This is a genomic window from Priestia sp. YIM B13486, assembly GCF_042787865.1.
GTDB lineage: Bacteria > Bacillota > Bacilli > Bacillales > Bacillaceae_H > Priestia > Priestia megaterium.
Window position 1 is genome coordinate 1 of sequence record NZ_JBHZOZ010000001.1, and the last position, 115,343, is coordinate 115,343.

General features: G+C 39.1%; 102 protein-coding genes, 1 pseudogene and 1 riboswitch (1 of these 104 running past the window's edge). Of the genes and pseudogenes, 11 read left to right on the plus strand and 92 right to left on the minus strand.

Going from position 1 to position 115,343, the window contains the following annotated elements:
- Positions 1–99 precede the first annotated feature (99 nt).
- From ACFX4G_RS00005 to ACFX4G_RS00045, 9 genes are all read right to left on the minus strand, one after another.
- Positions 100–1,905 (minus strand): IucA/IucC family protein, encoded by a 1,806-nt coding sequence (locus ACFX4G_RS00005; protein ID WP_377572533.1) that lies wholly within the window; start codon positions 1,903–1,905, stop codon positions 100–102.
- Positions 1,902–3,059 (minus strand): MFS transporter, encoded by a 1,158-nt coding sequence (locus ACFX4G_RS00010; RefSeq protein WP_377572535.1) that lies wholly within the window; start codon positions 3,057–3,059, stop codon positions 1,902–1,904. The genes ACFX4G_RS00005 and ACFX4G_RS00010 overlap by 4 nt, the downstream gene beginning before the upstream one ends.
- Positions 3,060–3,062: 3 nt before the next feature.
- Positions 3,063–4,352, minus strand: a complete 1,290-nt coding sequence (locus ACFX4G_RS00015; protein WP_377572537.1) for a lysine N(6)-hydroxylase/L-ornithine N(5)-oxygenase family protein — start codon at positions 4,350–4,352, stop codon at positions 3,063–3,065.
- Positions 4,331–4,924 carry a GNAT family N-acetyltransferase gene (locus ACFX4G_RS00020; RefSeq protein WP_377572539.1) on the minus strand — a complete coding sequence of 198 codons (594 nt, stop codon included), beginning with the start codon at positions 4,922–4,924 and terminating at the stop codon, positions 4,331–4,333. The genes ACFX4G_RS00015 and ACFX4G_RS00020 overlap by 22 nt, the downstream gene beginning before the upstream one ends.
- Positions 4,921–6,675: an IucA/IucC family protein gene (locus tag ACFX4G_RS00025; RefSeq protein ID WP_377572542.1), complete on the minus strand. Its 1,755-nt coding sequence runs from the start codon at positions 6,673–6,675 to the stop codon at positions 4,921–4,923. The genes ACFX4G_RS00020 and ACFX4G_RS00025 overlap by 4 nt, the downstream gene beginning before the upstream one ends.
- A complete protein-coding gene (locus ACFX4G_RS00030) occupies positions 6,653–8,173 on the minus strand; it encodes a pyridoxal phosphate-dependent decarboxylase family protein (protein WP_377572544.1) in 1,521 nt (506 codons plus the stop codon). Before ACFX4G_RS00030 ends, ACFX4G_RS00025 begins: the two co-directional genes overlap by 23 nt.
- A gap of 1 nt (position 8,174) precedes the next feature.
- Entirely contained in the window at positions 8,175–9,539 is a 1,365-nt protein-coding gene (locus ACFX4G_RS00035; RefSeq protein WP_377572546.1) for an aspartate aminotransferase family protein, read from the minus strand.
- 262 nt (positions 9,540–9,801) lie between these two features.
- Positions 9,802–10,494, minus strand: coding sequence for a copper homeostasis protein CutC (locus ACFX4G_RS00040; protein WP_377572548.1), 693 nt, complete (start codon positions 10,492–10,494; stop codon positions 9,802–9,804).
- Positions 10,495–10,745: 251 nt separating this feature from the next.
- Entirely contained in the window at positions 10,746–11,495 is a 750-nt protein-coding gene (locus ACFX4G_RS00045; protein ID WP_377572550.1) for a polyadenylate binding domain-containing protein, read from the minus strand.
- Between the two features lie 165 nt (positions 11,496–11,660).
- On the opposite strand from ACFX4G_RS00045, the gene ACFX4G_RS00050 reads away from it, so the two are divergent.
- Together ACFX4G_RS00050 and ACFX4G_RS00055 are read left to right on the plus strand one after the other, a co-directional pair.
- On the plus strand, positions 11,661–13,088 hold the full coding sequence (locus ACFX4G_RS00050) for a cryptochrome/photolyase family protein (protein ID WP_080781560.1): 1,428 nt from the start codon (positions 11,661–11,663) through the stop codon (positions 13,086–13,088).
- A 213-nt stretch (positions 13,089–13,301) separates the two neighbouring features.
- The gene (locus ACFX4G_RS00055) at positions 13,302–14,534 is read left to right on the plus strand and encodes an ATP-binding protein (RefSeq protein ID WP_322552384.1); all 1,233 of its coding nucleotides are present in this window, start codon (positions 13,302–13,304) and stop codon (positions 14,532–14,534) included.
- Positions 14,535–14,880: 346 nt separating this feature from the next.
- Here ACFX4G_RS00055 and ACFX4G_RS00060 read toward each other — a convergent pair whose 3' ends face one another.
- On the minus strand, positions 14,881–15,366 hold the full coding sequence (locus tag ACFX4G_RS00060) for a metal-dependent hydrolase (protein ID WP_043976585.1): 486 nt from the start codon (positions 15,364–15,366) through the stop codon (positions 14,881–14,883).
- Positions 15,367–15,482: 116 nt separating this feature from the next.
- Positions 15,483–15,650, minus strand: a complete 168-nt coding sequence (locus ACFX4G_RS00065) for a hypothetical protein (protein ID WP_014458527.1) — start codon at positions 15,648–15,650, stop codon at positions 15,483–15,485.
- 117 nt (positions 15,651–15,767) lie between these two features.
- Here ACFX4G_RS00065 and ACFX4G_RS00070 point away from each other — a divergent pair, with 117 nt between their 5' ends.
- Positions 15,768–16,016 (plus strand): hypothetical protein, encoded by a 249-nt coding sequence (locus ACFX4G_RS00070; protein ID WP_157842230.1) that lies wholly within the window; start codon positions 15,768–15,770, stop codon positions 16,014–16,016.
- A gap of 36 nt (positions 16,017–16,052) precedes the next feature.
- Here the strand turns inward: ACFX4G_RS00070 and ACFX4G_RS00075 are convergent, their stop codons facing one another.
- From ACFX4G_RS00075 to gabT, 3 genes are all read right to left on the minus strand, one after another.
- A complete protein-coding gene (locus ACFX4G_RS00075) occupies positions 16,053–17,477 on the minus strand; it encodes an NAD-dependent succinate-semialdehyde dehydrogenase (RefSeq protein WP_043976581.1) in 1,425 nt (474 codons plus the stop codon).
- A 31-nt stretch (positions 17,478–17,508) separates the two neighbouring features.
- Positions 17,509–18,879 (minus strand): sigma-54 interaction domain-containing protein, encoded by a 1,371-nt coding sequence (locus ACFX4G_RS00080; protein ID WP_162214887.1) that lies wholly within the window; start codon positions 18,877–18,879, stop codon positions 17,509–17,511.
- 148 nt (positions 18,880–19,027) lie between these two features.
- A complete protein-coding gene (gabT, locus tag ACFX4G_RS00085; protein WP_050689592.1) occupies positions 19,028–20,383 on the minus strand; it encodes a 4-aminobutyrate--2-oxoglutarate transaminase in 1,356 nt (451 codons plus the stop codon).
- 276 nt (positions 20,384–20,659) lie between these two features.
- Between gabT and ACFX4G_RS00090 the strand changes: the two genes are divergently transcribed.
- A complete protein-coding gene (locus ACFX4G_RS00090; RefSeq protein ID WP_013058765.1) occupies positions 20,660–21,085 on the plus strand; it encodes a DUF2621 domain-containing protein in 426 nt (141 codons plus the stop codon).
- A gap of 31 nt (positions 21,086–21,116) precedes the next feature.
- Here ACFX4G_RS00090 and ACFX4G_RS00095 read toward each other — a convergent pair whose 3' ends face one another.
- From ACFX4G_RS00095 to ACFX4G_RS00105, 3 genes are all read right to left on the minus strand, one after another.
- The gene (locus tag ACFX4G_RS00095) at positions 21,117–21,608 is read right to left on the minus strand and encodes a CcdC family protein (protein ID WP_013058766.1); all 492 of its coding nucleotides are present in this window, start codon (positions 21,606–21,608) and stop codon (positions 21,117–21,119) included.
- Positions 21,609–21,712: 104 nt separating this feature from the next.
- Positions 21,713–22,270 carry a DUF2179 domain-containing protein gene (locus ACFX4G_RS00100; RefSeq protein WP_013058767.1) on the minus strand — a complete coding sequence of 186 codons (558 nt, stop codon included), beginning with the start codon at positions 22,268–22,270 and terminating at the stop codon, positions 21,713–21,715.
- Between the two features lie 209 nt (positions 22,271–22,479).
- A complete protein-coding gene (locus ACFX4G_RS00105; protein WP_034649306.1) occupies positions 22,480–23,187 on the minus strand; it encodes a cytochrome c biogenesis CcdA family protein in 708 nt (235 codons plus the stop codon).
- A 130-nt stretch (positions 23,188–23,317) separates the two neighbouring features.
- Here ACFX4G_RS00105 and ACFX4G_RS00110 point away from each other — a divergent pair, with 130 nt between their 5' ends.
- Complete coding sequence (locus ACFX4G_RS00110) at positions 23,318–23,494, plus strand: aspartyl-phosphate phosphatase Spo0E family protein (protein ID WP_013084718.1); 177 nt, start codon at positions 23,318–23,320, stop codon at positions 23,492–23,494.
- Positions 23,495–23,515: 21 nt separating this feature from the next.
- On the opposite strand, the gene ACFX4G_RS00115 is transcribed toward ACFX4G_RS00110, so the two are convergent.
- The 8 genes from ACFX4G_RS00115 to yneA form a co-directional block, all read right to left on the minus strand.
- Positions 23,516–25,321, minus strand: a complete 1,806-nt coding sequence (locus tag ACFX4G_RS00115; RefSeq protein ID WP_322552385.1) for an ABC transporter ATP-binding protein — start codon at positions 25,319–25,321, stop codon at positions 23,516–23,518.
- Positions 25,311–27,074, minus strand: a complete 1,764-nt coding sequence (locus ACFX4G_RS00120; RefSeq protein ID WP_377572554.1) for an ABC transporter transmembrane domain-containing protein — start codon at positions 27,072–27,074, stop codon at positions 25,311–25,313. Before ACFX4G_RS00120 ends, ACFX4G_RS00115 begins: the two co-directional genes overlap by 11 nt.
- A 90-nt stretch (positions 27,075–27,164) precedes the next feature.
- On the minus strand, positions 27,165–27,377 hold the full coding sequence (locus ACFX4G_RS00125) for a YneF family protein (RefSeq protein WP_013058772.1): 213 nt from the start codon (positions 27,375–27,377) through the stop codon (positions 27,165–27,167).
- Positions 27,378–27,467: 90 nt separating this feature from the next.
- Positions 27,468–27,908 (minus strand): sporulation inhibitor of replication protein SirA, encoded by a 441-nt coding sequence (sirA, locus tag ACFX4G_RS00130; RefSeq protein ID WP_013084721.1) that lies wholly within the window; start codon positions 27,906–27,908, stop codon positions 27,468–27,470.
- A 148-nt stretch (positions 27,909–28,056) separates the two neighbouring features.
- Positions 28,057–30,063 (minus strand): transketolase, encoded by a 2,007-nt coding sequence (gene tkt / locus ACFX4G_RS00135; RefSeq protein ID WP_013058774.1) that lies wholly within the window; start codon positions 30,061–30,063, stop codon positions 28,057–28,059.
- Between the two features lie 167 nt (positions 30,064–30,230).
- Positions 30,231–30,461, minus strand: coding sequence for a DUF896 domain-containing protein (locus ACFX4G_RS00140; protein WP_013058775.1), 231 nt, complete (start codon positions 30,459–30,461; stop codon positions 30,231–30,233).
- Positions 30,462–30,530: 69 nt separating this feature from the next.
- Entirely contained in the window at positions 30,531–31,199 is a 669-nt protein-coding gene (locus ACFX4G_RS00145; RefSeq protein ID WP_043976570.1) for a YneB family resolvase-like protein, read from the minus strand.
- A gap of 53 nt (positions 31,200–31,252) precedes the next feature.
- Positions 31,253–31,582 carry a cell division suppressor protein YneA gene (gene yneA / locus ACFX4G_RS00150; RefSeq protein ID WP_013084723.1) on the minus strand — a complete coding sequence of 110 codons (330 nt, stop codon included), beginning with the start codon at positions 31,580–31,582 and terminating at the stop codon, positions 31,253–31,255.
- Between the two features lie 146 nt (positions 31,583–31,728).
- Between yneA and lexA the strand changes: the two genes are divergently transcribed.
- Positions 31,729–32,346 carry a transcriptional repressor LexA gene (gene lexA, locus ACFX4G_RS00155; protein WP_013058778.1) on the plus strand — a complete coding sequence of 206 codons (618 nt, stop codon included), beginning with the start codon at positions 31,729–31,731 and terminating at the stop codon, positions 32,344–32,346.
- Positions 32,347–32,557: 211 nt separating this feature from the next.
- Positions 32,558–34,003 carry a magnesium transporter CorA family protein gene (locus ACFX4G_RS00160; protein ID WP_097824479.1) on the plus strand — a complete coding sequence of 482 codons (1,446 nt, stop codon included), beginning with the start codon at positions 32,558–32,560 and terminating at the stop codon, positions 34,001–34,003.
- A gap of 112 nt (positions 34,004–34,115) precedes the next feature.
- Here the strand turns inward: ACFX4G_RS00160 and ACFX4G_RS00165 are convergent, their stop codons facing one another.
- On the minus strand, positions 34,116–34,271 hold the full coding sequence (locus tag ACFX4G_RS00165; protein ID WP_165592289.1) for a hypothetical protein: 156 nt from the start codon (positions 34,269–34,271) through the stop codon (positions 34,116–34,118).
- A gap of 283 nt (positions 34,272–34,554) precedes the next feature.
- Here ACFX4G_RS00165 and ACFX4G_RS00170 point away from each other — a divergent pair, with 283 nt between their 5' ends.
- The 3 genes from ACFX4G_RS00170 to ACFX4G_RS00180 are packed head-to-tail and all read left to right on the plus strand — an operon-like array spanning position 34,555 to position 37,447.
- Positions 34,555–36,060: a glycosyltransferase family 39 protein gene (locus ACFX4G_RS00170; protein WP_340446904.1), complete on the plus strand. Its 1,506-nt coding sequence runs from the start codon at positions 34,555–34,557 to the stop codon at positions 36,058–36,060.
- A gap of 20 nt (positions 36,061–36,080) precedes the next feature.
- On the plus strand, positions 36,081–36,473 hold the full coding sequence (locus tag ACFX4G_RS00175) for a GtrA family protein (protein WP_097824481.1): 393 nt from the start codon (positions 36,081–36,083) through the stop codon (positions 36,471–36,473).
- The gene (locus ACFX4G_RS00180) at positions 36,470–37,447 is read left to right on the plus strand and encodes a glycosyltransferase family 2 protein (RefSeq protein WP_192996279.1); all 978 of its coding nucleotides are present in this window, start codon (positions 36,470–36,472) and stop codon (positions 37,445–37,447) included. The genes ACFX4G_RS00175 and ACFX4G_RS00180 overlap by 4 nt, the downstream gene beginning before the upstream one ends.
- 38 nt (positions 37,448–37,485) lie before the next feature.
- On the opposite strand, the gene ACFX4G_RS00185 is transcribed toward ACFX4G_RS00180, so the two are convergent.
- The 7 genes from ACFX4G_RS00185 to hflX all read right to left on the minus strand — a co-directional run bounded on the left by ACFX4G_RS00185 (position 37,486) and on the right by hflX (position 47,224).
- Entirely contained in the window at positions 37,486–38,463 is a 978-nt protein-coding gene (locus ACFX4G_RS00185) for a cation diffusion facilitator family transporter (protein WP_043976567.1), read from the minus strand.
- Positions 38,464–38,572: 109 nt separating this feature from the next.
- A complete protein-coding gene (locus ACFX4G_RS00190) occupies positions 38,573–40,399 on the minus strand; it encodes an APC family permease (protein WP_377572557.1) in 1,827 nt (608 codons plus the stop codon).
- Positions 40,400–40,560: 161 nt separating this feature from the next.
- A riboswitch (cyclic di-AMP (ydaO/yuaA leader) is annotated at positions 40,561–40,701 on the minus strand.
- Positions 40,702–40,892: 191 nt separating this feature from the next.
- Positions 40,893–41,939: an N-acetylmuramoyl-L-alanine amidase gene (locus ACFX4G_RS00195; RefSeq protein WP_043976565.1), complete on the minus strand. Its 1,047-nt coding sequence runs from the start codon at positions 41,937–41,939 to the stop codon at positions 40,893–40,895.
- Between the two features lie 729 nt (positions 41,940–42,668).
- Positions 42,669–44,003, minus strand: a complete 1,335-nt coding sequence (gene glnA, locus ACFX4G_RS00200) for a type I glutamate--ammonia ligase (RefSeq protein ID WP_013058785.1) — start codon at positions 44,001–44,003, stop codon at positions 42,669–42,671.
- An 83-nt stretch (positions 44,004–44,086) separates the two neighbouring features.
- Positions 44,087–44,494 carry a MerR family transcriptional regulator gene (locus ACFX4G_RS00205; protein ID WP_013058786.1) on the minus strand — a complete coding sequence of 136 codons (408 nt, stop codon included), beginning with the start codon at positions 44,492–44,494 and terminating at the stop codon, positions 44,087–44,089.
- Positions 44,495–44,684: 190 nt separating this feature from the next.
- Positions 44,685–45,947: a methionine gamma-lyase family protein gene (locus ACFX4G_RS00210; protein WP_377572559.1), complete on the minus strand. Its 1,263-nt coding sequence runs from the start codon at positions 45,945–45,947 to the stop codon at positions 44,685–44,687.
- Between the two features lie 14 nt (positions 45,948–45,961).
- Positions 45,962–47,224 (minus strand): GTPase HflX, encoded by a 1,263-nt coding sequence (gene hflX, locus ACFX4G_RS00215; protein ID WP_377572561.1) that lies wholly within the window; start codon positions 47,222–47,224, stop codon positions 45,962–45,964.
- A 277-nt stretch (positions 47,225–47,501) separates the two neighbouring features.
- On the opposite strand from hflX, the gene ACFX4G_RS00220 reads away from it, so the two are divergent.
- Positions 47,502–48,113, plus strand: a complete 612-nt coding sequence (locus ACFX4G_RS00220) for a trimeric intracellular cation channel family protein (protein WP_013084735.1) — start codon at positions 47,502–47,504, stop codon at positions 48,111–48,113.
- Between the two features lie 32 nt (positions 48,114–48,145).
- Here ACFX4G_RS00220 and spoVK read toward each other — a convergent pair whose 3' ends face one another.
- The 59 genes and pseudogenes from spoVK to ACFX4G_RS00515 form a co-directional block, all read right to left on the minus strand.
- Positions 48,146–49,102, minus strand: coding sequence for a stage V sporulation protein K (gene spoVK / locus ACFX4G_RS00225; protein WP_016765353.1), 957 nt, complete (start codon positions 49,100–49,102; stop codon positions 48,146–48,148).
- A 187-nt stretch (positions 49,103–49,289) separates the two neighbouring features.
- The gene (hfq, locus tag ACFX4G_RS00230) at positions 49,290–49,514 is read right to left on the minus strand and encodes an RNA chaperone Hfq (protein WP_013058791.1); all 225 of its coding nucleotides are present in this window, start codon (positions 49,512–49,514) and stop codon (positions 49,290–49,292) included.
- Between the two features lie 32 nt (positions 49,515–49,546).
- Positions 49,547–50,497 carry a tRNA (adenosine(37)-N6)-dimethylallyltransferase MiaA gene (gene miaA / locus ACFX4G_RS00235; RefSeq protein ID WP_043976720.1) on the minus strand — a complete coding sequence of 317 codons (951 nt, stop codon included), beginning with the start codon at positions 50,495–50,497 and terminating at the stop codon, positions 49,547–49,549.
- 100 nt (positions 50,498–50,597) lie between these two features.
- The gene (gene mutL, locus ACFX4G_RS00240; RefSeq protein ID WP_097824483.1) at positions 50,598–52,475 is read right to left on the minus strand and encodes a DNA mismatch repair endonuclease MutL; all 1,878 of its coding nucleotides are present in this window, start codon (positions 52,473–52,475) and stop codon (positions 50,598–50,600) included.
- Positions 52,476–52,493: 18 nt separating this feature from the next.
- Positions 52,494–55,151, minus strand: a complete 2,658-nt coding sequence (mutS, locus tag ACFX4G_RS00245; RefSeq protein WP_097824484.1) for a DNA mismatch repair protein MutS — start codon at positions 55,149–55,151, stop codon at positions 52,494–52,496.
- 163 nt (positions 55,152–55,314) lie between these two features.
- Positions 55,315–56,712, minus strand: a complete 1,398-nt coding sequence (gene bcaP, locus ACFX4G_RS00250) for a branched-chain amino acid transporter BcaP (RefSeq protein WP_013084740.1) — start codon at positions 56,710–56,712, stop codon at positions 55,315–55,317.
- A gap of 177 nt (positions 56,713–56,889) precedes the next feature.
- Complete coding sequence (locus tag ACFX4G_RS00255; RefSeq protein WP_013058796.1) at positions 56,890–57,435, minus strand: outer spore coat protein CotE; 546 nt, start codon at positions 57,433–57,435, stop codon at positions 56,890–56,892.
- Positions 57,436–57,658: 223 nt separating this feature from the next.
- Positions 57,659–58,090 carry a YlbF/YmcA family competence regulator gene (locus ACFX4G_RS00260; protein WP_013058797.1) on the minus strand — a complete coding sequence of 144 codons (432 nt, stop codon included), beginning with the start codon at positions 58,088–58,090 and terminating at the stop codon, positions 57,659–57,661.
- 1 nt (position 58,091) lies between these two features.
- Positions 58,092–59,621 (minus strand): tRNA (N6-isopentenyl adenosine(37)-C2)-methylthiotransferase MiaB, encoded by a 1,530-nt coding sequence (gene miaB, locus ACFX4G_RS00265; protein WP_013084741.1) that lies wholly within the window; start codon positions 59,619–59,621, stop codon positions 58,092–58,094.
- A 498-nt stretch (positions 59,622–60,119) separates the two neighbouring features.
- Positions 60,120–60,986 (minus strand): 2-oxoacid:ferredoxin oxidoreductase subunit beta, encoded by an 867-nt coding sequence (locus ACFX4G_RS00270; protein WP_013058799.1) that lies wholly within the window; start codon positions 60,984–60,986, stop codon positions 60,120–60,122.
- Complete coding sequence (locus ACFX4G_RS00275) at positions 60,973–62,730, minus strand: 2-oxoacid:acceptor oxidoreductase subunit alpha (protein ID WP_097824485.1); 1,758 nt, start codon at positions 62,728–62,730, stop codon at positions 60,973–60,975. The genes ACFX4G_RS00270 and ACFX4G_RS00275 overlap by 14 nt, the downstream gene beginning before the upstream one ends.
- Positions 62,731–62,747: 17 nt before the next feature.
- Positions 62,748–62,924, minus strand: coding sequence for a hypothetical protein (locus ACFX4G_RS00280; protein ID WP_157842229.1), 177 nt, complete (start codon positions 62,922–62,924; stop codon positions 62,748–62,750).
- Positions 62,925–63,106: 182 nt separating this feature from the next.
- Positions 63,107–64,024: a dipeptidase gene (locus ACFX4G_RS00285; RefSeq protein WP_162214893.1), complete on the minus strand. Its 918-nt coding sequence runs from the start codon at positions 64,022–64,024 to the stop codon at positions 63,107–63,109.
- 75 nt (positions 64,025–64,099) lie between these two features.
- Positions 64,100–64,360 (minus strand): stage V sporulation protein SpoVS, encoded by a 261-nt coding sequence (spoVS, locus tag ACFX4G_RS00290; protein WP_003181955.1) that lies wholly within the window; start codon positions 64,358–64,360, stop codon positions 64,100–64,102.
- 223 nt (positions 64,361–64,583) lie between these two features.
- Positions 64,584–65,381: a TIGR00282 family metallophosphoesterase gene (locus ACFX4G_RS00295; RefSeq protein WP_043976551.1), complete on the minus strand. Its 798-nt coding sequence runs from the start codon at positions 65,379–65,381 to the stop codon at positions 64,584–64,586.
- Positions 65,382–65,462: 81 nt separating this feature from the next.
- The gene (gene rny / locus ACFX4G_RS00300) at positions 65,463–67,022 is read right to left on the minus strand and encodes a ribonuclease Y (RefSeq protein WP_043976549.1); all 1,560 of its coding nucleotides are present in this window, start codon (positions 67,020–67,022) and stop codon (positions 65,463–65,465) included.
- Between the two features lie 280 nt (positions 67,023–67,302).
- Positions 67,303–68,340 carry a recombinase RecA gene (gene recA / locus ACFX4G_RS00305; protein WP_013058804.1) on the minus strand — a complete coding sequence of 346 codons (1,038 nt, stop codon included), beginning with the start codon at positions 68,338–68,340 and terminating at the stop codon, positions 67,303–67,305.
- 199 nt (positions 68,341–68,539) lie between these two features.
- The gene (locus ACFX4G_RS00310) at positions 68,540–69,781 is read right to left on the minus strand and encodes a competence/damage-inducible protein A (RefSeq protein WP_377572565.1); all 1,242 of its coding nucleotides are present in this window, start codon (positions 69,779–69,781) and stop codon (positions 68,540–68,542) included.
- Positions 69,782–69,797: 16 nt separating this feature from the next.
- Complete coding sequence (gene pgsA, locus ACFX4G_RS00315) at positions 69,798–70,382, minus strand: CDP-diacylglycerol--glycerol-3-phosphate 3-phosphatidyltransferase (RefSeq protein ID WP_013058806.1); 585 nt, start codon at positions 70,380–70,382, stop codon at positions 69,798–69,800.
- Positions 70,383–70,526: 144 nt separating this feature from the next.
- Positions 70,527–71,525, minus strand: coding sequence for a helix-turn-helix domain-containing protein (locus tag ACFX4G_RS00320; protein ID WP_322552393.1), 999 nt, complete (start codon positions 71,523–71,525; stop codon positions 70,527–70,529).
- Between the two features lie 12 nt (positions 71,526–71,537).
- A complete protein-coding gene (locus ACFX4G_RS00325) occupies positions 71,538–72,329 on the minus strand; it encodes a DUF3388 domain-containing protein (RefSeq protein WP_013058808.1) in 792 nt (263 codons plus the stop codon).
- A gap of 213 nt (positions 72,330–72,542) precedes the next feature.
- A complete protein-coding gene (locus ACFX4G_RS00330) occupies positions 72,543–72,803 on the minus strand; it encodes a DUF3243 domain-containing protein (protein WP_013058809.1) in 261 nt (86 codons plus the stop codon).
- A 65-nt stretch (positions 72,804–72,868) separates the two neighbouring features.
- The gene (ymfI, locus tag ACFX4G_RS00335; RefSeq protein WP_377572568.1) at positions 72,869–73,594 is read right to left on the minus strand and encodes an elongation factor P 5-aminopentanone reductase; all 726 of its coding nucleotides are present in this window, start codon (positions 73,592–73,594) and stop codon (positions 72,869–72,871) included.
- Between the two features lie 63 nt (positions 73,595–73,657).
- Positions 73,658–74,941, minus strand: coding sequence for an EF-P 5-aminopentanol modification-associated protein YfmH (gene yfmH / locus ACFX4G_RS00340; protein WP_025750276.1), 1,284 nt, complete (start codon positions 74,939–74,941; stop codon positions 73,658–73,660).
- Positions 74,928–76,223: an EF-P 5-aminopentanol modification-associated protein YfmF gene (gene yfmF / locus ACFX4G_RS00345; protein WP_013058812.1), complete on the minus strand. Its 1,296-nt coding sequence runs from the start codon at positions 76,221–76,223 to the stop codon at positions 74,928–74,930. The genes yfmH and yfmF overlap by 14 nt, the downstream gene beginning before the upstream one ends.
- Before the next feature lie 258 nt (positions 76,224–76,481).
- Positions 76,482–77,441, minus strand: coding sequence for an ABC transporter permease (locus tag ACFX4G_RS00350; protein ID WP_377572570.1), 960 nt, complete (start codon positions 77,439–77,441; stop codon positions 76,482–76,484).
- The gene (locus ACFX4G_RS00355) at positions 77,438–78,499 is read right to left on the minus strand and encodes an ABC transporter permease (RefSeq protein WP_014458483.1); all 1,062 of its coding nucleotides are present in this window, start codon (positions 78,497–78,499) and stop codon (positions 77,438–77,440) included. Before ACFX4G_RS00355 ends, ACFX4G_RS00350 begins: the two co-directional genes overlap by 4 nt.
- Positions 78,496–80,025 (minus strand): ABC transporter ATP-binding protein, encoded by a 1,530-nt coding sequence (locus ACFX4G_RS00360; RefSeq protein ID WP_043976534.1) that lies wholly within the window; start codon positions 80,023–80,025, stop codon positions 78,496–78,498. Before ACFX4G_RS00360 ends, ACFX4G_RS00355 begins: the two co-directional genes overlap by 4 nt.
- Positions 80,026–80,144: 119 nt before the next feature.
- Positions 80,145–81,233 carry a BMP family lipoprotein gene (locus tag ACFX4G_RS00365; protein WP_013058816.1) on the minus strand — a complete coding sequence of 363 codons (1,089 nt, stop codon included), beginning with the start codon at positions 81,231–81,233 and terminating at the stop codon, positions 80,145–80,147.
- Between the two features lie 133 nt (positions 81,234–81,366).
- Positions 81,367–82,092, minus strand: coding sequence for a GntR family transcriptional regulator (locus tag ACFX4G_RS00370; protein ID WP_013058817.1), 726 nt, complete (start codon positions 82,090–82,092; stop codon positions 81,367–81,369).
- Between the two features lie 357 nt (positions 82,093–82,449).
- The gene (locus ACFX4G_RS00375) at positions 82,450–84,807 is read right to left on the minus strand and encodes an FtsK/SpoIIIE family DNA translocase (protein ID WP_043976532.1); all 2,358 of its coding nucleotides are present in this window, start codon (positions 84,805–84,807) and stop codon (positions 82,450–82,452) included.
- 138 nt (positions 84,808–84,945) lie between these two features.
- The gene (locus ACFX4G_RS00380; RefSeq protein WP_043976531.1) at positions 84,946–85,155 is read right to left on the minus strand and encodes a YlzJ-like family protein; all 210 of its coding nucleotides are present in this window, start codon (positions 85,153–85,155) and stop codon (positions 84,946–84,948) included.
- Positions 85,152–85,904 carry a ClpP family protease gene (locus tag ACFX4G_RS00385; protein WP_013058820.1) on the minus strand — a complete coding sequence of 251 codons (753 nt, stop codon included), beginning with the start codon at positions 85,902–85,904 and terminating at the stop codon, positions 85,152–85,154. The genes ACFX4G_RS00380 and ACFX4G_RS00385 overlap by 4 nt, the downstream gene beginning before the upstream one ends.
- Positions 85,905–86,009: 105 nt before the next feature.
- On the minus strand, positions 86,010–87,677 hold the full coding sequence (locus ACFX4G_RS00390; RefSeq protein ID WP_377572573.1) for a ribonuclease J: 1,668 nt from the start codon (positions 87,675–87,677) through the stop codon (positions 86,010–86,012).
- A 194-nt stretch (positions 87,678–87,871) separates the two neighbouring features.
- On the minus strand, positions 87,872–88,744 hold the full coding sequence (dapA, locus tag ACFX4G_RS00395; RefSeq protein WP_043976529.1) for a 4-hydroxy-tetrahydrodipicolinate synthase: 873 nt from the start codon (positions 88,742–88,744) through the stop codon (positions 87,872–87,874).
- A gap of 75 nt (positions 88,745–88,819) precedes the next feature.
- Complete coding sequence (dapG, locus tag ACFX4G_RS00400; protein ID WP_013084757.1) at positions 88,820–90,052, minus strand: aspartate kinase; 1,233 nt, start codon at positions 90,050–90,052, stop codon at positions 88,820–88,822.
- 39 nt (positions 90,053–90,091) lie between these two features.
- Positions 90,092–91,135, minus strand: a complete 1,044-nt coding sequence (gene asd, locus ACFX4G_RS00405) for an aspartate-semialdehyde dehydrogenase (RefSeq protein ID WP_013058824.1) — start codon at positions 91,133–91,135, stop codon at positions 90,092–90,094.
- 191 nt (positions 91,136–91,326) lie between these two features.
- Entirely contained in the window at positions 91,327–91,932 is a 606-nt protein-coding gene (locus ACFX4G_RS00410; protein ID WP_025750286.1) for a dipicolinate synthase subunit B, read from the minus strand.
- Positions 91,932–92,831, minus strand: coding sequence for a dipicolinic acid synthetase subunit A (gene dpaA / locus ACFX4G_RS00415; RefSeq protein WP_097824492.1), 900 nt, complete (start codon positions 92,829–92,831; stop codon positions 91,932–91,934). Before dpaA ends, ACFX4G_RS00410 begins: the two co-directional genes overlap by 1 nt.
- A 188-nt stretch (positions 92,832–93,019) precedes the next feature.
- On the minus strand, positions 93,020–93,286 hold the full coding sequence (locus ACFX4G_RS00420; RefSeq protein ID WP_016765372.1) for a YlmC/YmxH family sporulation protein: 267 nt from the start codon (positions 93,284–93,286) through the stop codon (positions 93,020–93,022).
- A 98-nt stretch (positions 93,287–93,384) separates the two neighbouring features.
- A complete protein-coding gene (locus tag ACFX4G_RS00425; protein ID WP_028411394.1) occupies positions 93,385–94,629 on the minus strand; it encodes a M16 family metallopeptidase in 1,245 nt (414 codons plus the stop codon).
- Positions 94,630–94,657: 28 nt separating this feature from the next.
- Positions 94,658–95,638: a polysaccharide deacetylase family protein gene (locus ACFX4G_RS00430; RefSeq protein ID WP_016765374.1), complete on the minus strand. Its 981-nt coding sequence runs from the start codon at positions 95,636–95,638 to the stop codon at positions 94,658–94,660.
- 142 nt (positions 95,639–95,780) lie between these two features.
- Positions 95,781–97,907: a polyribonucleotide nucleotidyltransferase gene (gene pnp, locus ACFX4G_RS00435; protein WP_013084762.1), complete on the minus strand. Its 2,127-nt coding sequence runs from the start codon at positions 97,905–97,907 to the stop codon at positions 95,781–95,783.
- A 168-nt stretch (positions 97,908–98,075) separates the two neighbouring features.
- The gene (rpsO, locus tag ACFX4G_RS00440; protein ID WP_013058831.1) at positions 98,076–98,345 is read right to left on the minus strand and encodes a 30S ribosomal protein S15; all 270 of its coding nucleotides are present in this window, start codon (positions 98,343–98,345) and stop codon (positions 98,076–98,078) included.
- Positions 98,346–98,494: 149 nt separating this feature from the next.
- Positions 98,495–99,451, minus strand: a complete 957-nt coding sequence (gene ribF, locus ACFX4G_RS00445; RefSeq protein WP_043976521.1) for a bifunctional riboflavin kinase/FAD synthetase — start codon at positions 99,449–99,451, stop codon at positions 98,495–98,497.
- A gap of 28 nt (positions 99,452–99,479) precedes the next feature.
- On the minus strand, positions 99,480–100,397 hold the full coding sequence (gene truB / locus ACFX4G_RS00450; protein WP_377572576.1) for a tRNA pseudouridine(55) synthase TruB: 918 nt from the start codon (positions 100,395–100,397) through the stop codon (positions 99,480–99,482).
- 92 nt (positions 100,398–100,489) lie between these two features.
- Positions 100,490–100,855, minus strand: coding sequence for a 30S ribosome-binding factor RbfA (gene rbfA, locus ACFX4G_RS00455; protein WP_013058834.1), 366 nt, complete (start codon positions 100,853–100,855; stop codon positions 100,490–100,492).
- Between the two features lie 14 nt (positions 100,856–100,869).
- A complete protein-coding gene (locus tag ACFX4G_RS00460; protein ID WP_016765375.1) occupies positions 100,870–101,148 on the minus strand; it encodes a DUF503 domain-containing protein in 279 nt (92 codons plus the stop codon).
- Positions 101,145–103,013 (minus strand): annotated as a pseudogene (gene infB, locus ACFX4G_RS00465) (translation initiation factor IF-2); the annotation flags it as partial. The pseudogene infB and the gene ACFX4G_RS00460, both read right to left, overlap by 4 nt.
- 22 nt (positions 103,014–103,035) lie before the next feature.
- Complete coding sequence (locus tag ACFX4G_RS00470; protein ID WP_013058837.1) at positions 103,036–103,335, minus strand: YlxQ family RNA-binding protein; 300 nt, start codon at positions 103,333–103,335, stop codon at positions 103,036–103,038.
- Complete coding sequence (rnpM, locus tag ACFX4G_RS00475) at positions 103,335–103,616, minus strand: RNase P modulator RnpM (protein ID WP_013058838.1); 282 nt, start codon at positions 103,614–103,616, stop codon at positions 103,335–103,337. Before rnpM ends, ACFX4G_RS00470 begins: the two co-directional genes overlap by 1 nt.
- 13 nt (positions 103,617–103,629) lie before the next feature.
- Entirely contained in the window at positions 103,630–104,742 is a 1,113-nt protein-coding gene (nusA, locus tag ACFX4G_RS00480; RefSeq protein WP_013058839.1) for a transcription termination factor NusA, read from the minus strand.
- A 37-nt stretch (positions 104,743–104,779) separates the two neighbouring features.
- A complete protein-coding gene (rimP, locus tag ACFX4G_RS00485; protein WP_013084764.1) occupies positions 104,780–105,250 on the minus strand; it encodes a ribosome maturation factor RimP in 471 nt (156 codons plus the stop codon).
- 364 nt (positions 105,251–105,614) lie between these two features.
- On the minus strand, positions 105,615–109,925 hold the full coding sequence (locus tag ACFX4G_RS00490; protein WP_028410838.1) for a PolC-type DNA polymerase III: 4,311 nt from the start codon (positions 109,923–109,925) through the stop codon (positions 105,615–105,617).
- 118 nt (positions 109,926–110,043) lie between these two features.
- Positions 110,044–111,741, minus strand: a complete 1,698-nt coding sequence (locus ACFX4G_RS00495; protein WP_043976515.1) for a proline--tRNA ligase — start codon at positions 111,739–111,741, stop codon at positions 110,044–110,046.
- A gap of 105 nt (positions 111,742–111,846) precedes the next feature.
- On the minus strand, positions 111,847–113,106 hold the full coding sequence (gene rseP, locus ACFX4G_RS00500; RefSeq protein WP_043976513.1) for an RIP metalloprotease RseP: 1,260 nt from the start codon (positions 113,104–113,106) through the stop codon (positions 111,847–111,849).
- A 78-nt stretch (positions 113,107–113,184) separates the two neighbouring features.
- Positions 113,185–114,333 carry a 1-deoxy-D-xylulose-5-phosphate reductoisomerase gene (gene dxr, locus ACFX4G_RS00505; RefSeq protein WP_013058844.1) on the minus strand — a complete coding sequence of 383 codons (1,149 nt, stop codon included), beginning with the start codon at positions 114,331–114,333 and terminating at the stop codon, positions 113,185–113,187.
- A gap of 35 nt (positions 114,334–114,368) precedes the next feature.
- Positions 114,369–115,160, minus strand: a complete 792-nt coding sequence (locus ACFX4G_RS00510; RefSeq protein WP_014458463.1) for a phosphatidate cytidylyltransferase — start codon at positions 115,158–115,160, stop codon at positions 114,369–114,371.
- Positions 115,161–115,178: 18 nt separating this feature from the next.
- On the minus strand, positions 115,179–115,343 hold the 3' end of the coding sequence (locus ACFX4G_RS00515) for an undecaprenyl pyrophosphate synthase (protein ID WP_028410833.1). 618 nt of this gene lie beyond the right edge of the window; 165 of the gene's 783 nt are visible here — the last part of the coding sequence; its start codon lies off the right edge, out of view — the gene reads right to left on this strand; the stop codon is at positions 115,179–115,181.

Below are 115,343 nucleotides of genomic sequence, written 5' to 3' on the forward strand. Positions count from 1 at the left end.
CAGTCACCGGTACAATACCGACAACTGGCTGTTTAAAAGGTGTTTTGATCCCTGTCTCGAAATCAGGGGTCAGTCCCCAACACCAGCGGCTTTTCCTTATTATTGAACAGCTTTTTCACTCACCTCATGCAAGGCATTCCGTACCTTTCCATATTCGCTTGCGTGAGGACGATCTCCGTCATCTTCGTATCCGTAATCAAACATTCGATTTCGATTTAACGTTAATTTCGTAATGGTTGGACGTAATAAATCAAACAATTCAAATCGTTTTTTCAAATGTGGAAATGATGCTTGATAATGTAAAATTTCTGCTCGTACACTTTTCCAAAAGTCAGCTTCTTCTACGCCTTCATGCTCTTCTAAAATAGTCGCTAAATAGCGGAAGTGACAAATAAATAACCCTGTTAAAATAAACTGCGTCAATCCTTCTGGCTCTTCGCTGCGCAGCACTTCTTTTAATTCAAAAGATAACTGCTGCAGTTCTTCAAACGGCTGATCACTAATATTCACGTCGTCTACAAAATCTTTCATAATAATTCGAACCGGCTTGTTGTTTTTAAGCACCAGTACCGTATTTTGACCGTGCGGGGAAAATACAGTACCGTATTGATATAAGTAATGAAGAAGCGGCGGCAATACAGCGCTGGTTAACGCATCAATCCACTCGACAGGAGTTAAGCCCGACTTTTCTATATACGACGAAACTAAAGCTTTCCCTTTACTGTCAACATGTAAAAGCGCAGCTAGCGTAATCGCATGCTCTCCTTCTTCTAACTCTTGATAGATGCTTTCACGCCAAACGACTCCCAGCATTTCTAAATACTGATAAGGCGCGTTTTTAATAGAAGCAAACGTTGGCTGAGTTACGTTTAACGTAGCCACTTCACCTAAAAGTCCTACTTTGCACGTATCTTTTAAAAACGCATCGCGATCTCGTATGCCTTTTATGTGCTGAGTTACTTGAGGAGCAATTACCGTCCGCTCACTTGGAAGGCCTCTGTACACAAGCGTATTTAATATACTCATGGGAAGCTTTACATGATATTTACCTCGGTTTGTTGTATTCACAAATGTACGAATCGACTGCTGAGGAAAATATTGATCTTCACCTTCTCCTAACGGAATAATTAAATCATTTGCAATGTATTCAGCGAATAAAGGAACAATCACGTTCATCCACTGCCATTCATGGACGGGAATATAGTAATAGTTCGCTGCTAAAAGGTCTTGGCTTGTTAATTCTTTTTCAAATTCAGCTAGCGTCTCACCGCTTAGCTCCTGTTTCATAACATCATCGAAGCCGAGGGTATCTAATGAATGAAAAGAAGAAATTTGCTTCGCTACAGCAATCCATGAAAGCTGAATTTTTTGTTTTTGCTCAGGTGCAAACCGCAGATAATCATCATAGCCAAATCCGATACGCCCTTTGTTGTATGTAATCCAAGGATGTCCCGTCATTTCACCTTCTAGCTCCGCATAATCCATACCCGCTAATTCATCAGCTGATTTTCGATTTTGCAAATGCACGTCTGCTATTAATGTATGAAAATATTCTTTTGCTAAGTGACCTGCGGTTGAGCTAGACATTCCTTTGTCTTCAGATAAGCTAATTAACAGCTGCAAGGCCTCCGAAAATGTAGGGGTTGACGCTTTAGATGTCAGCTTAATACTTTCTGGCAGTATAGAAAAACTGTCAAACAATCGCTGTTTCGCTTGATATGTATATGTAACGCCTCGGTGGTCTTCCCATCGATACGTGGCAAGCGCCCCCTGCTTTTGCAGCTGTTTTGGCTCAATAATATTTTCATACATGAATTCCTGCAGCATTTTAGCTAAAAGCTGGCGATTTGCTTTTTCCCATGATTGCTTATTAAATACGGAAAGATTCGTTTCTTTGATTTTCATCCTTCATTCTCCTTTACTTGTCTTAGAATAGGGATTGTTTTATTACGCAACGGCATTACAGCGCTAGCAGCTAGCAAAGCAGCGGCACCAACTGCTAAAGGAAGCGCTAAATTTACTTTGCTGATTTCTAGTGCTAAAAGCGGTGCAATCAGCAGGGCAATATTTTGAACAGCAATAAGCCAGCTGTAATAGTAAGCAGCTCCTTCTTTGCTTTTTTGAAATAAATAGATATCAAGTATAACCATGCTGAGATAAAACCCGGCTCCATATAAAATTCGACTTATAATAAACATGCTGAGATGATCGGCATATGCTTGCAAACATAGCAGTAAAGCACTAGCACCCGTTACGCTATAAAAAAGCGGTATAACTTTTCCATTAAATAGCTTTGTAGGTATCGCAAGCTTTAAGACGATCGCCATAATGCTCGGCATCACATATAACAAAGCGCTGCCTTGACTGCTCATGCCATATGTGTCGCTTGTAAACAATGTAAAATAAGGGCGAATGACATTGTGTCCAAGGTGAAAAAAGAAAATAGCCAGCAAATAGAAAAAAATAGGCTCGTTTATACTTTGAGTGTACGCTGGTGTTTTTTCTTTTTTAAAAGATGAAGCTTTTCTTGTTACGAGCCATACGGCCAGTACCATATCAGCTAAAGCAAAGTATTGATATACTTTAAGCGGCATTTCCCATGCAATAATCGCACTTCCAAACAAGCTAGCGACAATAATAGCCGTATGAACAATAAATACATAGGTTGTTGCAGCACTTGCCTTTTTCTGTCCATTTTTCATGCCGCCTACTAAATATGGGTATAAAAGATATAAACTGCTTTGAAACACAAGTAATACTAACGAAGTGGCTAAAAACCCATAAAAAGTAGAAACTTCACTCAGAATGACTTTAACTAAGGCTGTCATTAGAAGTGACGCTACGATTATATGTTTTACTTTCCACTTCTTAAGCAGCATTCCCCATAAAGGAGTCATAACAATGACCACAATCCGGCAGCAAATAATAAAAAAAGACGTCATTGCAACTCCATCTACATGGAAAGCACTTGTAAAATACTGCGGATAAAATGGTGATAATAACACTTCCGACGTCATGGTCATAAATAAACAGATAAAAACAAAGCGCGGAGAAATCATCTCTTAAAACCCAAACTTTTGGAAAACAGTATTTTTATATATTTTATACACGTTTTTACCTGCAATTTGATTAATCAAGACAGCATTGCGATAAGCCCCTAAACCTAAGTCTGGTGCTCCAACCCCGTGTGTATGAAGTTCTCCGTTTTGAACAAATAGCGGGGCGCCTTTTTTCTTCATCTCAACTTGATAGAGTTCATTAATTTTCAGCTGTCCTTTTTCATCAAACAGCAAATGTTCTTTTAAACCTTCCATAAAAGAAGGCTCTTTTGCATGATAGCCCGTGGCCATAATGACAATTTCACTTTCTTCTTTTTCAAACGAGGCCTGCTCGTATTGGTGAAGAGTAAGAAGATGTGTATCGTTTGTCTTTTCAACGCCTGCAAGTTCCGTAAGCGCGCGCATCATTAGCGGCACTTCTTTTCCTCCAATTGTTCGTTCGTAAATCAAATCATAAATAACACCGATCGTTTCAAAGCTTATTCCTTTGTATAAAAGAGCTTGATTTCGTAAAACGCTCTCTTTTTTCTCTTGGGGCAATCTGTAAAAATAGCGGGTATAATCAGGCGAAAAATGTTCAAGGCCAAGCTTTGAATATTCCATCGGATAAAATCCCTTTGAGCGCGTATACCAATTCAGCTTATAGTCAAACTGAGGCTGCTGTTGAAGTAAATCATAGACAATTTCAGCTGCGCTTTGACCAGAGCCAATTACGGTAATACTTTTAGCCTTCAGCGTTTGTTCACGATTCATTTTGTACTGAGCGGAGTGGTAGAACGTATCGCTGGCTACTGATTGAAAGTCTCTTGGCACTACGGGCTGTGTACCTACTCCGGTTACAAGATGATAGCTGTAAAAGGTATGAAGTCTCCCTTCTTTTTCAACTATTACTTCGTAGTAAGGTTTAGCATCTTCATGCATTTTCACTTCTTTTACTGTGCTGTTAAATTCAAGCCCGCTCAGCTGGCTTGCTACCCAGCGGCAATAATGATTGTATTCGTTTCTTGGGATATGAAACTTCTCAAAGAAATAAAACTGATACAAGCGCTCATGCTCATGCAAATAATTTAAGAACGTGTATGGACTCTTCGGATCCACCATCGTGACCACGTCTGCCATAAACGGAACTTGAAGAGTTGTCCCTTCTAAAAGCATTCCTGGATGCCAATTAAACTCCTTTTTTTGTTCAAAACATTTATATGTACAATCTGTTTTATCAATTAAAGCTGCTAATCCTAAATTAAATGGACCAACTCCTACTCCAATTACGTCTAAAATGTCCCGTTGTTCCATTCGCTCCACCTTCTTTCAAATACTGTTCTTTCACATTTCAGCAGTACGCCTGTTTTATCAGGCAGCGACACTTCTTTCATAAATTGAAACCCGCATTTTTTAAATACTGTAATCATCTTTTCATTTCGTATATCTGGTTCCGCTATTACTTTAGCAGTATCTGCTACCTCGAACTTGTGCTTTAGTAAACTAAGAAGGAGCGGATAAATATAGCCTTTTCCTAAAAAAGCAGGTTCTCCAATTAATAAATGAATCCCTTGATCTCCTTTTTCATAAGGGTAATAGTTACTGATAATATCGCCGTCGACCGTATAAGATTCCCAATAGCTCATAGGTACACCGTCAATTTCTCCAATTAGCAGTTTTTGATGGGAATCAGCGAGAAATGTTTTTAAATGCTGCTCATACGCCTGTTTTGAAATATTTAAATTCCAATACGGAATAACATGCGGTTCATGCATCCACTTGTACAGCCGTTCGAAATCTTTTGCAAAAGAAACAGAGCGAAAGGTGATGCTCTGCTCCTTTTGCTGCATCACAAATGGATACTGCGTTTGTAATGCTGATTTCATACCCGTACACCTGCAGATTCGTACAGAGGATTTTCAACATTTACATAAACAGACTGCGTTTCAAGAGAGCCTACCAGCTCATCCATATCATGAACGCGCGTTAAGAAATTGGCTTTACAAGGAAGCACTTTCTCTTCTAACATCGATGAAACAAGCCCCGTATGATCTTTTTCTTTGTACCTCTCTATTTCTTGTCGCAGAATCAATAGCAGATCTGACTCTTGAACGAGGCCAGCTGCACCAAAAGCATTAACTAATCCTAAAATATGATTAAAAAATACGTAATAACGAAATCTTTCTTCTGCTACAGCATCATCACATACCGTATCGCTTTCTCCGTTTAAGGAAGGAAGCAGCTTGCGAAGCTCTTGTTCCTTTGATTTCATAAAGTAATAGCCTTGGTTGTCACGGTAGTAAAACACCGATGGATATCCGTTTTCATCAAGTTTAATAACGGAATTTTGCTGATGAGCTTCCAGCGCAATTCCTTTTTGAGTGTAAAGCCACATCATAGGATGAAAAGAAACATCTAAATAGCGTTTAAACCAGCGCTTGCTTATGTCTTCATTTGTGCTATTTTCACTTGAAGCAATATGATTAATGATATTTTCAATTTGAGAAGCTTTCCCAAACACATGATCTTGACACAAACTTGCTAGGAGTGTTGTACGGTTCCCTTGCTCACCTTGAAAAGGGTTGCTTCGAATCATGACTTCAAACCCAAGCTCCTTTTTTCCAAGCGTGATGTAAGCAGGATCTTCAATCACTTGAAAAGCCGGATGATTTTCTTGAAGCTCCGCCTGTAATCCTTCTTGCAATAAACGGCTTACTTCTACACCTCTGCTTAATTCTTTGCGTTTATTCACTCTCAGTGAATTCGTAATCTTCACCGGAATAGAAAATTTGTACATCACATCTGCATCTTCACTGTATACGGTTCGAACAGACGAAGTCGGATAAAACGGCTGACCGTGTGGCCCTAGATAAGCAAGCCGGCCTTTTTGAATCCATTCACACACTTCTTCTTTTCCTAAAAGATAACGAGCTTGCAGCGGATGCATAGGTATAAGTGAATAATCGTCCGCTTGGCAATACACCTGTATGAATTCTTCAGAAACCTTCTTATCTTTTTTCAACTGCTCTTTAATAAGCTGTGAAGCGGTTTGACTCTCGGCAGACTGGTCTGTAACAAGCGATTTATGTGCTCTAAAATAATGAAGATGAAATTTGCCGTTCACTTCAGGCCCAAACACCTTTTCTTCTTCAGGTAATATCCCTTGACGGCTTTTAGGTGTCGGATGCAGCTGGTGGCCAATAAGCAATGACTGCTCAGATTCTAAGAACGTTTTGTCCCATTTATAGCACGTTTCTAACTCTTTCTGTCTTTTTTCAATGAACAATTTCATATTTTCGTAGCTTAATAGTACACGTACAATTAGCTCATTCACCTGTAGTAAATGATCTGTTACTTCTTTTAAAAGAAAGGCTAAAAGAGTGACGACATCTAACTCCTTGAGCTCCTCTTTCTGAATGCGATAATAAAAGACCGGAAAGAACAAGTGACGTCCGGTAGCTGAACGGTACTTTACTGGAAAGTAAAGAGTTACCGGCTGTTTTTCTAGCCTAAGAACGAGCGTTTCTTCGCTTTTCATTTCTGAAATGGACTGCCATACTCCCTTACCTGTTTCTCGAATATAGCAATTAATAATATTTTGCATTGTAATAAAATTAGCCGATAACTGAGCGTTCACGTAATCGCTCCTCCTTTTTCTCCAACTCTTTTCCTAAAGCCACGACTTCCTCTAACTGAGTGGCAACAGAATCAACTGTAATCATAGGATTTAACATCGTTAGCTTTAAATAAGCTTGCTCTTTATGCTTTGTTTTTGCCATGATAAAAGTGCCTTTTTCATATAAATGCTGCTGAATACGCTGATTTAACTTATTTTCATAATGCTGCTGTTTTTGACAATCACTATATAAAGTATCTGGCACATAGCGAAATACAACCGCGTTCATATAAGGATCATTTAACACCGTAATATTCCTTTGCTTTCGTAAATGTTCAGCTGTCTGCTTAGCCGTTTCAATCGTATGATCAACCATTTTTCCATACTCATTTGTACCTACTGCACGGAAAGTCAGCCATAGCTTCAAGGCGTCAAATCGTTTGGTCGTTTGAATACTGCGATCTACCAAATGTACATGCTCATCTTCTTCGGGATTTAGATAATCTGCATGAAGCTGAATGTGTTTGAACATAGCTGAATTCTTCACTAGAAATGCGCCGCAGCTTACCGGCTGATAAAACCACTTATGAAAATCCATCGTAATAGAATTTGCTCGTTCAAGAGCTTTTAAGCGTTCACGATATTTATGTGAAAATAGCAGCGCTCCTCCATAAGCGGCGTCAGCATGAAGCCAAAGCCCTTCTTTTTTAGCTAGCTTACTCATTTCAAAAAGAGGATCTACGCTTCCAAAATCCGTCGTGCCTGCCGTTGCTACAACAGCAAAAGGAAGGTTTCCCTGGGCTTTGACTTCCCGTATTGCTTCTTCTAAATTTTCTATATCCATCTCGTGCCTTTCATTGCACTTTACACTCACCACTGCATTCATGCCCAGTCCAAGCTGAGCTGCAGATTGCTGCACCGTAAAGTGGGCTTTTTCGGAGCAGAAAATCCGCAGTTTTTTAGCTTGGAGCGGTAAACCTTCTTCACTAACATCAATGGAAAATGCAGCATGACAATATTCATTACGAGCAAGCAGAAGGCCCATATAATTCGACTGAGTCCCTCCGCTTGTAAAAACGCCGGAAGAAGAGCTTGGATAACCAATTTGTTGTGTTAACTCATCAATCACTTGATCTTCTATATACGTAGCTGCCGGACTTTGATCCCACGAGTCCATAGATTGATTCAAAGCAGAAATCATCACTTCCGCAGCAAGGGCCGGTATAATCGGAGGACAATGCAAGTGCGCCATTGCCCCGGGATGCGAAATATGAAGCGAATGATCCAGCACTACGGCTTGTACGTCATCAAACAGATCTTCTAGCGGCTGTTCGTGTTCGCTAAAATAGACCGAACGATTGACTAAGTTCGATAGTTCGTCAACGTCTATGTGAGTATAAGGGGATTTTAGTTCCTGGTAGTGACGTTTAATCATCTCAGTCATTCCGCCTATCATCGCTTCATAATTCTCGAGGCTTTCTTTGGATGATGATAAAAACCACTTTTCAAACGGCGCCATTTTATTTATTCACCCACTTCTCTTCTGCTGCTTTTATCGCTTCTTCAAATCTTGTTAACACTTCATCGGTTTGTTGTTTCGTTAAAATTAATGGAGGAAGCAGACGAATAACAGCACCATGTCTTCCACCCACTTCTAAAATGACGCCTCTGTCGAAACATTCTTTTTGGATCAGCTTAGCTAACTCACCGTTTGCAGGATGACTGCCGATTTTATTAGCCGGCTTTGTTGCGTCTATGATTTCAATGCCCAGCATCAAACCTCTTCCGCGTACATCACCAATTGAAAATACTTGCTTTTGAATATGCTTTAGCTGACTCTGAATATAAGCTCCTAATTCATGAGCATGTGCAGGTAAGTTTTCTTGTTTTATAAATTGCAGAGTGGCTTGTCCTGTAGCCATCGCAAGCTGATTTCCTCTAAAGGTGCCGATATGTGCACCCGCTTCCCATTGATCCAGCTTTTTATCATATAGAACGACTGATAAAGGAAGGCTGCCTCCAATTGCTTTAGATAGCACTAATACATCCGGTTGAATATCAGCGTGCTCAAATGCATACAGCTTTCCTGTTCGTCCAATTCCAGTTTGAACTTCATCGACAATAAGCGGAATGTTTCGTTCTTTTGTGATTCTGCGAAGCTCTTTTAACCATGGAATCGGCGCCGGAATAGAGCCTCCTTCTCCTTGTACAATTTCTACTACAACACCCGCCGGAGTAACAATTCCGCTTTCAGGGTCATCCAGCATATTTTCAATGTACGTACTAATGTACGTGTGACCTTCAGTACCTACGCCAAACGGGCAGCGATATTCATATGGATAAGGTAGAAAATGGGTATCGGGCACTAGCGCATGAATATGCTTTTTGGGACTCGTTGTACCGCTGATGCTTAACGTTCCGTGCGTGGAGCCGTGATATCCCCCTTGAAAAGATAAAATCGTTCGGTTACCTGTTGCTGTTTTTACAAGCTTCAAAGCCGCTTCAATTGCGTCTCCTCCAGTTGGACCGCAAAACTGTATTTTCGCTTTGTTTGCAAATTGTTCTGGCAAACTAGCAAATACTTCATCGATAAAAGCTTCTTTCACAGGCGTTGTTAAATCTAATGTATGTAAAGGAATAGATTTTGCTAAAACGTCTTGTATTGCTTCATGGACTACGTAATGGTTATGACCCAGAGCAAGCGTGCCGGCTCCTGCTAAACAATCAATATATTCTTTTCCATCCATATCCGTGATTACGGCGCCTTTTGCTTGTTTAATTGCAATAGGAAGGCGTCTAGGATAAGACCTTGCATTGGATTCACGTTCATTTTGCATAGCAAGCAGCATTTCGTTTGATGTAAGTTGTTTCGTTGACGTTGACATATCATATCCTCCTGTTTATTCAATTGATAATGATTTTCATTAACAATTACAACAATAAATGATAATGATTATCACTGTCAATGATTATTCTGAAAATATGAAATTATTCCTATTTCACTCTAAAGTCGAAAAAATACAACATTTCTCTTATGTATCAAGGATTCAAAGGGTTTTATGATGTTTTCCATTTAGGGAAAACTATGTAATAAGTCCCTTTCTATTTCCAAATAAAAAAGTGCTACAATTTCTTGTAGCACTTCTGTTACTTTTGTTTATTCATCGTTTCTTTTGCAGCTTTTACACTCCTTGGGTCAAGCGGTTTCGTATATTGACAATTCACTCGAACCCCTGAACCAATACGAATTTCTTTCACGGGAGTAACGGATAAGAACGCTTGAAGATTTTCAGGTTTCAGCCCTTTTGTCCCGATTAAAATAATATCTTTATCTTTCATTCTTCTTAACAGTTTTTTAATATGAGGAATACCGTTTAGCGCACTTTTATCCGCTCCCGAAGTCATGACACGCTGAATTTGCTTATAGCTTAAAAGCGTTTCAAGCGCCTTTTCTTGATCAGTGATTTCATCAAATGCTAAGTGGAACGTTACATTCATTTCTCCTGCCGCATCGAGCAGTCGCTTTAAAGCTTGCTCATCAATAATTTTGTCTTCTGTTAAACAGCCTATTTCAATTCCATCAATGCCAATTTCTCTTGCATATTTAATATCTTCAATCATTGTTTGCAAATCGTCTTCATCATATTGAAAAGATTGATTATGTGGACGAATCATCACAAATATTGGGATATGTATCGTTTCTTTCACTTTTTTCATCAAACCGTAGCTTGGGGTTAAGCCGCCTTCACCGATTCCAGTTACAAGGCTTATACGATCGGCACCATGTTCCTGGGCAACTTTAGCATCATGTAAGGTTGCAGCTGTGACTTCTAATATCATTCTAAAAACACCCTTTCCCCTTTAATATAGAGCTTTTGCCTTCTTTTCCCTGTATTTATACTTAAAAAACTCTACCAAACTCTCTTATGTAAGAAAACACCCAAAAGATGTGATTAATATTTTCAAAAAATTGAATGTCATGGAAAAAGAGTAAGAACTATTCTTTTTCTCATGACGTTTCAATTAATAAAATTCTATATTTATACTAAAGATTCAAAAATACATCCCTTTTATCTAGGGTAAAGGGTTTATTAAAAAGAACGTGGATTTGTTTGTTGCATGAACATCCAATCATTTAAAGAATGAGGCTGCTGATGCCCAACGGGTGCTAAGAAATCGCGGCATCCGCAATCGTGCATCGGCATTTGGCCCATTCCTCCGTGCATTGGCGCCATTCCACCTTGCATCGGCATTTGACCCATTCCTCCGTGCATTGGCGCCATTCCACCTTGCATCGGCATTTGACCCATTCCTCCGTGCATTGGCGGCATCCCTCCTTGCATCGGCATTTGACCCATTCCTCCGTGCATTGGCGCCATTCCACCTTGCATCGGCATTTGACCCATTCCTTGCATCGGCGCCATTCCACCTTGCATCGGCATTTGACCCATTCCTTGCATTGGCGGCATTCCACCTTGCATCGGCATTTGGCACATTCCTCCGTGCATTGGCGGCATCCCTCCTTGCATCGGCATTTGACCCATTCCTCCGTGCATCGGCATTCCGTCTTGCATCGGCATTTGACCCATTCCTTCATGCATTGGCGGTAGCTCTCCGTACATTGGCATTTGATTCATTCCTCCATGCATCGACGGCATTGAATCTTTCATCTGCGGCATTTCTCCGTGGATTGGCATTTGATTTGCGCCTTCTTGCATCGGCATTGCCTGCATTTCTTTTGCAGAAGGCATAGGCGGCATTTTAGCAGGTTTAGGTGCTGCTTGCATATATGGATTGGATATCGGTTGTCCGGTTTGTTTCATTCCATACGAATTTCTCATTTTTAAGGGCTCCTTCCCATTCTCTTACTCTGTTTACGTTATTCTTTTTACCATCAATCTGAAATTCGTCCATAAGAAAATAGGCCTTCTACACATTCAAAATTGTAGAACGTATAAGAAAAAAGCTATAATCGAGGCAAAATGCAGATAGAAAGGTGGCACATGATGAATAAAACCATTATCGTATGGATTCGAAAAGATTTTCGGCTGGTTGATAACCCAGCTCTATTTCACGCAGCTAAAGAAGGAATGGTTGTACCTGTTTATATCCATGACGACTATGAAGAAAGCTCAATGGGAAGTGCAAGTAAATGGTGGCTTCACCATGCGCTGAATGACTTTAAAACCTCAATCGAAAAAATAAAAGGAACGCTGATTGTACAAAAAGGAAACCCTAAAGATGTGTTGCAAAAATTACTCCATGAAACGAATGCACAAGATATTTATTGGAATAGACGCTATGAACCACATGCGCTAAAAAGAGATAAAGAGCTTCAAGCTTTTTTTTCAAAGCAACAAATAAATATTCGCACATTTGAGGGGTTTCTCCTTCATGAACCTTGGAAAATCACAAAAGAAAATGGAGATCCTTATAAAGTGTTTACAGCTTACTATAAAGCTTCTCAAAAACATTCAGTATCTTCTGCTGTAAAAAAAGTTACTTCCATACAGGCCTTCTCTAAACCGGTTGAATCTCTTTCAGTCTCAGATCTTGATTTACTTCCAAGCATACCGTGGGATGAAACGATTAAGTCGACGTGGGAAGCTACGGAAAAAGGCGCTATTAATGTGCTCAAAACGTTTTCAAAGAATAAGCTGCTTCATTATGAAAAAGGACGAGATTTTCCTTCTGAAGCATTAAATTCATTTCTATCTCCTTATTTGGCTACAGGACAGCTCTCGGCTCGAGTTCTTTATCATTATTTGAGAACTAAAGCTGAAAAAGTAGGTTCTGATGCTTTTGAACAGCAAGCTGAAATGTTTATTCGTCAACTTATATGGAGAGATTTTGCTTATCAGCTGCTTTATCATTTCCCGCACACTACAACTGAACCGCTTAATGAAAAATTCAAGCAATTTCAGTGGGCTGACGGCAATGAAGAGCTTCAAGCTTGGAAAAATGGAAAAACCGGCTATCCCCTTGTCGATGCCGGAATGCGGGAGCTGTGGGAAACAGGTTTTATGCACAATCGAGTTCGAATGGTAGCTGCTTCCTTTTTAGTAAAGCACCTTTTAATTCATTGGAAACACGGAGCAAATTGGTTTTTTGATACCTTAGTAGACGCAGATTTAGCTAATAACACAATGGGCTGGCAGTGGGTTGCAGGCTCGGGTGCAGACGCCGCGCCATATTTTCGTATTTTTAATCCAATTACTCAATCAGAAAAATTTGATAAAGAAGGAGAATATATTAAAAAGTGGCTTCCAGAACTTAAAGATATTCCATCTTCTTATATTCATAAACCTTGGGAGGCCCCAGCAGACGTATTAGAAAAAGCAAACGTTACACTTAATAAAACATACCCGGCTCCAATTGTCGATCATAAAGCAGCTAGAGAGCGAGCTCTAGAGCATTATCAGCATATCAAATAAGAGGCGTGATTTACCTCTTATTTGATATGCTGAATTTTTTAAACGTGTAAAAAATTCCCTTTCTTATCTATTTGCAACTAAAAACATGTATTTGAAATCTTTTTATAGGGTTTTCAAGCCCAATTCTCCTCTCTATAGCACATTTGATTTTTCATATTTTTTCCTATAATTTGAATATATAATAATGATTATATATGCTGGGGAACTCTCTCATTGCATAGATCTGATTGGAGTGATTCGATGCCCGTTTGTCCTTCTTGTAACTATAAGGAAGATTATAATTTTTGCAGAATGTGCGGTACTCAAGTTCGGCACACCTTCATCAATCAAGAAGATCAGCTTTTTTATCCATTAAAAGATCGAATCATTACGGATAATAATGAACCAAAGCATCAAGCTATTTTATCTCATACCCATGATTTAGTATGTGCTCTTACTGAAGATGGCATTTATGAATACGCTTCTCCTTCTTACGCTAAAACGTTAGGCGTTTATCCTGATGAACTTATTGGACAACATGTGCTTATCAATGCGTATCCCGAAGACAAACACATAATCTCGACTATTTTAGCTAACATGAGCAAAACAAAAGACGCCTCTACATTTGAATACCGAAAGTTTCATGTGAACGGCACCATCGTTTTATTAGAATGTAAAGGCGCTCCAATTATCACATCCACTGGAGAAATCGAAGGGTTTGTATTTGTCTCACGAGACGTAACAGAAAAAAGACAAGCAGAGAAAAAGATCCGAAATTCAGAAAAACTTTCTGTCATTGGTCACCTTGCTGCAAGTATCGCACACGAGGTTAGAAATCCTTTGACAACCATTAAAGGATTTATACAACTGTTCAGTGAGACACAGCAGCCGAAGAAAACAATGATTTATCGAGATCTCATTCAGCATGAACTTTCACAAATTGAACATATCATCACAGAGTTTATGAGTTTAGCTAAACAAGAATACGTATATACAGACAACCTTGTTATTACCGACTTGTTAGATGAGGTATTAAAGCAATTTGAACCGGCTACTGGAGTTAAAAACATCCACATCTTCCGTCATTATCCAAAAGAACATCCTCTGCTCGTTAGTGGGCAAAAAACACAGCTAACCCAAGTATTTATTCATATTATACAAAATGCCATTGATTCGATGGAAAGCGGCGGCAAGCTGGCGGTATCGATTGAAAAATCAGCTAGAGAAACGCTGTGCATTGTGATAAAAGACAATGGATGTGGAATTGATTCAAAGCGTATTCCTCATATAGGAGAGCCTTTTTATACAACAAAAGAACGAGGAATAGGCCTGGGACTAACAATTTGCAACAAAATTATTAACGAACATAATGGTTTTTTTCATGTATCCAGTGAAAAAAATGATGGCACAAGTATTACCATTACCCTTCCTATGAAAACGACTGAACTTTACGTAGTGGAAGCCTAAAAGAGAGGCTGAGACATAACTAAATCACTTCCATTTAAAGACGAACGAATTAGATAAATGCTCTAGTATAAATGGCCTTTTACACCGCTGCTGATATCCGTACAAGGTTTCGCTTTCCGCGGGGCCTAGACAAGCCCCCTCGTCGCTAGACTCCTACGGGGTCTCATCTAGGCCGCTTTTCCCGCAGGAGTCTTCGCCTTGCCCTCCAATCAACTGCTAGAAGCAACTAAACAGATAAGACCTACGTTCACCATTCCAATAAAAAACGAACCACCAATCAAATATTTTGATCAATAGTTCGTCATTTATCTTGGCTAACATACTTTTATCCCAGCCTCTTTTTCCTTTAAAACAGCTGGCTGTACAGCTGATACTTATAAAGCATATAGAAACTTCCTATCACTGCCAGGTAAAAGATAAGAGTCTCTGCTCCGCTGCCTGTTTCATATGTTAAAGGAGGCTTAAACTTCTTCTTGCTAAGAGGTGAGAAAAAAGGTACCCCTCGTTTAGAAAAGAAATCTCCAAGAATATGAAAAGCGTATCCATAGGCTATTCCTAATGTAAAGTCGTTGTCATACATCGTATGTAAATAAAAAATAAGTCCGCTTGCAAGAATAGAATGCGTAATACCTCGGTGTCCAAAAATAGATTTAATTATTTTTGCGAGACCAAGAGATCTTCTACCAATATATGAATTTGGTTCATCAATATCAGGAAGCAGTGCTCCAATCGCGATGCCTACAACATAAGGAAATGTAAACGAAGCGTCTCCTGTTATAGCCACGCCGGCACCGGCAGCAATCGATGTTGCAATATGTGTGTGATATCTCAAATATGCCACCTTCTTTCTTTTTCAACTTAAGGCAAGCACTGTGATCAAAATCACACATACGTTCGCCCAACGTTAACTATAAGTGAAGGTGGTAAAAATGTCAAAATAATCTATGATTACGTAAGCTGCAGACCGACTAACCCGATAAGCATCACAAGAAAACTAATAAGAGTACCCTTTCCATTTTTCTTTGCTCTTCCATCTTTTTTGACGATAGAATAAATCCACGTACTCGAATACACAGCGAATCCAAGAAAACCAAATAACGTGATATATGTAAACATACCGAAACTCCTTTGCTTGTCATTACTATTAACTATACGAGATTTTATAAAAAAAACAAAGTAGTATGACGGCTTGTTTAATATCTCTTTCTTTTTCTTATACTAGGAAGAGGAGGGATGGCTATGCAACAGAAGCAGCTGGAAGATATATTCGACTTCTATGGGTTAAGTGAGGTTTATCACGGCAATTTCGAGGATGTTGAACATCACTGGTTATTTAAAGACGTGGAGGCAGCTATACTTGAAGATTTTTTTAACTCTCACGATTGCGAAGATCTCGAATGCTGTACTCTAGAAGAATTTTGTTTTTTATTTATGAATTTCCAATCCATACATGCACAAATTCCCCACGTGTACTATTACTAAAAAAGTGATTTCGCAGGAAAGCGAAATCACTTTTTGTTAAAAGCCTAAAGAAATATATTTTACTTCTAAATATTCTTCAATTCCGTAATGTCCGCCTTCACGTCCAAGTCCACTTTCTTTAAAGCCGCCAAACGGCGCTTGTGGTGTAGAAGGTAGTCCATCATTTAGCCCTACAATACCATATTCTAAAGCTTCAGCAATACGAATAGCTTCTGAAATATTTTCAGTGAACACATAGGCCGCTAATCCGTAAGGCGAGTTATTTGCACGGCGAATAACTTCTTCTTCTGTTTGATACGTCGCAATTGGAGCAATTGGCCCGAATGTTTCCTCGTACATACAAAGCATATCGTCCGTTGCGCCATCTACAACCGTAGGTTCAACAAACAGTCCGCTTCCCTCTTCGCGTACAGCCCCTCCAGTTAAGACGTTTCCGCCTTTTGCTACAACATCATCTAAGTGGCGCTTTACTTTTGCTAACGCTTTTTCATCGATTAAAGGTCCGATATCCGTACCTTCTTCTAAGCCGTTTCCGACTTTCAGCTGACTAACAGCCGCTGCAAACTGCTCTGCGAACGGTTTAGCAACAGATTCGTGCACGTAGATGCGGTTTGTACATACGCATGTTTGACCAGCGTTGCGGAATTTAGAAGCAATTGCATTTGTTACTGCTTTATCTAAATCAGCATTTGCTGTTACGATAAACGGAGCGTGTCCGCCTAACTCTAAAGACACTTTTTTAACCGTATCAGCTGCTCCGCGCATTAACAGTTTACCTACTTCTGTAGAGCCCGTAAACGATAGTTTACGTACACGTCCATCTTGAAGCCACGCTTCTCCAATCGCTTTTGCATCTCCCGTAACTACATTAATTACGCCTTTTGGAATACCCGCTTCTTGTGCAAGCTCTGCTAGTCGAAGAGCCGTTAGTGGCGTTTGTTCTGCGGGTTTAATAACCGCTGTACATCCAGCTGCTAAAGCTGGCGCTACTTTACGCGTAATCATAGCTGCCGGGAAGTTCCAAGGCGTAATAGCTGCCATGACTCCCACAGGCTGCTTATGAGCAAATAATCGTTTATTAGGAGAAGAAGCTGGAATTGTTTCTCCGTAAATGCGCTTGCCTTCTTCTGCGTACCATGAAACAAATCCGTTGGCATAGCCAATTTCACCTTTTGCTTCTTTAAGAGGCTTACCTTGCTCAACTGTCATTATTTCAGCAAGTTCATCCGTGTGTTCTTCGATCAGCTGATGCCATTTAAATAATAATTTACCGCGCTCTTCTGCTGTTTTTTTAGACCATGTTTGAAACGCTTCATAGGCAGCATCTGCTGCTAGCTTCGCTTCTTTTTCTCCACCTTTTGCAACAGCAGCCACTACTTCATTTGTTGCTGGATTTACCACTTCATATGTATCATTTGCTGAAACAAATTCTCCGTTAATATATAAGTTTGCTTGCTTCATATTTCTTCACTCCCTGCTTAAATTTATCTACTCAATATTCTGTGCTGTCCGAAACGTACTTTCGAATTTTACGACTGGCTTGCGATTGGCTAATACCAAGCTGTTCTGCTACTTTGTAAGACGACCTATGCTGTTCAAACGCCTTTATGACCATCTCTTTTTCCACATGTTCAATCATTTCAGGAAGCGTATGCACAGGTGGATCGATAGCAAACTCTTTTGCAAAAGGCAAATCTTTAAGCGTAATCATTTCTTCCCCTGTAACAACCAGACGCTCAATGATATTTTCCACTTCACGAACGTTTCCTTTCCATTCTTGTCCTAAAAACGCATCTAACGCCTTTGGTGATAAACGTACATTACGTTCGTATACCGTATTAAAATGGTGAAGAAACTGATAGACAAGCGGCAGAATATCTTCTTTTCGCTCTCGTAAAGGAGGAATGGTAATCGGCACTACATTAAGTCGATAGTACAAATCACGTCTAAACTTTCCTTCTTCCACCATTTGTTCTAGATTTTGATTCGTAGCAGCAATAATTCGTACGTCTATTGATACTGCTCTTGTTGAGCCCACGGGACGAATTGTACGGTCTTGCAGCACGTGGAGCAACTTACTTTGTGCTGAAAGAGAAAGTTCACCAATCTCATCTAGAAAAAGCGTGCCTTCGTTTGAAAGCTCAATGATCCCTTTTTTCCCTTCTCGAAATGCTCCAGTGAACGTACCGCCTTCATAGCCAAATAGCTCTGATTCAATAAGCTGTTCAGGAAGCGCTGCACAATTAAGCTCATGATACGGCTGCTGTTTTCTTGTACTAAGCTGGTGAAGCAGTTTTGCCACTCTGCTTTTTCCTACCCCTGTTTCTCCAAGTAAAAGAACGGTTGTATTTACGGAAGCAACTCGTTGAATGGTTGAAAAAACTTTTTTCATCGCTTCACTTTTTGTCACGATGCCTTCTAAATCCACGGATTCGTTTAACTCTTTTTTATAGTTTTCAAGCTGTTCTTCCATCTCTTCTACTTTTCGTTTTAATTCCATTAAGTCTGTGAGATCCCGAGAATAGCTAATAACGCTTTTTAAATGCCCGTCGTTTGTAAATACCGGCCTTGTCCGCACGTGAAGATACCGGCCGGAGTTTGTTTTTTGAACCAATTCAATTGCTTGATTAGATTCAATCACTTTTAGCGTGGCCGAAGGATAAAAAATACCCATTTCCTGCAGTTCTTTTACGTGCTTTCCAATAAAATCTTCCACTTTCAAAGCATAGTTTTTTTCACACTCTGAATTTACAACTAACACATATCCATTTGCATCAGTTACGAAGATTTCATCAAATGATGACTCAAATATATCGTAAAGTTCGTCGTTAATTTGCTGAATATGCTTTTTATGAATGGTCATTTGAATCACCTTTTCGTCAAAAAATAATTATTATTTTATTTTATCAGAAAATGAAAAATCTATAAATAGAGTGTCCAAACATACCCATTCTTTGTGATTCATGAAGAATGAGTGAAGAGTTCTCTCTTCACTCATGCCTCAATTCCACTTACACTTCAACCGTTTGCTGTACGCTTGCTTCTAGTGCTGCTTCAAAAATAGCTAAGCCTTCTTCCAGCTGCTCATCTGTAATAACAATCGGCATTAAGATACGAAGAACGTTTCCAAATACTCCTGCGCTAAGCAGTAATAATCCACGGTTGTTTGCTTCTTTCACGATGCGCTGTGTAAGCTCTTTGTCTGCTTCTTTTGTTTCACGGTCTTTCACAAGCTCAATCGCAGACATCGCTCCTAATCCGCGAATATCACCGATACAGTCATATTTTTCTGCTAGTTTTTCAAATCGTGATGTTACCACTTTTCCAAGGTACTCACCGCGTTCATTTAGCTTTTCTTCTTCAATGATATCAAGTACAGCTAAAGCTGCTTCACATCCAAGAGGACTTCCGCAATAAGTTCCGCCAAGCTCACCAGGATTAGATTCATCCATGATTTCAGCACGGCCAATGACACCGCTGATTGGTACGCCAGCTCCTAGTGATTTTGATACCGTAATTAAATCAGGCTCAACGTCAAAATGTTCAATACCGAAGTAGCGGCCTGTACGTGCAAATCCTGCTTGAATTTCATCTGATACAAATAAAATTCCGTGCTCTTTACATAATTGATACACTTCTTGCACAAAACGTTTACCTGGAACAATGAAACCACCTTCACCTTGAATCGGCTCCATTACAACAGCTGCAATCGTTTCCGGTGCTACTTCTGTATTTAAGAAGTTTTTGAATTCTGTAATCATGAAATCTTCGTATGCTTCAACTGATAACCCTTGTGGACGGCGATACTCATAAGGATATGGAGCTTTGTATACTTCAGGAGCAAACGGTCCAAATTCATATTTATATGGTTTTACTTTACTTGTCATTGTCATTGTCATTAATGTACGACCATGGAAACCGCGGTTAAAGGAAATAATTCCTTGGCGCTTTGTATATTTACGAGCAATTTTCACTGCGTTTTCTACAGCTTCTGCTCCGCTATTTAAAAGTAATACTTTCTTGTCAAATTCACCCGGTGCAATTGCTGCTAATCTTTCTGCAAGCTCTACGTATGACTCATACATCATTACGTTAAATCCCGTGTGAATAAAACGGTCTACTTGTTTGTGAAGCGCTTCTTTTACTTTTGGGTGACTGTGTCCTACATTGATTGTGCCAATTGCGCCTACGAAATCAATAAACGTATTGCCATCGACATCTTTAACGATCGCCCCTTCAGCCGTATCAGCAAATGTCGGAATGCCATAACTTACACCTTTCGGAATGGCACGGTGTCTTCTATCTAATAATTGCTTTGCATTTTCTCCCGGTAAATTTGTTGCTACTTTGCTAAAAGTTTGACTCATTTTTTATCTTCCTCTCATATTAAATAATTCTTCAATTAGTTTATATGCAAAAAACGTGCCAACTTTTAAAAAGCTGAAAAATAAGCATTTTTAGATAATTCTAACGATATTTGACTCATCAATAAGTCTATATAAACTTATTGATGAGTCAAAAAAGACTTTCCCCTCGCACAAAGTACAGGAATTTTATATTGCCATAAAAGGAACAAGGCTTTTATAATAAATGTATAAATATAGTAATGTTAGGATTGACCTCTTTATAAAGGAGTGAAAAATATGCTAGAGGGCTGGTTTTTATGGGTTATTTTATTTTGGGTGGTCTTTTTAATGAGCATGTTTGCTATCGGCGGATTTTTTATGTTCAGGAAATTTTTAAAGCGCTTACCAAAAGAAGACGGCATGTCTGAGCTTGATTGGCAAGATCACTATCTTTCCAAAACCGTCCACCTTTGGTCAGCGGATCAAAAGCAGCTATTAAACGTTCTTGTTGAACCAGTACCTGAACTATTTCGCGATGTAGCCAAACAAAAAATCGCGGGAAAAATTGGGGAACTCGCAATTGAGGAACAAGCAGCCTCTATAACGGAAGACTTAATCGTACGCGGATACATTTTAGCTACGCCTAAACGTGATCATAAATTTTTATTAAAAACATTAAAAAAGCAAAAAATAGATGCCGTCCCTTATCAGCATTTATTTTAAACTAAAAAAGGTGGCTGCGCAGCCACCTTTTTTAGTTTAATATCGTTGTATTAGCAAGACGATCATTATGCAGCTTTCGTTCGAGCTTTTTGTACGATGTGTACATAGCAATGCGCCACGGTACAATCATACCAAATGCTAAAATCCAGAACATACCGCCAAGCTGGCCAACATCAATTGAAGAACTTAAATATATTTTCATTGCAATTCGAATAATAAGCAAACCAATAATAATGAATGCAAAAGCTTTTGAACGCTTCAAGTAAATATGATCGTCACGAATTTCAAATTTAGACGTTTTAATTAACAGGATTGAGAAAATCATGCCTGCTATTAACGCCTCAAGCAGTTCTGCACCCGTTACTCGAAACATTGGAAAGATAAACATTAACGCTCCCGTACTCATAAAAAAAGGCGGGAGTATAATTTTTTTTGCATTCGTTGGTTTATCAGCAGCTTTCATTCGAACAACTAATATGAAAGAAGCCATAAAAATTGCGACAAGTGTTGAAGCAATAACCAATGAAATCCTTCCTTTACTATAGTTTAGTGTTTACTTATATTATAATCCAAAAAACATCAGAAGTAAAAGTGCAACAAAAAAACAGAAGAGGATCTCTTCTGTTTTTATTTAGTAGAGGTGATATCTGCTTTTGCTTTTTGCTTTTGTTTTTGCTTTTTCATTGCTTTTAGTAAGAACCCGCCTTTAAATTTACGCGGCTCGTATGAAATAATGAAAGCACGAGGCTCATATTCTTCAATGAATGCTAATAGCTCTTCTTCTCTACTTCTTTTTGTTAAAATGTCTAATCTATAGCGTGCACTGTCTCTTCCTTCTCCTTGATAAACAGTAACACCAAAACCTTCTTGTCGAAGGCGGTTAATCAACTCTTCATTTTTGGTCATAAGGTTAACTAAGAATGTTGTATATCCGATAGCAAGTCTAGATTCGATATAACTTCCAAGAATAATTCCCACTCCAAACCCAACTGCATATACAACCATAGCAAGCGTGCTTTGATCTCCTGAAAATACAAGAGATAAGCCGAATACATAAATTAACGCTTCAACAAATCCAAAAACCGAGGCATACATACTCATACCTTTGACTAAAAAAATTGTGCGCAGCGTCAAGATCGGTACATAGATCAGTTGCAAAAGCAAGATTAACAAAATATCTTTCAATTTATACACCTCTTTTTAACAATTAAAAATATGACGATTTCATTGTATCACTCCGTATTTATAGAAGATATAGTAAAAATAAATTTTTTCTATATATTTTTTACATCATATTCTTGTATATTTCCTAAGAGCAAAAGTAACTATTTTATCTTTTGAAAAATAAAAAGAATCTGCCAATTATCAGATTCTTTTTTTATCATTTTCCCTTTTTAAAAGCCCGTAAACCCTCCAAATACGCTCGTTGTATAAATAATAATTTTTGTCATCCAGTCAAAATACAAAATAAATCCCATACCAATCATTGCATATCCGCCAACTTTCATCATGGAATTCATATGTTTTTTTAACCAGTTCATTTTCCCGATAAAAAACGTCATAATAAAAAATGGAATAGAAAACCCAAGTGAATAAGCTATCATATACAAAAGACCGGAGCCTGGGTTTGTCGCTGCAAGGGCCATAACCGATACTAAAATAGGGCCCGTACACGGAGTCCAGCCGGCAGCAAAAGCCATACCAATAAAAGAAGAACCTAAGAGTCCAGCCGGCTTATTTGCGAATTTAAGCTTGTGTTCCTGCATAAGAATTCGAGGCTTAAAAATTCCTAGTACAACTAGACCAAAGAAAATAATAAGAATAGCGCCAATCTGCCGAATTAAATCCTTATAGTTAAAAAACCACTGACCAATAAAAGAAGTAGCAAAGCCAATCATAATGAAAATAACAGAAAACCCCAATAGAAAAAATGCTGTGTGAATAAAAGCTTTGCGCTGATGTGACTTAGCGCCTTCCTTTAGCTCGCTAACTGACACTCCCGTTATGTACGATAAAAAAGCTGGGTACAAAGGCAAACAGCAGGGTGAAATAAACGATAAAAACCCCGCCCCGAATGCCAAAAACAAATTTAAATCTCCCACATTTCCCACTTCCCTTTTTTGTTCTTTTTCGTTACCATTTTGTAACCAAATTGTCTTATCTCACTTCTTTCAAATAGTACCATTATCTTGTATAATTAGGTAAACGACTTGTTAGAAGGGATACATAGCATTGGCCAAAAAAGATATTCTATTAGCGATTGAAAAGAAACGAGAAGAACTCATCCGCATAGTCCGAGTAAGTGGATTAAACTCTCCACCTGCTATTAAACATAGTCAAGAATTAGATCATTTATTAAACGTTTACAATGAATTCCCTGCTCAAACAACAGAAACAACCTCTTCATGAAGGTTGTTTCTTTTTTTACCTTCACTCTATCAATTCTGTATAAATCTCTTTTACTCCTGTTTCTTTGCTGAAATTCTCTTCTTTTTCACTGTGCTGAAGCTGATACATATTATAGTACAAACCGCCTTTGTTTAGCAGTTCAGTATGTGTGCCTTTTTCGACGATTTTTCCTTTATGCAGTACTAAAATACAGTCGGCGTGTTGAATAGTGGATAAACGATGGGCAATCGCAATTGTTGTACGGCCTTTTCCCATATCTCTTAACACTTCTTGAATCGCTTCTTCTGTTTCTGTATCAATGTGTGCTGTTGCTTCATCAAGAATAAGGATTTTAGGATTCCGGATGACCGTTCTTGCAAATGCTAAGAGCTGACGCTGGCCGCTTGATAAAGTGGAACCTCTTTCGACTAGCACTTCATTATACTTATTAGGAAGGGCTTCGATAAATGCATGAGCTTGCACAAATTCCGCCGCTGCTTTTACTTGTTCATCAGAAAAATGGTCTTCGTGCAGCGTAATATTTCGTTTTACGGTATCTGCAAATAAAAAGGCATCTTGAAGCACTAGCCCTACCTCATCTCGAAGCTGTTTATTTGAAAAAGACGATAGCGGTTTATTATCGATCAAAATGTCTCCTTTTTGCTGCTCATAAAAACGCATTAATAAATTAATGATGGAGCTTTTTCCGCTTCCCGTATGGCCTACTAAAGCCACTGTTTCTCCTTCGTTTACCGTAAACGATATATCAGAAAGTACATCTCGAACACCGTCATAGGAAAACGTTACATTTCTGAATTCTACCGTTCCTTTTTGTACCCCCTGCTTTTGTTCTCCTGTCATGACTGGATTTTTTTCTTTTTCATCCATCAAGTTAAACACCCGAGAGGCTGATACCATCGCTTGCTGATACATAGAGAGACGCTGCATCATTTCATTAACAGGCTCAAAAAAACGATCCAAGTAGTTGATAAACGCGTAAAGAACACCAATTTTAACAGGACTGTCAGCTACGGAAACACCAAAATAACTGAGCACAAGAATAACGGCTAACATGTAAAGAATTTCGACTGCCGGTCTTAGCAGCAAACCATCTAACTTAATATTGCGCATACCCGCTTTGTAATGCTCATCATTGATTTCTTCAAATTCCGAGCGCAGCCGCTTTTCTTGACGAAATAACTGAATAATAGACATGCCTTGCAAAGACTCATGAAGCTTGGCATTTAACTGGCTTAGCTTTTCTCGAAGCTGTCCGTAGTAAATAGCGCTGTAATGCTGATAAAGCTTCATAAGTCCCCAAATGAACGGGAGAAGAACTAAACAATAAAAAGCCAGCTTCACATCTAGCATAAACATGGCTATAAAAATACCGACCAAAAATACCCCATTTTGAATAAAAACCGCGATGACTTCCACAAACATTTCTTTCATGGCTTCCGTGTCATTTGTAATTCGAGATACCAGGCTTCCTGTTGGCGTGTTGTCAAAAAAGCGAAGAGCCAGGCGATGAACATGAGAAAAAACGTCAATTCGAATCTGCTGAATAATTTGAAGCGCAATTTTTTGGAACTGCAGAAGCTGAAAGTATTGAACGAAAATTTTTAAAAGCTGTAAAAGCAAATAACTGCTTGCAAGCCACACAAGAGGCTGAAGAGGCAAATACTTAGGAGTTAAATAATCGTCAATGAAAATTTTAATCAAAATGGGCCCTAATAAATCCGCAGCCGTAGCAATTAATAATAATGTGAACGCTAAAAAAAATGATTTTTTATGCGGAATTGTATAGCGAAACAGACGTTTATGTACCGAAGAATGCTCAATTTTCATTTTTCGTCTCTCCTTCTTCTACCGCACGTTCAAGCTGCTGTCTATCGTACATATCCTGGTACCAGCCGCTCACGCTAAGCAGTTCCTCATGAGTTCCTCGCTGAATAATTTTCCCTTTATCAAGTACAAGAATCAGGTCTGCATGAGTAACCGAGCTCAGCCGATGCGCTGTAATAATCGTTGTTCGATTTTGACGTTTCTGCTTCAGCGCTTGTAAAATACCCGCTTCCGTTTTTCCATCTACCGCTGATAGCGAGTCGTCTAAAATTAAAAGCTCAGGATCTAATAGAAGAGCTCTTGCAATCGAGATACGCTGTTTTTGTCCACCCGATAACGAAACGCCTTTTTCACCTACTATTGTTTGATAGCCATCCGTAAAATCGAGGATGTCTCTATGTACATTGGCAACTTTAGCCGCTTCTTTAGCTTCTTGATTGCTTGCTTCTTTTTTTCCAAACGCGATATTATCAGCAACTGTTGTTGAAAACAAAAAGTGATCTTGAGGAACATACCCAATGCTTTGGTACAATGAATCAAAAGCATAGTCTTTAATGTCTTTTCCTCCCCATAAAACAGCTCCGTCGCTTACATCAAATTCACGAAGCAGCAGCTTTAAAAGCGTGGTTTTCCCAGCTCCCGTCTTTCCGACAATACCTAACGTTTGACCGCGAGAAAGTGTAAAATAAATTTCGTTTAACGTATATCCGTTTTCTTTACCATACGAAAACCTCTGAATAACAGCTTCAATATTTCCTGTTGGCATTTCAACACTGGGATGCGCTGCTTCTTCAATCGAATTTTCTTCTTTTAATAAAGAAAATACCCTGTCATATGATGCTCTTCCTCGTTCCACAATGTTAAATAGCCAGCCAAACGCGAGCATCGGCCAAATAAGAAGGCCCAAATAAGTTGTAAAGGTAACAAGCTGCCCCAGTGTCAACTCTTCACTAATAACCATCTTGCTGCCAAAAATAAGAGCAAGTAAAAAAGAAAGTGCTACAATAATCGAAATGGTCGGATCAAACAATGCATCTACTCGGGCTACTTTCATGTTCTTTTGCACAACATCTGCAGACTTGATGCGAAATTCTTCGACATCAGCTGCTTCTTCCCCAAACGTCTTAATGACTTTAATTCCGCTAATGCTTTCTTGAACCTTATCATTTAAAGTAGAAAATGCTGCTTGTGCGTGATGAAACCGCGCATGAAGCAATGTACCATAGTAACTCGTTAAAACGGCCATAAGCGGCATAGGAATAAGGCAAATAAGCGTTAATTTCCAGCTGATTGTGAGGGCCATTGTGCATAGAACAAGCCCTCCTGTGACAATGGAATCCACGAGTGTCAAAACACCCGAACCTGCAGTTTGTTGAATAGCTTGAATATCGTTTGTTGCATGGGCCATCAAATCCCCAATTCGCCGCCGTTGATAAAAGGCCTGATTCATCTTGGTAAAATGAGTGTAGAGGGTATTTCTCAGCTGCTTGGCTAGTTTAACAGATGAACCAAATATCATAATACGCCATATGTATCTTGTGAAATAGGCCACAACAGCAGCTCCTAGCAAAATTCCAACCATCTGCATTAAGCGCTTTCCATTCAGCGTCCCTTCTTTAATGCCATCTACCGTTAAACCAATAATTTTAGGCGGGAGAAGTTCTAATGCTGCCACAATAATGAGCAACGCTATCCCCGTTATGTAAGACTTTTTTTCCTGTTTGAAAAACCACCATAACTCTCGAAAAATTTTCATCGTATCCCCCTAACCCCACAACCATTTTCTTATCTCTATCATAAAACAAAAGACACCCTTCTGAATAGAGAGTGTCTGTCCAATTAACCATTATTTAATTTGGCCGTTCATTGCTTTCATCATTTGGTTAATTTTTTTCTGCGATGGTTTCATGCCCATTTGCATCATCATCATTTTTAACATTTGTTCATTAATTGGTGGATTTTTCTTCAGATAGCTCATCATATACTTACGAGCAATGAAAAATCCTAGCGCTATCCCAACAATTAATGCTAGAACACCAACTAGAATATACATTCCCATGGTATTACTTCCTCCTTCGTGTTGTCTAACTTACAGTGTACTAGACCATACGCTATTATACAATATTTCCGTTCCAATTTCCTTAAATAATTACACAAATTTTCTTGTTTTCACAGGCCTCAGCCAGCCGTATTCATCCGTTCCATAATTCACTGCTAAAAAACAAGGATCTAGCTTGCGTAATACTTCAAAAAAAGCTGTCTCAGCATCAACATTGCCATCTCCTTCAATTGTTATACAGCGATTCGTTAATTTTATAGATGCTCGACTTTTTTTATGAGGATATTCCAGCACAAACGTCTCTTGATGAGTAAAAAAATGAGGATAATGAGAAAACGCCTGAAGCAATTCTCGTTGAATAAATGAAATGGGCAGTTGGCGAGTAATGTAATGAACTTGTTTTTGTAAGTGCGTTTCCTGCAAGTGACGTTTCATTCTATATTCAATCAGCAGCTGATAAATGAGCTTTTCTCTTCGAAAATAGGATGATGCAACTTCTTCTTCCATTAAATATACTTCATACGTTCTCACGATTCATCCTCCCTTTCGGCTCGTTCTTTTTTGTACCATTATACCGAATGGTGTACGCAATGCTTGTCTATCGATGAAAAAATTCCTTTGTTTTTTTGTCGAAAAAAAGAGCAGACCACAGGAGTCTGCTCTTTCTTATGAAAAAGAATTATGCATTAAGCAAGCTTTTCACTTTTGCTACTACATTTTCAACTGTAAAACCAAATTCTTTCATGATTGTTTCACCAGGAGCAGATGCACCGAAGTGATTAATACCAAGAACTTGTCCTTCGTCTCCAACATAGCGTTCCCAGCCAAGTGTAGAAGCCATTTCAATACCTAAACGTTTTTTCACTGATTTAGGGATAACACTTTCTTTGTACTCAGCAGATTGCTCTTCGAAACGATCCCACGCAGGCATACTTACTACAGATACATCAATGCCTTCTGCAGCTAATGCTTTTTGTGCTTCTACTGCTAGGCTTACTTCAGAGCCTGTTGCAAGTATTAACGCATCCGCTTGGTCTTTACCAGCTTTAGATACAACATATGCACCTTTAGACACGCCTTCGTATGCATTTTCTTTTGTACCTTCAAGCGTTGGCAAGTTTTGACGAGTCAATACAAGCGCCGTTGGGCGGTCAGTTGACTCTAATGCTAAGCGCCATGCAGCAGCTGTTTCATTTGCATCTGCAGGACGAACCACTGAAAGACCTGGCATTGCACGAAGTGATGGCAATTGTTCAATTGGCTCATGTGTTGGGCCGTCTTCTCCAACTGCGATACTGTCATGTGTGAATACATATGTTACAGGAAGCTTCATTAAAGCTGCTAAGCGAATTGCTGGGCGAAGATAATCAGAGAATACAAAGAATGTTCCTCCGAATACTTTTACACCGCCGTGTAGAGCCATACCGTTTAATGCAGCTCCCATTGCAAATTCACGTACACCGAACCAGATATTACGTCCGCTGTAATCAGCTGCAGTGAAGTCTTCTGAACCTTTAATCATTGTTTTATTTGAGCCAGCTAAGTCAGCTGAACCGCCGAAGAATTGAGGTACAGCTTGTGCTACTGCGTTTAATACTTCTCCAGAAGAAGCACGGCTAGCTAGGCTTGAACCCGTTTCGTATGCTGGAAGCGTTTCTTCCCAGCCTTCCGGTAACTTTCCTTCTACTGCCAGTTCAAATTGACGACCTAGTTCAGGGTATTTTTCTTTATACTGTGCAAATACATCGTTCCATTCGTTTTCTTTCTTTTGGCCATCTTCAGCAATTGTAGCTTTGAAGTGAGCATACACTTCTTCTGGCACATAGAAATCTTCTTCAAATGTCCATGCATAAGCTTCTTTTGTTAATTTTGTTTCATCGGAACCTAATGGAGAACCGTGCACGCCAGAAGTACCCGCGTGGTTTGGAGAACCAAATCCGATTGTTGTTTTTACTTCAATTAGCGTCGGGCGTGTTAAATCGCCTTTTGCTTCTTCAATTGCGTTTGCAATCGCTGTCAAGTCATTGCCGTCTTCAACGCGGATTACTTGCCATCCGTAAGCTTTGAAACGATCTTCTACGTTCTCAGAGAACGAGCGATCTAAATCTCCGTCTAAAGAAATATCATTTGAATCGTATAAAACAACTAAACGTCCTAATTTTAAGTGTGCTGCTAATGAAGCTGCTTCAGCAGATACACCTTCCATTAAGTCTCCGTCACCACAAATACCATACGTAAAGTGGTCTACAATTTCTAAACCTTCTTTGTTGTATGTTTCAGCTAAATGACGTTCTGCCATTGCTTTACCAACAGCCATTGCAATACCTTGTCCTAGTGGACCAGTTGTTGCATCAACACCTGCTGTATGACCGAACTCTGGATGACCTGGTGTTTTACTTCCCCATTGACGGAAGTTTTTAAGGTCTTCAATTGATAAGTCATATCCAGCTAAATGAAGCAAGCTGTATAATAGTGCCGATCCGTGTCCTGCTGATAATACAAAGCGGTCACGGTTGAACCAGTTTGGATTCTTTGGATTGATGTTCATAAATTTTGTCCACAATGTATATGCCATTGGAGCAGCTCCCATTGGCATACCTGGGTGACCTGAATTTGCTTTTTCAATCGCATCGATTGATAAAGTACGAATTGTTGCAATCGAAAGATCTTCAATACGTTGTGTCATACTCTTCATTCCTTTCAAAACTATGTACATATGTTATCATACTAATGATTTGCTTATTTGTACAATACTTGAACCAAAAAATTTTCCACTTTTACAGTTTTTGTGTGCCTTATTAAAAATATACAAAAAACTAGAAGGAACACTCCCTCTAGTTTTACTAGAACGTCTTAGTGAAGACGCTTCTTTTTACTCTCTTTTAACTTCTTAGGCGTAACATCTTTACCTTCTTCGTCCACAACTTTAATCGTATGAAGGTGATTTGTCATAGATTGTCGGAAAACTTTTAAATATTCCTGACGTAGCTCTTGCTGTTCTTTCGCTTCAGATTCTGTCAGACCTTCAGCCTTTGCCTTTTTTGAAAGAGCATTAATACGAGCAAGTTTATCTTTTGATAGCATATAAAACCTATCTCCTTATAATCAATAATTAAAATTACCGAACCGTTCCGGCAACATGTAGTCATCTTACTAAATCTCTTTCGTTTTATCAAGAGATTGAGCATTCTCTTGGTATTCTTGATAGCGGCGATGTACCGTCGCTTTTGAAATATTATAGCCAAAACCTTTTAGCGTAACTGAAATTTCAGCAAAGGTTAAGCCGTTATGACGAAGACGGACAATTTCTTCAATTGGCGCTTCTTTTTTTTCTCTTCCCGAGTTAACTCCTTGATTTTTTAAATTTTGCTGCGGACGATAACCGTTTTCTACAGCTCTTTTCATTCCTCTTTTAATTTTAGCATTATGTAATTTCCGCTGATGCTCTTCCACTAAGCTAATAATATCTAACACCATTGAATCAGATTCTGAAAGCTGAAGCTGGCCTTGATGACTAATCGTATAGATGGTAGCATTTTCTTTATGAAAAGCATGAAGCAGCGCAATTCGAGCATTTCCTCTGCCTAATCGTGTTTCATCTTGAATAAGCAACACAGATATTTTTTCTTCTTTCATTGTATGAAGAACATCCAAAATACCCTCTCTGTCTACTTCATATCCGCTTGCTTTTTCCATTACGACTTTTTTTACGTCTAGATGGTGAAGAGCAGCAAGCTTTTTTAATTCTTCTTGCTGGCGCTGTAAAGATGTTTCTTGGGTTTTTTTATCCGTACTGACACGGCAATAAATAATGGCATCCACTTTTATCACGACCTTTTCGGCTTCTAACAATATTCAGGAACGGCCGTTACACACTACTGTTCAATTGCCACTTGATTATGTAACTCTTTTTTTAAAACAGGAATATATAATTTATCTCCAGGAGATAAAGACTGGGCAGTGTCTGAGTTTAAATCATTGACGTCTTCAACCCATTTGACAAATTCATTGGTGGTCAAATGATGGTGATTATGATACTTGTTGGACAATTCCCAAAGCGTATCTCCTTTTGTAATAGTAACCGTTGAATATTTGTCTAAATCTACTTTATCCGCTCCTAAAACCAGCGTCAATACATATGTAAGTGCAGCGATAACTGCAAAAAAAATAGCGTAATGTTTCATAGAATGTAAGAATTGTTGCATATTATGATCCCCCTGTCAGAATATATGTTCTTATTTTATTGAGAACATTTGTTTCTGTCAATGGAATTATTCGAACTTATGTTTGTATATTGACACATCACGTGGTATAATTCACCTAAAGAATAGCTAAAATCGAGGTGAAAAATATGAAGCTATCAAAACGTCAACAAGACATACTAGATTTTATTAAGCATGAAGTAAAATTAAAAGGTTATCCGCCTTCTGTTCGTGAGATTGGGGAAGCGGTAGGATTAGCCTCTAGCTCCACTGTACACGGGCATTTAGCTCGTTTAGAAAGCAAAGGGTTAATTCGCAGAGATCCGACAAAACCAAGAGCAATCGAAGTTCTTCAACTAGACGAAGTAAACATCCCTAAAAGCAATGTCATTAATGTTCCTGTTATCGGTAAAGTAACAGCGGGTCTGCCTATAACAGCTGTTGAAAATGTGGAAGAATATTTCCCTCTTCCAGATAAATTCGTTTCTCCAGATGATCATGTATTTATGCTTGAAATTATGGGAGAAAGTATGATTGAAGCAGGTATTCTAGATGGCGATATGGTAATCGTACGTCAGCAGCAAACAGCTAATAATGGAGATATTGTGGTCGCTATGACCGAAGACAACGAAGCAACGGTAAAACGTTTCTTTAAAGAAGAAAATTTCGTTCGTTTACAGCCTGAAAATTCAACGATGGCGCCTATTATTCTTCGCCACGTAACGATTTTAGGAAAAGTAACTGGTGTATATCGCACGATTCACTAATCAGACACTGTATGTAAAACCAACTAATGATGATGTTAGTTGGTTTTTTTACGTTTGTTTTCTAAAAAAATTGGCATATTATAAATGATACGTTGAATCATTGCAGGCAGGTAGAACGGTTTTTATAAAGCTTGTTTTACCTTTTACTTTCTACCTGCATTTCCTCGACTCTTACAAGGAAATACAACCGACCATAAGAAGGATGTAGTTTATGACCAATACACCAAGGAAAACAGAACCATTTCAAACCATTGTACCTACCAAAGCAATGAACATGTTTCTTTTTCCTTTTTCCTTTGACCGAAAAAATAAAGAGCAGCTTGTTCATGCGCTGAAAGCAAATTTGTTCGAGTTTTTCTCCATTCAAAACAAACATTTAGAAAAAGAATACTACGGAGAACAATATTACGTATCTCATGATAGCCTGGATCAATATTTTCTTCCTTACATTGAATGCATTCTATTCCCTGACTCGTGCGAAAAAGAAGGGTTGCTTCGATTTTCAAAAAAAATAGACCATGCCATTACGTTACACACTTCCTCCACCACCGTGTCTAGCAACGTGCTGTCTGTGGATGTTTTTTTATGTCCTTTTGAAATTGGCGTCATGACCATTCGCACTGAGATGAGCCATAATCATTACACCTATGATGATATTTTAGAGTTCATGAATCATTTTCGTGTATTAGAACCGAAGCTTGCTGAAGAGCATGGATCCACCATTACCTATGAACACCACCGCTATAGCAAAGTACAAGATTATATTTTTTCACAGCTCGCGCCATTTTTGAACGAACACATCAAGAAAGAAGCCACACGTGAACAGCATGTGGGGAGCCTTCCTTATTTTATCGATGAACGGATGTTTGTGTTAAGTTATGTAACGGTAAATCAAGAGCAAGAGATTAATTCCACAACTTTATTTCGTACTGGACAGCTAAATAGCTATATGCCTGACGGGAAAGCGTTTATTTCTGCACACAATCATGAGTATATTAAAACGTATAATACTAAACACGTGTATTCCAGATGGGCTCCTGAAACCTATTACGTCATAACAGACCATGTGTTTTCATGTATTTCTAAATCGACAGACTCTAAAACGGATCAGCTTTTGATGAATCATCTATTTGGCCAGCATTACTATAATTTATTTTTACATTTTTTCTATAAAATCGTGTTGCTAAAACTATCTTATGAGTATTCTCAGCTCACGTTTCATAAAAATTCAGAGGGCATTGAACGACTAATCCGCTCTATTACCGTGTTCTCAGGTAAATATTTATTTTTAGAAATTAGCTCTCGCACAGAAGGTCAAGAGTTTTCTGAGCTCTTTAAAAAAATCTTCCATATCAATTCTCTTTATCAAGAAGTCAAAGAAACTCTTGGTACTTTGTACCAAAATCAAGAGAAAATCGCAGCTAAGCGTCATAATTACTTATTATTAATTTTAACGATTTACACGGTTCTTTCCGGTATTTACGGAATGAATTTAGTTATTAGCAAACTAAAGGGAAATATCAATTGGGATAGTATGAAGCAGTTTTCTATCTTTGAATATATCGCTTTAATAGTAGCTCTATCAGGAATTCTGATCAGCATTAGTCTCGGAGTGAGTTCCCTATGGAATTTATTAAAAGATCGGTTTAAAACATAAAAGCTGTTCGCATCAGAAAACACATGATAAAAAAGAAGAGATTGAGACATAACTAAATCAAGCGAATCTATAGGGGAACAAATGGAATAAATAAGCTAGTAGGGATTGCTTGTTACACCGCTGTTGATTTCCGTGCAAGACTTCGCTTTCCGCGGGCGGCCGATGAGCCTCCTCGTCGCTTACGCTCCTGCGGGGTCTCACCTGTTCCGCTTTTCCCGCAGGAGTCTTCGTCTTGCCCTCCAATCAACTGCTGGAAGGAACTAAACAAATGAAACCTACGTTCACCATAAAAAAACGAACCACTAATCAAACATGATGATCAATGGTTCGTTTTTCACTTCGACTAAAATCCTTTTTTCCCAACCTCTTTTATCTATTACTAAATCACTGCCTACTCCGCTTACCCTTTTATCAAATGTTATGCTGCTGTTGTAATTTCAGAACAATCTAATATTATACTCTATAAGAAAAATATATACAAAATAATAAAATATGGTATCATAGGGTAGGAATTTTGTACCTTATCTTTGAAATAATTTGCAGGAGGTAATATGCTTAACTCATTTTTATCCAAAAGCCTGATCTTTTTATGTGTCATTATTCTCACATGGTCTCTATGGGGCAGTTACAGTGCGATGACAAATTCATTGGAATTAAAAGGCTTGGCTTTAAGTAATTCATTTATTATTGAAGGAATATTTTTCACTTTCCTTGTCATTTTTCTAATAGCAATTGCAAGTAGATACATGAACAAAACTGTTTTTTTTATTTCACTGATTGTTTTGACGTTAGGTATTCGACTAGCATGGATGCTTTCTGTTCAAACGCCTGTAAAATCTGACTTTCTTGTCATGTTAGATGCCGCGCGTAATATCGCAAAAGGAAATTACGAATTTAACCAAAGCGTTTATTTTACTACATGGGTATATCAGCTAGGCTTTTCATTCTATGAATCTGTTATTATTCGCTGTTTTGGAGATAATATTTTTATATTAAAATTGTTAAATATTTTTTATTCCACTGGAACCGTTATTTTTATTTATTTAATTGGCGCAAAAGTATTTAACGAACTTGCTGGGAGAATGGCAGCTTTTCTATATGCGTTCTACATTCCGAACATTCTCTATAGCTCAGTGTTAACTAACCAGCATTTAGCTACTTTTTTATTTTATGCAGCTTTTTACCTTATTATAAAAAGATTTGCTCATAACAAGTTTAGCTGGCTTTATATTGGCCTTCTATTGTCGTTAGGAAATTTAATGCGCCCTCTAGGACCTATTATTATCGTTGCTGTTTTCATTTATTTCATCTTGCAAATTCTTCAACCTTACATTAAAACGAAGGATGCTGCTGAATTAAAAGCTCGTCGAAAGAAAATAGGAAAAAACCTCGTAGGCATACTGGCTACTTTTTTTATTGCAAATGCGCTAATCAACTATTCTTTTGTAGCCAGCGGTATTTCTAAATATCCTTTAAGTAACAGAGATCCTTTATGGAAATTCGTCATTGGCTTTAATTACGAAACAAGCGGTTCTTATTCTTCAGAGGATGCTAGTCGTTTTATGGGTATGCCAATTGGAGAAAAACGAGCTGAAGCAGAAAAAGAGGTAATTAAAGAGCGGGTAGCAGATAAAGAGCAGCTTTTAGATCTCTTTCACATTAAATTCCTAAATATGTGGGGAGGAACGGATGCATCTACATTTTGGAGCATTTCATTAACTCCTCAAGAAGATGTACCTTTTAATAAAGAGAAATTAATTAGTGCTGCTCAAAGTTATGAAAGAATTATTTATGTTTCAACTACTATTCTTTCCATTATTGGACTTATATGTTTATTCCTGAAGAAGCAGGATAAATATCCGTATACACTGTTTTTATTACTAATCATAGGATACGTTCTTATTCACTTGCTTATTGAAATTCAAACTCGCTATCGATTCTTTATTTTTCCAAGCTTTATGCTGCTCGAAGGGTTTGGTATTTCAGTGATTCTATCCTATTTAATAGTACGATTTACTAAAAATGAGCCCAAGACAAAATGTAAAGAGATAAATTAAATGGAAGGGATTATGCAACCGTGATAAAATTCCTGAAATTCGGATTTGTAGGTATAATGAATACCCTGCTCACTATTATCAGTTATTTAGCACTCATTCATTTTGATATGAATTATATATTGGCTAACGTACTATCTTATTTTATTGGCGTCATAAACAGCTACTATTGGAACAAATCGTGGGTGTTTCAAGCAACCGTACACAAATGGATGTTAGCTCAATTTTTTATCGTAAACCTTATTACTTTAGCAATTAATACAAGCTGCTTATTCCTTCTTGTACACTATACACCTGCTAATCCAATAATCGGACAACTGTTGTCTACTTGTATAGGAATGTTTATCAATTTTTTCCTTAATAAATTATGGACGTTTAAGCACACAAACAATCACTCGATAGGAGGTAAAGCATGAAAGAACTAATTTCAATCGTGGTACCTATGTATTTTGAAGAAGAAGTAGCTAATGAATGCTACAATCGCTTGCTTTCCGTCATGCATAAAAACCACATTAACTATGAATTCATTTTCGTCAATGACGGCAGCACCGACCGAACAATTGAAATCTTGAAAAACGTAGCGGCTATGGATTCTAACGTAAAAGTTATTGATTTCGCTCGTAATTTCGGGCACCAAACTGCCGTAACAGCAGGCATTGATTATGCTCAAGGTGATGCCATCGTTATTATTGATGCGGACTTACAAGATCCGCCAGAAATGATTCCCGAATTAATTGCTAAATGGCAGCAAGGCTATGAAATTGTATATGCAAAGCGCAAGAAACGAAGCGGAGAGACCTTTTTTAAATTAGCCACGGCTAAGTATTTTTATCGCTTTTTAAATTATATGTCCGATATCGAAATCCCTAAAGACACGGGAGATTTTCGTATTATCGACCGAAAAGTAGCGGATGTATTCAAAAAAATGACTGAACGTAATCGTTTTGTACGAGGAATGATGTCTTGGATTGGCTTCAGGCAAACATATGTAGAATATGAGCGCGATGAACGTTTTGCTGGTGAAACAAAATATCCTTTAAAAAAGATGATCAAGTTTGCTTCAGATGGAATTATTGGGTTTTCAACGAAGCCTTTGCGTTTAGTAATGGTTATTGGCTTATTATCGGTTTTTGTATCACTTTTAGTTTTAAGTTATTCGATTGTTGTTTGGCTGATAGGTAAAAATATTCAGCCTGGCTGGACTTCTATTATGGTAGCTATCACCTTCTTTAGCGGTATTCAGCTACTTGGTTTAGGTCTAGTCGGACAATACATCGCAAGAATTTACGATGAAAGTAAAAATAGACCTATTTACGTTGTACGTGAAACCATTAACTTCTCGAAAGCTTCAACAGATTCTCCAAACGTACGTGAAAAAGTATATAGCTAAAAAAACAAGGAAGAAAACAGTTGTTTTCTTCCTTGTTCTTATTCTTTTTGAAGCTGTAAATCACTTGGCGCCCAGTCCGGAATTCCATCATCTTCATCAAATTCAATAATGACATCCGTTACTCCTTTTTCCTGTAAAATACGATTTTCCAGACGATCTTTAATATCATCAGCTTCTGCCACTGTTAAAGAAGGATCAATTTCTACTTTTAATTCAACGTGAAGCTCTTCTCCTTCTTTCATCACCATTAATGTTTGAATATCACGCACTTGTACATCTTGCATGACAATCGCGCCAATTTTTATTTCCATTTCTTTATCTGCTTCACCAAGCGCTCCAGCAGCATTATCTAAAAATACTCGTCCTACTACAAAAAACATCATAAGCCCAATTAAAATAGAAGCAATTCCTTCAGCTTGGTGAAAAGGTGTAAACCGTGAAATGAAAACGGCTATTAACGCCAATACGCCTCCTCCAGTAGCTACCAGATCTTCCATAAAGACCAGCTTGGTTGCTGGCTTTGCTTTCTTTAAATGAACAAAGCTTTGCGTAAAAACATTGACCTCTGCGGTATTCATTCCGACATCGTGCAAAATTTCTTTCATCGCCTTAAATAGGACAAACATCTCAAGTAACACCGAGATGCCAAGTACTGCAATATTTAAAATAAAGCCTGAAGACTTCGTGGGATGAAGAATGTGGTGATATCCTTCTTTAATCGTTTCAAACGCCATAATCCCTACTACAAGAACCGCTCCTAATAGAACGAGATTAACCAATCGGCCGAAACCATTTGGAAATCTTTTGGTCGGGGCTTTTTTACTTAATGCCGAACCTATAAAGACAAAAAACTGATTAGCTGCATCTCCTAAGCTGTGCATCGTTTCAGCAAACATTGCTACATTCCCTGTTAAAGCGAAAGCAATTCCTTTAATGATAGAGATAATGGTATTAACTACAGCGGCCATGATGGCCGATTTATTTCCCTTTCGCAACAATTTAATTAATTCACTCATACAATCCCTCCGTTTGCGCCTTTGATGAGATTCGATTACGGTTAGTGTATGTGAATTTAAAAATTAAAAACCTCCAACATACAAGTTGGAGGTTTTTAGTCATGTTTCATTATTTTTTAAAACGGTACGGTACAGTTGTAACAATTACATTTTTACGGTAAAGCAAATGTGCTTTTAACAGCAGACTGGACTGATTGTGAAGGATATTTTGCCAGCTTTTTTTCGTAATGAATTGCGGAATAACGACCGTAATAGCCATATTATTTTCCCGGGCTTTTTCCTCAGCCATATCGATGAATCGAAACAGCGGCCGCACTAAGCTGCGGTATTGAGAATGAAACGTAACAATACGAATATCAGGCTGCCACTTCTCCCACTTCTCTTCCATTCTCTTTTCGCTTTCTCGATCAAAGGCTACATGTACTGCAATAACGGTATCGCCAATCGTTCTTGCATAATTTAATGAATTTTCTACTACCTTTGTCATTCCTGCTACAGGAACAATGACCACACTTCCTTCAAGCTTTCCAATCTTTTCTCCTTGCTTAATGCGAAGCTGCTCTCCTACCGCTTCATAATGCGTATGAATGCGATGAAAAATATAGACAATAACCGGTAAGAAAATGAGCACGGACCATACTTGTGAAAACTTCGTTGTAAACAAAATAATTAGCACAGTTAAGGTAATGAGGGCACCAATTAAGTTAATGGTTAGCTTCCCTTGCCAGCCGGCCGGCTTTTCTCTAAGCCATTTGACAATCATGCCTGTTTGAGAAAGCGTAAATGGAATAAACACCCCGACTGCATAAAGAGGAATTAATTGTTCAGTCGCTCCTTTAAAAGCTACAATTAAGACAATAGAAGCAATCCCAAGGGTCACAATTCCATTTGAATAGCCTAGTCGATCGCCACGAATTTGAAACATTCTTGGCATGTATTTATCAGACGATAAGTTGACAGCTAGCAAAGGGAAAGCTGAAAAGCCCGTATTCGCCGCTAGCACTAGAATTAGAGCTGTTGTGCCTTGAATAAAATAATAAAATCCATTTCGTCCAAACACACTCGATGCAATTTGTGATACAACCGTTTCATCTGCTTTTGGAGAAATGCCAAGCCAATAAGCTAAAAACGTGATGCCAGAAAATAAAACGGCTAAAATACCGCCCATCAGCATTAATGTATGAACAGCATTTTTTGCACCTGGCTCTTTAAAGTTAGGCACTGCATTTGAAATAGCTTCTACACCTGTTAATGCTGAACAGCCTGACGAAAAAGCTTTTAATAATAAAAACAAACTAATACCTGGCACTACTGTACCGAGAGAGGGATGAAGCTCAGGTGAAACTTGACCTGTCGCTATTTTAAACAAGGCTACCGCTATTAACAAAATAAGAGCAATAACAAATAAATAAACCGGATAAGCTAATACGGAAGCGGATTCTGTTACACCACGTAAATTTAAGACGGTAATAAAAATCACCAGCAAACACGCAATTACTACATTGTAATGATGCAGCGTTGGAAAAGCCGAAGTTAAAGCATCGGTTCCTGCTGAAACACTCACAGCAACTGTTAAAATATAATCCACCAACAGTGATCCTCCAGCGATAAGTCCAGGATTTTCTCCTAAATTGGTTTTCGAAACAATATAAGCTCCTCCGCCTTGCGGATACGCATAAATAATTTGGCGATATGAAAGAATTAAAGCCGTGAGCAGAACCAATACCCCAAGCGCAATTGGAATCGAATACCAATAGGCAAGGACGCCGACTGTTGCAAGTACAATCAAAATTTGTTCTGTTCCATAAGCCACTGAAGATAAGGCATCTGATGATAAAATAGCCAGTGCTTTAAGCTTACTAAGCTTTTGATCGCCTAACTCTTTTGTTTTAAGCGGCTTTCCAATCAATAATCTTTTGAGAACTGAATAGTTCACGTAATTTCCCTCCGATGATTGCTTAGCTACTATTTACTGTCGTTGCTAAGCTCCGTTACAAGTTCACGAATAAGTGATATTATCCCTTAAAAATACCTTTTTATGTTAAAAAAGCGCACAAAAAAAACACTAAGGGTTCTCAGCGTTTTTACACAGCTTAAACCTCCTCTCCAAAACGCTTATGGGGTTAGCTGTCGGATTCGGGCTATGAGAGTAGCCCTACCTTTAAAAAAGGATTCACCCCAAGTGACAATGCACAAATTTGGGTCCCCCACTTCTGACGAATTAAGCGATAACAGGTCAATATAATTTTCGGTTAAATGGTATGATCGATAACATGTTTCTTTCATAACTATCCTTTGTTCTTAGATAATATACTCCCGTACAAATGGTTTGTAAAGCATTATTTTACGCAAACCATAAAATAGTGCTTAAGGCGCTTTTAACAGAAAAACAAAAGGTCTTCTGCCCGCTTACAGAAGACCTTTTTGCTTTAACTTTTTGCTTTTAAAACGGCTGCTAGCTTGTTTTTCGTTTGAGGACCATAAATACCATCCACATCATAAGGAAGATACACAAGCTGAAAACGTCTGACTGCATCTTTCGTTTGAACTCCATATATTCCGTCTACTGAACCTACTTTAAAATTCACCGCGTTTAATGCTTTTTGAAGCTGCTTCACGGCTTCTCCAGAATCACCTTGTTTTAAAATTCCATTTGGAAGTGGATATTGTTCCGAAGGTGGAGTTGGTGACGGTGTTGGAGATGGGTTTGGTGAAGTCCCTGAAGGAATAACAATTGTTTTTCCAACCTGTAGTGTTAAAGGATCAGAAAGCCCTGTATTCGCTTCTTGAAGCGCTTGTACTGTTATGTTGTACTTCTGTGCAATACTGTAAAGCGTATCTCCTTGCTTGATCGTATACGTTTTTGTACCTGGTTCAGAAGGTGATGGATTCGGAGTTGGTGTTGGATTGGGGTTTGGAACTGCACGACGAGGTAAATTCAAATAGACGGCAATTCCTTTTGCATACGATTCACCCATGCTTTTTAAAAAAGCTTCGTTTTGGAGAAGTGCTGCATCGGTGCGGTTATCAATAAAGGCTATTTCAGTTAGTACTGCGGGCATATTTGTTAAGCGAAGCACCGCATAATTGGCTGATTTTCGACCGCGATTCGGATGATTATACGACAGCAGCGTTGGCTGTACTTGGCCGTGGACAATTGATTGAAACGTTTTACTGGCATTGCTAGCGCTTCTATAAACATAATCTTCATATCCTGTTCCTCCACCGGCATTTACGTGAATAGACATAAATACATCTGCTCCCCACGAATTAGCTTGAGAAGCGCGCTGAGATAACGATAAAAAAGTATCTGTGGTACGAGTGGTTTTAATCGTAAAGTCACTGTAGGTGCTATTTAAATAGCTTATTAAATATTGTTGAATTTTTAAAACTAAGTTTTTTTCATACAGTCCGTTCGCTCCAACTGCTCCTGCATCTGCCCCACCATGTCCTGCATCTAGATAGATTTTTTTCATATTACTTGTCCCTCCTTATTGTTAACATATGTATAGGGGCAAAAAGTGCTACGTATACTAGCCTACTAAGTAGAAATTTACTAAAAAAAGAACCGCTACTCAAAGGCAGCGGTTTATTCTGCGTTGTAGACAGAATATTAAATAGGGATAGCTCTCAAGGAGTGACAGCTATATGCAGAGTGTTGATTCGTTGATTAAATGATAATAATTATCATTTTCATTTGAAGTATACACTAAAAGGAAAGTTTTGTCTATTCTATTATGAGAACGGGCCTATTTAAAAAGCAGAACGCCTATAACAATGAGAATAATCCAAATTGGAATGCTGATTAATATGCCTATTACTAAACCTTTAAAAAAATTTCCTTCTTGCATTTTCATTCCATTCCTCTCCAACAGTATTTTCTAATGATACTACGACTGGCTGAAAATTCTTTGAAGTTATACTGAAGTGCAGAGTGAACACATAAACAATCTCTCTATCTGTTATACACTACTTTTACATATAGATTCAATGAGACAAAAAGCTTATCCTTTTTAATTCTTATAACCAAATTCTTTCCTGTATCTAACAAAACCATAAAAAAGCCTCCTGTAAATTGTACGACAGGCAGCTATACTTGTTTTATGAACAGCTTAGTTCGATATTTAATATGCGCAATGTTATTCATTTTGAAAAACAAAAAAAGTCCGAGAGAACGTATAAACGATCTCTCGGACTTTTAGGAATTAATATTGGCTCATGTATTGGTCACGTTCCCAAGGATGAACTTGTGTACGGAACATATCCCATTCGATTTCTTTCGCTTCAACGAAGTGCTCTGCTAAGTGTTCACCTAATGCAGAAACCATAACTTCGTTTGATTGGAAGCTATCTAAAGCTTGAGCTAATGTTGCAGGTAAATCTACGATACCTTCTTCAATACGCTCTTCTTTTGTCATTACATAGATATTACGATCGATAGGTTTTGGAGCTTCAAGGTTGTTCTTGATTCCATCTAAACCAGCTTTTAATAGAACAGCCATTGCTAAATATGGGTTAGCAGCTGGGTCTACGCTACGTACCTCAACACGAGTTCCTACGCCGCGAGAAGCTGGGATACGGATTAATGGGCTACGGTTGCGAGCAGACCATGCAACGTAACAAGGAGCCTCATATCCAGGCACTAGACGCTTATAAGAGTTTACAGTAGGATTTGTTACTGCTGTAAAGCTGTGTGCGTGCTTGATGATACCTGCGATAAATTGACGAGCAGTATCACTTAGCTCTAGATTACCGTTTTCATCATAAAATGCGTTTTGACCATCTTTAAATAATGAAACGTTACAGTGCATACCTGAACCATTCACACCAAATAATGGTTTTGGCATAAATGTAGCATGTAAGCCATGTTTACGTGCAATTGTTTTTACAACAAGTTTGAACGTTTGGATATCATCACAAGCTTTTAATGCAGCAGCATATTTGAAGTCAATCTCGTGTTGTCCAGGAGCTACCTCATGGTGAGATGCTTCAATTTCAAAGCCCATTTCTTCAAGCTCTAATACGATGTCACGACGGCAGTTTTCACCAAGGTCAGTTGGCGCTAAGTCGAAGTAGCCACCTTTATCATTTAATTCTAATGTAGGTTCGCCTTTTTCGTCTAATTTGAATAAGAAGAACTCTGGCTCAGGTCCAAGGTTAAAATCAGTAAATCCTAACTCTTCCATCTCTTTTAACACACGTTTTAAGTTATTACGTGGATCGCCATCAAACGGAGTTCTATCTGCATTGTAGATGTCACAAATAAAACGTGCTACTTTACCTTTTTCAGATGTCCAAGGGAAAATAACAAATGTATCAATATCCGGGAATAGGTACATATCTGATTCTTCAATACGTACAAACCCTTCAATAGAAGAACCGTCAAACATCATTTTGTTGTCTAACGCTTTTTCTAATTGACTTACTGGAATTTCAACGTTTTTAATTGTTCCTAAAATGTCAGTGAACTGAAGACGAATATACTTTACATTCTCTTCTTGAACTTTGCGGAAAATATCTTCTTTTGTGTACTTTGCCATCGTGTGATCCTCCCCTAAATCTCTATATAATATTTATAATCTATACCCCTCATATACGAACGGCATAAATATTGATAACTTTATTAATGAAAGAACCTGGACATATCTCCTTGATTTAAAGTTGCTCGATTAAAACGGCCTGCTTGCATAAGTTCTGCACGAAGCATTTTTCGCAATTCATCGTCCGTTAATTCTGGCTTTGCTGTTGCTGCCACAACTTTTTCTTCTTGCTTATGCCCTTTTTGCTCCTTTTGAAGATGAAACAGCTGCTTTACACCTGCTAAGTTTACACCTTGTTCAATAAGATCACGGATTTCAAGCAGCTTATCAACATCGTTAAATGAGAATAATCGTCGATTTCCCTCTGTTCTTACTGGTGCAACTAATTCATGTTCTTCATAGTAGCGAATTTGGCGAGCCGACAACTCAGTTAACTGCATCACAATTCCAATTGGGAAAAGTGGCGTATTTCTTCGAATGTTGTCACTCATTTCAGTTCCTCCTTTGGATTAACTATTTACATTGTATGCTATGTTAGTTCACCTGTCAACCGAATGTTAGTAATTCTAACATAAATTTTTCTGAACATTTCTTCTATACAAATAAATAGCACTTCGTTTATTTTTATAAGCCTATCTTTTCTTTCTTAGCGGGGAGAAAATAGTCTTTCTATCTTATATTTTATAAAAGTTCTTTCGTCAGCATTTGATCTACTGCCATGCATATTGCTACTTTTACGTGAGCATACGTTAACCCGCCCTGCACGTAAGCGACATAAGGAGGCCTGATAGGTCCATCTGCCGTCAGCTCAAGGCTTGCTCCTTGTATAAACGTTCCAGCTGCCATAATCACATCATCTTCATACCCTGGCATATAAGCAGGATAGGCCGTTACGTGTGAATTAATTGGCGAAGCAATTTGAATAGCCTGACAAAAAGAAACCATTTTATCGCGGTCATCGAACTGCACGGATTGAATTAAATCCGTTCGTTCACTGTTCCACTTCGGTTCACTTTGCATCCCTAGCTCTTCGAACATAGCGGATGAGAAAACCGCTCCTTTTAATGCTTGACCGACTACGTGCGGAGCCAAAAAGAAACCTTGATACATTTCTTGCAAGCTATACAGCGTCGCTCCAGCTTCTGCACCGATTCCAGGAGTTGTCATTCGATATGAACAAGCTTCCACTAGGTCTTTTCGTCCTGCAATATAGCCGCCGATTTTAGCAAGACCTCCACCAGGGTTCTTAATGAGCGACCCCGCCATCAAATCTGCTCCTACATGCGTTGGCTCGATCGTTTCTACAAATTCACCGTAGCAGTTATCGACAAATACTATAACATCAGGCTTAATACTCTTTACAAAAGAAATCATTTCTTTTATTTGCGCGACTGTAAAAGAAGGGCGAATGCCGTAACCTTTTGAGCGCTGAATGCCTATCATCTTTGTGTGCTCATGAATAGACGCTTTCACTTCTTCAAAATCCACTTGACCTTGCGCTGTTAAATCTACTGATTTATAGCTAATATTATATTCTTTTAAAGAGCCTACGCCGCTTCCTCGTATACCAACAATTTCTTCAAGGGTGTCATAAGGCTTTCCAGTTATATATAATAGTTCATCTCCAGGACGCAGTACACCAAACAGCGATATGCCAATTGCGTGCGTACCTGAAATAATTTGCGGACGCACCAGACAAGCTTCTGTTCCAAAAACGTCCGCGTATACTTTCTCCAACGTATCGCGGCCTAGATCGTCATATCCATACCCCGTTGTCGGATTAAAATGTGAATCACTCACTCGATTTTGCTGAAAGCTTTGCAGCACCCGAAATTGATTTGCTTCAATGCGCTCGTCAATTTTCTCATGTACAGGCTTAATTTGTTTTTCTACTTTTGCAGCAAGTTCCCGAATGCGTGCCCCGTTTTTTAACTGATCAAACATCATTTCTTTGTTCCTCAACTTTCTTCAAGCGTTTGTAGCTTTTTGTACAGGGGATGCTCTTTTGCAATATACCCTTTGCACTGATACTTCTCAGTTTCTTCATTGAATTTTAACGACTCAAGAATAGAGACCGTTTTGAGTTCAGCGAGCATTTTTCCTTCATAAGCCGGCAGCAGCACATGAAAAAACGCCATTTCTTTTTTCATTTCTTCTTGAATTCTTTCTCCAAGCTTCACTAAATCAGTAGCTTTAAAAGCGCTCATTGATAAAGATGTCGAAGCGGATGGGACAAATAGTTCATGCTGCGTATCTTCTTTATTGTAAACTGTCAGCATCGGAATGTCCGTTACGTTCAGCTCTTCTAGTAAGCGATGCACTGTTTTTTCGTGGTTGTTGTAATCTGGATTAGATGAATCTACCACGTGCAGAACAAGGTCAGCTTCGGTTACTTCTTCAAGTGTTGAACGAAACGCGGCTACTAACGTTGTTGGAAGATCTTGAATAAATCCAACCGTATCCGTTAACAGAGCCGTTAGTCCTGACGGAAGCGTATACTGTCTTGTCGTTGGATCAAGAGTTGCAAACAGCTGATTTTCTTCAAAAATACCCGCCTCTGTTAAACGGTTAAAGATCGTCGATTTACCAGCGTTCGTATAGCCCACAATTGCAATTTGATAGACATGATTACGCTTACGTCTTTCTCGATAACGTTCGCGGTGACTTACCACTGTCTTTAACTGACGCTTAATTTCATCAATTTTACGGCGAATATGTCTGCGGTCACTTTCAAGTTTCGTTTCACCAGGACCTCTTGTTCCAATTCCGCCTCCAAGACGCGACAAAGCGGTACCTTGTCCTACTAACCTAGGTAGCAGATAATTTAATTGAGCAAGTTCCACCTGCATTTTTCCTTCTCGCGTTTGAGCACGCTGTGCGAAGATATCCAAAATCAGCTGCGTACGGTCAATAACACGCGCAGATAATCCTGCTGACAAATTGCGGATTTGACTCGGTGACAATTCATCATTAAATACAATTAAATCAGGCTCTAACTCTTCTTCAAGAGCCACAAGTTCTTCTACTTTCCCTTTTCCAATATAAGTAGCTGGATGAATGCGATCGCGCTTTTGCGTTAACCTTACCAGCACTTCGCCTTTTGCAGTCTCAGTTAAAGATGCTAGCTCATCCATTGAATATTCAAAACGTTCGTCATCGTCATGAAGCTGACATCCGACTAAAATTACGCGTTCAAGTTCAGTATTCATTTCTGCTGTCAAAGATTTTTCCTTCCCTTACTATTAAATTGACAAATCATTCATATCATATCAAAAAAATGTCCATTTCTCCATCTTTGCAAAAGAGACAGAATACATTGTCTTTTACTAGTTTAACACCCTTTTTAAAATCTATAAAACGATGATTAAAAAAACATTGAAATATCACGAAATTCTGTATACAATTTGAGTTGGTTTACTTATCGAAATTTGAATCAGGCTGCCTGATTTTAAAATAATAGTCGCTACTTGGTGAAAACAGAATAAAGGGGATAGCATCATGACTTGGGACGTACTTAGCATTATTGGAACGATTGCCTTTGCAATCAGCGGAGCTTTCATTGCCATGGAAGAGGAGTATGATATTTTAGGCGTTTACATACTGGGAATCGTAACGGCTTTTGGCGGAGGAGCCATTCGAAACCTGCTTATCGGTGTACCGGTGTCTGCCCTTTGGGAACAAGGACTCTTTTTTCAGATTGCTTTATTATCTATCACTGCCACTTTTTTATTTCCAAACAATATCTTAAAACATTGGAAGCGATGGGGAAACTTTTCGGACGCCATTGGCCTTGCAGCATTCGCGATTCAAGGAGCGCTTTATGCCACTCATATGAACCATCCGCTTAGCGCGGTTATTGTAGCTGCGGTCTTAACAGGAAGCGGCGGGGGAATTATCCGAGATTTATTAGCACGCCGAAAGCCTACTGTTCTTAAAGATGAAATTTATGCGGTATGGGCGATTATCGCAGGATTTAGCGTAGGGCTGCATATTACAAATACGCCTATAGAACTTTATACGTTATTTATCTTACTTGTAGGTCTTCGGATGTGTTCATATATTTACAAATGGCGCCTGCCGATCAAAACGATTCGACAACCAAACATGTAGAAAAAAAGCCTTTCGTAACGAAAGGCTTTTTTTTACAGCTGAATATCGCTTGACGTTAAAGTTAGAAGCTCGTTGCGCTCAAAGCTTTCTTCTTCTAAAAGCCTCATGGATTGAGTACGTATGGAACGTTCGATAATGTTTCGCACATATCGACCGTTACTAAAATCCCTAGGCGTCTGATTGTACTTCACGTCCATAAAATGATCTTTTAGCTTTTTATAGGCCTCTGTACTAAACTGATACTGCCTGTCATTCATCATGTGACCGGCAATGTCCATCAGTTCATTTACATCATAATCTGGAAAATCAAAAATAAACGGAAACCTAGAGCGTAGCCCTGGATTAAGACTTAAGAAATTTTCCATTTCTCTTGGATAACCAGCTAAAATCAATACAAACTTATCATTTGAATCTTCCATATGTTTGACCAATGTATCAATTGCTTCTTTTCCAAAATCTTTTTCTCCCCCTCTTGCAAGAGAATAAGCCTCATCAATAAATAAAATACCTCCAAGCGCTTTTTTTACAAGATCTCTCGTTTTCTGAGCGGTATGACCAATGTATTCTCCAACTAAATCTGCCCGCTCTGCTTCAATTAAATGTCCTTTAGACAAGATGTTCATATTCAAAAATAATTTACCTAGCAGGCGGGCTACCGTCGTTTTCCCTGTTCCTGGATTTCCTTTAAACATCATATGCAGCGCCTGCTTTCCCGCTTTTAAGCCCTGTTCCTCTCTTTTTTTGTTAATATATAACCACGCATATATTTCTTTTATCATTTTTTTCAATTCTTCCATTCCAACCAGTCCGCTCATTTCTCGTTCAATTTCCCGAAGCGGCTCATGATTTATGACAGCTTTTTTGGCAGGACGCGGAATTGATGTCGTATACGATTTTTCCTTTTTTGTTTCATTATTTAAAATGATATTAATTTGCCCATTATTTTTAAGAGTTATCGGCTGCTCCACCATGTTCACCTCTCGTTTCATCCCACTTCTCTGTATCGCATAGCTGAATGCGATGAACGATACGAAGACAATGATCTCTTATTACCGAAGAAATAATCGTCTATTATAAGGTTTATGTTCGATGAGTAAAAACAATGTTAAGAAACTTTTTTAAGCCTTCATTTGCATAAAAAAAGCATCCGAATATTCGGATGCTTCTCTTTAGTCTCTATTCAAGTTCTACTGTAATATTTTTATTTGGTACAAATGTCGAAATCGCATGTTTATAAATCAGCTGCTGTTTTCCTTCAGATTCAATTAACACAGTAAAGTTATCAAATCCTTTAATTAGTCCTCTTAATTGAAAACCATTTAAAAGAAATACCGTCACATAGATATTTTCTTTACGTAATTGATTTAAAAATTGGTCTTGAATATTAACTGATTGTTTCATTATTCGGCCTCCTCGTTTCTCTATCTGTTTACTTAATTCGCTTCTTTCTTCAGCTTTCCTGCAATATATGTAAAAATTTCAGCAAACTTTTCGGGAAATTTGTCAACTTCCATCTCTATCCATTTTACAGGCATTTTATTCCGAAACCACGTTAACTGACGCTTTGCATATCTGCGTGAATTTTGTTTCAACTGTTCAACGGCTTCTTCGAGCGTGCAGCGTCCTTCAAAATAAGCATAAAGCTCTTTGTAGCCGATAGCTTGAATTGATTGTACATCATGCAGACCACTTTCGTACAATGATTTGACTTCATCAAGCAGTCCAGCCTGCATCATCATATCGACTCGTTGATTAATTCTCTCATATAATACGTCTCTATCCATTGTAAGCCCAATAATGCTTACGTCATATAATAACTCTTGCGACTGTTCTTTTGTATAGTCACTGAATTTTTTGCCGGTTACTTCATAAACTTCAAGCGCTCTGATTACACGGCGATGGTTGTTTTTATGGATAGCAGCTGCACTGTCTGGATCAATCTCTTTTAGCTTTTCATACAGGGGATCAATGCCATGAGCTTTAATAAATACTTCCATTCGTTCACGAACTCTTTCATCACTAGGAGTTTCTGTGAACTGATAATCATAAATAACGGATTGAATATAAAGACCCGTCCCTCCAACAATCATCGGCATTTTTCCTCTAGCGTGAATATCATCGATTTGTTTTCTTACAATCTCTTGAAATTCTGCCACAGAAAACGATTCATCTGGCTCCTTAATATCGATCAGGTAATGGGGAATACCCTGCATCTCTTCTTCTGACACTTTGGCAGTTCCGATATCCATCCCTTTATAAATTTGCATGGAATCACCTGAAATAATCTCTCCGTCTAACTGTTTGGCAAGTTCAATGCTCAATTTTGTTTTACCAACCGCAGTTGGTCCAATAATGACAATAAGTTTTGGTTTCTCTCCCGTCATAACAACACTACTTTCATCTATAGGCATTCACATCATTCCATTTTATCCAAATGGCCATGATTTATTCAACAAAACGGCTAGCTGCAGCTAGCCGCATTGCCTACATCACTCGCTTAAACATTTTTTCCATTTCATACGTCGAATGATGAATAATAATTGGTCGTCCGTGCGGACACGTAAATGGATCCGTAGTTTTTCTCAACGTTTCAAGTAAAGCAAAAATCTCATCGTTTCGCAAATGATGATTCGCTTTAATCGATCCTTTGCAGCTCATCATAATAGCCGCTTCTTCTCGTAACTTTTCGATATTGACTCGTTTCATCGTAAAGATTTGCTGAATCATTTCTTCAATGGTTTCCTGTTCCTCTCCTTTTGGAAACCACTGCGGATGCGAACGAACTATATAGGAGTTTTGTCCAAACGGTTCTAAGAAGACTCCTACTTCAGCTAGCATGTCTTTGTATTCTTCTAAAATCAAGGCTTCATTTCCCGAGAACTCTAGCGTAAGCGGCATAAGCAGTTCTTGAACTTCTGAATCTACTTCTCCAAGCTTTCGCTTAAAATATTCGTACTTAATTCTCTCCTGCGCCGCGTGCTGATCAATAATAAATAATCCTTTTTCATTTTGTGCCAAAATATACGTTCCGTGCATTTGACCAATTGGGTACATCGCAGGAACACGCGGTTCTGGCTGCTCTTTGGCTGAATGGTTCGGTTCTGGAATTGGAGCGTTTTCTTCCACCGATTCTTCATAGTGTTCTATTTCTCGAAACGTTGGTTCAAGTTCTTCATCTTGACGTATGACCTCTGTTTTAACAGGCGGCATAATCTCGTCTACACGAGCAGGAGCCTCCTTAAAACTAGGCTCGCGAACCGTATTAGAGGGCTGATAGCCAGACGTTTTAGACTGATGATCAAATGTAAAGGTCTGCTGCTCAGTTGGCTGAACAGCAGATTTTGACTTAGTTGGTACTACAGCATCCGGAATTAACTGCTGCTTTTTAAAAGCAGCTTTCACTCCTTGTTCAATAAGCTCAAACAGCTCCGCTTCTTTACTTAAGCGCACTTCTAGTTTCGCTGGATGAACATTCACGTCCACTAACAAAGGGTCCATTGTAATGGTTAAAAACACGATTGGAAAACGGCCGATAGGTAAAAGGGTATGATAGCCCTGCTGTACCGCTTTTAACAGCCCGTAGTTTTTAACAAACCGACCGTTAATAATGGTGGACATATAGTTGCGAGAAGCTCTTGTAATTTCAGGAAGAGCGACGTAACCATTCACTTCATAATCAAGTGACTGAACGTTAATCGGAATCATCTTTTTGGCTACCGCCATTCCATAAATAGCGGCAAGCACTTGGCGCACATCTCCGCTTCCGTTCGTATACAGAAGCTGTCTTCCTTGATGCATCAGCCGAATTGAAACTTCAGGATGAGACATCGCAAGGCGATTGACGACATCCGTTACGTTACCAAGCTCCGTGTTTACCGTCTTCATATATTTCAAACGTGCAGGTGTGTTGAAAAATAAGTTTTCAATAACAAGTTCGGTACCTTTTCGGCTTGACGTTAATTCGTGATGAACAATTTCTCCGCCTCTAAGTTTAAGATGAGTGCCGGCTTCTTCTCCCGTACTCGTTTTGAGTTCAAGCATTGAAACTGAAGCAATACTTGGCAAAGCTTCACCGCGAAATCCTAACGTTCGAATTCGAAATAAATCTTGTTCTGTTTTGATTTTACTTGTCGCATGTCTTTTAAAAGCGGTCAAGCAGTCTTCAGAAGCAATGCCGTCTCCATTATCCAATATACGAATTTTTGAAAGCCCAGCTTCTTCTAGCTCTATTTCAATAACTGTACTGTTTGCATCAATAGCATTTTCGACTAGTTCTTTCACCACCGAAGCAGGTCGTTCAACAACCTCTCCGGCAGCAATTTTATTTGAAAGTTCGTCTGAAAGCTGCACAATTTTACCCACAGACTCACTCCTCTCACTCTATTTCTTCTTTAATGATTTTTGCAGTTCATACATCGCATTCATTGCGTCTAAAGGCGTCATTTCTAAAATATCCAGCTCTTTTAAACGATCTATAATTGCTTTTTCCCGTTTCGAAAGCGCAGGCTTTTCTTTTTTTTCTTCTATTTCAAAGAACGAAAGCTGATTGGCTTCATCTGCTTTTTTACTATCTGCACGTTCTTCTTGAACCAAAGAAGCACCTTCTTGTGAAACTTGTTGTGTCATCTCTTCTCTTTTTAGAGCCTGACGTACAGGCTCACGCTCCGAAGATTGTTCTAAATCTTGTAAGATGACGCGAGCTCGCTCTAGAAGCGGATCTGGAAGTTCTGCTAGTTCCGCTACGTGAATACCATAACTTTTGTCTGCAGCACCATCTTTGATTTTGTGTAAAAAGACGACTTTCCCATTTTTTTCAACCGCGCTTACATGAACATTTTTAAGCGCAGGAAGCGACTCATCGAGTACGGTTAATTCATGATAATGAGTAGAAAATAGGGTCTTACAGCCAATATGTTCATGAACGTATTCAATAATTGCTTGAGCAAGAGCCATTCCGTCATACGTAGACGTGCCGCGTCCAATTTCATCTAATAGAATTAGACTCGACTGAGTGGCATTTGTCACTGCATTTTTCGTTTCTAGCATCTCGACCATAAACGTACTTTGACCTGAAATTAAGTCATCGGCTGCTCCGATACGTGTAAATACTTGATCAAAAATCGGCAGAACCGCTTCGTCTGCTGGCACAAAACAGCCAATTTGAGCTAGTATCGCCGTTAAAGCGACCTGGCGCATGTACGTACTTTTACCAGACATATTGGGTCCTGTAATCAGTAAAATTGAACTATCATCCGTCATTTGACAGTCGTTTGGCACGTATTCCTGCGAATTCATTACTTTTTCTACCACTGGATGGCGTCCATTTTGAATCGAAATATCTTCACTTGAAAAAATAGGCTTCGTGTAATGGCGTTCTTCACTGATTTTTGCAAAGCACTGCAGTACGTCAAGCTCACTTACTTTTTTAGCGAGTTCTTGCAGCCTTGGAATATATGCTTTTACTTCTTCACGGATTTGTAAAAACAATTCATATTCCAGCTCTACAATTTTCTCTTCCGCTTCTAAGATTAGCGCTTCTTTTTCTTTCAGCTCAGGCGTAATAAAACGTTCTGCATTGGTTAACGTCTGTTTTCGTTCATACATTCCTTCAGGCAAAAGATGCAAATTTGCCCGAGTTACTTCTATATAATAGCCGAACACGCGATTATAACCAATTTTCAGTGAGCGAATCCCTGTTTTCTCACGCTCTTGCTGTTCAAGTGACGCAATCCACGTTTTTCCGTTTCGGCTTGCATCTCGGTATTGATCAAGCTGTGCATGATAGCCGTCATTAATAATGTCTCCTTCTTTAATTGACAAAGGAGGGTGCTCTTTTAATCCTCTTTCAAGAAGATTAGCTAATCGCTCACAAGGATCAATGTCTTCAACAAGCTTTGTCGCATAAGGATGATTCAAACGATTCACAACCTCTTGGATATGAGGCACATTTTGCAATGATTTTTTTAATTGAATTAAATCACGAGCATTTACATTACCAAAAGCGACTCGACCAGCTAAGCGTTCTAAATCATATACGTCTTTTAGCAACTCACGCAGTTCTTCTCGTTCAAAAAACTGTTTCATTAAGACATCTACCATATTCAAACGATTATCAATATCCGCTTGTTTTAAAAGCGGACGATCAATCCAATTTTTTAATAAACGGCCGCCCATTGCCGTAACGGTCTGGTCTAATAACCATAGAAGCGAGCCTTTCTTTCCTTTTGAACGAATCGTTTCGGTTAACTCTAAGTTTCGCTTAGAGAACAAATCAATTTTCATATATTCATTGATTTGATAAAACTGCACGGGCTGTAAGTGTTCAAGCGAACGCTTCTGCGTGCGAGTTAAATACTGAAGAATACGCGCAAATGTTGTAATAAGCTTTTGCTGCTGAAGCGACTCGACTAAATAATCTAGTCCTTCTACTTGCTCTGTACTATTCTCATAAGAAATGGTAATCGTCATGCGCTCTTTTAGTGTTTGTAATAAGTCAGCAGGAAACTCAGAGCTTACAACGACTTCTTTTGCTTCTTTTGCATAAATCTCTGAGACTATATCGTGAAACGAACTAACAAGCGTTACGCTGTTTTCTCCTGTAGACAAATCAGAAAGAGCAAGACCAAACGTTTGATCCTCGAACGCAGTAACAGAACAAATATAGTTATTTTCCTTTTCATGCAGTCCGCGTTCGTTCATCAGTGTTCCGGGTGAAATCACCTGCACCACTTCCCGCTTTACAACACCTTTTGCATGCTTAGGGTCTTCTACTTGCTCACAAATAGCTACTTTAAATCCCTTTTCAATTAAACGCTCGATATACGTAGGAGCAGAGTGATACGGAACCCCGCACATCGGAATTCTCTCTTGTCCTCCTCCGTCTCGGCTTGTTAATGTTATTTCAAGTTCTTGAGAAGCTGTCGTAGCATCTTCAAAGAACATTTCATAAAAATCACCTAATCTAAAAAATAAAAAGGCATCTTGATACTCTGCCTTAATTCTCAAATATTGCTGTATCATTGGCGTATACGCTGCCATACTATTCCTCCATACCACATCTAGTTGTGCGTTTTTGCTACACGTATTATAACATAAGTCTTTCTTAAACTTAATTTATTCAAATAGAACAATCTTCAATTTCTTTTTATAAAACAAATAAAAAAGCTTCGGACGAAGGAAGAAGCTTGTCCGAAGCTTTTCATTATTTACTGCTGTTCAAATGACTATGCTTACGTCCGTATAAGAAGTAAACCACTAGCCCTAGTACAAGCCAAATTACGAAACTAATCCATGTTAACTTTGGAAGCTGAAGTGCTAAGTATAAACAGAACACAAAAGCTAAAATTGGAATCACCGGCACGAACGGTACGCGGAAACCAGTCGATTCTGAAGTTTGTTTTGATTTACGCAAATATAAAATTCCAATTGATACGGTCATGAAAGCAAAAAGAGTACCGATGTTTGTTAATTCTGCTAATCTTCCTAATGGTACTAAACCAGAGAAGATGGATACTAGTAAACATGTAATCCACGTATTTACTACTGGCGTTTGTTTTTTCTCACTGATTTTTGAAAAAGGCTTTGGCAATAGACCATCTCGACTGATCGCATAAAATAAACGAGTTTGTCCATACATCATAACGAGTAGTACCGTTGTGATACCAACAATTGCGCCTAATGAAATAAATCCTGCTACCCAGTCTTGGTTAATGTAGCTTAAAGCAAATGCTACAGGGTTTTTAACATTTAATTCTGTATAAGGTACGATTCCTGTTAAGATAAGCGATACGACGATATAAAGGACTGTACAAATCGCAAGAGATGCGATAATTCCAATTGGCATATCCCGCTGAGGCTTGCGTACTTCCTCGGCCGCTGTTGCTACAGCATCAAACCCAATGTAAGCGAAGAATACAGTTGCTGCTCCTGTCGCTACTCCCGAGAAACCAAACGGCATAAACGGCGTCCAGTTTTCTGGTTTAACATAGCTAACTCCTACCCCGATAAACAGAAGTACAACAGCCAGTTTAATAATAACCATGATAGCATTAAAACGTGAAGATTTTTTTACTCCTTGCGTTAAAAGTAATGTGATTAAAAATACGATCATAATTGCTGGAATATCAATATACGTGCCGTTTGCAGGATTATATGCACTCGTTAAAGCTTTTGGAAAATGTATGCCAAACCCTGCTAATAATCCTTGGAAATACCCGGACCATCCGCTAGCTACAGCAGAAGAAGCAAGACCGTATTCCAAGATAAGATCCCACCCTAAAATCCAAGCGATTAATTCACCAAATGTTGCATAACTGTAAGTGTATGCACTTCCTGAAACGGGAACTGTTGAGGCAAACTCTGCATAACAAAGAGCTGCAAACACACACGCAAGTCCTGACATAATGAAAGATATAACTAAAGCTGGACCGGCATGTTCAGCGGCGGCTACGCCCGTTAATACAAAAATTCCGGTTCCGATAATAGCTCCAATTCCTAACATTGTTAAATCGAAAGCGCCTAAATCCTTTTTTAATTTAACACCTTTAGAGTTGGTTTCACTAATTAACGTTTGAATTGATTTTTTACGAAATAAGCTCATAGTAAACCCCCAAGAAATACTTATCTGATATAACTAAATTTTCTGAAAATTAATGCATTATTTTCTTTAGATTTACTATACACTGCGGATTCGACAAAAAGCAATATATTTTTTTATTTTTATAAGAATTTTCTTAAAATAGTAAAAATAAAAAAACTAGGAAGAACTTCTTCCTAGTTACTCATCGTCCCCTAATATAAAATCAGGATCCAAATCTTCAAATTCATCGTCATCTACGTCTAAATCAAATTCGTCTTCATCATCGCAGCCTTTCGGATTTACTGCAACACAAACCTTGGTTTCGCCAATTACTTCCGCCAACAATTCTCTCTCTACTTGAACAATCGTTTTATTGCCATTTGGTGAAATTGTGCACTCTAGGCAATTTGGCTGCTGCAGCACGCGAACAATTACTTCGTAATCGTCTCCAATCGAATCTTCGTCTTTATAGCGCAGCTTAATATTATCTTTGTATGATACGGTTTCCGTCCAAACTTCGGTTTTTGTATTATTATTGTACGAATACCAGATGTTAATATCATATCTGCCGTCAACTTCTACATTGCTGCCGCTTTTCTTTGCTTTGTACTCATGGTTAATCACCCAGCACCCTAAGATGCTTGTTGGTCGATTTTTCGGTGCAAGCGTATGAGACGATTGTGTAAACTTGCGACCTTTACCTACGACTGCTTTTGTAATAATTTCTCTATAGTGTTGTGACATGTGAGCATACCCTCCTCAAACTATCTTCATTTCATCCTATGCAGGCTCATTCACTTGTTTGCACATTATTTTTAAGAAACTAGGTTTAAGGCATAAAAAACCTATGTTCCATTGTATGCAAGGATATAGAAAAACGTGACAATTATTAGAGAGAAAATCTGCCCAATTTTCATGCCACGGGATGCACAAAAAAATGCCTCAGCAAATTGCTGAGGCATTTTTTTTATGAGCAGCTAGATCCAGGGCTGTTTCGCACCTGTGAACCTGTTTCACCGCGCAGTAAATCACCATCTGTTGACACAATAATTTCATCCGTTACTGTGTTTGAAATAGTGTTAGCAACAAGTTGAAGCAAATCATTCACGTTTATTTGAGACTCTTGAAACTGCTGAATAATCGGCAGTTCATCCAGCTCTTCCTGTAAACGATCGATTTTTGCCTCCACTTGTTTTAACGCTTCTGTTTTACCATAATGTTGGAAATTAACAGCTTGTTTTTGCAAACTTTTAATACTTGCAATAGTTTCACGCACTTTTTGATTTTCGTTAAGCTGAGCTTCGGCACGCTTGAAGAAATCTACTTCTTCTGTTTCAGCAATCATTTTTGCCAGCTCTTGAGCACGTTTAATTACGTCACTCTTGTTATACTGCGCCATATTACTTCACCTCTGCTGTTTCTTCTACCATTTCCCCGTTTAATGTCCATGTTTTGGCTTTTGTAACTTTTACTTTTACAAGTTGCCCAATTACTGACTTAGGTGCTTTGAAGTTTACAAGCTTACTTTTTTCCGTGTAGCCTGCTAATACTTCCGGATTATTTTTACTTTCACCTTCTACTAATACTTCGACAACTTTACCTTCATATTCCTTCAATTTCTTTGCAGAAATTTCATTTACAAGAGCATTTAAGCGTTGAAGACGCTCTTTTTTCACTTCCATTGGTACGTTGTCTTGCATCTTAGCAGCTGGCGTACCTTCACGAGGTGAATAAATAAATGTATAAGCACTATCGAATTCAACCTCACGGTATAGCGACATTGTTTCTTCAAACTGCTCATCCGTTTCATTTGGGAAACCAACAATAATATCAGTTGTTAATGATGCTGTTGGAATGGCTTCTTTAATTTTACGAACAAGCTCTAAATAATGTTCACGAGAATATTTTCGTGCCATAATTTTTAAGATATCACTGCTTCCTGATTGAACAGGCAAATGAATGTGGTCGACAAGATTTCCTCCTTTAGCAAGAACTTCAATTAAACGGTCATCAAAGTCGCGAGGATGACTTGTTGTAAAACGGATACGAGCAACGTCAATTTTACGGATTTCGTCCATTAAGTCGCCTAGGCCGTACGTTATGTCTTCAAAATCTTTTCCATATGCATTAACATTTTGACCTAAAAGCGTAATTTCTTTGTAGCCTTGAGCAGCTAAGTGACGTACTTCTTGGATAATGTCTTCTGGACGGCGGCTTCGTTCTTTTCCTCGCGTATACGGAACGATACAGTACGTACAGAACTTGTCACAGCCGTACATGATGTTAACCCATGCTTTGACGCTGCCTTTACGTGCTCTTGGAAGGTTTTCAATAACGTCCCCTTCTTTAGACCATACTTCAATCACCATTTCTTTTGCTAAGTATGCTTCGTTTAAAATGTGAGGCAAACGGTGAATGTTGTGTGTACCAAAAATCATATCCACGTGCTGATGTTTTTGTAAAATTTTATTTACAACTGACTCTTCTTGAGACATACATCCACAGACGCCGATTAATAGCTCAGGGCGCTCGCGCTTTAAGGCCTTCAAGTGTCCTAATTCACCAAACACTTTATTTTCCGCATTTTCACGGATCGCACACGTATTCAATAAAATAACATGAGCATCTTCAACAGAGTCAGTTGGCTCGTAGCCAAGGCCTAGAAAAATACCAGCCATTACTTCTGTATCGTGCTCATTCATTTGACAGCCGTACGTACGGATATAAAATTTACGTCCCTGTCCCATTCCATGAAACTGTTCATCGATTGCAAAATCATTGTGATAGGAAACTTCTTCTTTCCCTCGTTTTTTCGCATCTTTTAAAGAAGGTGGCATGTATACTGTTTGAAAATATTTACTGTAATCCTTTTCGGATTTTTTGTCCGCTGGATTAACTTGGTTGCTTTCTAAACGTTGTTTTTCGTTCATAAAAAAATCTCCTTTCGCCATGACAATTGTCACGTTGCACCTGTAAATCGCAAAAAAATGTGACAGCCTTATGCTTATGCATAAAACTCATCACATTAACATAGTATATAACTTTCAAGTAGCGAACACAATCATATACCTATTTTCTATACCTGTTTCGTTAAAATTTCTTTCGACTTTCGAAACATTTATTAAATAACAAAAAGAGATTGATACATAACTAAATTAATCTATTTTAGAGACGAACAAATGGGATAAAAGAGCTCATAGAAACTCGCTTATTACACCGCTGTTGATTTCTGTGCAAAACTTCTCTTTCGGCGAGCGGCCGATGAGCCTTCTCCTAGCTCTCCAATTAACAGCTAGAAGCCACTCCCTACATGAAACCTACGTTCGCTATCACTATGAAAAAATCCGAACGAGTTGGATTCTCCATCAAGAATCTCAGTTCACCGTTCGGATTTTCCCTCTACTAAACTGCTTTTATTGCAGCCTCTTTTACATAAATTCAGCTACTAGCTCATCAAATTTTTCCTCAGTCATACCTAAGTCTGCTTTTGACAGCGGCTCTTCACTATAACCATGAACAAGCTGCTGATACGACGGCTGATGCGCATTTTGATAAATAAGCCCTGTTACTAAGCCGTTATGCTCCATTAACGTCTGCATAGCTTGCATACGATTGTTTGCATCATAACCTTCAATTGTGCTAAGACTAGTTAGGTTTTCTTTAAACCAATCATACGTGTTCACTTTGTTATACGTTACGCACGGGCTAAATACGTTAATTAAGGAAAAACCTTTATGCTGGATGCCTTGTTCAATTAAGCTTGTTAACTCTTTTAAATTCGTTGAAAAGCTTTGCGCCACAAACGTTGCTCCAGAAGTTAACGCAAGCTCCATGACAGATAAAGACGACTCGATTGATCCTTCAGGCGTACTTTTTGTCTTGAATCCTACTTCACTGCGAGGAGATGTTTGTCCTTTTGTTAAACCATAGATTTGGTTATCCATTACGATATACGTTACATCGATGTTTCGGCGAATCGCATGTACCGTGTGTCCCATACCTATAGCAAACCCATCTCCATCACCGCCAGATGCGATAACGGTTAAGTCACGATTAGCCATTTTTACACCTTGAGCGATTGGAAGCGCACGTCCGTGAATACCATGAAAACCATATGAATTAATATAACCAGAGATACGTCCAGAACATCCAATACCTGAAATAACAGCAAGCTCATGAGGTTCTAAACCTACGTTAGCAGATGCGCGTTGAATGGCTGCCTGTACGGAGAAATCTCCACACCCCGGACACCAGTTAGGTTTTACACTGTTACGAAAATCTTTAAACGTTGCCATTTAACACAAACATCTCCTTACTTTTTGCGTATACTTCTTGCGGAAGAAATGGATTTCCATCATACTTCAATACGCTTTGAATTTTATCATGACTTGCAATATTCATTTTTAAAATATTAGCAAGCTGTCCAGTAGCATTGTTTTCAACGACGACTACTTTTTTAGCTCCTTGCACGTAAGGAAGCAGTTCGTCAGCTGGGAACGGATGAATCAAACGAATGTGAGCGTGATTTACTTTTATACCGTCCTGTTCCAAACGTCCCATTGCCTCTTCAATAACTCCACGCGTCGAATTAAATCCAACAAATAAAATATCAGACTCTTTTTCATGAGAGTGAACATGAATTGGCGTATTAAAACGAATTCCTTTTGTTTTACGAAGACGCTTATTCATTTGATCATCGCGGTTCACCGGAGATTCAGATGGCTTTCCTGTCTCATCATGTTCTACTCCCGTCACGTGATGAATGCCATGCTTCATTCCTGGAATGACGCGTGGTGATACGCCGTCTTCTGTTACGCGGTAGCGCTTGTAGTATTGTTTTTCTTCCAGCTCTTCTAGCTCTCCTTGCTGAAGCTTACCGCGGCGGATTTCAACGCGATTATAGTCAAGCGGTTCTACTGATTGCTTCCCAAGTGAAAGCTGTAAATCCGTTAGCATAATAACTGGGCACTGATATTCTTCTGCTAAGTTAAACGCTTCAATCGTATCGTAGAATGCTTCTTCAACCGTACTTGGCGCCATGACGATCTTCGGAATTTCACCGTGCGTACCGTAAATCATGGCCATTAAATCAGACTGTTCTTGCTTAGTTGGAAGACCTGTACTTGGCCCGCCGCGCTGAGTATCTATAATCACAACAGGCTGCTCAGTGATTCCTGCTAATCCAATCGACTCCATCATTAAGGATAAACCTGGTCCAGCTGATGCTGTCAGCGCACGTACGCCTGCATAGTTAGCTCCGATAGCCATCGTACATGCTGCGATTTCATCTTCTGTTTGAATAACGGTTCCACCAAATTGAGGAAGCTTTTTAATTAAGTATTCCATGATTTCTGAAGCAGGAGTAATTGGATATGCTGGCATAAAACGAGCCCCACCGGCTAAAGCACCCAGCGCAATCGCATCGTTTCCAATCATAAACATACGTTTTTTACCATCCGCTGGATCTAGTTTCATTGTTTCTAATTGTTCGCCTAGCTGTTCACGAATGTAATCTGCACCTTTTTTAATAGCTTCCATGTTTTTTTGTACAACTTTTTGGCCCTTTTTACCGAAGATTTCAAGTACTACTTCTTCAAATACTTCTGTGTCAATATGAAGCACAGCACTTGAAGCGCCTACAGCAACCATGTTCTTCATTAGCGACGTTCCTAATTCCGTTGCAATTTCCGTAAACGGAACAGCATATAGCGTAGCAGTTGTACATGTTTCGGGCAGACTTGGGTTGAATTTCGCATCTGCAATTACAACGCCTCCTGCGCGCAGCTCATGGACGTTTACATCGATTGTTTCCTGATCGAACGCAACTAAAATATCCAAATCATCTGACACAGATCGAACTTGAGTTGTACTCACTCGAATCTTATTATTTGTATGTCCACCTTTGATACGAGAAGAAAAATGACGATAGCCGTATAAGTAATAACCTAATCGATTTAAAGCGGTTGAAAAAATTTCTCCCGTACTTTCGATTCCCTCACCCTGCTGTCCGCCAACTTTCCATGAAAGTTGCTGTACCATAAATCAACGCCACTCCTTTAATTGCTTATAATATAGAAATCTATTTTATTGATAAAAACTGAAAAAAGTAAATTAGCAAACGATTTCATTTGCTTCTGCATTTCACCAACCAAAATCATCTGCAAAACTCCCACAGCACCTTGTGGCTGTGCAGGATACGTTTCTGCTTGAGCAGCTCCATAATCCGTTTTCAATTTTATTCCGATTGCCAGAAAAATGCAACCCTTTCCATTGAATTCTCAATCGTTTTAATTATATTTATATTTAATGAATAAGATGAAGTTTTTTAATGATCTTTTCTGTCTTTACATGAGGCATTAGTATATAAATAACTTCTATAAAAAAGAGCTTTTCCAAGAAGAAAAAGCTCTTTTTTTTAGCTGCATACACGATCAGCAAAGTTTTGAAACAGAAAACGTTTTACCTGCTCCTCAGTGTAATGCTTAAGGAGTTCTTCGATTAAATTCGTATACTGTTCATATCTTCCGAGACGATGAACCGTTTTGTCAATGCCGTCAAAGTCAGAGCCAAAACCAACGGAGTATTCGCCTCCTCTTTCACACATGTAATCAAGATGACGGATCACATCCGCTATTTGCGCTTTGGCAGAACTCGTTAAAAATTCAGGCACAAACGTAATGCCAATCACGCCGTTTCGCTTTATTAAAGCATGAATTTGATCGTCTCTTAAATTCCGCGGATGAGAACACAATACGTGTGAATTGGAATGAGTAGCCACTACATATTGTGCTAGCTCAATCACATCCCAAAAACCTCTTACCGATAAATGAGATACATCCGTCCACACTTTATGTTCATTATTCAATTCAACAACTTCTCTTCCAAAAGAAGATAACCCCGCGCCTCGAGGTTCTAAAATACCGTCACACACGGCATTGCTATAATTCCATGTCAAACCTACTGAGCGTACACCCAGTGAAAACAGTGTCTTTAAGCGAACTAAACTGGTATCAATGGCATCGCAGCCTTCAAGCGTCAGCATTGCTCCTATTTCACCTTTTTTCAAGCTATCTATATCGCGTTTTGAACGAATCCATTTCACACCGGGAAGCGATAAAATATGACTTTGAAACAGCTGGATCATTTCTAACGCAACATCAAAGCGCTGAGCTGCCGGAACCGCTTCTGGAATATAAATAGCGAATAGCTGAACTTTCCCGTTTGCTTTTTTTATTCCTTCTAACGTCACATGCAGCGCTGAATCATATGTAAAAGATAAACGTTTATTTAACCAGAGCTTCATCAATACATCACAATGAGCATCAAATATCACAACCCACACCCCTTTAATTCTATACAAAAAGGACCTGTTTGGCTTCTATGCTTTACAGGTCCGTGGTTTTTATAATTATCGCGGCTCTACAATTAATTTAATGGCTGTTCGCTCTTCTCCATCAATTTGAATATCTGTAAAAGCTGGGATGCAGATTAAATCAACCCCACTTGGTGCAACGAACCCTCTTGCGATTGCTACAGCTTTTACTGCTTGATTAAGCGCCCCGGCCCCAATGGCTTGAATTTCTGCTGCGCCGCGTTCGCGCAGCACGCCTGCTAAGGCACCAGCAACTGAATTTGGATTAGACTTTGCTGAAACTTTTAATATTTCCATATCTAGCTCCTCCTTATTCTTTACAATGTATGATGAGAGATCATTAGACCAATGACTTAATTGATTTCAATGTTACTATATTCACGATATGTCAAACGTATTCCTGCTTGTTTTTCCTAAATATTCAAAAACTTATATTTCTACACCTTTCTTTTTTCTTTTTACGTTTTTGACAAAATAAAAAAGCCAACGTATCGTCTTTCGACACATTGACTTTTTCCCTTTATTCAAAAAACGGATGGTCTTCGTTAATTAAAATTCGCTCTGTTTTTGTTGCTTTCCCCGTCTTTTGATCAATATCAATAACGATTCCACTAAGCTGCGTTCTTCCTTCTTTTGGCACTTCAAATCGAACAGGAAGAGACGTTAAAAAACGCTTAATAACAGCTTCGCGCTCCATCCCTAAAATGCCGTCATATGGTCCCGTCATTCCTACGTCAGAGATGTAGGCTGTTCCTTTTGGCAATATACGATTGTCAGCTGTTTGAACATGCGTATGAGTGCCGACAACAGCGCTGACACGACCGTCCACATACCAGCTAATCGCTTGCTTTTCACTTGTTGTTTCAGCATGAAAATCAATAAAAATGAGCGGAGTGCGCTGACGTGCTTCTTCAATCAGGTCATCTGCTTTTTGAAATGGACAATCAAGCGGAGCCATAAACGTGCGCCCTTGTAAATTAATCACGGCTACCTCAAGCTGATTGTACGTAAAATACGTAATTCCCTTGCCAGGTGTACCTTCAGGAAAATTAGCTGGACGAACAAGATTTTTTGCATCGTCAATAAAATCAAAAATTTCACGTTTGTCCCACGCGTGGTTACCAAGGGTAATAATATTAGCCCCTGCTTGCAAGAACTGACGATAAATCTTTTCAGTAATGCCTTTTCCTGAAGCTGCATTTTCTCCATTCACAATTGTAAGTCCCGGAGAGTATTTTCTTTTTAATCTTGGTAAATATTCTTCAACCATTTCACGGCCTGGAGAACCAACTACGTCTCCAATAAATAAAATTCTCATGTAAAAGCTCCTATACTTCATTCTTAATCTGCATCTTCATCTCTACGAAAAAAAATAAAGTGGCGAAACGCCACTTCATTTTTATTTTGCATACTCTACTGCTCTTGTTTCACGAATAACGGTTACTTTGATGTGGCCAGGATAATCCAGCTCATCTTCAATTCGTTTTCGGATATCTCGAGCAAGTCGATGCGCTTCTAGATCACCAATCGTATCTGGTTTCACCATAATACGAACTTCACGCCCTGCTTGAATCGCAAATGATTTTTCAACGCCTTCATAAGACTCTGAAATTTCTTCTAACTTTTCAAGACGACGAATATAGTTTTCTAACGTCTCACTGCGAGCACCTGGTCTTGCAGCAGATAATGCATCCGCTGCTGCAACTAGTACAGCAATGATTGATGTTGGTTCTGTATCTCCATGGTGAGAAGCAATCGCGTTAATAACAACCGGATGTTCTTTATACTTTGTAGCTAATTCAACACCGATTTCTACGTGACTTCCTTCTACCTCATGGTCAATTGCTTTACCAATATCATGTAACAATCCTGCTCGTTTGGCTAACGTTTCATCTTCACCTAATTCAGCAGCCATAAGTCCTGATAAATACGCTACTTCCATTGAATGTTTCAGCACATTTTGACCATAGCTTGTTCTGAATTTTAAGCGACCAAGAATTTTCATCAAGTCTGGGTGCAACCCGTGAACACCGACTTCAAACGTCGTTTGTTCACCAACTTCACGAATATATTCGTCCACTTCACGGCGAGATTTTTCAACCATTTCTTCAATACGCGCGGGATGGATACGACCATCTTGAACGAGTTTATCAAGTGCAATTCTTGCTGTCTCACGACGAATTGGGTCAAATCCTGATAAAATAACTGCTTCTGGCGTATCATCAATAATAAGATCAATTCCTGTCAAAGTTTCAAGCGTACGGATGTTTCGACCTTCTCGACCGATAATTCGGCCTTTCATTTCGTCATTTGGCAAGTTAACAACTGAGACAGTCGTTTCAGCAACATGATCTGCTGCGCAACGCTGAATAGCAAGTGAAAGAATTTCTTTCGCCTTTTTATCGGCGTCTTCTTTTGCACGGTTTTCTGTTTCTTTTACCATTATTGCAATATCGTGGGAAAGTTCATTTTCAACACGATCTAAAATAATCGCTCTTGCATCTTCTCTTGTTAAGCTTGAAATGCGCTCTAGCTCTGTTTGCTGTGCACGTACTACTTCTTCAACTTTGCTTTCCATCTCTTCAATATGCTGTTGTTTAACAGTAAGAGAATCATCTTTCTTTTCAAGTAACGCTTCACGTTTATCAAGTGATTCGTCTTTACGATCAAGATTTTCCTCTTTTTGCATTAATCGATTTTCTTGTTTTTGAAGTTCTGCTCGACGATCACGAATATCTTGTTCTGCCTCTGTACGAAGCTGATGGATTTCATCCTTCGCTTCTAGTAAAGCTTCTTTTTTCAAAGCTTCCGCCTCGCGGGTTCCTTCATCGATAATTTGTTCTGCACTAGACTTTGCTCCCGCAATTTTAGCTTCAGCAATCGATTTACAAACAAAAAAGCCAACAACTGCACCGACGATTAGGCCAAGCAAAGCGAAGATGATTGTATTAGTATCCATCATTTCACCTCCCCTTGCTATAAACTTGTAAGTTTTAAATTTCATGTCGGCATGTACATCGTATTCACCTTTCAATATACACACAAAGGCTTTTAAACGCTAAAATGTTTTAAAAAGGGAAAATATACATCTTAATTGTAAATCTGTGCATTTTTATTGTCAAGCCTGCCTCTACAGTATATATTGAAATTTCGTATGTTACTTTTCTATCATTAACAATTTTTACAAAAAAAAGACCCCTTCTTTGAAATAGAGGAGTCTTTTTTTATCTCGCAGCAAATTAAATATTTAAATCGCCTTGATCGTCATCCTCAGGAGCTGGCTCTCCATCTTGGTCTAAACCATGATGTTCACGCACTTGTCCCGCAATTTCCTGACGAATATCAGTATTTTCTTTTAAGAATTGTTTTGCATTTTCACGACCTTGACCTAGACGCTCGTCATTATATGAATACCAAGATCCACTTTTTTGAACAATATCTAGTTCAGAAGCGATATCCAAAATTTCACCCTCTTTTGAAATACCTTCTCCGTACATAATATCTACTTCAGCAGCACGGAAAGGCGGAGCTACTTTGTTTTTCACAACTTTAATTCTTGTTTTGTTACCTACAATATCGTTTCCTTGCTTTAACTGCTCTGCACGACGCACTTCTAGACGCACTGAAGAATAGAATTTAAGCGCACGTCCACCAGGAGTTGTTTCAGGATTACCAAACATAACGCCGACTTTTTCACGAATTTGGTTAATAAAGATAGCGATTGTTTTAGACTTGTTGATAGCTCCAGATAGTTTACGCAATGCTTGAGACATTAAACGAGCTTGTAGACCCACGTGAGAGTCTCCCATTTCTCCTTCAATTTCCGCTTTTGGCACTAATGCTGCTACTGAGTCAACAACGATAATATCTACTGCACCGCTTCGAACTAAAGCTTCAGCGATTTCTAAAGCTTGTTCTCCCGTATCAGGCTGAGATAATAATAGCTCATCAATATTCACACCTAATTTTTGAGCATATACAGGATCTAACGCGTGCTCCGCATCGATAAATGCAGCCTGTCCGCCCTGCTGTTGAACTTCTGCAATCGCATGAAGAGCAACTGTTGTTTTACCTGAGCTTTCTGGACCATATACTTCAACTACACGTCCACGTGGATATCCACCTACACCTAAAGCTATATCTAACGCTAATGAACCACTTGGAATTGTAGAAATTCTTTTTTCCGTTTGTTCACCTAATTTCATAATTGAACCTTTACCAAATTGCTTTTCAATTTGTTTTAAAGCCATATCAAGGGCTGCTTGACGATCGTTCACTCAATTTCCTCCTCTATCTCTTTGAAATCATCTATAAACTGCAAACTTACTACGATGTAGTAGCAATGTCGAATTAACAACTTTCTATAACTTACTATACTAGTTTTTGAGTCGTTTGACAAGCAAAAAGCGAATAAATGTTCGTTTATTATTTTATAAAAAAAAGGCTGTTTTGGAAAAACCAAACAGCCTTTTTTCTTTATTTCTTTATCATCTTTAATACGTAATGACAGCCATAATTAACCGTTCGTGAACGAATCCCCTGGCGGCTTCCAGATAGCTGCAGGCTGTAAACTTGAGGAGCTTGATCTTTATAGGCTACTCCTATATATACTGTTCCTACAGGATGTCCTTCTTGTTTGGAAGGTCCAGCTACACCTGTAAACCCGATGCCAATATCCGTTTTGCATAACTGTTGAATACGCTGAGCCATTTCAGCCGCGCACTGCTCGCTAACGGCTCCGTACTGATTCAGCGTGTGTTCGCTCACTCCGAGAATATTTTGCTTGATTTCATAATGATAGGCGACCAGGCTGCCTTTTACAGCTTCTCCAGCACCTGAAACAGATGTTAAACGTTCGCTGAATAAACCACCGGTTAAACTTTCGGCTGAAGCAATCGTTAATCCTTGTGCCGTTAATTCTTTTACCAATTCATTATGTAAAGAAGTTGCTTCGTATCCATATAAATACTCGCCTACGCGCTCTGAAATGGTCTTTTCCACTTCGTCTAACATGCGCTGTGCTTCAGCAGCATTAGCGTGCTTAGCAGTTAAGCGAAGCGTCACTTCTCCATCTCCTGCTAGCGGCGCAATCGTCGGGTTGGTTTGCGCATCAAGCAAATCTTCAATTTCTGTCTCAAGCTGTGATTCCCCTATTCCGAAAAAGCGAAGAACGCGTGATTCAATACTTTCTTTTAATTCAAGCTTTTGAGTTAAAAATTCTTGACCATACGATTCATACATTGGATAAAGCTCTTTTGGAGGCCCGGGGAATAGCATATAGTGTTTCCCCTCTACCGTAAGCCCCATACCTGGAGCCATTCCGTAATCGTTAGGGAGCACTGCCGAACCTTCTAGCACAATTGCCTGTTTTTTATTGTTAGGTGTCATGATACGATTTGACTGTTTGAAATAGGCTTCAATGCTTTCAAGTGCTTCTGCATTTGTTGTGAGCTCTACTCCTAGCACACTCGCAATTGTTTCTTTTGTTAAATCATCTTTTGTAGGACCAAGCCCGCCTGTGAAAATAATTAACTCCGCACGCGTTTGAGCTGTAGCAATCACTTCTTTTAAGCGCTGTGCATTATCTCCTACTACCGTATGATAGTAAACATTAATTCCCAGTTCGGCTAATTTTTTCGATAAATACTGAGCGTTTGTATTGGCAATTTGTCCAAGCAGCAGCTCAGAGCCGACTCCAATAATTTCAGCGTTCATCATATCATCTCCATCTTACTTATTTTGAATTAACAAAAGCCTGTTTGTTTTTAGCAAAGTAGTCCCAGCCTGAAATAACCGTAAAAATCACTGAGATCCAAAGCATTACGCTAGCAAATGGAATGGAAACCCATTCAAAAGGCAAGTTATACAACAGAATAGCTGAAATAGCTAAAATTTGAGTCCATGTTTTAATTTTACCTAACATATTGGCTGCTACAACTTCCCCTTCCCCTGCTAGTACAAGTCTTAAACCAGTGATAGCAAATTCCCGGCTAATAATGATGATAGCAGCCCATCCTGCACCTGCAATTAAATCTAAGTCAACAATAGCTACAAGCGCAGCTGAAACCAATAGCTTGTCTGCTAGTGGATCTAAAAATTTGCCCAAGTTCGTGACTAAATCGTACTTTCGAGCATAGTATCCGTCTATCCAGTCTGTTGTAGATGCAATAATAAATAATGCTGCCCCTAATAGGTGAGCGATCGGAATCTCTTTTCCTGCCGCCTCTACTGTGCCAAATGGTAGCGGCACCATCATAAAAATGAGGAATACGGGAATTAGAAAAATCCGCGAAATGGTAATCTTGTTTGGTAAATTCACTTCTTCTGCCTCCAATTACTGTTACAAACTGAAAGCGTGCAAACGAAGTTGTTTGCACGGCTTTGGTTTTATTATAGCGTGAATGAGTGATTAATTCACATATTATCTTTATTTACACCCTGATCACTTTTTAAAACAGGGTGTTTACTGTGCTTCTGCCGGCTGATATTGAATCGTTACAACTTGTCGAACTTGCTTGGATGAATCAAACGGCAAGTCAACCGCTTTTCCATTTACTTTTAACTCTACCCCAGGTGAATAACCGATGTTGACACGAGCTTCAGTTTCTTTCGTCAAATCAAATTCTTTTGTTTCACCTTTTTTTAGAATGGAGCTAAAGAAAGCATTTCCTTTTCCATTTTTCACATCTAACCAAGTATCTGCTTGAGTGGATGTTACTTCTAGATTAAATGCATCTGCACCGGAAAGAGCATACGTAGCACTTCTGCCTGTTTTTTGAACTTCCTTGTATTCTTGTTTACCGCTGTCTTTCTTTTCTTTTTCCGCTTTTTCTTTCTCAGCTTTTTCTTTCTCAGCTTTTTCTTTTGCGGCTTTTTCTTTTTCAGCTTTTTCTTTTTCTTGTTCTTTCTTATCAGCAGCACTTTGTTCATCTTCTGAGTTGCTATTGTCATTTTTTGCAGTAGTTTCATTCGTTTCTTCCTGCGTGTTAGACTGCTGAACTTCGCTGTTTGGAGCTTCTTGGTTAGCCTGCTCCTTGTTTTTATCCGAGACGATATTTTGAGCGATTACCCAAATAATAATCCCAACAACTACAACTCCCGCCACCACTAGAACAGTTGGAAGGTAGTCATATGCTTTTGAAACTCCTTTTGTATGCTGAGGAATTTCTTTGCGGCTGCGAACGCGCGAAAGCTGCTGCGGCATGTCTTCTGTTTGAGTTGAAGGAATGTCTGATTTGTATTCTTCAAAAATAGCATCTGTGTCCAACCCAATTGCTTCGCAGTATTGCTTAATAAACGCTCGTACGTAAAATTTCCCAGGCATAACCTCATAATTGCCTTCTTCAATGCCAAGTAAATAGCGCTTTTGAATTTTCGTTAGTTTTTGTAAATCTTCTAACGACAATCCTTTGCTTTCTCGTTCTTGTCTTAACCTTTGTCCTAACTCTGTCAATGCTAACACCTACCAATTATGCTAAAAATCAAACATCGATAATCCACCGTCTTGAAACATTTGAGGACCTTCCATTATTTCATATGTAATTTTCTCATTGGGGTCGTTTCTTATTTCAATAATGTAGGCAAAATCATCTAACGAATACTCGGTATTTTGTACAAATACATCCGGATGCTCCACAATTTTTGTCGCGGGTACATTCATTACTTCTCGTACAAGCTGCCAGTGCTTTTCATTCGCTCGTTTTGTCGATACAATCCCGTCAATAATAAAAATATTATCGGCGTTGTATTCGTCAGCAATAAGCTGACTGCGAATCGTTTGTTTTAAGAGTGTAGAAGACACAAAAAGCCACCTTTTGTTTGCACATACGCTAGCCGCTACAATGGATTCGGTTTTGCCTACTCGCGGCATACCTCGAATGCCGATAAGCTTATGACCGTCTTGTTTAAACAGTTCCGCCATAAAATCTACGAGCAAACCTAATTCATCTCTTACGAAACGGAACGTCTTTTTATCATCTGCGTCCCGCTGAATATAGCGGCCGTGACGCACTGCTAACTTATCACGCAATTTAGGCGGTCTCATTTTTGTCACAATGATATTATCCATTGTTTTCAAAATAGATTCAAGCCTGTCTATTTGCTCATGTGAATCACAGCGCAGCAATAATCCGCGGCGAATATCATCCACTCCATTAATTGTGACAATATTAATTGACAACATTCCAAGAAGCGATGAAATATCACCTAAAAGACCCGGACGATTTTTTTGTATTTGATATTCTAAATACCACTCAATTTTCTCCATCAAACCCCTCCCATTTCTTGGCTGGCCTTCGAGAGGTGCCCCCTTTTTTTCACCTAGTTTAACTATAAATGATTTCCATTCTATTATAAACCCTAAAGACAAGTAGTTCTACATTTGTTATGTATGTAAGCGCTTATTTATTTGTACTATTTATTTCTAAGAAAAAAGGAGCTCTCACACGCGGTGAATTAGCTCCTTTTTAGAAACGATAACTTATTTTACTGATCCGTTATTTTGAACTAATTTCACCATGCTGCTCGCAATCGCATGCTGCTCTTCTTTAGAAGCAACGCTCCAAAGGTCTGCTAAAATTCGCTCTTGATCATTTTTTGCATCAACTTGGTTTGCTAAATATCCACCAATTTGATAAGCAAGATCATGAATAACTTCTTCTTGCATTCCTTCGTTTTGCGCATGATGTAAACGGTCGCCTAAAAAATCTTTCCAGCTATCCCAGTTTTCTAATACTGACATGAGTAGCCCTCCTTAAGGTTTATTCATATCATAGTTTGTACCTTGTTTTTGATTTTATGCACACTTTATATGTACCAGCCGCCATTAACCGATAATATTTGTCCCGTTATGTAGGAAGCTCGTGAAGATATTAAATATGAAACCGCCTCTGCCACTTCTTTTGGATATCCTATTCTTCCTAAAGGGATCTCTTCAGCCAGCTCTTTGACCTCTTCTTTTGAATAGCTGGCCATCATATCCGTTTCAATCGCTCCGGGCGCAACTCCATTTACTCGAACCCCACTTAGTGCAACCTCTTTCGCCAAAGCTTTTACAAATGTATTTTGTGCACCTTTTACCATTGAATAAAGGACTTCAAATGAAGCTCCTGTAAGTCCCCAAATGGAAGAAATCATGATGATTTGTCCGCTTTTAGCACTAATCATTTTAGGTAATAAAGCTTTGGTAATAACAAAGGGAGCCGTGATGTGAAGATAGATCATTTCTTCAGTTTCTTTTGCCGGAGTATCTGTCATTAACCCGCTAACGCTTCGTCCGCTGTTATGAATAATAACTTCTACCGGAACAATAATTTCCTCTAAAAACTTCTCCACTTCCTCTTTACATGATAAATCCGCTTGTACCGTAAACACGGTTTTTACCTTTTCAGCAAGCTCATGTGCAAGCGCCTCTATTCTGTCTCTTCGTTGATGGTAATGCAAAATAAGCGAATATCCATCCTCAGCCAATTGCTTAGCAATCGCTGTGCCAATTCCTCCGCTTGCACCTGTCACAAGGGCAAATTTCTCCATAACCTTCTCTCCTTTACATGCAAAAAAGCTGATGAACATCAGCTTTTTTGGCAACAATCATCTTTATTTAGGTACTACTTCACAAACCGTAAAGTTCTTTTCATCAATAATCTCGTTTAGCACATCTTTTATTTCGTTCACCTTCAGTTTTTCCAGCGTTTCAACAATATCAAATAAATTCATATCATTAAATGCATAGCGTGTAAACTGATTAGCGATAAACTCAGGTGAGTTTAATGAACGTAAAAATCCGCCAATTTTCTTTTTACGGATACGCTCAAGCTCCTCTTCTGTTAGTGATTTTGTTTTCATTTCAAGTAAAATTTGTTTAACTCGATCATACAGCTGCTCCGGTTGGTCCGTATCTCCTCCGATAAGAGCAAAACCAAATCCTCTTTCCTCCGTATAATCATAAGCAAATGTTTCATCAATGAGCCCGTCTGCATATAATTCCTCATAGTACGAAGAGCTTTTTCCAAATGCGTAATCTAAAATAATATTCATTGCTAACTCATATTTAAGCATTTCTCCACCTGAACGCTGCGGATTTTTCGCTTTTAGACCCACCATACATTTAGAAGACTGCACCGGCATTTTTAGTACTTGTTTTTCTTGATCCACCGTTTCAGGCTCTTCGTCAAAATGACGCTGTATGTCAGAGATTTCTTTATAATCTTTTTTCTGCTGATTGTCTCGGACTTGCTTCATTACTTTTTCCGCATCAACAGGACCTACAATGAACAACAGCATGTTGCTTGGATGGTAGAACGTTTCATAGCATGTATACAGCAAATCTTTATTAATATGTGAAATCGATTCGATCGTGCCGGCAATATCAATTTTAACAGGGTGGTTTTTGTACATATTTTGAATGGTGCCAAAATACAAGCGCCAGTCCGGATTGTCGTCATACATTGTAATTTCTTGACCGATAATGCCTTTTTCTTTTTCGACCGTTTTTTCTGAGAAGTACGGCTCTTGTACAAAGTCCACTAATGTTTCAAGGTTTTCTTCAAAATTTGACGTACAGCTGAATAAGTAAGCTGTGCGGGTAAAAGAAGTAAATGCATTGGCCGAAGCGCCTTGTTTACTAAACTGCTGAAAGACATCCCCGTCTTCTTTTTCAAATAATTTATGCTCTAAAAAGTGTGCGATTCCGTCCGGAACTTTTGTCATTTCATTTTCATTTAGCGGTACGAATTGATTGTCAATCGATCCGTAGTTCGTTGTAAAGGTAGCAAACGTTTTGTTAAACTCCGGCTTTGGCAAAATATATACCTGTAGCCCGTTATCCATTTTTTCATGATACAGCTGTTCCTGAAGCTGCGAAAATTCAATTTTCTCCATTTTCTTCACCGCCCGTTCCTGTTAAGAAATAAATTGTATCCATTTCAATTTTCTCAGCCACTTTAATAATTTCCTGCTTAGATACCGCATCAATATGCTTTAAGTATTCGTCAATTGAAATGTCTTTGCCTGTTAATTCATTATGATACATAACCTCTACTAGTCCTCGTGGAGTATCCACCGTTTCAAGCAGCTGATTGTGAATGACGGCTTTTGTTTGAGCGATTTCGCCGTCTGTGAACGACCCTTGCTTCATCTCCTGCATTTGTTCTTTAATAATGGTCACGGCTTGGTCGTAATTTTTAGCATCAATACCCGACATGACCATCAGTAATCCCTTATGACTTTCTACCCTTGAAGCGGCATAATAGGCTAAGCTTGCTTTTTCACGCACATTGATAAATAGCTTAGAATGTGAGAAACCTCCGAATATACCGTTAAATACTTGCAGAGCAAAATACTGTCTATCTCCGTATACAACATTTGTGCGGTAGCCAATATTTAATTTCCCTTGTTTTACTTCTTGTTTTTCCACTACTTCATTTACTTTTGAGATATCTTTAGACGTAATAGAATCTTCAATGTCTTTTTGCTCGCGCTTTGGTAACGTAAATGTTTCTTTTACTGTTTGTAAAACCTCTTCGACTTGCAAATCTCCAATAGCATAAAGGTGAATGGCATCTTCTTTTAACACCTGCTGATAATAGGCGTACAAACTTTCACCTGTAATTTCTTCCACGTCGTCAATTTGACCGTTTACATGTAAAGAGTAAGGTTCTTCTTTACACATTTCTTCGACTAGTCTTAAATTAGCATAGCGCATTTTATCATCAAATACGGCTTGAATTCTCTGACGAAGCGAACGCTTTTCTTTTGTCATAATATCCTTTAAAAAAGAGTCCCCTTCAACTGCTGGCTTTAATAAAATATCGCCAAGAAGCGCTAACGCTTTTTGCAAAAGCGGAGTTGAATCTTTCAAATATTTTTCATTCGCTATATCAATGCGAATCGTAATATCGTGGTTATCACCTTTTTTTGTTAAGTCTACTTGTAAAGTAGCACCATAAAGCTCATCTAAATATGTACGAAGCTTTGTCGTAGACGGCAGCGACTCGGTAGCGCTTTGAAGCACATAAGGTAAAAGGGCACGCATTGTCACCGTTTTCTTATCTAAAGGGGCATTTAGTTTTAAAATGAACGTGTTTGTTTTGTACTTAGCTGTTTGAATGGTATGAACAGTCAATCCTTCTAGTTCATGTTTTTGTTCAGTCAATAATTTCATATATAAACCTCCTTTTAAATTTTGATGTATTAACTAGACAATACTTCTATTTTGAATCTTTAACGCTAATTTTAGTCTTATAACCACTATATCGAATTCAAGGAAACATTTTCAAGTAACTTGCCGCGCGCTTCCTCATTTCTTTTCATATTCTTTCTCTCAATGAAAAAAAGGCGGAGAAAAGAATATGATTTCTTCGTCTCCACCTTCTATATTTATCCAATTTTAGTCATTGTTAGACCTCGTATAGAGGATTTATTAGCGGCGGCCTTTTTCATAAGGAACGCCTAGCGCTTTAGGAGCCTCAGCGCGTCCTACAAAACCAGTGAGTGCTAAAATTGTTAATACGTACGGTGCAATGGTTAAAAGGACGGATGGAATATCTTGAATAATCGGAATCTGAGCTCCCGTGATACTCAAGGACTGTGCTAATCCGAAAAACATGGCTGCACCTAAAGCACCAATAGGATGCCATTTTCCAAAAATCATAGCTGCAATAGCAAGGAACCCTTGTCCAGCAATCGTTCCCGCTGCAAAGTTTGTAGCGATAGACGTAGCATACACCGCTCCGCCGATTCCAGCGAACATGCCGGAAATCATAACGCCAACGTAACGCATTCTCACAACTTTGATCCCCATCGTGTCTGCTGCCATTGGATGTTCACCAACTGAACGAAGACGAAGACCAAACGGCGTTTTATAAATGATGTACCATACAGCAAAAGCTAGCGCAATTGCAATATAAGACGTAATAGGAACATTCGAAAACAGAATTTTGCCGATTACTGGAATGTCTGATAGACCTGGAATACTTACTTTATCGATACGGAATTGGATAAAATCTGTTTGTCCTTTTCCAAAAATCTTTTTGATTAAAAAGATTGAAAGACCCGCAGCTAGAAAATTCAGCGCTACCCCACTTACAGTTTGATCTGCTTTTAATGTAATACTTGCAACAGCATGAATCAGCGAAAACACAGCGCAAACAACAGCCGCAATTACTATCGCTACCCACGGGGCCCAAGCACCTAATGAATCCTGAAGTAAAAGGGTTGAAACAATACCTGTGAACGCGCCAAACATCATCAGCCCTTCTAACCCGATGTTCACGACCCCGGAACGTTCACTAAATATCCCTCCGAGCGCGGTAAAGATAAGCGGTGCAGCTGAATAAAGCGCCGCTGGAATAATAATGGCTAACACCTCTAAGAAGTTCATTTTGCTCCCCCCTTGCCTGCACGGCCAAGCACCCAGCGAATTAAATAACTAGATGCAACAAAAAAGATAATAAGCGCAATGACAATTTGAATTAATTCAGACGGTACCCCTGTCATAAAGTTCATTTGAGGAGCCGCCGTTTGCAATCCTCCGAAAAAGAATGAAGCTAATAAAATTCCAATTGCGCTGTTAGCTCCTAACAGGGCTACGGCGATACCGTCAAACCCCGTACCCGTAAATGCAGTGAATGTGCCCATATACTGAAATGTTCCAAGCCCTTCCATTGCCCCGGCAAGCCCGGCAAAAGCCCCTGAAATCGCCATGGATAACACAATGTTTCGGCCTACATTCATTCCTGCATACTGTGAAGCATGTTGATTAAAACCAACAGCTCTTAGCTCGAAGCCCTTAGCTGTTTTATTCAAAATAAACCACATTACGACGGCTGCAGCGATGGTAATAAGAATGCCGTAATGAAGGCGGGAGTTATTGGTTAACTGCGCTAAAAAGCTTGATGCTAAAGATGCCGATTCTTTAATATCATACGATTTTTCATTACCCGCATATAAATACGTACGGATTAAGCTGCTCGTTGTATAAAGGGCAATATAATTCATCATTATGGAAACAATTACTTCATGAACATGAAATTTTGCCTTTAAAAATCCTGGAATAAACGCCCAAACTGCTCCAGCTGCAGCTGCTGCTAATACAGCTAAAGGAATATGAATAACCGCTGGTAAATCAAACGCATACCCAACCCATACTGAAGCCAACCAGCCAACTAAAAGCTGTCCTTCTACTCCAATGTTAAAGAGACCGGTTTTATAAGCAAACGCAACCGCGATACCAGCCAGAGCAAGAGGAGTCATGGCACGAATCGTTTCTCCAATAGCTTTTGGCGTTCCAAACATCCCGTCAAAAAGAGATTGATAGCCAAGCATTGGATCATAGCCGCCTAGCAACATAATAACCGCTCCGGCAATGAGCCCTAATATGGCCGATACAACAGGGATCAAAATCATCATTACACGTTCATTTTTCACAAGTTTATTCATGCTGTTCCACCCGCTTTCTCACGCGTACCGCCTGCCATTAATAAGCCTAACTCTTGTTCATTCGTTTCTTTTGGATCTACAATGTCGACTATTTTTCCTTCATAAATAACCGCAATGCGATCGCTTAAATTTATTACTTCATCGAGTTCTAGCGAAACGAGCAACACTGCTCGTCCTTTATCTCGTTCTTCAATCAGCTTTTTATGAATAAATTCAATGGCTCCTACGTCGAGCCCCCTCGTTGGCTGAGCTGCAATTAATAGTTCCGGACTGCGGTCTACTTCACGGGCAATAATGGCTTTTTGCTGATTCCCCCCCGATAGCGATCGCGCTTGTGTATATTCACTAGGCGTTCGCACATCATATTCTGCAATTAGTTCTTTTGCCTTTTTATACATCTCTTTATAATTTAAAATACCTGATTTAGACATCGGCTTTTGATAATACGTTTGAAGACCAATATTTTCACCTATTGTATAATCTAATACCAGTCCGTGCTTATGACGATCCTGCGGAATATGTCCTATTCCTGACTCCGTAATTTTACGAGTGGATAACGTAGACAATTCTTGATTTTTTAATGTGATCGAGCCCGACTTTATTTTTCTCAGACCCGTAATTGCCTCAATCAGCTCTGTTTGACCATTACCATCTACACCCGCGATGCCTACAATTTCGCCTGCCCGAACGCTTAGATTAAGTGAACTTACAGCCTCTACTCCTCGGCTGTCTTCTACTACTAATTCTTTTATTGTTAACACAGCTTCTTTTGGAGTCGCTGTTTTCTTTTCAGTTTTAAAATGCACTTCTCTTCCTACCATTAAAGCAGCAAGTTCATCAGGGTTGGTCTCTTGCACATTTACCGTGCCAACCCCGACGCCTTTTCGGATAATTGTACAGCGGTCACACACTGACATAATTTCTTTTAATTTATGCGTAATTAAAATAATCGACTTTCCTTCTTGAATTAACTTTTTCATAATTTGAATTAATTCCGTAATTTCCTGAGGTGTTAAGGCGGCAGTAGGTTCATCAAAAATAAGAATGTCAGCTCCTCTGTAAAGCGTCTTTAAAATTTCCACTCGCTGCTGCATGCCAACTGAGATATCTTGAATCTTCGCATATGGATCTACCGATAATCCATATTGATTTGAAAGCTCTTGAATATCTTGAGCTGCTTTTTTAATATTAATTTTGCCCGTTCGCGTCGGTTCGTTTCCAAGAATAATATTTTCTGTTACTGTAAAGTTTTGAACGAGCATAAAATGCTGATGAACCATCCCAATTCCTAAGTCATTCGCTACGTTAGGATCCGTGATTTTGACTTCTTGGCCGTTTACACGAATCTGCCCTTTTTCAGGCTGATAAAGTCCAAATAAAACGTTCATCAGCGTTGACTTACCCGCACCATTTTCTCCTAACAGAGCATGAATTTCTCCCTTTTTCACTTGGAGTGTAATATTGTCATTAGCGACAATACCAGGAAACTCTTTGCGAATATCTAGCATTTCAATAACATATTCCACTGCTTTCACTCCCTATTCCTGCCTGCTACAGGATTCTGTCTTCCGTTTTTTGGCTATAAAAAAGGCTAGTTTTCACTAGCCTTTTATACTCATATAATCATTGCTTAACAGACGTCAGCTTATTTTTTAAGCGTTTTTTCAAACTCTTTAAATTCTTTATCCGTTTGAGGCACTGTAATGTCACCGTCTAGAATTTTTTGCTTATACTCATCAACTGCTTTTAACGCATCTTTGCTTACATTATCTTGTGATGGAGCGATTCCTACTCCGTCTTCTTTTAAGCCAAACACAACTTCTTTACCACCTGGGAATTTGTCGTCCATTGCTTTTTTAGCAACATCTTCTACAGCCAAGTCAACGCGTTTAACCATCGAAGTTAAAGTTACGTTTTCAGGCATACCTTCTTCATGCTGATCGCGGTCAACTCCAATTACCCAAACTTTTTTGTCTTTCCCGCCTTTTGAACGGTTTTTAGCTTCTGTAAATACGCCGTTTCCAGTACCGCCAGCCGCTTGATAAATAATATCAGCGCCTTTGCTGTAAATCGTAGAAGCAATAGCCGAACCTTTTTCTGGAGAGTTAAAACTTTCTGCGTATTGAGAGATAACTTCAGCATCTGGGTTTACAGATTTAACACCTGCTTTAAATCCGTTTTCAAACTTCTTGATTAATGGAGATTCAACGCCTCCGATAAAGCCGATTTTGTTCGTTTTTGTTTGTTTAGCTGCCACTACCCCTACTAAGAAGGAGCCTTGCTCTTCTTTAAATAGAATGCTTGCCACGTTATCTAAGTTCTCTGACTTTAGCGTATCGTCTACTAATGCAAAGTTAGCATCAGGATACTGCTTTGCTGCTTTTTTAATATCTTCTTTTAATAAAAAGCCAATTCCATACGTCAAGTTATAGCCACTCTCAGCAAATTTAGAAAGATTGCTCTCGTATTCAGATGCTTTTGTAGACTGCAAATACTTATATCCAGTTCCTTCATCAAGTCCGTTATCTTTCCCGAACTTTGTCAGACCTTCCCAAGCAGATTGGTTAAACGATTTATCATCTACCCCGCCCGTATCTGTTACCATTCCCACTTTAAAATCCGCCGCTTTTTTATCTCCGCCGCTTTTACCTGCGTCGTCTGAGCCACACGCGCTTAAAAGTGTTCCTGCCGCTAATACTAGTGATAATGCAAGTCCCGTTTTACGTTTTAACATGTTTTAACCCCCTGAATAGTTTTAAAAGTATAAAGCCAATTTTCTATTTCGTCCTTGTGACCTACATTTGACACCTCCTTAAAAGGACAATGTTAAACAGTTGTAAATTTTCTGACATTTAAACACAAAAAAACTAGACGCGTTTACGCAGTACTTGGAAACTGAATTGATCTGCTTTAAAATAATTGATGGAATATAAAATGGGTTCATCATGCTGGTCATAATGCATTTGTTTCAGTACAAGCAAAGCGGTTTCTGGTTCGCATTGTAAAATAGGAGAAACTTTTTCATGATAGCCTAGAGGCTCAATGTTTGCCACGGCGTATGAAATGTGTTTTCCTGCTTGTTTTTCAAGAATTTCTAGCAATGACTCTTGTTTATATTCAAAATTTTCAGGCAATATTTTTTGAGGAACCTTGTCCATGCAATATACCACCGGCTCTCCGTTTGCCGTTCTCACCCGTTCAACAAATAAAATCTGTTCATCTTCCCCGCAAGCAAAACGTGTTAAATCATTTTCAGACAACTCTTGTATTTGAGAAGATAAGAAGATTGTTCCAGCCTTCATACCGGCTTGTTCAATCATATGTGTTATACTATTTAATTGCTCAATCCCTGACAAAAAAGTAGGCTTCGTGTTGACAAATGTTCCCACGCCGTGTCTGCGAACAATAATATTCTCTTCTTCTAATATGCGAAGTGCCTCACGTAGCGTTGCGCGGCTAACCCCTAGCTGCTTTGATAAATCAAACTCTGAAGGGAGTCTTTCCTTTTCTTTAAAAATTCCTTTTTCTATATTTTGTTTAATTTTATCAATCACTTGTAAATACAAGTGCCGATTATCCGCACGTATAGACATCACTCTTCCTCCATATTAAAAAGTCATCAGACCTCTGATGTTCGACTACTTAATCGAAAATAATATATCATTTTTCGACAGATAAATAAATAGGTTATATTAATTTTTTATTAAAATTTTTATTATTTTTTTAAAAAAATGAATTTTTGTTATTTTTTAATGTCAGCATACCTAACAACCTGCTTTTCTTCTAATATTAGATAAAAACCAAACAATTTAGTCATTAAATTTTTTAATATTCGTTTTTATTTCATTTATTTAGCATGACACATTTTTGTATGATACTATTCTTCCTCTCTTTCGTTTCATAAAAAAGATGACTTGCACATATGCAAGTCATCTTTTTTATGAAACTTATTAAGATCCAACATCCTCATTTTGCTGAGAAATCAGCACGGAACGCGGCTTACTTCCTTCATAAGGCCCCACCACTCCACGCTCTTCCATTGCATCGATCAAGCGTGCAGCCCGGTTATAGCCAATTCGAAAGCGTCGCTGCAGCATAGAAACAGAAGCTGTTTGCATTTCTGCTACAAGCTGTACCGCTTCATCATATAACTCATCTGCAAAATCATCAACTTGTTCAGGAGCATCGGTTGGAATCATTTCTTCTTGATACTGCGCTTTTTGCTGTGCAATTACAAAATCAACAATTTCTTCTACTTCTTCATCTGATAAAAAGGCACCTTGCACACGCACAGGTTTTGAAGCTCCAACAGGCATGAACAGCATATCTCCTCTTCCTAGAAGCTTTTCAGCTCCTCCCATATCTAAGATCGTACGAGAGTCAGTTTGTGAAGATACACTAAAAGCGATTCGGGAAGGAATGTTAGCTTTAATAACTCCCGTAATAACATCTACTGATGGTCGCTGTGTAGCAATAATTAAATGAATGCCGGCAGCACGAGCCATTTGAGCAAGACGTGTGATCGAATCTTCGACGTCAGACGAAGCAACCATCATCAAGTCAGCCAACTCATCGACAATCACCACAATATAAGGAAGAGTCGGCTGTTTTGCATCGGCGTCTCCATCGTCATTCATACGTTTTACTAAATCGTTATATCCTTCAATGTTTCTCGTTCCGCTGTGTGAAAACAGCTCATAACGTCGCTCCATTTCATTTACAACTTTCTTTAAGGCTTGAGAAGCTTTTTTCGGATCCGTTACAACAGGAGCCAATAAATGTGGAATACCATTGTACATATTGAGCTCAACCATTTTAGGGTCAATCATCATTAATTTTACTTCATGAGGCTTTGTCCTCATTAAAATACTAATAATAATACCGTTGATACACACACTTTTTCCGCTTCCTGTTGCCCCTGCTACAAGCATATGAGGCATTTTATTAAGCTCTGCTAGCACAGCTTCGCCTGAAATATCTCTTCCTAAACCAACTAATAGCTTTTTATCCGGTCGGTTATTTTCAGTTGCTTCAAGTACTTCTCTAAGTGAAACCATCGCTACTTCTTCGTTCGGCACTTCAATTCCTACCGCTGATTTCCCGGGAATTGGAGCTTCAATCCGAATATCTTTGGCAGCTAATGCAAGTGCTAGATCATCACTTAAATTGACAATCTTACTTACTTTTACTCCTACATCAGGATATACTTCATATTTTGTAACAGCTGGTCCAAGGTGAACTTTTGCCACTTTTGCTTTTACGCCGAAACTTTGAAACGTTTTTTCAAGTTTTTCGGCATTTTTATAAATGTTTTTATGCTCTTTTGCCTGGTTGCTTTTCTTTGGCATCGTTAATAGCTTGATAGGAGGAAGCTCATACTCTTTATTTTCCGTTTCAGTAAATGTAATCATAGGAGCTTTTTCTTCTTCCTTTTCCTTTTGTGGCCTTGGCTGTTGCGGTGCAGCAGCTACAGGCTTCGATTCCATAACCGGCGGCACCGGAGCTATAGGAGCAGCAGGAGGTTGACTAGACTCTTCCTCTCCGTAGTCAAAGTGTTCAATAATTGGAGGCGAAGGTGCTTCTACTTCTATGTCCATGCTTTCTTCAGGTTCTTGAACAGCTTTTTCTTGGCGTCTCTTTTTTGTTGTTTTAGGGGCTTTTTTCTTTTTATGTTTCCACGTCTGAATATCTTGCCAGCCTTCTTTTAACTCCGTTGTTAAAAAATTCACTAGAGGTGACAAAAGTTTTAATACCGTTTCGTGAAGCGAACGTCCGGTAATAAGCAGTACCCCAATCACAATAAGCAAGGCAGCGATAAGTTCTGTTCCTAAGCTATCAAATAGATAGTAGAACATGGCAAACATAATAGCTCCTATCATCCCTCCGCCTAAATCGCTGTGATTTGATTGACCCGTTGCTTCGAGCATATACAAATCCCACGTGTTCATAATGACAGACGGATCTGTAAACGTTCCATTTTTTGATAAATTTTCAAATAACGTAACATGACTAAACAGTAAAATAGATAAAATAATGAGATATGTACCGATAAGCTGCCGCGTCACTAAAGGAGGCATTTCCCTTTTCCAAATAATATAAACAGATAGAATAGCCATTCCGATTAAACACAGCATATACCATTCGCCAATAAATAAGCGGACCACTAGTACAAGGGCCTGTCCTACAGCACCAAGTCCTGCCATGGCAATTAACGTTAATGCTAATAAAAGTAAGCCAATAAGCTCAAAGCGCAATATGCGTTTCCATTCATCCTTTTTTATTTGACCTCTTCGTTTTTTCTTTGCCATTTTTCCACTCCAATCAACGTCCAACACTCTATGTTGATTTTGTTTCTTTTATCAGTTGAATAAAAAAGCAGCCAATACAGTGGCTGCCTTCTTCGTCATATTCATTATACCATATTCACCATAATTATACTGAAATCCTTACGACAAAATTTGACCAGGATAATAATTTTCATTCAAATAATCTTGAGGATTCGTGCTTAAAATCCTCACAATTTGCTGTTGCTTTTGTTCATTTTCTTCAACAATAACCGGGATTCCATTATGGTTAATAAGCTTTGGCTGAGATTGTTCTTGTTGATAAGACTGCTGAAAGATTAGTTCTTGCGGCATCATTGTATACAAAATCATTGCAGCAGCTGCTCCTCATTCTGACGCCCTTGCTCAATCAGTTCATTCAACTTTTTGATCGCTTGAGCAACTCCCCCTACTTCGTTAATTAACCCGTATGAAACAGCATCTCCGCCAACTACATTTGTCCCGATATCACGCGTTAAATTCCCTTTTGAAAACATAAGTTCTTTAAACTTTTCTTCTGAAATATGAGAGTGTTCTCTCACAAAGTTAATCACGCGCTCTTGCATTTTATCTAAGTATTCAAATGTTTGCGGTACACCAATAACAAGACCTGTTAAGCGAATAGGGTGAATGGTCATGGTCGCTGTACCGGCAATATACGAATAATCAGTTGAAACCGCAATTGGAACACCGATTGAATGTCCGCCTCCTAACACAATCGACACAGAAGGCTTGGATAACGAAGCAATCATTTCAGCAATTGCAAGACCCGCTTCTACATCTCCACCTACTGTATTCAAAATAATAAGCAATCCTTCAATTTTTGGATTTTGTTCGATCGCCACAATTTGCGGGATGACATGCTCATATTTTGTCGTTTTGTTTTGAGGAGGCAGCTGCATGTGCCCTTCGATTTGCCCTACAATCGTTAAACAGTGAATATTAGAATCCTGAGGAAGCTGAGCCACGTTGGTCTGTCCTAGTTGTTGAATTTTATCTAATATTCCGCCCTTGCTTTCTTCATTTTTATTAGGCTGCTGAGGCGCTTCATCAGAATGTAATCTTTCGTTATTTTCAAACATATTCTAGCTCCTTTCACTTATTGATAGTAGTAGTATGAACTTCTCATAGTTATTACATCCGCATCAGCTGCAAATAAAAAGCCTTCCCAGCGGGAAGGCTTCACATTAGATTTCCATGATAATCGGTAAAATCATCGGTTTACGACGGGTTTTTTCATATAAAAATTGATTTAAACTTTCTCTCATTTTTAATTTTAATGAAGACCACTCGATCACTTTGTCTTCCATACACTTTTCTAAAATTTGCTGAACAATCTTCGTTGCTTCTTCTAAAAGCTTTTCTGATTCTCTTACATAGACGAATCCGCGCGAGATGATTTCTGGCCCCGCTACTACCGTTTTTTGGCGTTTATTAATCGTAACTACTACCGTTAAGATTCCGTCCTGCGACAGCAGCCTGCGGTCTCTCAGAACGATATTTCCAATATCACCGACGCCTAGTCCATCAATGAGCGTATTTCCTGCTTGAATAGAACCGCTAGGGTACATCCGAGCATCTTTAAACTCAACTCGCTCACCTTTCTCAAGCAAACAAATATGATCTTCTGATATTCCTAATTGACCGGCCAGCTTTGCATAAGCTTTTTGTTTTCGATACTCTCCATTCACAGGCATGACATATTTCGGCTTTGTTAAGTTAATCATAAATTTTAATTCTTCTTGACTGCCGTGTCCGGAAGCCTGCACTTTCTTCTGAGCAAACACTACGCTTGCTCCTAAACGAAAGATGACATCAATTGTTTTTGAAAAGGTCGTTTCGTGCCCCGCCACAGGTGTAGCAGCCAGCAGGACCGTGTCATCTTGTTTGATTTGAATAAATTTATGGGACTGTTTAGCCATTCGAGTAAGACCTAAAATCGGCTCTCCGTGATGACCTGTTGTTAAAATAACCGTTTCATGTTCTGGAAGATCTTTTAGCTTTTGCACAGGAACAATTAAATCCTCAGGCAGCTGCAAATGTCCAAGTTTTGCTGCAATATCAATGATTTTCAGCATATTTTTTTCCATAACGATCAGATTGCGGCCGTGCTGATATGCGGCATGAATGATTTGCTGAATACGGTGCAGATTGGAACTGTATGCAGCAACAATGATTCGACCTTTGCTTTTATAAAAAGCGTCGGTAATATTTTGTCCAATGACGGCTTCGGAAACTGTATAGCCTGGCTTATCCGCATTTGTACTGTCTGAAAGCAAACACAGGACGCCTTGGTCCCCAATGGCAGCCATTTTTCCAATATCAGCGCTTTGAATGCTGACTGAATTTTGATCAAATTTAAAATCACCTGTATATACAATCGCACCTTGATTTGTTTGTAAACAAATGCCGACTGAATCTTGGATGCTGTGCTGCGTTCTGAAAAATGAAATATCTACTCCTTCAAACGATAAAACCGTTGACGAAGTGATAGGATGTAAAGCTTCATATTTTTTAATTCCATATTCTTTTAACTTTTCTTTGATAAGTGCTAGCGTTAATTCTGTACCATATACAGGCACATCCAATTTTTGAAGTATAAAGGGAATAGCGCCAATTTGTTCTTCGTGTCCATGAGTAACAAATATGCCTTTTACGTTCTGCTGATTTTCTACTAAATATGTAATGTCAGGAATGACAATATCAATTCCTAACATTTCCCCTCCCGGAAACTTTGATCCTGCATCTAACACATATATGTTTTCATTGATTTCCACCACATACATGTTTTTTCCAAGTTCTCCGACTCCACCCAAGGCTGAAATTTTAATATTTTCTGTCTTTTCTAGTACCATAAGCTCCTCCTACTTACTTTCACCCGTACAATTTCATTTGCTTACATTATAACTGAAGTAAGAATTGGAATACAAGAAATTTCATTCGTCTATTTCCGTCATCTGCTCTTCTATTATCTTATAAGAAAAAAACGTCTCTTCATCGACTCGTATATACGGTCAATGAAGAGACGTTTAAAAAACATACTTATAGCTTATAGCGTATTTAATGTGCTGACTAACGTTTGGCGTTCTTCTTCCGTTAACGGAACTAAAGGTAATCGTACCGATCCTACGTCTAACCCTTTCAACTGTAAAGCCGTTTTAACAGGTGTTGGACTTGGAGCTGCAAAAAGAGATTTCATAACAGGTACAATACGCTGATGAATTTTTGCTGCTTCCTTCGGATTTCCTGACTCATACAGCTTAACCATCTCTTGCATTTCATTCCCAATAATGTGAGAGGCAACAGAAATAATACCAGTTCCTCCAATTGCTAGTACCGGTAGTGTTAAACCATCATCACCGCTGTATAAAGCAAAATCATTGCTTGTTTGTGCGATAATAGCTGTCATTGCGTCAAGATCTCCGCTTGCATCTTTTAACGCTACAACATTTGGCAGTTCAGCTAGGCGCACAATTGTATCAACAGACATATTGATCACGGATCGCCCCGGAATATTGTATAACATGACAGGCAGCTCTGTACTTTCAGCAATTGTTTTAAAGTGCTGATATAAGCCTTCCTGATTCGGCTTGTTGTAATAAGGTGCTACAATCATAATCGCATCTACGCCGATTTCTTCTGCCTTTTTCGTTAATTCAATTGATGCATACGTATTGTTGCTTCCTGTACCAGCCACAACAGGTACACGGCCGTCTACTACCTTTACTGAGTGGCGGAACAGCGCCAGCTTTTCTTCTGTTGAAAGCGTAGGGGATTCACCCGTTGTTCCTGCAATAACCAACGCATCCGAACCGTTGCTGATTAAATAGTTAATAAGCTGCGTTGTTTTTTCAAAATCAATATTTCCTTTATGATCAAAAGGCGTTACCATCGCTGTTGCGACTTTCCCAAAATCAATCATGTTTTCACTCCTTGAAATTGCATTATCCCTATTCATGTAATGAACCGTTAGCTTATAGCTAACGGAACATGTAGTTTATCTCTTTTGCGGTGCTTTTGACAAGTCAAAGGCACCATGAAGAGCATTAACGGCTTTCTTTAAATCCTCTTCTTTTACAAGCACCCAAATCGTCGTATGGCTGTCAGCAGATTGTAAAATCTGAATACCTTCGCCAGAAAGGGCTGTAACAATTTTAGAGGTAACACCAGGCACCCCTGCAATTCCTGCTCCAACCGTTGACACTTTGGCACAGTTACGAATAACAGCCGGCTCATACCCTAGCGCATGAAGCACATCAATCGCTTTGTCAGTTGCTTCATCTGTTACCGTATATACAACACCCTTCGGTGAAATATTGATAAAATCTACGCTGATTTTTTCTTGTGCCATTGCTTTGAATACTTCTGCTTGCGTATCATAATGGCCTTCTTTACTAAAAACTTTAATTTGAGTGACGTTGGATACGTGCGCGATGCCTGTTACAAGGCGTTCTTGCACATCGCTGCCACGCTGCTGTGCTTCACCTTGAGATGTAACGAGCGTACCTGTTGAATCAGCATACGTGGAACGGACGCGCATCGGCACTTTGGCTTGCATGGCAATCTCTACGGCACGTGGGTGAACTACTTTTGCACCTTGATAAGCCATGTTGCATATTTCGTTATATGTGACAACGGATAGCGGTCTTGCATCTTCTACAATACGCGGGTCCGCTGTCATCACACCTTCTACATCTGTGAAAATGTCAATGTAATCAGCCATAAGGGCTGCACCTAAAGCTGAAGCAGATGTATCGCTGCCTCCGCGTCCAAGCGTTGTTGTATCACCTTCAGTAGTTGCCCCTTGAAAGCCTGTTACAACAACTACATCGTATTCTTCTAATTCTTTTAACAAACGGTCGCATTTCATTTCTAGTATCTTAGCATTGGTAAAATCATCATTCGTCACAAACCCGGCCTGTGCACCGTTTAACGCTGTAGCTTTAATACCATTTTCGTTTAATAAATTCGTAAACACTACTGATGAAATTAATTCTCCGCATGCCATAAGCATATCAAGCTCACGTTTATTAAGAGACGCTTTATTTCCATCAACAAGTGAAAGCAATGTATCCGTTGCATACGGCTCACCTTTTCGCCCCATTGCCGATACAACAACGACTACTTTGTAACCCTCACTTAATGCATTATTTAAATGATAGATTGCTCTCGCTCTTCCTTCTTCGTTACGAACGGAAGTTCCTCCAAATTTTTGGACGATTATTTTCATACTTACACCTCATCATGTTCCGAGACACTCTGGTTGCACTTATTTTACTAAGCTAAGCTTAATAAGTGATTCTGCAATTTGTACAGAATTCCAAGCTGCACCTTTTAACAAGTTATCAGAAACGATCCACATATGGAAACCGTTATCGCGATCTAAATCTTTACGAATACGGCCGACAAACACATCTCGTTTACCTACACAATCTGCTGGCATTGGATATACTTGATTTTCTGGATCATCTTGCAATACGATACCAGGTGCATCAGCCAATAAATTTTTCACATCAGCTACCGTTACACCGTCTTTTTCAATTTCAATGTACACTGACTCTGAATGACCTGTTACAACCGGTAGACGAACACAAGTAGCAGCTACTGGCAATTCAGGCATGCTCATAATTTTCTTCGTTTCATTAATCATTTTCATTTCTTCAAATGTAAAACCGTTATCTTGAAATTTATCAATTTGCGGAATGGCATTAAAAGCAATTTGATAATGTTTTTTATCTCCACCAACCGGTAAAATTTCCGGTGTAAACTCTTTTTCTTCTAAAATAGCTTTGGCTTGTTCTTTTAATTCATTAATTGCAGCAGCGCCTGCTCCAGAAACGGCTTGATACGTTGATACTAGCACTTTAGATAAGCCGTATGTTTCGCGTAATGGCTGTAATGCTGCAACCATTTGAATTGTAGAGCAGTTTGGATTAGCAATGATTCCGTTATGTGCGTGTAATGCGTCTTCATTCACTTCCGGCACAACTAACGGGACATTTTCATCCATTCGATAAGCGCTTGTGTTGTCTACAACGATTGCTCCGCGTTTTACTGCCTCTGGTGCAAGTGCTTTTGAAATGCTCCCGCCTGCACTGAATAAAGCAATATCTACGCCTTCAAAGCTATCAGGAGTTGCTTCTTGCACAACAACTTCTTCTCCGTTAAACAACACTTTTTTACCAGCTGAACGAGCTGAAGATAATAACGTTAATTTACCAACTGGAAAATTACGCTCCTGTAGGGTTTTAATCATTTGTTGTCCTACTGCACCTGTTGCTCCTACTACTGCTACATGTAATTCTCTTGTCATTTTAATACCGCCTCCAACAATTTTCAACTACTCAACATTTATCTGCATATACTGACTATTTTAACATATTATTATGCTTCATTGCGTCAAAGAAGAGAAGATTTTTAAAATCTTCTCTTCTTTGAGATTGAGAGTTCTCTTACAGCCGCAGTATTGAATAGATTCATGCAACAGCAAGAGGCATATATGTCCTATGACTCTTGACCGTCGCGGAACCTTTCGACAATAACCGGCTGAATCTGTTTATCTTCAAGCGCTGCGTACACCGTGTCTGATAACATCGTCATACGCGCTACCATTGAATTCGGCTTAAACACCGGGTCATCTTGACCAAATGGAATAAAATAAATATTTTTAGTCGCCATTAGCCTCATTAAGTTTACACCATTTAGCCCTAGTGCGTCATTAGTCGAAATTCCCAGTACCACCGGCTTATTATTACGAAGCGTTGCTTTAGCTGCCATGAGTACCGGAGATTCAGTCATTGCATTTGCAAACTTACTCATCGTATTCCCAGTGATTGGGGCAACCACCATACAATCAAGCGGAATTTTCGGTCCTAGAGGCTCTGCTTTTACAATTGTATTGATGACGGCGTGACCCGTTAATTCCTCAATTTTTTTCACCCAGTCTTCTCCATCTCCAAAACGAGTATTTGTGGATTGTACAGTGTAAGAAACGACCGGTAACACTTCTGCTCCCAAATTAACAAGCTTTTCAATTTCCGGCATAACCGCATCATACGTACAGTGAGATCCCGTCAAGCCGAATCCTATTCTTTTACCTTTTAATGACATTATTTTTTCTCCTCTCTCGCATCCGCAGCGTCTTTTAATAAATTCACTAATACATTAGCGACAATCTGACCTGCTGTTTTTGGAGCCACAATTCCTGGAAGACCAGGTGCTAAAATAGCTTTAATTCCTCGTTTTTCCGCATAGCGGAAATCGGTTCCTCCAGGCTTTGAAGCTAAATCAATAATGAGCGCATGGGTCGGGACATTACATAATGTCTTAGCCGTTAAGATGGGGTATGGAATGGTGTTAATACATATATCACTATCAGCAATTTCTTTATCGAGTTCAGAAAGATAGAAAGGTTGCAAACCCATTTCAGCAATACGTGCTAAATGTTCAGATTTTCTAGCTCCTACTTTTACATTGGCACCGAGTGCAGCAAAGGACCTCGCCACGCTCATTCCTACTCTTCCTAAACCTAGAACAGAAATATTTGAACCGTGAATGGTAAAATCCGTATGTTGAATAACAAGCATGATGGTACCTTCAACAGTAGGAATAGAGTTATAAATTGCTACATCATCACGCTCAAATAGCTGAACGAGTTTACGGTTTGTCGTTTTGACTAATTCGTTTAAATACCCATTGCTAATACCAGAATAAATAATGCAGTGCTCAGGCGTTTTTTTAAGTATTTCTTCAGTCAGCACTACTTTTTCATTTGAAAAAATAGTATCTACTTGCCCTTCGTGATTTGTTCCAGGCACTGGAAGGATGATGGCGTCAACATCTGAAAAATCCAGCTCCTCTATCTGATATTTCGTCGCACCTGTAAAACCATGATCTAGCTGATCAAAACCAATAAGAGAGGTTTTTGCATCTAATTGAATTAATTTTCGAATGACTTCAAGCTGCCTAGCATCACCGCCAATTACAGCTATGTGCAAATCCGTTAACATGTTTCATTTTCACCTTCTTTAACATTAAATAGATGTATCTTTCGCTTAAACCATCGAGATGTAAAGTGCTATCATTACGCCCTAGAATGCCTATTGCTTTTCTTCAACATACTATGTAAACACACAGGAATCGGTGAATCTTTATCCCTGAAAATAAAAGAAACGAGATGCAGGAAGCATCTCGTTTCTTATTTTGTTGACTGATTGTTTATGTCTTCTAGCTGCTGGACATTTACAATCACCATATCTGTACCAATTTTTTCGATATTCCCCCACGGCACTCGCACTTCATCTCCTTGCTTTCGAAACCCAAACCACTTCACAGATGGAATAATAAGCGCATTAATTTGTCCCGTATGTTCATTAATTTCAAGATCCGTTTGCCCTAAAATACCCAAACGCTCTGCTCGCTTAACATCTACAATTTCTTTTCCACTCAGTTCGCTTAATCTCATAGAATCCCTCCTTTCATCTAATTTATTGAACAACCGTACAAAAAATGACAAAAAAATAAGGCTGGCTCAATTATTTTAGCCAACCTTACTTTTACTGTTTAATTTCCTTTAAAACCTTTAGGTAAATCTCCACTCGGGCTTATTAGCGAAAGAGCAAATTCATCTTTGAAAATATCTCGCGCAAGACCATTTACACTATCTTTAGTCACGGCATTAACAAGATCTAAAATCTCATCTAATGAACGGTGATAGCCTAGCATTAACTCATTTTTTCCGTTTCTGCTCATACGGCTATTTGTACTTTCAAGGCTCAGCATTAAGTTTCCTTTCAGCTGCTCTTTGCTGTTAGCAAGTTCTTTATCCGTAATCCCTTTGTCTTTCAAATCATAAAGCGTTTCTTGAACCGTATCATATAATACGTCGAGCTGATGGCTTCCCGTTCCCCCATAAATCGTAACAAGACCGCTGTCTCGATAAGAAGAATGATAAGAGAAAACAGAGTAAGCCAAGCCGCGCTGTTCGCGAACTTCTTGGAACAAACGACTGCTCATACTTCCACCAAGCACGTTATTTAATACAATTAAGCTATATACATCTTCTCCGCCGATTGGCAAACCTTTAAAGCCAAGGCAAAGGTGAGCTTGTTCAGTCTCCTTTTTGCGCGCAATATGATTTGTATGGAACTCTGGCTGAACATATTGATGAGCGGAGTGACTTGACGTATATGTACCAAAATAGTTTTCCACCTGCTGAATAAAACTTTCATCAATGTTTCCAGCTACTGAAATAACGATGTTTTCGGGAATATACATTTGCTCCATATACTGACGAAGCGAATCACCGTTAAATGTTTTTAACGTATCTTCCGTTCCTAAAATTGGATAGCCTAATGGATGATTGCCATATACGGCTTTTCCTAATAAATCGTGTACAATATCATCAGGTGTATCTTCATACATTTTAATTTCTTCATATACAACATTTTTTTCACGAGCTAATTCCTCTTCATCAAATGAAGAATTAAAGAACATATCCGCCAGCACATCGAGCGCTTGATCTGCATGTTCATCTAATACTTTTGCATAGTAACACGTGTATTCTTTAGAAGTGAATGCATTTACTTGTCCGCCAATGCGGTCGAAGCTTTCTGCAATTTCACGAGCAGATCTTGTTTTTGTTCCTTTAAAAAACATATGTTCAAGAAAATGTGATACACCATTAATTTCAGGGTGTTCACTTCGAGAACCCGTTCCGATCCACACCCCAATGGCCACAGATCGAACAGTTGGGATATTTTCCAATACAATTCTTACACCATTTTTGCACGTATATCGTTTTATCAAGCTAGTGCCTCCCTTTTGCTTATCTCACTTACTTCTTAGTAGAAGAAGGTATTTTCATCATTCGTTCTTCATCTAGCATTGTTGACACATCGCTAACTTTGAGGCCTTTGCGTTCAATATCGGTTAACAATTGGTCAAGCGATTCAGCCGTTGATTCAGTCGGGTGCATCAGTACAATAGCCCCTGGGTGAATCTTTTTCATTACTCGATTAATTAACACTTCTGAACTTGGCTTTTGCCAATCGATTGTATCAACCGTCCACATGATGGTACTCATTTTTAACTGAGAAGCAAGCGTTACTACTTCGGGGCGAAAACTGCCGCTCGGCGGAGCAAACCATTTTACTTTTTGTCCCGTAGTAGACGTAATAATATCATTCGTTTTTTTAAGCTGCTGATTGATTTGACTAGCCGATAAAGTGGCCATATCAGGATGAGAATAAGAGTGGTTTCCTACTTCATGCCCTGCGTCTACAATCATTTTTGCCATATCTGGATTATTTTTAACCCATTTTCCTTCTAAAAAGAAAGTTGCTTTAGCATGGTGCTTTTTTAGCACTTCTAACATTTTAGGCAAATACTCGTTCCCCCATGCTACGTTCACTGTAAACGATACCATAGGCTTTTCATCGTGTCCACGGTAGATAGGTTCCTGTGGTAAATCCTTCAAGTGAACCTTTGGTCTAACCTGTTTGTACACTAGTTTTTTTTCATCAAATTTACCCGCAGGTTTCATATTTTTATAAGAAGCAGCAAGATCAACTTTTATGCCGTTATAGCCAGGAACCCGTTTCCAAACGGGATCGATTCGTGCATTCGCTGCCGGCTTTTCATAATCTTTTGCTTTTTCTTCAATCTTTTGATATAACGCATCATGCTGAGCTGATACAAGTTGTACATCGGATTTAAGTGCTTCTATATATGCTTCAGCAAAAGGATTATAAATAGATTTATATGTAATTGCCAGTAAAAATAGAAATGCTGTAAATTGCACAATGGTTCTCTTCACTTATCCTTCCCCCTTTACCATTTAAAATATGTATAAAGGGGACAAGGTAGAACAAACATCTACAAACGATAAAATCGCCCTACACATGGATTTTCTTCATGTATGGACGATTTCACAATATCTATATAGTAGTAAAAGAAGATTATTTTGTTTCTTTTGCTTTTTCTTCTTTTTCTTTTTGTTCTTTTAAAATTGCTTTACGAGATAAGTTAACGCGGCCTTGTTTATCAATTTCCATAACCTTAACTAGAATCTCGTCGCCAATTGATACAACGTCTTCCACTTTTCCAATACGCTCTTCTGCAAGCTCTGAAATGTGAACAAGCCCATCTTTTCCGCTGAAGATTTCTACAAATGCACCGAATTTTTCAATTCGTTTTACTTTTCCTAAGTACATTTGGCCGACTTCAACTTCGCGTACAAGATCTTCAATAATTTTCTTCGCTTTTTCATTCATTGGCTGATCAATAGAAGAAATGAAGATTGTACCATCTTGTTCGATATCAATTTTAACGCCTGTTTCTTCGATGATTTTATTGATTTGCTTACCGCTTGGTCCAATAACATCACGAATTTTATCAGGGTTAATAGCCATTGTAAGGATCTTAGGCGCATATTGAGAAAGCTCTTGACGAGGCGTAGCAATCGTTGACATCATATGATTTAAGATCTGCATACGGCCTTTTTTTGCTTGTTGAAGGGCTTCGTCTAAAATTTCACGAGATAACCCGTCAATTTTAATATCCATTTGAAGCGCAGTTACTCCATTTTCCGTACCTGCTACTTTAAAGTCCATATCTCCTAGGTGATCTTCCATTCCTTGAATGTCCGTTAGAATCGAGTAGTGTTCACCTGATTTGATCAGACCCATGGCAATCCCTGCTACAGGTGCTTTAATTGGAACCCCTGCATCCATCATTGCAAGCGTACTTGCACAAATACTCGCTTGTGAAGTAGAACCGTTTGACTCTAATACTTCAGATACAAGACGAATTGTATAAGGGAAATCTTTTTCATTTGGAATAACAGGCTCAAGTGCACGTTCACCTAGCGCACCATGTCCAATTTCACGACGACCCGGTCCGCGCATCGGTCTAGTTTCACCAACACTAAATGAAGGGAAGTTATAGTGATGCATGAAGCGTTTAGATTCTTCTACACTTAAACCATCTAAAATTTGCACATCGCCAAGTGCACCTAATGTACAGATGCTAAGTGCTTGAGTTTGTCCACGCGTAAATAATCCAGATCCGTGTGTACGAGGAAGCAAGTTTGTTTCAGAAGAAAGTGGACGAATTTCGTCAATACTACGGCCATCAGGACGCACTTTTTCTTCTGTGATCAAGCGACGCACTTCACTTTTAACAAGCTTCGATAAAATTTCATTCACTTGATTTAGTACTTCTTCTTCTACATCTTGCTCTTCAAATTTTGCGGCTACTGCGCTTTTCACTTCTTTAATCGCATTTTCGCGCGCATGCTTTTCTTGAACTTGAACGGCACGGTTCATGTCACCTTCTGCAATTTCGCGAACTTGACGCTCAAGGTCAGCATCCACAGTATAAAGCGCAACTTCTACTTTTTCTTTGCCTACTGCTGCTACAATTTCTTCTTGGAACGCAATTAACTTTTTAATTTGCTCGTGTCCAAACATAATTGCTTCTAGCATTACTTCTTCCGGTACTTCATCAGCGCCTGCTTCAACCATGTTGATCGCATCTTTTGTACCAGCAACCGTTAGATGAATATCGCTTTTTTCAAGCTCATCTACCGTTGGGTTTACAACAAATTCATTGTCTACACGGCCTACGATTACGCCTGCAATAGGACCTTCAAATGGAATATCAGATACTGATAATGCTAATGAAGAACCGAACATTGCCGCGATTTCTGAAGAACAGTTTTGATCTACGCTCATTACAACGCTGACAACTTGAACTTCGTTTCGGAAACCATCTGCGAATAAAGGACGAATCGGACGGTCGATTAAACGGCTAGCCAAGATTGCTTTTTCACTTGGTCTGCCTTCACGCTTAATGAATCCACCTGGGATTTTACCGACTGCATATAAACGCTCTTCATAGTTTACTGTTAACGGGAAGAAATCTACATTTTTAGGCTCTTTTGAAGCCGTTGCTGTACTTAATACAACTGTGTCTCCATAGCGGATTAATGCTGCGCCATTTGCTTGTTTTGCCAACTGGCCAACTTCAACTTCTAGCTTTCGTCCAGCTAGATCTACGGAGAACACTCGTTTTTCTTGTTCCATATCGACGAGTACCCCTCTCTACATATAAAATATGTATGTAATCAAATGTGATAGTTTTATTATAAACGAAATATCCAAAAACAATAGCTTTTTTCACATTATGTAGCATCTTTAATGTTTCTTAAATGTACATACTAAAAAAGCGGGAATGCTCCCGCTTTCTTCTTATTATCGACGTAAACCAAGTTTGTTGATTAACTCACGATAACGAGTAACGTCTTTGTTACGTAGGTAGTTAAGTAAGTTACGACGTCGACCTACCATTTTTAAAAGACCACGACGTGAATGGTGATCCTTTTTATGAGTACGTAAGTGACCGTTTAGATTGTTAATTTGCTCTGTTAGGACAGCGATTTGAACTTCTGGAGAACCAGTGTCGTTCGCATGAGTTTTGTACTCACTAATGATTTCATTTTTACGCTCTTGTGTGATAGCCATCCTATTCACCTCCTTATTATTAAACCCCAGTTACCGAGCAAAACGTTGGTGAATCGTAATGCCAAGCAATGGTTGTTTTACATACAAGTGTTATGTTACTACTTATTAGAACAAAAAGCAAGTCGTAGCAACTATTTATATATATTTTTTTATTTCTTATGCTTTTGAATTCCTTCAAAATAAGCAAGGGCTTCTTCCTTGTCCCTTGAGATCTGACCGACAAGCTCTTCGATGCCGCTGAACTTTTTTTCTGAACGAATCATTCGGTGCCATTTCACCGTTACGTGCTGATCGTAGATTTGCTCGTCAAATGATAATAAGTGGACTTCGATTGTTGGCTTTTCTAAATTATCATGAAAAGTCGGCTTATAGCCCACGTTGCATACTCCTGCATACCACTTGCCGTGGAGCTGAAGCTCAACAGCATACACGCCGATGCGCGGAAGTAAATACTCATCGTCTAAAGCGATGTTAGCAGTCGGAAAACCTATTTGCCTGCCTCGCTTTTCTCCATGAGTCACTGTACCCGACACTTCATAATAGCGCCCAAGCAGCTCTTTTACTCGATGCATGTCTCCATTTGCTAAATTTTCGCGAATGAGCGTTGAACTAATTTTTTCTTCGCCATTTGTTAACTTATCAATTGTTGTTTGAGTGAATTTTGATCGAGAATGAAATGGTAGTATTTCCATTGTTCCTTTACCTAACTTTCCATACGTATAGTCAAATCCAGCTACCACATGCTGCACATTCAGGCCAATAATATACTGATCAACAAACTCTTGAGGCAATAGTGCTGCAAACTGTTTATCAAAATGAACGATATATAAAAAGTCAATTCCCATTTCCTCAATGAGTTTCTTTTTTTCTTGAAGTGGTGTGATCATATCAATGTGCTGCACATTGCGCCCAAGCACCACAGAAGGGTGAGGAGTAAACGTCATCACAGCACTAGCTATGCCTTTTTCATCCGCTAACTGTTTTGCTGAATTTATCACTTGCTGATGCCCTAAATGCACACCATCAAAATAACCAAGCGCTAACACTGATTGTTGAACAGCTTCTCGTTGAAAGTGGTGTGGATGTCGAATTTCAATCGTTTCCAAAACACAGTTCACCTTTTCCCTAACCGGTCTAGTCGATTGCCAACACTTTAACCGGCTTCATTAAATGTTTTTTCGTTGGGTGCTGAGCATAAATTGCTAAGCACTTGCCTGCTGAATTTATCATTAAAAAGAATGGTTCTTTTTTTAACTCTTCATCTTCTGTGCACGGCAATACCGCGCCATTTTTCACTTTCTCTGCTAATGTATCACTAATTTGAAGTTTCGGCAAATGATTAAGAGCTTCTTCGATCGAATGCAGTTTCTCATTGATCGTTTCTTCTTCTACCGCCCGTTCAACATCTTCAAATGTCACACAATCGTCCAGTGAAAACTGCCCTGAACCCGTTCGCTGCAAATAAGACATATGAGACGGATAGCCAAGTGCTTCTCCAATCATCACAGCAAGCGTTCGCACATATGTACCTTTGCTGCACGTTACGCGGAATTTGAAGGAAATTTGTTCTCCCTCAAATATAGCGCGATCGTCCAGCAGTTCAAAGTTATAGATATGAATGGTTCTAACAGGGCGCTCTACTTCGATTCCTTGCCTTGCATATTCATATAGCTTTTTACCTTTGACCTTTACCGCAGAGTACATTGGAGGCACTTGCTGAAGTTCTCCTGTCATCGAAGACAGCACTTCTTCGATTTGAGCACGTGAAAAAGAATCCACTACTTTCTTTTCTTCTACAACCTCTCCGGAAGAATCTTCTGTTGTTGTAGAAAATCCGAGTGTAACTTCTCCTTCATAGGTTTTAGTAGCTCCTGTTAGATACTCTACAATTTTAGTAGCTCTACCGATACAAATAGGCAATACCCCTGTAACGTCTGGGTCTAATGTGCCTGTATGCCCTACTTTTTTAGTGCGAAGCAGCTTTCGGACTTTAAACACACAGTCGTGCGAAGTCAGGCCAGCTGGTTTATGTAAAATTAAAACACCGTCCACTCATTCTTCATCTCCTTTTCATTTAAAAAAGGGTGTCTCAGAAGCAAAAACCACTTTTGAGACACCCTTTTTTGTTTCTACATTCACCGATCTTATTCGTTCTCTTGATGGTCATCGCTTTCTTTTTTAATTTCATGAAGCAATGATTCAATTCGATTACCATAATCAATTGATTCATCAAACTCAAACGTAATTTCAGGTGTTTTACGTAAGCGAATGCGCTGACCGATTTCTGAGCGGATAAATCCTTTTGCTTTCGCAAGGCCTTTTAACGTATTCTCACGCTGTTCAGCATCTCCTAAAACAGAGATATACACTTTCGCTTGCTGTAAATCGCCTGATACTTGAACATCTGTTACAGTCACAAAACCGATGCGCGGATCCTTGATTTTACGATTTAAAATCTCGCCCATCTCTTTTTTCATTTGTTCTCCGACTCTAGTTGCTCTTATGTTCATCTGTGTCACCCCTTTTATAACCAATCAAAAGTTGTAATGGTACGTTCAATCTCTGGAAAAGAATCAATCAAGCTTAGCGCTTTTTGCAGTTCTTGTTCCGTTGTGACACGGCTAGATGAGACTGCGACAATGCTAATTTTTGTTCGTTGCCACACATCTTGAAAATCAGTTTCTGAAACTGATACGTTAAACCGCTGCTTCAAGCGCATCAAGATGCGCTGAAGCACGGCACGTTTTTCTTTAAGAGAAGCAGCATTGTAAATTAAGCATTCACACTCCACTAGTCCAATCATTTAGGATCAATTTGCTCCATTACATATGCTTCAATAATGTCTCCTTCTTTAATATCATTGAAGTTTTTAATTGTAATACCACACTCATATCCTTGAGCGACTTCTTTTGCATCGTCTTTAAAGCGTTTTAGCACATCTACTTCACCTTCAAAGATAACAATTCCGTCACGAATTAAACGAATTCCACTGTTACGTGTAATTTTACCGTCTGTTACGTAACTTCCTGCGATTGTACCAACTTTTGATACTTTGAATGTTTGACGTACTTCCACTTGACCGATGATTTTTTCAGCAAACTCAGGATCAAGCATTCCTTTCATCGCAGATTCAATTTCTTCAATTACTTTATAAATAATGCGGTGAAGACGAATATCTACGTTTTCTACGTCAGCTGTACGTTTTGCTCCAGCATCCGGACGCACGTTAAAGCCGATAACGATTGCGTTAGAAGCAGTTGCAAGAATGATATCAGATTCTGTAATCGCACCTACACCCGTATGGATAATACGAACATTTACACCCTCTACATCAATCTTTTGAAGAGCAGCAGCCAATGCTTCTACAGAACCTTGTACGTCTGCTTTTACGATAAGGTTTAAGTCTTTCATTTCACCTTGTTTAATTTTTTCAAATAAATCATCTAAGCTTACGCGAGATTTTTCACCGCGCTGTTGTTCAAGCTGCTTTTGAGCACGAGCTTCTCCGATTTGACGAGCTGTTTTCTCATCTTCAAACACTAAGAAACGATCTCCAGCTAACGGAACTTCGTTTAAGCCAGTAATCTCAACCGGAGTAGATGGTCCTACTTCCTTCACACGGCGGCCGATATCATTTACCATTGCGCGAACGCGGCCAAACGTATTTCCGACTACGATTGGATCACCTACGCGTAGTGTACCAGTTTGAACAAGAAGCGTTGCTACAGACCCACGGCCTTTATCTAGCTGTGCTTCTACAACTGTACCTGCTGCACGACGGTTAGGATTTGCTTTTAACTCTTCTACTTCACTTACAAGTAAAATCATTTCAAGCAATTGATCGATCCCTTCACCTGAAATGGCTGAAAGCTTACAGAAGATTGTTTCTCCGCCCCACTCTTCAGCTACAAGGCCGTGCTCCATTAGTTCTTGCATAACGCGATCTGGATTTGCTGCTTCTTTATCCATTTTGTTAACCGCAACAATAATTGGCACTTCTGCCGCTTTTGCATGGTTAATCGCTTCAATTGTTTGAGGCATTACACCATCGTCTGCTGCAACAACAAGGATTGTAATATCCGTTACTTGCGCACCGCGAGCACGCATCGTTGTAAATGCAGCATGCCCTGGTGTATCAAGGAATGTAATTTTCTTTTCGTCAACCACAACTTGATAAGCACCGATATGCTGCGTGATACCGCCTGCTTCTGCAGCCGTTACTTTTGTGTTACGGATAGAGTCAAGAAGCGTTGTTTTACCGTGGTCAACGTGACCCATGATTGTAACAACTGGAGGACGCACTTGAAGGTCTTTTTCGTCATCAATGATTTCTAATGATTCAAAAGCAGTGTCATCTACCACTACTTCTTCTTCAACTTCTACACCGTATTCTCCGGCAATTAGTTCGATAGAATCTTTATCTAACTCTTGGTTAATTGTTGCCATTACACCAAGCATAAATAGTTTTTTAATAATTTCAGAAGGCTCTTTGCCTAATTCTTTTGCTAACTCAGAAACCGTTAAGCTTCCGACAAACGTTACTTTTTCCGGTAACTCTTTTGCAGCTGCTGGAGCTGGTCTACCTTTTGGTGCCTGTGACTTTTGTGCCTGTGGCTTTTTGTTACCTTTATTGTTTCCTTTGTTAGCTGTTGATTTTGTATTTTTATTCAATACTTTCACCCCCATAAAATTAACCGAGCATCGTTGCTAGCTTTTTAGCAAATCCCTCGTCCATAACGGCTACTACAACTCGAGCATCTTTACCAATCGCTTGACCTAGCGTATAGCGATCGGGAACGATTTTAACCGAAACGTTATAGTAAGAACATTTATCCGTTACTTTTTTCTTTGTGTTTTCAGACGCATCGCTTGCTAAAAGTACTAGCTTTGCTTTTTGTTTCCGAACTTCTCTAACCACAAGTTCTTCTCCAGAAATCAATTTTCGTGCACGGTTTGCAAGCCCTAAAAAGGAGATCCATTGTTCATTCATTAGCGTGACTGTTTCTCCTTTTCTACAAGCGCTAGCAACTCTTCATAAACCGCTTCATCTATTGACGCGCCTAAATGTGTCGAAAGCACATTTTTCTTTTTTGCCAATAAAATTGCTTCTTTATCCTTGCTTACATAAGCTCCGCGCCCGGACTTTTTACCCGTTACATCAACTGAAACGTCGCCTTCTTTTGAGCGTACAACGCGTACTAGCTCTTTTTTAGGCTTCATTTCTCCAGTGGCCACACATTTTCGCATCGGGACTTTTTTACGATTGTTCACCTTGGCTCACCTCTTATTCCATATCTTCATCTGAATCAAATGCATGTTGACTTACTAGCATATCATCGCTGTTTTTTACAACCATGCCTTCTTGTTCAGCTTCTGATTGACTTTTAATATCAATTTTCCAGCCTGTCAGCTTAGCAGCTAGACGTGCATTTTGTCCACGTTTACCAATTGCAAGTGACAGCTGATAGTCAGGAACGATAACAGTTGTTGCTTTTTCATTTTCATCTACAATCACATCTACTACCTTAGATGGACTTAAAGCGTTGGCAACAAATTCAACTGGATCATTTGACCAGCGAACGATGTCAATTTTTTCACCTTTTAGTTCATTTACAACAGCCTGTACGCGCTGACCTTTTGGCCCAACACAAGAACCGACCGGATCTACTTCAGCATACTCAGAATGAACAGAGATTTTTGAACGGTCTCCAGCTTCGCGAGCTACTGATTTTAATTCAACTGTACCGTCATAGATTTCCGGTACTTCTTTTTCGAAAAGACGTTTTAAAAGACCTGGGTGCGTACGTGAAACATAGATTTGCGGGCCTTTTGTTGTTTTTTCTACTTTCGTAATATACACTTTAATACGATCATGAGGTTTATACTGCTCATTTGGCATTTGCTCGCTTTGAGGAAGCAATGCTTCAATTTTGCCAAGGCTCACATAGATGAAGCGAGAATCTTGACGCTGAACAATACCTGTCATAATATCTTCTTCGCGATCGCTGAACTCTGAATAGATAACGCCTCGTTCCGCCTCACGAACACGCTGTGTAACAACTTGTTTTGCTGTTTGAGCCGCGATGCGTCCAAAGTCTTTTGGCGTTACTTCGATTTCAACCACATCGTCTAGTTGGAAGTTAGGGTTGATTGTTTGTGCTTCTTCAACCGAAATTTCCAGGCGTGGGTCATATACTTCATCAACCACATCTTTGCGAGCAAACACGCGCATTGAACCTCTTTCTAAATTTAAATCAACGCGTACGTTTTGCGCTTGGTTAAAGTTGCGTTTGTAAGCAGAAATTAGCGCTGCTTCAATTGCTTCAATAATTACATCTTTGCTAATGCCTTTCTCTTTTTCAAGAATGACTAAGGCATCAAATAACTCACTGCTCATCGTTGGATAATCCCCCTTTAATATTGGCCCCTACACATTAAAATACAATCGCTAATCGAGCAAAAGCGACTTTGTCATATGGTAAAACCACCGTTTTTGTGCGTGTTTTGATACGAATAGATAATGTGACAGTTTCTCCGTCAAATGATTGTAATTCGCCTTCAAATTCTTTTGCACCTTCAATTGGTTCATATGTTTTTATGTATACATGCTTACCAATTGCACGTTCAAAATCTTTATCTTTTTTTAATGGGCGTTCCGCACCAGGCGATGATACTTCTAAAAAATAGTTATGAGGGATTGGATCTACTGCATCCATTTTCTCACTCAATTTTTCACTTACTGCTCCGCAGTCTTCGATATCCACGCCAGTATCAGAGTCGATAAACACACGTAAAAACCAATCTTTTCCTTCTTTTACGTATTCAATTTCAACAAGCTCTAAATTCATTTCCTCTAAGATAGGGGAAACCATTTCTTCCACTGTTTGTTTTACATTTTTACTCATTCTAATCCTCCCTTCGAGACATTGCATGGTATGTTTAGGTTACGCGTTTTTTATGTCTCTTATATCAAAAAAGAGTGGTTTATTTGCTATTTTTATTTTGCACTCTATAAGAGGTCTAACCTACTAGAGTGGAAATGTTGTCGTTTGTGTTGCAGGATTTTAAACGTCACATAATAAATCAATCATGGTGATTGAAAATCTACAGAAAAAACGAATCATGCTAGAAGCCGATTCGTTCTCCATACTACTTACTATGTCAGTAAGTTCATATCAATAAGAAAGAGCGGGTTTCCCCACTCTTTCTCGTCCGTATCCTTAGCATTTCCACAATTACTATATCATAACCGCTTATTTTATGCAAATGTTAGAAAAGAGAAAGCTGGTTCTGATCAGGTAATGATTCAAGGCATCCATGGTTGTCTAGATACTCTAAAATCGTCTTCGATACTTTGCCTCGCTGCTGCAAATCTTCTTTCGATAAAAACTCTCCCGTTTCACGAGCTTTTACAATGTTCAGCGCTGCATTTGTGCCAAGACCGGGAATGGCATTAAACGGTGGAACTAAAGACGTGCCGTCAATTAAAAATTCGTCTGCGCTAGATTCATATAAATCTACTTTTTTAAACGAATAGCCTCGTTCGCACATTTCTAAAGAAAGCTCAAGCACCGTTAATAAGTTTTTCTCTTTAGGAGATGCATCTAAACCTTTGGCATTGATTTCTTCCATCTTCGCTCGAATGGCAGTTGAGCCTTTGATCATCGTATCAATATCAAAGTCATCTGCACGAACCGTAAAGTATGCTGCGTAATAAAGAAGCGCGTGGTGCACTTTGAAATAAGCAATACGCACGGCCATCAATACATAAGCAGCCGCATGGGCTTTAGGGAACATATACTTAATCTTTTTACAAGAATCAATATACCAGTCCGGAACACCATTTTTGATCATTTCCTCTTCAAATTCAGGTGTTAGCCCTTTCCCTTTACGTACAGACTCCATAATTTTAAAGGCAAGTGAAGGTTCAAGACCTTGATAAATCAGATAAACCATGATGTCATCACGACAGCCGATTACTTCACTTAAGTTGCAAATATCATTGCGAATTAGCTCCTGCGCATTACCAAGCCATACGTCCGTCCCGTGTGACAGTCCTGAGATTTGAACAAGCTCTGAAAACGTCGTTGGCTTCGTATCTTCTAACATTTGACGCACAAAGCGCGTTCCAAACTCAGGTATGCCAAGCGTTCCTGTTTTACACATAATTTGCTCTTCTGTTACGCCAAGTGATTCCGTTCCGCTAAAAATTTTCATCACTTCAGGATCATCCGTCGGAATTGTTTTTGGATCAATTCCACTTAAATCTTGAAGCATGCGAATCACGGTCGGATCATCGTGTCCGAGTATATCAAGTTTTAATAAATTATCATGAATCGAATGGAAGTCAAAATGAGTTGTTCTCCATTCGGAATTACGGTCATCAGCTGGAAACTGGATCGGTGAAAAATCGAAAATATCCATATAGTCCGGTACAACGATAATCCCCCCTGGATGCTGACCCGTTGTACGTTTTACGCCCGTACATCCTGCTACTAAACGATCCACTTCTGCGTTTCGCAAATGTAAATCACGGTCACCGGCATAGCCTTTTACATAGCCATAAGCTGTTTTTTCAGCTACTGTACCGATTGTTCCCGCGCGGTATACATTATCTTGTCCAAACAGTACTTTTGTATAGTTATGAGCTCGCGGCTGATACTCTCCGGAGAAGTTCAAATCGATATCGGGAACTTTATCTCCTTTGAATCCTAAGAACGTTTCAAACGGAATATCGTGTCCGTCTTTAATAAATGGTACCCCACAATCGTCGCAGCTTTTATCCGGCAAGTCAAACCCAGAACCAACGGAACCGTCATTAAAAAACTCGGATTTCTTACATTTTGGACAAACATAATGCGGGGGCAGTGGATTTACTTCTGTAATTTCTGTCATCGTCGCAACGAATGAAGACCCTACGGAACCACGTGAACCAACTAAGTAACCATCATTCAACGATTTTTTAACGAGTTTATGCGAGATCAAGTAAATAACGGCAAACCCGTGGCCGATAATACTTTTCAACTCTTTCTCTAGGCGAGCTTCTACTACTTCAGGCAGCTCTTCACCGTAGATGCTGCGTGCCATCGCATAGCTCATTTCACGCATTTCTTCGTCTGCGCCTTCAATTTTCGGCGTATATAAATCATCTTTAATTGGTTTAATATCGTCAATCATATCCGCTATTTTTTGCGTATTATGAACAACAATTTCTTTCGCTTTGTCCCCGTCTAAAAATGAAAAACAATTCAGCATCTCATCCGTTGATCTAAAATGAACATCCGGCAGCTGATGACGGTTTAACGGGTTAGCCCCCCCTTGTGAACCAATTAAAATTTTTCGGTAAATTTTGTCTTCCGGATTGAGATAGTGAACATTTCCTGTTGCTACAACCGGCTTTCCAATCTTTTCACCGAGCTTCACAATATTGCTGATAATATCTTTTAAGGCTTTCTCATCCCGCACTAAATCCAGTTCAATTAAGTGCTTGTAGTTGTCAGGAGGCTGCACTTCGATGTAATCATAAAATTCAGCTGCTCCTTCTACTTCATCAATTCCTTTTTGCATCATGCCTTCGAATACTTCGCCCCGGTCACATGCGGTTCCAATCAAGATGCCTTCTCGATATTTGTCGAGCTGAGATCTTGGAATTCGCGGAACTCGATAAAAGTAATTTAAATGAGAAATCGAAACGAGTTTGAATAGATTTTTTAAACCTACGTCGTTTTGTGCTAAAAGCGTCGCATGATAAGGACGGGCCCGCTGATATGCATTCCCTTCTCCCATATAATCATTTAAGCGATCGTGCATCGTAATTTCGCGTTCAAATGCATCTTTCAGCATTTTATTTAACAAATAGCCGGTTGTTTCCGCATCGTAAATCGCGCGGTGATGCTGCACAAGTTCAATATCAAACTTTTTAGCAAGAGTATTTAAACGATGGTTTTTCATATGCGGATACAAAAATCTTCCGAGTTCAAGCGTATCAATAACGCCGTTAGCTGCTTTTTCTAATCCGATTTTTTGCAGTCCCATATTTAAAAATCCCATATCAAAGCTTGCATTATGAGCGACTAAAATACTGTCGCCCATCCACTCGTGAAAATCCCGAAGTACTTCTGAGATTTCAGGCGCATTTTGGACCATATCATCTGTAATACCCGTCAGCTCAATTGTTGTTGCAGACAGAGGATGATGAGGATTTGCAAACCGTTCAAATCGATCGATGATTTCGCCTTCTTTCATCTTCACGGCAGCAAGTTCAATAATGGTATCGTATACGGCTGACAAACCGGTTGTTTCGACGTCAAATACTACGTAAGTTGCTTCTGTCAAATCCACATGTTGCGGATTATAGGCAATCGGTACGCCGTCGTCCACTAAATTGACTTCCACTCCGTACAGTATTTTAATGCCGTTCTTTTTCCCGGCTCCATACGCTTCAGGAAACGACTGTGCAACCGCGTGATCAGTTATCGCTACAGCCGGATGTCCCCATTTTTTGGCTTGTCCGACTAAAGCTCCAACAGATGAAACGGCATCCATTTGACTCATTGGCGTATGCAAGTGAAGTTCCACACGCTTTTCATCTTCAGGCGCTGTATCCTGTCTAGCGGGACCGGTAATCTCGTTAACATCATTTCCAATCATAACTAGATCACGGACAAATGTATCGTTTTGTACACTTCCGCGCACCTTTACCCACATTCCTTTTTTAATCGCTTGAAGTAAAGGAATATCTTCTTTGTCACGCGAAAACATTTTAACCATAATAGAGTTTGTATAATCTGTCACTTTAAAAATAAGAAGCGTACGTCCGCTTCGTAATTCTCTCGTTTCTGCATCAAATACGTATCCTTCAACGGCAATTCGCTTTTCTTCATCTACAATGGAGTCCAGGCGAACCGTCTCGTCTTTAATCGTATATCCAATTGTAAGCGGACCTTTTGGTAGGTCTGGTCCATCACTTTTTTCATTTTCTTTATTTTGCATTTCTGTGATGGCTTGTAATACTTTTTCTGTATCTTCTTGTTTTCGTTGCTCTACAAACTGCTGAAATGCTTCTTCTGAATGTACAACTTCCGTCATTAGCTGAAGGTTCGGAAACCCATAGGACGCATACTGATCAGCAATTAACTGACTATACTTTTTACGTAAAGCCGTTCCTTCTGCATCATGTCGTGCGTTCACAATCAACTTGGCACCGTTCAATCTCGGCATTTGATCTTGTAAAAGCGACTGTAAAAGCGGAGATATGCCCTGCATTTCTCCAATACAATGCTTCCAATATGACTGTACATGCTCTTCCGTACATTGTTTATTAACGGTTTGAATAGAAAAAGAAACACTCGCAATATGAGAAAAAGCTGAAGACATGCGAGCATGGAATAACTCATAAATCTCAAAAGGTAATAACCCTTCTAAAGAAAAATGGAAATGCCATTTTTTTTGTTCTTTCTGAATGACGAGCTTTTCAATCGCTGCGTTTTCAAAGTAAGGAACAATTTGATCACTCGTCAGCTCTAACTGCTGCAGCAGCAACTTAAAACGCTCTTTTTTTCCTAGCGTTTGTGCTTCCAAGTTTTCTGCCTCCTTTTATAAATGAGTGCAATCTATTTTAACATAAATGACTTCTATTCTGTCATATGTTCTGTTTATAAACATAAAAACAGCAGGGATACAAATCCCCGCTGCTTCATTACTTCGCTAGCAGTTCTTTCACTGTTGAAACAAGATTGTCAACTGACACTTCTAATGACTCCCCGGTTTTGCGTACTTTTACTTCTACAATTCCTTCAGATGCACGTTTACCAACTGTTACTCGAACAGGAAGACCAATTAGATCTGAATCTGCAAATTTTACTCCTGCACGCTCTTGGCGGTCGTCTAACAGCACTTCAAAGCGATTATCTAATAACTCATTATATAATTTCTCACCTAGTTCACGCTGTTCATCATTTTTCACGTTAACTGGAATAACGTGCACATGATAAGGCGTAACAGCTTCTGGCCATAGAAGACCGTTTTCATCATTAAATTGTTCTGCAATCGCAGCTACTGTACGAGAAACACCGATACCATAGCAGCCCATAATCATTGGCTGGCTGCGTCCGTTCTCATCTAGATACGTTGCTCCCATCGCTTCACTGTAGCGCGTTCCTAGCTTAAAGACGTGTCCGACTTCAATACCTTTAGCAAACTTAATAACGCCTTGTCCATCCGGTGACTGATCCCCTTCTTGGATGAAGCGGAAATCTTCGTAAGTTGCATTAAAGTTACGTTCATTCACATTTGTGTAGTGATAACCTTCTTCATTTGCTCCGCATACACCGTTAGCAATTGCTTTTACCGCATGATCAGCTACCACTTCTACTGAATCACTTACTCCAATCGGTCCTACTGAACCAACTGCGCATTTTAATACTTCTTTTGTTTCTTCTGGAGTTGCCAGTTCAACAACGGAAGCTTCAAAATAGTTTTTCACTTTAATATCGTTTACTTCGTGGTCCCCGCGAACAAGTACAAGCACAAAACGATCATCTACTTTAAATAAAAGTGACTTGATACAAGAAGTCGCTTCAACATTTAAGAAAGCAGCTACGTCTTCAATGCTATGCTGATTTGGTGTTTCTACCTTTGTTAATTCTTTTTCAGCTTCAGTTGATTTTTCATAGGTATTTACAACCGGTGCCATTTCAACATTTGCTGCATAAGAAGATGTATCTGAATAAGCAATTGTATCTTCCCCGATTTCAGAAAGAACCATAAATTCATGCGTATCTTTTCCGCCCATTGCACCTGAATCAGCGATAACCGCACGGAAATTTAATCCGCAGCGCTCAAAGATGCGGCTGTAGGCAGCAAACATTTTGTCATATACTTCATCTAAACTTTCTTGAGAAGCATGAAACGAATATGCATCTTTCATAATAAATTCACGACCGCGTAATAAGCCAAAGCGTGGACGTTTTTCATCGCGGAACTTCGTTTGAATTTGATATAAATTTAGCGGTAAACGTTTGTATGACTTCACTTCGTCACGAAGCAAGCTTGTGATAACTTCTTCGTGTGTTGCTCCCAAAGCAAATTCACGGCCGTGACGATCTTTCATACGCATTAACTCAGGTCCATATGAATACCAGCGGCCAGACTCTTGCCACAATTCAGCTTGTTGTAAAGCAGGCATCAATAATTCGACAGAACCTGCACGGTCCATCTCTTCACGAACAATTTGTTCAACTTTTTGCAACACGCGCTTACCAAGCGGTAAAAAGCTGTACACGCCGCTTGCATTTTGGCGCATATAACCTGCGCGCAATAGAAGCTGATGGCTTTTTATATCCGCATCAGCTGGCACTTCTCTTAATGTAGGAATCAATGTAGAACTTTGTCTCATAACCTCGCACCTCTTTGCTTACTTCTCTATCTTATTTTTTTAAGGCGGACCATGCCGCAATTTTCATATAATCAGCGAGGGAATATCCCTCGCTGAGCGTATGTCTTATAAAAAGAACTTTTGAATATCGTTCCACGTTACAACGAGCATCAGCAGCATTAATAAAGCAAAACCGATAAAATGAACAATCCCTTCTTTTTGACGATCAATTGGCTTACCGCGAATTCCTTCTACAGCGAAGAACAACAGTCGTCCTCCATCTAAAGCAGGAAGTGGAAGCAAATTGACAATCCCTAAGTTAATACTTAAAACGGCTGCCCATTTCATTAGATAATAAATGCCTGACTGTGCTACTTGATCGGTTGCTGCGTAAATACCTACAGGACCAGAAAGCATATCCAGTTTGAACTGTCCTGTCACAAGCTTCCCTAGACCCGTTAAGATTTCTTTCATCCACGTATATGTTTCAGTAGCTCCGTGCGTGATCGAACCAATGAATGACTTTTCAACCGGTGCATATACGCCAATTAGTCCAATTGTCTGTTCCCCAACTTTGCGACTTTCAGGTGTAATCGGAATATCTAGCGTTTTGCTGCCGCGCTGAACCGTGAATGTAATTTGCTGTTCAGGATGTTTTTGAATTACTTTTACGACATCATCCCACGTTGAAACACTTTGTCCATCAATTGCTTGAACTTTATCTCCTTGTTTAAGTCCCGCATCAACGGCTACTCCATCTGATGTTAATTTGCCCATCACAGGTTTGTCAACAACATATCCTTGAGAAATCCCAAGAACGATAAAAATAACAAAGGCTAATATAAAGTTCATTAGCGGACCAGCGAAAATGGCTAGCGCACGCTGACCAAGAGTTTTGGAAGCAAACTGACGGCTGTAAGGTGCAATTTGAATTTCTTCTCCGTCCATAACGAAGTAAGATTCTTCTGCTACCTCAAATTTTTGCAGACGTTCATCTTCACCTTCTTCATAACCTGAAATAAATAGATTATGCTCTAAGTCTGCTTGCTCTACCTCAATAACTTTTGCATTTGGATGCTGTTCCTTGTTGTTAATAATGACTTTATTTACTTTGCCTTCCTTATCAAACATGAGGCCCACCATTTGACCAGGCTTAACTTCGATCATTTCTGGGTCTTCTCCAGCCATTCGAACAAATCCACCTAGAGGCAGCAAACGAATGGTATAAACTGTTTCATCTCGTTTAAATGAAAAGATTTTGGGACCAAACCCAATGGCAAACTCACGGCATAAGATGCCTGCACGCTTTGCAAAAACTAAATGACCAAGCTCATGAAAGAATACAAGAGCTCCAAAAATGACGACAAACGCAATGACTGTGTTCAATGGGTATTACCCCCTTCATGTAATAGAGTCAAACCTCCACCCACCAGAAATAAGTAAGTGGCTTCTCTCGCACGCACATTATCGAGAGATGGCGGATCTAACAAACTCTCTTGCTTCTAAATCTACTTCTTTAATAGTAGATAAACAAGGTTTCTGTATTACAGTATGTTCATTCATTGCTTTTTCAATCACATCTTCAATTTGTAAAAATGTAATGTGACCATCTAAAAAGGCTTGAACAGCTTCTTCATTAGCTGCATTTAAAACAGTCGGAAGTGTTCCACCCGCTTTGCCAGCCTCAAATGCAAAAGCTAAACAGCGAAAACGCTCTTCATCCATTTTAGCAAAGTGAAGCTGACCAATATCCGCCAAACTTAAACGCTTGGTGTTAGGTAAAGACATGCGTTTTGGATACGTTAACGCGTATTGAATTGGCACGCGCATATCAGGCGTTCCAAGCTGAGCAATAACGCTTGTATCAGAATACTCTACCATAGAATGAATGATGCTTTCTTTATGTAACAATACATCAATTTTCTCATAGGGAAGATCAAAAAGCCAATGTGCTTCAATCACTTCTAGTCCCTTATTCATCATCGTTGCCGAATCAATTGTAATTTTAGCTCCCATCGACCAGTTTGGATGATTTAACGCATCTTCAACCGTTACTCCCTGTAGTTCTGCTCTCGTTTTATCTCGAAAGCTCCCTCCAGAAGCCGTTAAAATTAAACGGTCTATTGCTTTTTGATCTTGCCCTTGCAAACTTTGAAAAATAGCTGAGTGCTCACTGTCTACCGGTAAAATATCAGCGCCATATTCCTTGGCTGCTTCCATGACAAGGTGACCAGCGGTAACAAGTGTCTCCTTATTTGCAATAGCAATCGTTTTTCTCATTTTGATTGCTTCTAGCGTAGGAGTCAACCCTACACTTCCAAGAACCGCATTTACTAAAACTTCTGTGGATGGATGAGTTGCCACTTCCACAAGCCCTTCTTCTCCGTAAACAAATCGAATAGAAGGGAATTCTGCTTGCAGTGACAGACAATCTTCTTTCTTCATCACAGAAACAAGGGCTGGCTTACACTGCTGAATAATCTTTCTTGCTTCATTAATATTTCGACCTACAGAGATTGCTGAGAGCTCAAAATGCTCCGGATGCGCTCTAACAATATCAACGGTTTGAGTACCGATTGAACCTGTAGCTCCTAACAAGGAAATTTTTTTCAAGTATATTCACTCCTATTAAAACAAAGACATCTTTTTTATAGAGATAATAAAAAAGCTAAAATTGGCATGATGAACATTAAACTGTCAAAACGGTCTAAAATCCCACCATGACCCGGTAAAATTTTCCCTGAATCTTTTACGCCATAGTGACGTTTGAACGCTGATTGTACAAGATCACCCATCTGGCCAAATAACGATACGATAATACCAATTACAAGTAATTCAATCATAGTTTGATCAATATTTGCTAACAGCTTAAATACAATGGCTACTACAATAGCGCATACGACGCCACCAACAAAACCTTCAATTGTTTTATTGGGACTGATTTCCGGCCATAGCTTTCGTTTCCCCATTGCTCGTCCAATAAAATAAGCTCCGGAGTCCGTCGCCCAAATAATAAGAAAAGCAAAGAACAAATAAGCTAACCCGAACTCTTGACGAACCTCGATAAAATAATGAAAGCCAAAGCCAACATATACTGTCGTTAATAAAATAAACCCAACGTCATCGAAGGTAAATTTATTTTTAACTACAACCGTGTACATTAATAAAAGAAGGACAGCAGCAAGCGCTACTTCTATCTTATGTTCACTTAAGAATTGAAATGCAACATCTCTTCCATTTGGTAGTAAAAACACCCAGGTTAGCAATAAACTAATGATACTTGGAAAAGACATTGCTTTCAAATGTTTCATTTTTAAAAGCTCAATTACACCAACTGTTCCGATTACATACATGATAAGGGTAAAAGGTAACCCTCCAATTAAAACAATCGGCACAAATACCGCAAGTGCTACAATCGCGGTGATAATGCGCTGTTTCATCTTGTTTTCCACACCTTCTTATACACCACCAAAGCGGCGACCGCGCTTTTGAAACGCCTCGACTGCTTCGATTAAATGATTTTCTTTAAAATCTGGCCATAATACTTCTGTAAACCAAAACTCTGTGTAAGCTAGCTGCCAAAGCATAAAATTACTTAAGCGAAGCTCACCGCTTGTACGAAT

Bases quoted from the DNA above. Each gene is read 5' to 3' on its own strand.
- ACFX4G_RS00005 (WP_377572533.1), bottom strand. From the start codon at position 1,905: ATGAAAATCAAAGAAACGAATCTTTCCGTATTTAATAAGCAATCATGG.
- ACFX4G_RS00010 (WP_377572535.1), bottom strand. From the start codon at position 3,059: ATGATTTCTCCGCGCTTTGTTTTTATCTGTTTATTTATGACCATGACG.
- ACFX4G_RS00015 (WP_377572537.1), bottom strand. From the start codon at position 4,352: ATGGAACAACGGGACATTTTAGACGTAATTGGAGTAGGAGTTGGTCCA.
- ACFX4G_RS00020 (WP_377572539.1), bottom strand. From the start codon at position 4,924: ATGAAATCAGCATTACAAACGCAGTATCCATTTGTGATGCAGCAAAAG.
- ACFX4G_RS00030 (WP_377572544.1), bottom strand. From the start codon at position 8,173: ATGGCGCCGTTTGAAAAGTGGTTTTTATCATCATCCAAAGAAAGCCTC.
- ACFX4G_RS00035 (WP_377572546.1), bottom strand. From the start codon at position 9,539: ATGTCAACGTCAACGAAACAACTTACATCAAACGAAATGCTGCTTGCT.
- ACFX4G_RS00040 (WP_377572548.1), bottom strand. From the start codon at position 10,494: ATGATATTAGAAGTCACAGCTGCAACCTTACATGATGCTAAAGTTGCC.
- ACFX4G_RS00045 (WP_377572550.1), bottom strand. From the start codon at position 11,495: ATGAGAAATTCGTATGGAATGAAACAAACCGGACAACCGATATCCAAT.
- ACFX4G_RS00050 (WP_080781560.1), top strand. From the start codon at position 11,661: ATGAATAAAACCATTATCGTATGGATTCGAAAAGATTTTCGGCTGGTT.
- ACFX4G_RS00065 (WP_014458527.1), bottom strand. From the start codon at position 15,650: ATGTTTACATATATCACGTTATTTGGTTTTCTTGGATTCGCTGTGTAT.
- ACFX4G_RS00070 (WP_157842230.1), top strand. From the start codon at position 15,768: ATGGCTATGCAACAGAAGCAGCTGGAAGATATATTCGACTTCTATGGG.
- ACFX4G_RS00075 (WP_043976581.1), bottom strand. From the start codon at position 17,477: ATGAAGCAAGCAAACTTATATATTAACGGAGAATTTGTTTCAGCAAAT.
- ACFX4G_RS00080 (WP_162214887.1), bottom strand. From the start codon at position 18,879: ATGACCATTCATAAAAAGCATATTCAGCAAATTAACGACGAACTTTAC.
- gabT (WP_050689592.1), bottom strand. From the start codon at position 20,383: ATGAGTCAAACTTTTAGCAAAGTAGCAACAAATTTACCGGGAGAAAAT.
- ACFX4G_RS00090 (WP_013058765.1), top strand. From the start codon at position 20,660: ATGCTAGAGGGCTGGTTTTTATGGGTTATTTTATTTTGGGTGGTCTTT.
- ACFX4G_RS00115 (WP_322552385.1), bottom strand. From the start codon at position 25,321: ATGAAAATTGAGCATTCTTCGGTACATAAACGTCTGTTTCGCTATACA.
- ACFX4G_RS00120 (WP_377572554.1), bottom strand. From the start codon at position 27,074: ATGAAAATTTTTCGAGAGTTATGGTGGTTTTTCAAACAGGAAAAAAAG.
- ACFX4G_RS00125 (WP_013058772.1), bottom strand. From the start codon at position 27,377: ATGGGAATGTATATTCTAGTTGGTGTTCTAGCATTAATTGTTGGGATA.
- tkt (WP_013058774.1), bottom strand. From the start codon at position 30,063: ATGACACAACGTATTGAAGATCTTTCGATTGCAACAATTCGTACTTTA.
- ACFX4G_RS00140 (WP_013058775.1), bottom strand. From the start codon at position 30,461: ATGCTATCAAAAGATAAACTTGCTCGTATTAATGCTCTTTCAAAAAAG.
- yneA (WP_013084723.1), bottom strand. From the start codon at position 31,582: ATGCAACAATTCTTACATTCTATGAAACATTACGCTATTTTTTTTGCA.
- lexA (WP_013058778.1), top strand. From the start codon at position 31,729: ATGAAGCTATCAAAACGTCAACAAGACATACTAGATTTTATTAAGCAT.
- ACFX4G_RS00160 (WP_097824479.1), top strand. From the start codon at position 32,558: ATGACCAATACACCAAGGAAAACAGAACCATTTCAAACCATTGTACCT.
- ACFX4G_RS00170 (WP_340446904.1), top strand. From the start codon at position 34,555: ATGCTTAACTCATTTTTATCCAAAAGCCTGATCTTTTTATGTGTCATT.
- ACFX4G_RS00180 (WP_192996279.1), top strand. From the start codon at position 36,470: ATGAAAGAACTAATTTCAATCGTGGTACCTATGTATTTTGAAGAAGAA.
- ACFX4G_RS00185 (WP_043976567.1), bottom strand. From the start codon at position 38,463: ATGAGTGAATTAATTAAATTGTTGCGAAAGGGAAATAAATCGGCCATC.
- ACFX4G_RS00195 (WP_043976565.1), bottom strand. From the start codon at position 41,939: ATGAAAAAAATCTATCTAGATGCAGGACATGGTGGGGCAGATGCAGGA.
- glnA (WP_013058785.1), bottom strand. From the start codon at position 44,003: ATGGCAAAGTACACAAAAGAAGATATTTTCCGCAAAGTTCAAGAAGAG.
- ACFX4G_RS00205 (WP_013058786.1), bottom strand. From the start codon at position 44,494: ATGAGTGACAACATTCGAAGAAATACGCCACTTTTCCCAATTGGAATT.
- ACFX4G_RS00210 (WP_377572559.1), bottom strand. From the start codon at position 45,947: ATGTTTGATCAGTTAAAAAACGGGGCACGCATTCGGGAACTTGCTGCA.
- ACFX4G_RS00220 (WP_013084735.1), top strand. From the start codon at position 47,502: ATGACTTGGGACGTACTTAGCATTATTGGAACGATTGCCTTTGCAATC.
- spoVK (WP_016765353.1), bottom strand. From the start codon at position 49,102: ATGAAACGAGAGGTGAACATGGTGGAGCAGCCGATAACTCTTAAAAAT.
- hfq (WP_013058791.1), bottom strand. From the start codon at position 49,514: ATGAAACAATCAGTTAATATTCAAGACCAATTTTTAAATCAATTACGT.
- miaA (WP_043976720.1), bottom strand. From the start codon at position 50,497: ATGACGGGAGAGAAACCAAAACTTATTGTCATTATTGGACCAACTGCG.
- mutS (WP_097824484.1), bottom strand. From the start codon at position 55,151: ATGGCAGCGTATACGCCAATGATACAGCAATATTTGAGAATTAAGGCA.
- bcaP (WP_013084740.1), bottom strand. From the start codon at position 56,712: ATGAGCTTATTTCGTAAAAAATCAATTCAAACGTTAATTAGTGAAACC.
- ACFX4G_RS00255 (WP_013058796.1), bottom strand. From the start codon at position 57,435: ATGTCACAACACTATAGAGAAATTATTACAAAAGCAGTCGTAGGTAAA.
- ACFX4G_RS00260 (WP_013058797.1), bottom strand. From the start codon at position 58,090: ATGGCGCAGTATAACAAGAGTGACGTAATTAAACGTGCTCAAGAGCTG.
- miaB (WP_013084741.1), bottom strand. From the start codon at position 59,621: ATGAACGAAAAACAACGTTTAGAAAGCAACCAAGTTAATCCAGCGGAC.
- ACFX4G_RS00270 (WP_013058799.1), bottom strand. From the start codon at position 60,986: ATGGCAACGTTTAAAGATTTTCGTAACAGTGTAAAACCTAACTGGTGT.
- ACFX4G_RS00275 (WP_097824485.1), bottom strand. From the start codon at position 62,730: ATGGTACAGCAACTTTCATGGAAAGTTGGCGGACAGCAGGGTGAGGGA.
- spoVS (WP_003181955.1), bottom strand. From the start codon at position 64,360: ATGGAAATATTAAAAGTTTCAGCAAAGTCTAATCCAAATTCAGTTGCT.
- ACFX4G_RS00295 (WP_043976551.1), bottom strand. From the start codon at position 65,381: ATGAGAATTTTATTTATTGGAGACGTAGTTGGTTCTCCAGGCCGTGAA.
- rny (WP_043976549.1), bottom strand. From the start codon at position 67,022: ATGGATACTAATACAATCATCTTCGCTTTGCTTGGCCTAATCGTCGGT.
- ACFX4G_RS00310 (WP_377572565.1), bottom strand. From the start codon at position 69,781: ATGATGAACGCTGAAATTATTGGAGTCGGCTCTGAGCTGCTGCTTGGA.
- ACFX4G_RS00325 (WP_013058808.1), bottom strand. From the start codon at position 72,329: ATGGAGAAAATTGAGTGGTATTTAGAATATCAAATACAAAAAAATCGT.
- ACFX4G_RS00330 (WP_013058809.1), bottom strand. From the start codon at position 72,803: ATGTCAGTATTAGAAAACTGGGATAGCTGGAAAGATTTTTTAGGCGAC.
- ymfI (WP_377572568.1), bottom strand. From the start codon at position 73,594: ATGGAGAAATTTGCCCTTGTGACAGGTGCAAGCGGAGGAATTGGCACA.
- yfmH (WP_025750276.1), bottom strand. From the start codon at position 74,941: ATGGAGAAAATTGAATTTTCGCAGCTTCAGGAACAGCTGTATCATGAA.
- yfmF (WP_013058812.1), bottom strand. From the start codon at position 76,223: ATGAAATTATTGACTGAACAAAAACATGAACTAGAAGGATTGACTGTT.
- ACFX4G_RS00350 (WP_377572570.1), bottom strand. From the start codon at position 77,441: ATGAACTTCTTAGAGGTGTTAGCCATTATTATTCCAGCGGCGCTTTAT.
- ACFX4G_RS00355 (WP_014458483.1), bottom strand. From the start codon at position 78,499: ATGAATAAACTTGTGAAAAATGAACGTGTAATGATGATTTTGATCCCT.
- ACFX4G_RS00365 (WP_013058816.1), bottom strand. From the start codon at position 81,233: ATGTTAAAACGTAAAACGGGACTTGCATTATCACTAGTATTAGCGGCA.
- ACFX4G_RS00370 (WP_013058817.1), bottom strand. From the start codon at position 82,092: ATGTCTATACGTGCGGATAATCGGCACTTGTATTTACAAGTGATTGAT.
- ACFX4G_RS00375 (WP_043976532.1), bottom strand. From the start codon at position 84,807: ATGGCAAAGAAAAAACGAAGAGGTCAAATAAAAAAGGATGAATGGAAA.
- ACFX4G_RS00380 (WP_043976531.1), bottom strand. From the start codon at position 85,155: ATGATTTTGTATACAATGATGCCGCAAGAACTAATCTTTCAGCAGTCT.
- ACFX4G_RS00385 (WP_013058820.1), bottom strand. From the start codon at position 85,904: ATGTTTGAAAATAACGAAAGATTACATTCTGATGAAGCGCCTCAGCAG.
- ACFX4G_RS00390 (WP_377572573.1), bottom strand. From the start codon at position 87,677: ATGGTACTAGAAAAGACAGAAAATATTAAAATTTCAGCCTTGGGTGGA.
- dapA (WP_043976529.1), bottom strand. From the start codon at position 88,744: ATGATTGATTTTGGGAAAGTCGCAACAGCGATGGTAACGCCTTTTGAT.
- dapG (WP_013084757.1), bottom strand. From the start codon at position 90,052: ATGAAAATAATCGTCCAAAAATTTGGAGGAACTTCCGTTCGTAACGAA.
- asd (WP_013058824.1), bottom strand. From the start codon at position 91,135: ATGACAAGAGAATTACATGTAGCAGTAGTAGGAGCAACAGGTGCAGTA.
- ACFX4G_RS00410 (WP_025750286.1), bottom strand. From the start codon at position 91,932: ATGTCATTAAAAGGTAAAAGAATAGGATTCGGCTTGACGGGATCTCAC.
- dpaA (WP_097824492.1), bottom strand. From the start codon at position 92,831: ATGTTAACGGATTTGCACATAGCTGTAATTGGCGGTGATGCTAGGCAG.
- ACFX4G_RS00420 (WP_016765372.1), bottom strand. From the start codon at position 93,286: ATGAGATTAAGCGAACTGAGTGGAAAAGAAATTGTAGATGTTAAGCGA.
- pnp (WP_013084762.1), bottom strand. From the start codon at position 97,907: ATGGAACAAGAAAAACGAGTGTTCTCCGTAGATCTAGCTGGACGAAAG.
- rpsO (WP_013058831.1), bottom strand. From the start codon at position 98,345: ATGGCTATCACACAAGAGCGTAAAAATGAAATCATTAGTGAGTACAAA.
- rbfA (WP_013058834.1), bottom strand. From the start codon at position 100,855: ATGAACATAAGAGCAACTAGAGTCGGAGAACAAATGAAAAAAGAGATG.
- ACFX4G_RS00460 (WP_016765375.1), bottom strand. From the start codon at position 101,148: ATGATTGGACTAGTGGAGTGTGAATGCTTAATTTACAATGCTGCTTCT.
- ACFX4G_RS00470 (WP_013058837.1), bottom strand. From the start codon at position 103,335: ATGAATGAACAATGGATCTCCTTTTTAGGGCTTGCAAACCGTGCACGA.
- nusA (WP_013058839.1), bottom strand. From the start codon at position 104,742: ATGAGCAGTGAGTTATTTGATGCCTTAGTCATTCTTGAAAAAGAGAAA.
- rimP (WP_013084764.1), bottom strand. From the start codon at position 105,250: ATGAGTAAAAATGTAAAACAAACAGTGGAAGAAATGGTTTCCCCTATC.
- ACFX4G_RS00495 (WP_043976515.1), bottom strand. From the start codon at position 111,741: ATGAGACAAAGTTCTACATTGATTCCTACATTAAGAGAAGTGCCAGCT.
- ACFX4G_RS00510 (WP_014458463.1), bottom strand. From the start codon at position 115,160: ATGAAACAGCGCATTATCACCGCGATTGTAGCACTTGCGGTATTTGTG.